108 protein-coding genes and 1 tRNA gene (2 of these 109 running past the window's edge) are annotated in these 114,053 nt (G+C 55.1%); 63 read left to right on the forward strand and 46 right to left on the reverse strand.

The genetic code is table 11. The features are described 5' to 3' along the window. From ACN0RL_RS01940 to ubiT, 3 genes are all read left to right on the forward strand, one after another. On the forward strand, positions 1-1,829 hold the 3' portion of the coding sequence (locus tag ACN0RL_RS01940) for a histidine kinase (RefSeq protein ID WP_417513140.1). 31 nt of this gene lie to the left of the window's left edge; the window shows 1,829 of its 1,860 coding nt (coding positions 32-1,860); the start codon falls outside the window, past its left edge; it ends in the stop codon at positions 1,827-1,829. 19 nt (positions 1,830-1,848) lie between these two features. Further along, on the forward strand, positions 1,849-2,520 hold the full coding sequence (gene narL / locus ACN0RL_RS01945; RefSeq protein WP_417513142.1) for a two-component system response regulator NarL: 672 nt from the start codon (positions 1,849-1,851) through the stop codon (positions 2,518-2,520). Between the two features lie 70 nt (positions 2,521-2,590). Next, on the forward strand, positions 2,591-3,085 hold the full coding sequence (gene ubiT / locus ACN0RL_RS01950; protein WP_417513144.1) for a ubiquinone anaerobic biosynthesis accessory factor UbiT: 495 nt from the start codon (positions 2,591-2,593) through the stop codon (positions 3,083-3,085). A gap of 65 nt (positions 3,086-3,150) precedes the next feature. Here the strand turns inward: ubiT and ACN0RL_RS01955 are convergent, their stop codons facing one another. Then, entirely contained in the window at positions 3,151-3,453 is a 303-nt protein-coding gene (locus ACN0RL_RS01955; protein WP_417513146.1) for a hexameric tyrosine-coordinated heme protein, read from the reverse strand. 355 nt (positions 3,454-3,808) lie between these two features. Here ACN0RL_RS01955 and ACN0RL_RS01960 point away from each other — a divergent pair, with 355 nt between their 5' ends. Both ACN0RL_RS01960 and ACN0RL_RS01965 read left to right on the forward strand, forming a co-directional pair. Continuing rightward, complete coding sequence (locus tag ACN0RL_RS01960) at positions 3,809-4,252, forward strand: hypothetical protein (protein ID WP_417513148.1); 444 nt, start codon at positions 3,809-3,811, stop codon at positions 4,250-4,252. Positions 4,253-4,288: 36 nt separating this feature from the next. Beyond that, on the forward strand, positions 4,289-4,990 hold the full coding sequence (locus tag ACN0RL_RS01965; RefSeq protein WP_417513150.1) for an MOSC domain-containing protein: 702 nt from the start codon (positions 4,289-4,291) through the stop codon (positions 4,988-4,990). 8 nt (positions 4,991-4,998) lie between these two features. Here the strand turns inward: ACN0RL_RS01965 and selD are convergent, their stop codons facing one another. The 3 genes from selD to ubiU are packed head-to-tail and all read right to left on the reverse strand — an operon-like array spanning position 4,999 to position 7,966. Beyond that, a complete protein-coding gene (gene selD / locus ACN0RL_RS01970; protein WP_417513152.1) occupies positions 4,999-6,036 on the reverse strand; it encodes a selenide, water dikinase SelD in 1,038 nt (345 codons plus the stop codon). A gap of 18 nt (positions 6,037-6,054) precedes the next feature. Beyond that, entirely contained in the window at positions 6,055-6,957 is a 903-nt protein-coding gene (locus ACN0RL_RS01975) for a U32 family peptidase (protein ID WP_417513154.1), read from the reverse strand. 13 nt (positions 6,958-6,970) lie between these two features. Continuing rightward, positions 6,971-7,966: a ubiquinone anaerobic biosynthesis protein UbiU gene (gene ubiU / locus ACN0RL_RS01980; RefSeq protein ID WP_417513156.1), complete on the reverse strand. Its 996-nt coding sequence runs from the start codon at positions 7,964-7,966 to the stop codon at positions 6,971-6,973. A 292-nt stretch (positions 7,967-8,258) separates the two neighbouring features. On the opposite strand from ubiU, the gene ACN0RL_RS01985 reads away from it, so the two are divergent. Further along, a complete protein-coding gene (locus ACN0RL_RS01985; RefSeq protein WP_417513158.1) occupies positions 8,259-10,286 on the forward strand; it encodes a methyl-accepting chemotaxis protein in 2,028 nt (675 codons plus the stop codon). Between the two features lie 12 nt (positions 10,287-10,298). On the opposite strand, the gene ACN0RL_RS01990 is transcribed toward ACN0RL_RS01985, so the two are convergent. From ACN0RL_RS01990 to hemN, 6 genes are all read right to left on the reverse strand, one after another. Continuing rightward, complete coding sequence (locus tag ACN0RL_RS01990; protein WP_417513160.1) at positions 10,299-11,069, reverse strand: peptidylprolyl isomerase; 771 nt, start codon at positions 11,067-11,069, stop codon at positions 10,299-10,301. 38 nt (positions 11,070-11,107) lie between these two features. Beyond that, complete coding sequence (gene narI / locus ACN0RL_RS01995; protein ID WP_417513162.1) at positions 11,108-11,809, reverse strand: respiratory nitrate reductase subunit gamma; 702 nt, start codon at positions 11,807-11,809, stop codon at positions 11,108-11,110. A gap of 14 nt (positions 11,810-11,823) precedes the next feature. After that, complete coding sequence (gene narJ / locus ACN0RL_RS02000) at positions 11,824-12,567, reverse strand: nitrate reductase molybdenum cofactor assembly chaperone (RefSeq protein ID WP_417513164.1); 744 nt, start codon at positions 12,565-12,567, stop codon at positions 11,824-11,826. A 3-nt stretch (positions 12,568-12,570) separates the two neighbouring features. Further along, positions 12,571-14,106, reverse strand: a complete 1,536-nt coding sequence (narH, locus tag ACN0RL_RS02005) for a nitrate reductase subunit beta (RefSeq protein WP_417513166.1) — start codon at positions 14,104-14,106, stop codon at positions 12,571-12,573. Positions 14,107-14,152: 46 nt separating this feature from the next. Further along, positions 14,153-17,893 carry a nitrate reductase subunit alpha gene (locus ACN0RL_RS02010; protein ID WP_417513168.1) on the reverse strand — a complete coding sequence of 1,247 codons (3,741 nt, stop codon included), beginning with the start codon at positions 17,891-17,893 and terminating at the stop codon, positions 14,153-14,155. Between the two features lie 253 nt (positions 17,894-18,146). Further along, a complete protein-coding gene (gene hemN, locus ACN0RL_RS02015) occupies positions 18,147-19,565 on the reverse strand; it encodes an oxygen-independent coproporphyrinogen III oxidase (RefSeq protein ID WP_417513170.1) in 1,419 nt (472 codons plus the stop codon). 230 nt (positions 19,566-19,795) lie between these two features. Here hemN and ACN0RL_RS02020 point away from each other — a divergent pair, with 230 nt between their 5' ends. Then, complete coding sequence (locus ACN0RL_RS02020) at positions 19,796-21,328, forward strand: cryptochrome/photolyase family protein (RefSeq protein ID WP_417513172.1); 1,533 nt, start codon at positions 19,796-19,798, stop codon at positions 21,326-21,328. A gap of 128 nt (positions 21,329-21,456) precedes the next feature. Next, positions 21,457-22,695: a substrate-binding periplasmic protein gene (locus ACN0RL_RS02025; protein WP_417513174.1), complete on the forward strand. Its 1,239-nt coding sequence runs from the start codon at positions 21,457-21,459 to the stop codon at positions 22,693-22,695. On the opposite strand, the gene ACN0RL_RS02030 is transcribed toward ACN0RL_RS02025, so the two are convergent. Continuing rightward, positions 22,692-24,380 (reverse strand): HAD family hydrolase, encoded by a 1,689-nt coding sequence (locus ACN0RL_RS02030; RefSeq protein ID WP_417513176.1) that lies wholly within the window; start codon positions 24,378-24,380, stop codon positions 22,692-22,694. The two genes, ACN0RL_RS02025 and ACN0RL_RS02030, sit on opposite strands and share 4 nt — an antisense overlap. 69 nt (positions 24,381-24,449) lie before the next feature. On the opposite strand from ACN0RL_RS02030, the gene ACN0RL_RS02035 reads away from it, so the two are divergent. Further along, on the forward strand, positions 24,450-24,605 hold the full coding sequence (locus ACN0RL_RS02035; RefSeq protein ID WP_417513178.1) for a DUF2256 domain-containing protein: 156 nt from the start codon (positions 24,450-24,452) through the stop codon (positions 24,603-24,605). Continuing rightward, positions 24,602-26,143 (forward strand): FAD-binding domain-containing protein, encoded by a 1,542-nt coding sequence (locus tag ACN0RL_RS02040; protein WP_417513180.1) that lies wholly within the window; start codon positions 24,602-24,604, stop codon positions 26,141-26,143. Before ACN0RL_RS02035 ends, ACN0RL_RS02040 begins: the two co-directional genes overlap by 4 nt. A gap of 19 nt (positions 26,144-26,162) precedes the next feature. Here ACN0RL_RS02040 and ACN0RL_RS02045 read toward each other — a convergent pair whose 3' ends face one another. Next, positions 26,163-26,642 (reverse strand): universal stress protein, encoded by a 480-nt coding sequence (locus ACN0RL_RS02045; RefSeq protein ID WP_417513182.1) that lies wholly within the window; start codon positions 26,640-26,642, stop codon positions 26,163-26,165. Beyond that, complete coding sequence (locus ACN0RL_RS02050; protein ID WP_417513184.1) at positions 26,632-28,233, reverse strand: BCCT family transporter; 1,602 nt, start codon at positions 28,231-28,233, stop codon at positions 26,632-26,634. Before ACN0RL_RS02050 ends, ACN0RL_RS02045 begins: the two co-directional genes overlap by 11 nt. A 111-nt stretch (positions 28,234-28,344) precedes the next feature. Here ACN0RL_RS02050 and cadR point away from each other — a divergent pair, with 111 nt between their 5' ends. Together cadR and ACN0RL_RS02060 are read left to right on the forward strand one after the other, a co-directional pair. Then, the gene (gene cadR, locus ACN0RL_RS02055) at positions 28,345-28,809 is read left to right on the forward strand and encodes a Cd(II)/Pb(II)-responsive transcriptional regulator (RefSeq protein WP_417513186.1); all 465 of its coding nucleotides are present in this window, start codon (positions 28,345-28,347) and stop codon (positions 28,807-28,809) included. Between the two features lie 85 nt (positions 28,810-28,894). After that, complete coding sequence (locus ACN0RL_RS02060; RefSeq protein ID WP_417513188.1) at positions 28,895-29,542, forward strand: cation transporter; 648 nt, start codon at positions 28,895-28,897, stop codon at positions 29,540-29,542. Here ACN0RL_RS02060 and ACN0RL_RS02065 read toward each other — a convergent pair. Together ACN0RL_RS02065 and ACN0RL_RS02070 are read right to left on the reverse strand one after the other, a co-directional pair. Further along, on the reverse strand, positions 29,510-30,007 hold the full coding sequence (locus tag ACN0RL_RS02065; RefSeq protein WP_417513190.1) for a DUF6174 domain-containing protein: 498 nt from the start codon (positions 30,005-30,007) through the stop codon (positions 29,510-29,512). The two genes, ACN0RL_RS02060 and ACN0RL_RS02065, sit on opposite strands and share 33 nt — an antisense overlap. Then, on the reverse strand, positions 30,007-31,641 hold the full coding sequence (locus ACN0RL_RS02070) for a M12 family metallo-peptidase (RefSeq protein ID WP_417513192.1): 1,635 nt from the start codon (positions 31,639-31,641) through the stop codon (positions 30,007-30,009). The genes ACN0RL_RS02065 and ACN0RL_RS02070 overlap by 1 nt, the downstream gene beginning before the upstream one ends. Positions 31,642-31,727: 86 nt before the next feature. Between ACN0RL_RS02070 and rrtA the strand changes: the two genes are divergently transcribed. Further along, positions 31,728-32,336: a rhombosortase gene (gene rrtA / locus ACN0RL_RS02075; RefSeq protein WP_417513194.1), complete on the forward strand. Its 609-nt coding sequence runs from the start codon at positions 31,728-31,730 to the stop codon at positions 32,334-32,336. On the opposite strand, the gene ACN0RL_RS02080 is transcribed toward rrtA, so the two are convergent. Beyond that, positions 32,305-33,222: an AEC family transporter gene (locus tag ACN0RL_RS02080; RefSeq protein ID WP_417513196.1), complete on the reverse strand. Its 918-nt coding sequence runs from the start codon at positions 33,220-33,222 to the stop codon at positions 32,305-32,307. The two genes, rrtA and ACN0RL_RS02080, sit on opposite strands and share 32 nt — an antisense overlap. A 188-nt stretch (positions 33,223-33,410) precedes the next feature. Here ACN0RL_RS02080 and ACN0RL_RS02085 point away from each other — a divergent pair, with 188 nt between their 5' ends. The 6 genes from ACN0RL_RS02085 to ACN0RL_RS02110 are packed head-to-tail and all read left to right on the forward strand — an operon-like array spanning position 33,411 to position 39,002. After that, positions 33,411-33,860 (forward strand): c-type cytochrome, encoded by a 450-nt coding sequence (locus ACN0RL_RS02085; RefSeq protein ID WP_417513198.1) that lies wholly within the window; start codon positions 33,411-33,413, stop codon positions 33,858-33,860. Positions 33,861-33,870: 10 nt separating this feature from the next. Continuing rightward, a complete protein-coding gene (locus tag ACN0RL_RS02090; protein WP_417513200.1) occupies positions 33,871-35,286 on the forward strand; it encodes a cbb3-type cytochrome c oxidase subunit I in 1,416 nt (471 codons plus the stop codon). 58 nt (positions 35,287-35,344) lie between these two features. Then, positions 35,345-36,313: a 4Fe-4S binding protein gene (locus tag ACN0RL_RS02095; RefSeq protein ID WP_417513202.1), complete on the forward strand. Its 969-nt coding sequence runs from the start codon at positions 35,345-35,347 to the stop codon at positions 36,311-36,313. Positions 36,314-36,325: 12 nt separating this feature from the next. Then, the gene (locus ACN0RL_RS02100) at positions 36,326-38,149 is read left to right on the forward strand and encodes a nitric oxide reductase activation protein NorD (protein ID WP_417513204.1); all 1,824 of its coding nucleotides are present in this window, start codon (positions 36,326-36,328) and stop codon (positions 38,147-38,149) included. 1 nt (position 38,150) lies between these two features. Then, positions 38,151-38,750, forward strand: a complete 600-nt coding sequence (locus ACN0RL_RS02105) for a cytochrome c oxidase subunit 3 (protein ID WP_417513206.1) — start codon at positions 38,151-38,153, stop codon at positions 38,748-38,750. A gap of 12 nt (positions 38,751-38,762) precedes the next feature. After that, positions 38,763-39,002 carry a cytochrome C oxidase subunit IV family protein gene (locus ACN0RL_RS02110; protein ID WP_417513208.1) on the forward strand — a complete coding sequence of 80 codons (240 nt, stop codon included), beginning with the start codon at positions 38,763-38,765 and terminating at the stop codon, positions 39,000-39,002. A gap of 103 nt (positions 39,003-39,105) precedes the next feature. On the opposite strand, the gene ACN0RL_RS02115 is transcribed toward ACN0RL_RS02110, so the two are convergent. Further along, on the reverse strand, positions 39,106-39,885 hold the full coding sequence (locus tag ACN0RL_RS02115) for a hypothetical protein (protein WP_417513210.1): 780 nt from the start codon (positions 39,883-39,885) through the stop codon (positions 39,106-39,108). A gap of 294 nt (positions 39,886-40,179) precedes the next feature. Between ACN0RL_RS02115 and ACN0RL_RS02120 the strand changes: the two genes are divergently transcribed. Further along, the gene (locus tag ACN0RL_RS02120; RefSeq protein WP_417513212.1) at positions 40,180-41,307 is read left to right on the forward strand and encodes a zinc-binding dehydrogenase; all 1,128 of its coding nucleotides are present in this window, start codon (positions 40,180-40,182) and stop codon (positions 41,305-41,307) included. A 423-nt stretch (positions 41,308-41,730) separates the two neighbouring features. Here the strand turns inward: ACN0RL_RS02120 and ACN0RL_RS02125 are convergent, their stop codons facing one another. The 7 genes from ACN0RL_RS02125 to ACN0RL_RS02155 form a co-directional block, all read right to left on the reverse strand. After that, positions 41,731-41,937: a tyrosine-type recombinase/integrase gene (locus ACN0RL_RS02125; protein WP_417513452.1), complete on the reverse strand. Its 207-nt coding sequence runs from the start codon at positions 41,935-41,937 to the stop codon at positions 41,731-41,733. 240 nt (positions 41,938-42,177) lie between these two features. Continuing rightward, complete coding sequence (gene zapE / locus ACN0RL_RS02130) at positions 42,178-43,647, reverse strand: cell division protein ZapE (protein ID WP_417513214.1); 1,470 nt, start codon at positions 43,645-43,647, stop codon at positions 42,178-42,180. 524 nt (positions 43,648-44,171) lie between these two features. Next, positions 44,172-44,546: a hypothetical protein gene (locus ACN0RL_RS02135; protein WP_417513216.1), complete on the reverse strand. Its 375-nt coding sequence runs from the start codon at positions 44,544-44,546 to the stop codon at positions 44,172-44,174. Beyond that, positions 44,512-45,300 carry a CbbQ/NirQ/NorQ/GpvN family protein gene (locus tag ACN0RL_RS02140; RefSeq protein WP_417513218.1) on the reverse strand — a complete coding sequence of 263 codons (789 nt, stop codon included), beginning with the start codon at positions 45,298-45,300 and terminating at the stop codon, positions 44,512-44,514. Before ACN0RL_RS02140 ends, ACN0RL_RS02135 begins: the two co-directional genes overlap by 35 nt. Positions 45,301-45,316: 16 nt before the next feature. After that, positions 45,317-46,063 (reverse strand): hypothetical protein, encoded by a 747-nt coding sequence (locus ACN0RL_RS02145; RefSeq protein WP_417513220.1) that lies wholly within the window; start codon positions 46,061-46,063, stop codon positions 45,317-45,319. Next, positions 46,047-47,276: a cytochrome D1 domain-containing protein gene (locus tag ACN0RL_RS02150; RefSeq protein WP_417513222.1), complete on the reverse strand. Its 1,230-nt coding sequence runs from the start codon at positions 47,274-47,276 to the stop codon at positions 46,047-46,049. Before ACN0RL_RS02150 ends, ACN0RL_RS02145 begins: the two co-directional genes overlap by 17 nt. A 24-nt stretch (positions 47,277-47,300) precedes the next feature. Continuing rightward, entirely contained in the window at positions 47,301-47,666 is a 366-nt protein-coding gene (locus tag ACN0RL_RS02155; protein ID WP_417513224.1) for a c-type cytochrome, read from the reverse strand. A 226-nt stretch (positions 47,667-47,892) separates the two neighbouring features. On the opposite strand from ACN0RL_RS02155, the gene ACN0RL_RS02160 reads away from it, so the two are divergent. The 12 genes from ACN0RL_RS02160 to ACN0RL_RS02215 all read left to right on the forward strand — a co-directional run bounded on the left by ACN0RL_RS02160 (position 47,893) and on the right by ACN0RL_RS02215 (position 60,183). After that, positions 47,893-49,617 carry a cytochrome D1 domain-containing protein gene (locus tag ACN0RL_RS02160; protein ID WP_417513226.1) on the forward strand — a complete coding sequence of 575 codons (1,725 nt, stop codon included), beginning with the start codon at positions 47,893-47,895 and terminating at the stop codon, positions 49,615-49,617. A gap of 37 nt (positions 49,618-49,654) precedes the next feature. Next, positions 49,655-50,119, forward strand: coding sequence for an AsnC family transcriptional regulator (locus tag ACN0RL_RS02165; protein ID WP_417513228.1), 465 nt, complete (start codon positions 49,655-49,657; stop codon positions 50,117-50,119). 23 nt (positions 50,120-50,142) lie between these two features. Further along, complete coding sequence (locus tag ACN0RL_RS02170) at positions 50,143-50,661, forward strand: AsnC family protein (RefSeq protein WP_417513454.1); 519 nt, start codon at positions 50,143-50,145, stop codon at positions 50,659-50,661. A gap of 28 nt (positions 50,662-50,689) precedes the next feature. Then, positions 50,690-51,133: an Lrp/AsnC family transcriptional regulator gene (locus ACN0RL_RS02175; protein ID WP_417513456.1), complete on the forward strand. Its 444-nt coding sequence runs from the start codon at positions 50,690-50,692 to the stop codon at positions 51,131-51,133. A 25-nt stretch (positions 51,134-51,158) separates the two neighbouring features. Further along, positions 51,159-51,632, forward strand: coding sequence for an Lrp/AsnC family transcriptional regulator (locus ACN0RL_RS02180; RefSeq protein ID WP_417513458.1), 474 nt, complete (start codon positions 51,159-51,161; stop codon positions 51,630-51,632). A gap of 16 nt (positions 51,633-51,648) precedes the next feature. Then, positions 51,649-52,845, forward strand: coding sequence for a heme d1 biosynthesis radical SAM protein NirJ (gene nirJ / locus ACN0RL_RS02185; RefSeq protein ID WP_417513230.1), 1,197 nt, complete (start codon positions 51,649-51,651; stop codon positions 52,843-52,845). Between the two features lie 10 nt (positions 52,846-52,855). Then, positions 52,856-53,719, forward strand: a complete 864-nt coding sequence (gene cobA, locus ACN0RL_RS02190; protein ID WP_417513232.1) for a uroporphyrinogen-III C-methyltransferase — start codon at positions 52,856-52,858, stop codon at positions 53,717-53,719. Positions 53,720-53,766: 47 nt separating this feature from the next. Beyond that, positions 53,767-55,260, forward strand: coding sequence for a cytochrome D1 domain-containing protein (locus ACN0RL_RS02195; protein ID WP_417513234.1), 1,494 nt, complete (start codon positions 53,767-53,769; stop codon positions 55,258-55,260). A gap of 100 nt (positions 55,261-55,360) precedes the next feature. Then, a complete protein-coding gene (locus tag ACN0RL_RS02200) occupies positions 55,361-56,062 on the forward strand; it encodes a Crp/Fnr family transcriptional regulator (protein ID WP_417513236.1) in 702 nt (233 codons plus the stop codon). Between the two features lie 32 nt (positions 56,063-56,094). After that, on the forward strand, positions 56,095-56,337 hold the full coding sequence (locus ACN0RL_RS02205) for an enoyl-CoA hydratase-related protein (RefSeq protein ID WP_417513238.1): 243 nt from the start codon (positions 56,095-56,097) through the stop codon (positions 56,335-56,337). A 16-nt stretch (positions 56,338-56,353) separates the two neighbouring features. Then, on the forward strand, positions 56,354-59,653 hold the full coding sequence (locus ACN0RL_RS02210) for a carboxyl transferase domain-containing protein (protein ID WP_417513240.1): 3,300 nt from the start codon (positions 56,354-56,356) through the stop codon (positions 59,651-59,653). A 32-nt stretch (positions 59,654-59,685) separates the two neighbouring features. Next, positions 59,686-60,183 carry an acyl-CoA thioesterase gene (locus tag ACN0RL_RS02215; protein ID WP_417513242.1) on the forward strand — a complete coding sequence of 166 codons (498 nt, stop codon included), beginning with the start codon at positions 59,686-59,688 and terminating at the stop codon, positions 60,181-60,183. Between the two features lie 15 nt (positions 60,184-60,198). Here the strand turns inward: ACN0RL_RS02215 and ACN0RL_RS02220 are convergent, their stop codons facing one another. Continuing rightward, positions 60,199-60,762 carry a Yip1 family protein gene (locus tag ACN0RL_RS02220; protein WP_417513244.1) on the reverse strand — a complete coding sequence of 188 codons (564 nt, stop codon included), beginning with the start codon at positions 60,760-60,762 and terminating at the stop codon, positions 60,199-60,201. Between the two features lie 118 nt (positions 60,763-60,880). On the opposite strand from ACN0RL_RS02220, the gene ACN0RL_RS02225 reads away from it, so the two are divergent. From ACN0RL_RS02225 to ACN0RL_RS02235, 3 genes are all read left to right on the forward strand, one after another. After that, positions 60,881-62,041, forward strand: coding sequence for an NnrS family protein (locus ACN0RL_RS02225; protein WP_417513246.1), 1,161 nt, complete (start codon positions 60,881-60,883; stop codon positions 62,039-62,041). A gap of 257 nt (positions 62,042-62,298) precedes the next feature. Next, positions 62,299-63,891 carry an antiporter gene (locus ACN0RL_RS02230; RefSeq protein WP_417513248.1) on the forward strand — a complete coding sequence of 531 codons (1,593 nt, stop codon included), beginning with the start codon at positions 62,299-62,301 and terminating at the stop codon, positions 63,889-63,891. 201 nt (positions 63,892-64,092) lie between these two features. Beyond that, on the forward strand, positions 64,093-64,863 hold the full coding sequence (locus tag ACN0RL_RS02235) for an STAS/SEC14 domain-containing protein (protein ID WP_417513250.1): 771 nt from the start codon (positions 64,093-64,095) through the stop codon (positions 64,861-64,863). A 76-nt stretch (positions 64,864-64,939) separates the two neighbouring features. Here the strand turns inward: ACN0RL_RS02235 and ACN0RL_RS02240 are convergent, their stop codons facing one another. Together ACN0RL_RS02240 and ACN0RL_RS02245 are read right to left on the reverse strand one after the other, a co-directional pair. Further along, on the reverse strand, positions 64,940-66,445 hold the full coding sequence (locus ACN0RL_RS02240) for an MFS transporter (protein ID WP_417513252.1): 1,506 nt from the start codon (positions 66,443-66,445) through the stop codon (positions 64,940-64,942). Positions 66,446-66,490: 45 nt separating this feature from the next. Beyond that, positions 66,491-66,952 carry a universal stress protein gene (locus tag ACN0RL_RS02245; protein WP_417513254.1) on the reverse strand — a complete coding sequence of 154 codons (462 nt, stop codon included), beginning with the start codon at positions 66,950-66,952 and terminating at the stop codon, positions 66,491-66,493. A 293-nt stretch (positions 66,953-67,245) separates the two neighbouring features. On the opposite strand from ACN0RL_RS02245, the gene ACN0RL_RS02250 reads away from it, so the two are divergent. Beyond that, complete coding sequence (locus tag ACN0RL_RS02250; RefSeq protein ID WP_417513256.1) at positions 67,246-68,568, forward strand: MFS transporter; 1,323 nt, start codon at positions 67,246-67,248, stop codon at positions 68,566-68,568. A 57-nt stretch (positions 68,569-68,625) separates the two neighbouring features. On the opposite strand, the gene ACN0RL_RS02255 is transcribed toward ACN0RL_RS02250, so the two are convergent. Next, positions 68,626-69,978: a hypothetical protein gene (locus ACN0RL_RS02255; protein ID WP_417513258.1), complete on the reverse strand. Its 1,353-nt coding sequence runs from the start codon at positions 69,976-69,978 to the stop codon at positions 68,626-68,628. A gap of 181 nt (positions 69,979-70,159) precedes the next feature. Between ACN0RL_RS02255 and ACN0RL_RS02260 the strand changes: the two genes are divergently transcribed. After that, entirely contained in the window at positions 70,160-71,014 is an 855-nt protein-coding gene (locus ACN0RL_RS02260) for an ion transporter (protein ID WP_417513260.1), read from the forward strand. On the opposite strand, the gene ACN0RL_RS02265 is transcribed toward ACN0RL_RS02260, so the two are convergent. Continuing rightward, complete coding sequence (locus tag ACN0RL_RS02265) at positions 70,970-71,347, reverse strand: SirB2 family protein (protein WP_417513262.1); 378 nt, start codon at positions 71,345-71,347, stop codon at positions 70,970-70,972. The two genes, ACN0RL_RS02260 and ACN0RL_RS02265, sit on opposite strands and share 45 nt — an antisense overlap. A 126-nt stretch (positions 71,348-71,473) precedes the next feature. On the opposite strand from ACN0RL_RS02265, the gene ACN0RL_RS02270 reads away from it, so the two are divergent. The 3 genes from ACN0RL_RS02270 to fabB all read left to right on the forward strand — a co-directional run bounded on the left by ACN0RL_RS02270 (position 71,474) and on the right by fabB (position 74,596). Continuing rightward, positions 71,474-72,658, forward strand: coding sequence for an NnrS family protein (locus ACN0RL_RS02270; RefSeq protein WP_417513264.1), 1,185 nt, complete (start codon positions 71,474-71,476; stop codon positions 72,656-72,658). Between the two features lie 205 nt (positions 72,659-72,863). Beyond that, the gene (gene fabA / locus ACN0RL_RS02275) at positions 72,864-73,373 is read left to right on the forward strand and encodes a bifunctional 3-hydroxydecanoyl-ACP dehydratase/trans-2-decenoyl-ACP isomerase (protein ID WP_417513266.1); all 510 of its coding nucleotides are present in this window, start codon (positions 72,864-72,866) and stop codon (positions 73,371-73,373) included. 11 nt (positions 73,374-73,384) lie between these two features. Further along, a complete protein-coding gene (gene fabB, locus ACN0RL_RS02280) occupies positions 73,385-74,596 on the forward strand; it encodes a beta-ketoacyl-ACP synthase I (RefSeq protein WP_417513268.1) in 1,212 nt (403 codons plus the stop codon). A 6-nt stretch (positions 74,597-74,602) separates the two neighbouring features. On the opposite strand, the gene ACN0RL_RS02285 is transcribed toward fabB, so the two are convergent. Then, on the reverse strand, positions 74,603-74,959 hold the full coding sequence (locus ACN0RL_RS02285; RefSeq protein ID WP_417513270.1) for a helix-turn-helix transcriptional regulator: 357 nt from the start codon (positions 74,957-74,959) through the stop codon (positions 74,603-74,605). A gap of 158 nt (positions 74,960-75,117) precedes the next feature. Here ACN0RL_RS02285 and yegQ point away from each other — a divergent pair, with 158 nt between their 5' ends. The 8 genes from yegQ to ACN0RL_RS02325 all read left to right on the forward strand — a co-directional run bounded on the left by yegQ (position 75,118) and on the right by ACN0RL_RS02325 (position 82,958). After that, positions 75,118-76,452, forward strand: coding sequence for a tRNA 5-hydroxyuridine modification protein YegQ (gene yegQ, locus ACN0RL_RS02290; protein WP_417513272.1), 1,335 nt, complete (start codon positions 75,118-75,120; stop codon positions 76,450-76,452). A 241-nt stretch (positions 76,453-76,693) separates the two neighbouring features. Next, positions 76,694-78,142, forward strand: coding sequence for a Fe-S cluster assembly protein SufB (sufB, locus tag ACN0RL_RS02295; protein ID WP_417513274.1), 1,449 nt, complete (start codon positions 76,694-76,696; stop codon positions 78,140-78,142). 70 nt (positions 78,143-78,212) lie between these two features. Further along, complete coding sequence (gene sufC, locus ACN0RL_RS02300; RefSeq protein ID WP_417513276.1) at positions 78,213-78,986, forward strand: Fe-S cluster assembly ATPase SufC; 774 nt, start codon at positions 78,213-78,215, stop codon at positions 78,984-78,986. 12 nt (positions 78,987-78,998) lie between these two features. Then, on the forward strand, positions 78,999-80,288 hold the full coding sequence (sufD, locus tag ACN0RL_RS02305) for a Fe-S cluster assembly protein SufD (RefSeq protein WP_417513279.1): 1,290 nt from the start codon (positions 78,999-79,001) through the stop codon (positions 80,286-80,288). A 5-nt stretch (positions 80,289-80,293) separates the two neighbouring features. Further along, positions 80,294-81,547 carry an aminotransferase class V-fold PLP-dependent enzyme gene (locus ACN0RL_RS02310; protein ID WP_417513281.1) on the forward strand — a complete coding sequence of 418 codons (1,254 nt, stop codon included), beginning with the start codon at positions 80,294-80,296 and terminating at the stop codon, positions 81,545-81,547. A gap of 13 nt (positions 81,548-81,560) precedes the next feature. Next, on the forward strand, positions 81,561-81,914 hold the full coding sequence (locus ACN0RL_RS02315) for a HesB/IscA family protein (RefSeq protein WP_417513283.1): 354 nt from the start codon (positions 81,561-81,563) through the stop codon (positions 81,912-81,914). 39 nt (positions 81,915-81,953) lie between these two features. Continuing rightward, entirely contained in the window at positions 81,954-82,496 is a 543-nt protein-coding gene (gene sufT, locus ACN0RL_RS02320; RefSeq protein WP_303596664.1) for a putative Fe-S cluster assembly protein SufT, read from the forward strand. Further along, positions 82,497-82,958 carry a SufE family protein gene (locus ACN0RL_RS02325; protein WP_417513285.1) on the forward strand — a complete coding sequence of 154 codons (462 nt, stop codon included), beginning with the start codon at positions 82,497-82,499 and terminating at the stop codon, positions 82,956-82,958. Positions 82,959-82,994: 36 nt separating this feature from the next. Here the strand turns inward: ACN0RL_RS02325 and ACN0RL_RS02330 are convergent, their stop codons facing one another. Beyond that, the gene (locus ACN0RL_RS02330; protein WP_417513287.1) at positions 82,995-84,155 is read right to left on the reverse strand and encodes a flagellar assembly protein T N-terminal domain-containing protein; all 1,161 of its coding nucleotides are present in this window, start codon (positions 84,153-84,155) and stop codon (positions 82,995-82,997) included. A 118-nt stretch (positions 84,156-84,273) separates the two neighbouring features. Continuing rightward, positions 84,274-84,822, reverse strand: coding sequence for an LPP20 family lipoprotein (locus tag ACN0RL_RS02335; protein WP_417513289.1), 549 nt, complete (start codon positions 84,820-84,822; stop codon positions 84,274-84,276). Positions 84,823-85,081: 259 nt separating this feature from the next. Here ACN0RL_RS02335 and ACN0RL_RS02340 point away from each other — a divergent pair, with 259 nt between their 5' ends. The 5 genes from ACN0RL_RS02340 to trmL all read left to right on the forward strand — a co-directional run bounded on the left by ACN0RL_RS02340 (position 85,082) and on the right by trmL (position 90,116). Then, the gene (locus ACN0RL_RS02340) at positions 85,082-86,335 is read left to right on the forward strand and encodes a conjugal transfer protein TraF (RefSeq protein ID WP_417513291.1); all 1,254 of its coding nucleotides are present in this window, start codon (positions 85,082-85,084) and stop codon (positions 86,333-86,335) included. Positions 86,336-86,420: 85 nt separating this feature from the next. Then, complete coding sequence (locus ACN0RL_RS02345; RefSeq protein ID WP_417513293.1) at positions 86,421-87,542, forward strand: multifunctional CCA tRNA nucleotidyl transferase/2'3'-cyclic phosphodiesterase/2'nucleotidase/phosphatase; 1,122 nt, start codon at positions 86,421-86,423, stop codon at positions 87,540-87,542. Between the two features lie 9 nt (positions 87,543-87,551). After that, complete coding sequence (locus ACN0RL_RS02350; protein ID WP_417513295.1) at positions 87,552-88,298, forward strand: pteridine reductase; 747 nt, start codon at positions 87,552-87,554, stop codon at positions 88,296-88,298. A gap of 156 nt (positions 88,299-88,454) precedes the next feature. Then, a complete protein-coding gene (locus tag ACN0RL_RS02355; protein ID WP_417513297.1) occupies positions 88,455-89,633 on the forward strand; it encodes an acetyl-CoA C-acetyltransferase in 1,179 nt (392 codons plus the stop codon). Between the two features lie 6 nt (positions 89,634-89,639). Further along, on the forward strand, positions 89,640-90,116 hold the full coding sequence (gene trmL / locus ACN0RL_RS02360) for a tRNA (uridine(34)/cytosine(34)/5-carboxymethylaminomethyluridine(34)-2'-O)-methyltransferase TrmL (RefSeq protein WP_417513299.1): 477 nt from the start codon (positions 89,640-89,642) through the stop codon (positions 90,114-90,116). A gap of 57 nt (positions 90,117-90,173) precedes the next feature. Here trmL and secB read toward each other — a convergent pair whose 3' ends face one another. After that, positions 90,174-90,677: a protein-export chaperone SecB gene (gene secB / locus ACN0RL_RS02365; protein ID WP_417513301.1), complete on the reverse strand. Its 504-nt coding sequence runs from the start codon at positions 90,675-90,677 to the stop codon at positions 90,174-90,176. A 142-nt stretch (positions 90,678-90,819) separates the two neighbouring features. Then, positions 90,820-91,236 (reverse strand): rhodanese-like domain-containing protein, encoded by a 417-nt coding sequence (locus tag ACN0RL_RS02370; protein WP_417513303.1) that lies wholly within the window; start codon positions 91,234-91,236, stop codon positions 90,820-90,822. 159 nt (positions 91,237-91,395) lie between these two features. Here ACN0RL_RS02370 and gpmI point away from each other — a divergent pair, with 159 nt between their 5' ends. From gpmI to ACN0RL_RS02390, 4 genes are all read left to right on the forward strand, one after another. Further along, positions 91,396-92,943, forward strand: coding sequence for a 2,3-bisphosphoglycerate-independent phosphoglycerate mutase (gpmI, locus tag ACN0RL_RS02375; protein ID WP_417513460.1), 1,548 nt, complete (start codon positions 91,396-91,398; stop codon positions 92,941-92,943). Between the two features lie 20 nt (positions 92,944-92,963). After that, entirely contained in the window at positions 92,964-94,103 is a 1,140-nt protein-coding gene (locus ACN0RL_RS02380) for a murein hydrolase activator EnvC family protein (protein ID WP_417513305.1), read from the forward strand. Between the two features lie 105 nt (positions 94,104-94,208). Then, positions 94,209-95,606, forward strand: coding sequence for a S41 family peptidase (locus tag ACN0RL_RS02385; protein WP_417513307.1), 1,398 nt, complete (start codon positions 94,209-94,211; stop codon positions 95,604-95,606). Next, on the forward strand, positions 95,603-96,421 hold the full coding sequence (locus ACN0RL_RS02390; RefSeq protein WP_417513309.1) for a divergent polysaccharide deacetylase family protein: 819 nt from the start codon (positions 95,603-95,605) through the stop codon (positions 96,419-96,421). Before ACN0RL_RS02385 ends, ACN0RL_RS02390 begins: the two co-directional genes overlap by 4 nt. On the opposite strand, the gene hisF is transcribed toward ACN0RL_RS02390, so the two are convergent. The 5 genes from hisF to ACN0RL_RS02415 form a co-directional block, all read right to left on the reverse strand. Beyond that, complete coding sequence (gene hisF, locus ACN0RL_RS02395; protein ID WP_417513311.1) at positions 96,418-97,191, reverse strand: imidazole glycerol phosphate synthase subunit HisF; 774 nt, start codon at positions 97,189-97,191, stop codon at positions 96,418-96,420. The genes ACN0RL_RS02390 and hisF overlap by 4 nt on opposite strands. Before the next feature lie 14 nt (positions 97,192-97,205). Continuing rightward, positions 97,206-97,943, reverse strand: a complete 738-nt coding sequence (hisA, locus tag ACN0RL_RS02400; protein ID WP_417513313.1) for a 1-(5-phosphoribosyl)-5-[(5-phosphoribosylamino)methylideneamino]imidazole-4-carboxamide isomerase — start codon at positions 97,941-97,943, stop codon at positions 97,206-97,208. Further along, positions 97,937-98,578 (reverse strand): imidazole glycerol phosphate synthase subunit HisH, encoded by a 642-nt coding sequence (gene hisH / locus ACN0RL_RS02405; protein WP_417513315.1) that lies wholly within the window; start codon positions 98,576-98,578, stop codon positions 97,937-97,939. The genes hisA and hisH overlap by 7 nt, the downstream gene beginning before the upstream one ends. A gap of 38 nt (positions 98,579-98,616) precedes the next feature. Then, positions 98,617-99,210, reverse strand: coding sequence for an imidazoleglycerol-phosphate dehydratase HisB (gene hisB, locus ACN0RL_RS02410; RefSeq protein ID WP_417513317.1), 594 nt, complete (start codon positions 99,208-99,210; stop codon positions 98,617-98,619). Positions 99,211-99,337: 127 nt separating this feature from the next. Beyond that, a complete protein-coding gene (locus ACN0RL_RS02415) occupies positions 99,338-99,799 on the reverse strand; it encodes an SRPBCC family protein (protein WP_417513319.1) in 462 nt (153 codons plus the stop codon). Between the two features lie 204 nt (positions 99,800-100,003). Between ACN0RL_RS02415 and ACN0RL_RS02420 the strand changes: the two genes are divergently transcribed. The 4 genes from ACN0RL_RS02420 to ACN0RL_RS02435 all read left to right on the forward strand — a co-directional run bounded on the left by ACN0RL_RS02420 (position 100,004) and on the right by ACN0RL_RS02435 (position 103,840). After that, positions 100,004-102,217: an AsmA family protein gene (locus ACN0RL_RS02420; protein WP_417513321.1), complete on the forward strand. Its 2,214-nt coding sequence runs from the start codon at positions 100,004-100,006 to the stop codon at positions 102,215-102,217. Continuing rightward, entirely contained in the window at positions 102,214-103,281 is a 1,068-nt protein-coding gene (gene mutY / locus ACN0RL_RS02425; protein ID WP_417513323.1) for an A/G-specific adenine glycosylase, read from the forward strand. The genes ACN0RL_RS02420 and mutY overlap by 4 nt, the downstream gene beginning before the upstream one ends. Before the next feature lie 89 nt (positions 103,282-103,370). After that, complete coding sequence (locus ACN0RL_RS02430) at positions 103,371-103,643, forward strand: oxidative damage protection protein (protein WP_417513325.1); 273 nt, start codon at positions 103,371-103,373, stop codon at positions 103,641-103,643. Positions 103,644-103,764: 121 nt separating this feature from the next. Then, positions 103,765-103,840 (forward strand) — tRNA-Phe (locus tag ACN0RL_RS02435). Positions 103,841-103,913: 73 nt separating this feature from the next. Here ACN0RL_RS02435 and ACN0RL_RS02440 read toward each other — a convergent pair. Continuing rightward, positions 103,914-105,638, reverse strand: a complete 1,725-nt coding sequence (locus ACN0RL_RS02440; RefSeq protein WP_417513327.1) for a diguanylate cyclase — start codon at positions 105,636-105,638, stop codon at positions 103,914-103,916. Between the two features lie 306 nt (positions 105,639-105,944). Between ACN0RL_RS02440 and ACN0RL_RS02445 the strand changes: the two genes are divergently transcribed. Next, positions 105,945-107,048 (forward strand): sterol desaturase family protein, encoded by a 1,104-nt coding sequence (locus ACN0RL_RS02445; protein ID WP_417513329.1) that lies wholly within the window; start codon positions 105,945-105,947, stop codon positions 107,046-107,048. Between the two features lie 50 nt (positions 107,049-107,098). Here the strand turns inward: ACN0RL_RS02445 and ACN0RL_RS02450 are convergent, their stop codons facing one another. Continuing rightward, positions 107,099-107,254 (reverse strand): hypothetical protein, encoded by a 156-nt coding sequence (locus ACN0RL_RS02450; RefSeq protein WP_417513331.1) that lies wholly within the window; start codon positions 107,252-107,254, stop codon positions 107,099-107,101. A 191-nt stretch (positions 107,255-107,445) separates the two neighbouring features. Between ACN0RL_RS02450 and ACN0RL_RS02455 the strand changes: the two genes are divergently transcribed. Continuing rightward, a complete protein-coding gene (locus ACN0RL_RS02455) occupies positions 107,446-109,191 on the forward strand; it encodes a SulP family inorganic anion transporter (RefSeq protein ID WP_417513333.1) in 1,746 nt (581 codons plus the stop codon). Here the strand turns inward: ACN0RL_RS02455 and ACN0RL_RS02460 are convergent. The 5 genes from ACN0RL_RS02460 to ACN0RL_RS02480 all read right to left on the reverse strand — a co-directional run. Beyond that, positions 109,188-110,402 carry a multidrug effflux MFS transporter gene (locus ACN0RL_RS02460; protein ID WP_417513335.1) on the reverse strand — a complete coding sequence of 405 codons (1,215 nt, stop codon included), beginning with the start codon at positions 110,400-110,402 and terminating at the stop codon, positions 109,188-109,190. The genes ACN0RL_RS02455 and ACN0RL_RS02460 overlap by 4 nt on opposite strands. Before the next feature lie 83 nt (positions 110,403-110,485). Then, on the reverse strand, positions 110,486-110,929 hold the full coding sequence (locus ACN0RL_RS02465; RefSeq protein WP_417513337.1) for a DUF4124 domain-containing protein: 444 nt from the start codon (positions 110,927-110,929) through the stop codon (positions 110,486-110,488). 132 nt (positions 110,930-111,061) lie between these two features. Beyond that, the gene (gene glcF / locus ACN0RL_RS02470) at positions 111,062-112,270 is read right to left on the reverse strand and encodes a glycolate oxidase subunit GlcF (protein WP_417513339.1); all 1,209 of its coding nucleotides are present in this window, start codon (positions 112,268-112,270) and stop codon (positions 111,062-111,064) included. A gap of 161 nt (positions 112,271-112,431) precedes the next feature. After that, on the reverse strand, positions 112,432-113,499 hold the full coding sequence (gene glcE / locus ACN0RL_RS02475; RefSeq protein WP_417513341.1) for a glycolate oxidase subunit GlcE: 1,068 nt from the start codon (positions 113,497-113,499) through the stop codon (positions 112,432-112,434). Continuing rightward, positions 113,492-114,053, reverse strand: the final stretch of a protein-coding gene (locus tag ACN0RL_RS02480; protein ID WP_417513343.1) for an FAD-linked oxidase C-terminal domain-containing protein. Its footprint extends 911 nt past the window's final position; 562 of the gene's 1,473 nt are visible here — the last part of the coding sequence; its start codon lies off the right edge, out of view; its stop codon occupies positions 113,492-113,494. The genes glcE and ACN0RL_RS02480 overlap by 8 nt, the downstream gene beginning before the upstream one ends.

A 114,053-nucleotide genomic window follows, 5' to 3' on the forward strand; every position in this document is an offset into this window, starting at 1 on the left:
TTACCGTGGTTGTTTGTGCTGTAGTGCTGACATCACTTGTCAGCATGACCACGACCCTTGCGGTTTCGAAAAGTATTGAAGGGAACGCCACGGCCATTAATCTGGCGGGCGCCCTGCGCATGGGCGCGTTTCGCTTGCTGGCCAATGCCGCAGGCCCGGGAGATAACCATAATTCGGCAAACAGCATCAGTAGGCTCATTGCCAATTATGAAGCCAATCTGGCGGACAACCTGATTACCCGGGCAATTCCGGGTTCAACTGACCACCCACTGGCAAACCAGTACCGCACCATCACAGCCTATTGGAAGCAGACCCTGCGTCCGAGCCTGGAGAATCATCCACAGGGATTGCCGGTCAGTGCCAGCATGGTTGCGGCCACGGAAGCTCACGTGGATTCGGTAAACCAGCTTGTCAGCATGCTAGAGCGTCGTACAGAAGCCCGAATCGGCCTGTTGCACCTTATCCAGATAATCAGTCTGGCTTTCTCGGTTCTGATCATCATCGCCCTCTTCGTCGACCTCAGAAACCGGGTGCTCAAACCGCTGCGCAAACTGGTCAGTATTGCTGTTGCGGTTGGCGAACAGGATTTTTCCCGAAAGGCGAACCTGCAGGGAACAGATGAACTGGCTCAACTTGGCAGCGCGTTTGACCAGATGAGCAGCGAATTGGCGCTCACCTACTACGAGCTTGAGGAGCGTGCCCGCAGCAAAACCGAGGAACTGGAAAAAAGCCATGCCGCCCTCCAGCTGCTCCATACCGCCAGCCGCAACCTGTTTGCCAATCACGATCTGTGCAGTGGCGCAGTCCCCATGCTGCAGGAGCTGGAACAGCTTCTGGGCATCGGCCCGATCTTGCTTTATCTGCACGACAAGGAATCAGCGGGCCCCGTGCAGGCGGTTACAACAGCCTCGACAGAGCGCCCTTTCTACTGCCGTGACCACCACTGTAATGCTTGTCTGGTAACGCCAGAAGTTTATGACGAGCATCCCATAGAGGAGCACGACGGACGTAGATTGCTGCTACCGATCCGGACCCCGAGCGGGCTTCTTGGCACTCTGGAGGTGTGGTACCCCGCAGACAAAGGTCTTTCTGACACCGCCCGCCGCTTGCTGGAGACACTCAGTGACCAGCTGGCTACCGCGATCTTCCTCGAACGGCAGATTACCGAACAGCAGCAACTTACGCTGGCCGAGGAGCGCACAGTGATAGCACGGGAGTTGCACGACTCCCTGGCACAATCACTGTCTTATCTGAAAATGCAGGTAGCCCGTTTGCGCCGCCTCAACATAGAGGGTAATCAGAAAGCCTCTCACGACGCGATACTGGAAGAGCTGAGTACCGGTCTGAACAGCGCCTACCGTCAGCTGCGAGAGTTGCTGGCCACTTTCAGACTGAAACTTGATACGCCAGACCTTGCCACGGCGCTGCGCAAAACTATCGAGGAGTTTTCCGGGCGTTTAGGAAAACCCGTAAGGCTGACATACAATTTGCCACCGCAGGCGTTATCACCCAATGAGGAGATTCACACTCTGCAGATCGTAAGGGAGGGCCTTGCCAACGCGGTTAAACATGCAGACGCCACTGAGATTTTTGTAGAAGTCGTGTTTGAATCCCCTCAGGTAAAGGCAAGAGTAAAAGATAACGGCAAAGGTCTGCCCGGGGATGGCCAACCCGCCAATCACTATGGGCTGGTTATCATGCAAGATCGCGCACGCACACTGGGGGGCCAGGTTGTCGTACAAAACCGCAAAGAAGGCGGCGTTGAAGTCAGTTTAACGTTCGTTCCGAAAAGCCGGCATCTGATTCCGACCGAAACAACGAGCACCTAGATAGAGGAAGCGAAGTACCATGTCTGAAAGACCGTCTGATACACCTGCAAGCATATTGCTGATCGACGACCACCCACTGCTGCGTCAAGGTATCAAACAGCTCGTCGAGATGGAGGAGGACATGGTTGTGGCTGGTGAAGCCAGCAACGCAACAGACGGGATTCGACTGGCGACCGAACTGGAGCCTGATCTCATCCTGATGGACCTCAACATGCCGGAAATCAGCGGCATTGATGCTCTGAAAAAACTACGGGAACTGAACGTAAGCTCCCGCATCGTAATGTTTACTGTTTCTGATCAGGAAGATGACGTAGTCGCTGCCCTGCGTGCCGGTGCAGACGGCTATTTGCTGAAGGATATGGAACCGGAAGACATGATCGCCCAGCTACATCAGGCTGCGGTCGGCAAGATGGTTATCAGTGATCGGCTAACCACGTTGCTTGCAGAGGCCCTGCGCTCCAACAAGCCACAACAGACATCACGGCCGGATTTCGACAGCCTGACACCGCGGGAAAAAGATATCCTTCGGCTTATCGCAGAGGGCCTTTCCAACAAGATGATCGGCCGCAAGCTGGACATCAGTGATGGCACGGTAAAAGTCCACGTTAAACACCTTCTGAAAAAACTCAGCCTTCGCTCACGGGTTGAGGTGGCAGTCTGGGCCGTGGAAGAAGGCCTGCACAAGGGCTGAGCTATATCAAATCAAGTATCGCCGGTTTTGGTTACTCTGGGCAGATCGAATTCACTGCCCGGAGTTGATCATGGCCCTGCCATCGCTTGCTGCCTTCCCACTGCGTACCAACCCCTTGATCAGCGACACGCTGGCGCTGCTCTCCGAGTATCTTCCGTCGCCCTCACCCATTCTCGGAGCTATCGACCGTGCTGTGCCCATGCCGGTAAAACAGCTCGTCGCGGAAGAACCCCTGAACCGTATCTTTGCGGCGGCCATTGCCGATGGTGAATTTGATGATTTTGAAGGGCGCCGCATCCGGCTGGAGGTTAACGGTGGTCAGCCGGGAATCACCTTCGGCTTTTGGGCGGGCCGGCTCCGGGTGCTGGAAGGCGCCGGTGAAGCCACGATTCGAGGCTCTCTCTCCGCTTTCAAAACCCTGGCCGAACGGCGGCAGGATCCTGACCAACTCTTTTTCCAGCGCCGTCTGGTGATTGAAGGCGATACGGAACTGGGGCTAGGATTGAAGAACCTGCTCGACAGCCTTGAATGGAATTTCAACATCCGACAACTGCTCTTCTGGTGAGGAGCCCGGCATATACCTGATCGCTGACAGGCGTGGCGGCCGCATTTGGCCGCCACTGCGCTGGTTTATTTCCAGTAATTATTTGCAGCAGCAACGGTTTCAAAGTAGGCGGCGATCACTTGGGAGGCGTGAATCAGGGCTTCCCCATCCTGGGAATATTCTTCACGCTCACGGAACAGAACTTCTTTATCCGACTGGGTACTTTTGACACCCATCCGTGCAAGTTTGATGGCCAACTCAAACCCTTCCTGAGGGGTTTCCGCAACCAGGGTGGGTAGCCAGACTTCGGAGCCTTTGTTCTTCTCAGCCTGAGCCGTCAACGGCAAAGCAAGGGCAAAAGCAGCGAGTAACACCAGAATTTTATTCATTGTTTTAGTCTCCTCAAAAGTTCTTCACGTTTCGGTTCGTACCTCCTGCCCGAAGCCCCCGCTTTGGGCCAACACGGAACTCCGGTCAAAGAGCTTTTTCATTAAGAATCAGAGTAGCGACATCTTCAATACATCTTTATGTCTTACGTTGCACTCCAAAAGTACAACTTTCAACTACTCTCCACATGATGACGCCGCATCGCTCTTGGACTACTTTCAGTTTCTGTTGGCTTGCCATTGCCGTAAATCGCCCATTGAAGGCAAACTGGACTGGATTTTTAACATCCAGCTGCCGAGCAGAGCACACTGCGCATACCCCCATGAATGAATGACTGAAATGGAAGGAACCCGAATAATGGCACTGGCTGAAAAACTCTGTCTTACCGCCGCCTTTGTGTTTTTTATGACGGGGCTGGTAACCGGCATCTGGAAATACTGGTGCATGGCCAACAGCCCGAAAGCGGCAGCGCCGCGGTATGTGGACATTGCCCATCGCAGCTCACTGATGTACAGCTTTGCGGCCGTGTTGCTTGGCTGGTTAGCCAGCTACAGCGTGTTCCCGGAATGGTTGAACACACTGGCTGCCGTGTGCGCACTGGGCTTTTTTGCATTGGCTATTGGCACCTACATTGTCCACGGGATTCTTCGGGATACCAGCAACCAGCTGCGTAAGCCACACAAGTTGGGTGCGAACACACTGCCTTCGTGGCTTGTTCATGGCTTTATGATTGCTCTTGTTGTGGCTGAAACAGGCGGTTCGCTGGTTCTTGGAGCGGGCGCCATGATGGCAATCTGGTGACTGTAAAACCGGTTCGGCCGATTCTGGAGAATTGAAATGGCAGCAGATGTTGAGATCAGGGAACTCAGAATTGGCACTCTCAAGAGGCTCGATGATTCTGGAACTCTTACAGGCATCTACAAGCAGCAGGTTGATTCCGCGTACCTGAACATAAATGGCCTGAGCGACGACCAGCAAGGCGACAAACATCACCATGGTGGGCCGGAGAAAGCCCTGCACCACTTTGCCTCGGACCATTACGGACGATTACGGGAGGCGCTTCCAGAACCCGCTGCAGGGCATTGCCAGCCAGGTGCCTTTGGTGAAAACCTGGTGACTGAAGGATTTACCGAAAACGATGTCTGTGCCGGCGATGTTTACAGGCTTGGTGAGGCGATTGTTGAGGTATCCCAGCCTCGTCAGCCATGCTGGCGCCTGAACCTGCGCTTTGGCATACCGGACATGTCCCTCCGGCTCCAGAACAGCCTCAGAACAGGTTGGTATTACCGGGTGTTGCAGCCAGGGATCGTTCACCGGGGCGACAGGCTCATCCTTGATCAGCGTCCAAACCCGGACTGGCCTCTGAGCCGGGTACTATCCCTGTTGTACGAGATCCCACTGGAGCATACTGCGCTTAGGGAAATGGCCGGGCTGAAGCAGCTCACTCCTAATCTTCGTGGGCTGGCCCAAAAGCGGCTGGAAACCGGCAAAGTTGAAGATTGGGAGAGGCGGCTATTTGGGCCGGCGCCTGCTGAATAATCGTAAGGTTATTCAATAATAACAACTGTTTGCTCAAGGGCATCTGGCAGGTACAACTGCCCGATTGGCGCCAGCGTCAAACCCAGCGCTTGTGCACAGCTTTCAAAGACCTCTGACTCCACTGGATCGACAGCAACGAGAAGGCCACCACTGGTTTGAGGATCACAGAATATCAGTGTGTCTGCTTCGCCCATACCTGCGATTTGCCCTGCAAAGGCTGCAGCATTGCGGTGCGTGCCACCGGGGACACAACCTTTTTCAATGTAGGCCTGCACATTCGGCAGTACCGGCACCCTGCTGCGATTGATGCGGGCACACAGATTGCTGCCACGACATATTTCCAACAGGTGACCAGCAAGTCCGAAACCTGTGACATCGGTCATCGCGTGCAAGCCGGCCAACTCTGCGAAAATCTCGCCCGCCTTGTTTAAGGCTGCCATGGTTTCAACAGCCAGTGCCAAATCATCTGGCCTGATACACTCTTTTTTCAAAGCACTGGTCAGAATGCCCACGCCCAGCGGCTTTGTGAGGTACAAAAGGTCTCCTGCTCTGGCCGCACTGTTGCGAATAATGCGGTTTGTCGCCACCTGCCCGGTTACGGCGAGCCCAAAGATGGGTTCCGGCGAGTCAATGCTATGGCCTCCCGCCAGGGTAATGCCCGCCTCGGCACAGGCAGCGCGACCACCGTCGAGCACCTGCCCTGCAATCTCGGGTGCCAGAGTGGCTACCGGCCAACCCAGAATGGCAATGGCCATGATAGGGTGCCCGCCCATGGCGTAAACGTCGCTGATGGCATTGGCAGCAGCAATGCGGCCAAAATCGTAGGGGTCATCCACCACAGGCATGAAGAAATCCGTGGTGCTGATAATGCCTGTGCCATTGCCGATATCCGCAACAGCGGCGTCATCGCGGCTCTCATTACCTACGAGCAGCCGCGCATCGGGCCGCTCCGGAACCGTGGAGTGAAGTATCCGTTCGAGTACATCGGGGGCAATCTTGCAGCCACAGCCCGCTCCGTGGCTCAATTTCGTTAACCTGACAGTCAAGAGTTCAGTCCTTTGCCGTTAAAGGCCTTGTGAAGAAACCAGGTCCATGCCCGGTTTGCCATACCAATAGCCGTTACAGGGTGGGGCTTCCACCAACTGCAATGGGTCGCTGGCTGGCACCTCGCCCCGACGCACCTGGTCATATCGACGAACCACTTCAGCCATACCCTGATGCTCCGGGCTCAGGCGCACGGTGGCTACGCCCATTTTTTCCATATCCGGCAGTTCCCGCATCAGGTCGTAGCGCGAGCCAGACAATGTGGACGTGCCGTTCAGGCGAAACAGTTCCTGAGATTCCCGGGAGCGAAGTTCCAGACCATCCGGGTGCTGCAGGCAGCGGAACTCACAGTTGTCTTTAGGCAGGTTGTAGTGTCTGGCGGTAAAGCAACGGGATGACCAGGCCAGTGGCAGAAAGCCCCAGGCGAACACCTCAGCAGGCAAATCCAGCCCTTCGCCTTTTAACTCCGTAATCAATCGCTGCAAAGTCTCACGGCCCAGCTCTACGGGCAAGCTCCAGCCTTTCAGTCCCTGTTTCGCCAGCAATTTCAGGGTTGGGGTGTTGTATATGTTCATGGATGGGCCGGTCACAAACGGCAAATTGTTCTGCGTGGCCAACTGCAACGCACTCTGATCGTTGGCTTCTACCAGATACTCCTGCTGGTTGCAGATTCTGCGCAACGCCCGCAAATCCGCCTCGGATTCAATCAGTGTCTGTGTCGAGAGCACCACCTGCTTGCCGGAGTCCTTGAGCACACCGGCAATTTCCAGCCAGTCCGCCAGCCTCAGCTCACGGCGGCGGGAACAGACGGTTTCGCCCAGATATACCGTATCCACAGGCCACTCAGCGGCGTTGGCGTAAAAATCAAAAACAGTTTGTTTGGACCAGAACCAGAGAATCGGGCCCAGAGAGAGTTTCATCATGGATTGCTCAGCCTCATTTCCATTTGCGGTGATAGGCGCCAATGGTGGTCAGGCCACCTTCAGACAAACCCGCCAGCGTGCTGTTCCAGACAGGATCCACATGGAAGTTACCGGAACCGGCGTCCAGCCTGTCCAGCGCCTGGCGCCAGGTGCGTGCTACATCCGCAATGTAGGCAGGGCTGCGCTGCCGGCCTTCAATCTTCACGGCACTGATGCCCAGCTCTTTCAGTTCCGGCAGCAAATCCAGAGTATTCAGGCTGACCGGCTCTTCGATAGCGTGGTAAACACTACCTTCCACCTCGAAACGGCCTTTGCATAAAGTGGGGTAACCCGCAGATTCGCCTTTGCCGTATCGATCAATCAGTACGTCGTTCAGGCGGGACTCCAGACCGTTCGGCGTTTCCTGCCAACGCACAGCTTTAGCAGGAGAGCAGGCGCCGCGAGTATTCGGGGATTCATCCGTCAGATAGGAAGAAAGGTAACACCGCCCTTCTGCCATGATGCACAAGCTGCCAAAAGCAAACACCTCCAGCTCTACAGGGCTGTGTTTTGCAACACCGCGCACCTGATCTATCGATAACACTCGAGGCAATACGGCACGGCGGATATCAAAGTTGTCCTTGTAGAAGCGCAGAGCCTCATAGCTGGTGGCAGAGCCCTGAACAGAAAGGTGCCGGTGGACTTGCGGGTGTTTGTTAGCGGCATACTCCAGCAGCCCCATGTCCGCAAGGATAATCGCATCCACTCCCAGTGCCGCCGCCCGGTCGACAGCCGATTTCCAGATTTCCCAACCATCCGGCTGCGGATAGGTGTTGATGGCACAGAATACTCTGGCGCCTTTGCTGTGAGCGTATTCGATGCCCTCGCCTGCGCGTTTGTCATTAAAGTTGAGACCGGCAAACTGGCGGGCATTGGTGCTGTCTTTAAATCCCATGTACACGGCGTTGGCACCGTTATCCACCGCCGTTTTCAGTGCCGGCAAGCTACCGGCCGGGCAAACAAGTTCCATGGCTGCCTCCAGATTAAAGTTCCGCAGACCATACGCCGGGGGATTCCCCCGGGCATTGATCTTTATCACCGGAGCCGCCGATACCCGCTATAACCCGACCAGCTACCCACTAAGGAATACTCCACGCATCATTACTTATAGCCGGTTATTTCTGTTGAAAATCGGGGAACTAACATTGGATAACAATGTGTTACAGGCATAGACCTACCTCCACAGGTACCTCGTACTGTGAATGGTGCGCACTGCTACACTTGCCCACAATGGAAGTCATACACGATTACGGGGGCTCCCTATGAAAAACCTGATCAACAACCTGTCCATGCGCGGAAAGCTGATCACACTTGTGATACCGGCTCTGCTGGTAATTGTTTACTTTGCGGTTGAAAGCATTGTGGTAAACACAGGGCAGCTGGGCAACATGCGCCAGCTGCACTCCCTGGTTCAGCTCGCGGACATCGGTGACCCGCTGATCGAGACACTGCAAAAAGAGCGCGGAAGGTCAGCCGTAGTGCTTTCGAATGGCACTGACCGCGACGCGGCCAGGCAGGCGGAACAGGCCTTAACCCGCCAGCGCCAGCAAACCGACACTCGACTCTCTGATTATCGTACCCGCACAGCCAGTCTCGTAAAGGAGGCCAGCTTCAGCCCCGTTGTCAGCAACAGCATCCAGGCTATGGAAAAGGAGCTGAACGCGCTGGCGCGGCTTCGCAGCGATATCGACAATCGCTCTGTCAGTGGCAATGAAGCCGGAGCTCGTTACACGAAACTGATTACCGGATTACTTGATCGAATCCCTCTGCTCATTGCACGCTCTACCGACCCGGGGCTGACCCGTGACATCAATGCCTACTATGCCCTTGCAGAAGCGGCTGAGGCGGCCGGAAAAGAGCGGGCGGCAGGCGCTGCTCTGATCAACAGTGGAGATTTTGACCTTCCTGCCATTCAGAAAATCGCCGCATTTGAAGGCCACCAGGAAGCCTTTATCCGAGAGGCCCGCGCTATGCTGAAGACCGATTCAGAGTTGCGTGCGACAGTGGAAAATCTTGCAACCACTTCCGAGAGTCGCGATCTGCAGGAAAAGCGGGACACCCTGTTCAGTAGCCCTTCAGGCATGTACGCCCTGGATTCGATGGAGTGGTTTGATATCACCACCGAGCGCCTCGGCAACTTGAACAGCGTGCGTAAAGCGTTGCTCGACAGCACATCTGCCTCTGCGGTCCTTGGCGTCGCCGACGCCCGCCACGATCTTTTCGTCGCATCAGGGATCGCCACTGCATCAATCGTCGTCGTTTTTGCTCTCATGCTGCTCATGGTCAGCACCATCAACCGACAGATCAACAATCTGCTCGACGGCGTGCGGTTTGCCATGGACAACAAGGATCTTACTCAACAGATCCTCATCTCCAGCAAAGACGAGGTCGGTACCATCGGCCGCGCAATCAACGAATTGTTCGGCCGGTTTGGCAGTGCTCTCAAACACATTGATGGCGCCAGCGTACAACTTGCAACAGCCACGGAGGAGACCAGCTCTGTCGCTGGCCAGAACGCCACGCAAACCAAGAGCCAGCAACAACAAATAGAGCAGGTTGCAGCCGCTACTGAAGAAATGTCAGCCACTTCAGAGCAGATTTCCCAGAATACCCAGCAAGTTGCGGACGCGGCCAGTACGGTTATGGAGAGAAGCCGTGCCGGTGAAGAAGTTCTGCAAGGCAGCGTACGCCGCATACGTTCACTTGCCAGCTCCGTGAAAGAGGTAAACGAGGTTATTGAGGAACTGGAGAAACGCAGCGGCAGCATCGTGGAAGTTATGGATGTAATCCGCAAGGTTGCAGATCAGACCAATCTTCTGGCCCTGAACGCCGCCATTGAAGCCGCGCGCGCCGGTGAACATGGCAGGGGGTTTGCTGTCGTTGCTGATGAAGTCCGCACACTGGCGCGCCAGACTCACGAATCCACAACCCAGATAGAAGACATTATTAATGGCTTTCAGGTGATCACTGAAAATGCCAGCCGCTCCATCATTGCCAGCCACGAATTGGCCAACGAAGCCAGCGAACAGTCCTCTGAGCTTGAGCAAACATTTGCCGCTATTCTTGGAGACGTCAACAACATCTCTGATATGGCGACTCAGATTGCAGCGGCTTCCGAGCAACAAGTTGCCGTAACCCGGGAACTGGCAGGAAACATGGAAGCCGTCAGTGAGGTAGCCATACTGACGCTGACCGGCTCTCAGGAGATCTCCCATGTGACGGGAGAGCAGGCGAGACTCGCCCGCCAGCTGCAAGATCTGGCGAACGAGTTCAAAGTGGCTACAGTGTAAGCGCCGGGACTTTTACTGCATCAGTGGTGAGCGGGTCACATTCAGTTCAATGCCCTCAATCCGGGCTCCCGCCATCAAGGTGTTGATGTACTGGCTGATAGCCTTGCGTCGCACCTTCTCGTTCAGGTAATCGCGAATGCGTTCGTAGGCCATTTCAAAGTCCAGCGGTTTGCCGTCCACTTTCTGGTGTATCTGCACAATGTGATACCCGTAGCGGGTTTCTACCAGGCTCTTGATCAAACCGGTGCCGGCGCGGAATACCTGACGTTCAAATTCCTGAACTGTCTGGCCTTTGCCTATCTGGCCGAGTGAACCGCCGGCGCCACTGGAGTCGCAATTGGAATGGGCTTTGGCCAGTTTGCCAAAGTCCTGCGGCGCTTTTTTTATCTGGCTGAGCAGGCGTTCGGCAATATCATGGGCGTACGCCCGTTGCGCTTCGTCTTTCGGGTCACCGGCGATGAGGATATGGCTCACATCCAGCAGCGGAGATGTCACAAAAAGCTCGGGATTGGCCTGAAAATAAGCCAGGCATTCGTCGCGCGTTGCCTCGGGTATGTGCACTTCTCGCTTGATCAGCTGCTCGATATGGTCATCATCGGCCGTGGGGTCGTCCATATCACGCACTTCCAGGCCCAGTTCCGCTGCTCGCTGGCGCAGCAGCTCGCCAAGCACCAGCGTGGTTGCGGCCTGGTATTCTGCCTGTTCTTTTGACGGAGCAGGATGATACTGCATCTCCTGCAGCACCCGCTCGCTTGCAATCGTCACGTCGTTTACGGCAATCATCACACTTCCCCTATTCGCTTCCATTTGATGACGACGGCTTATTTGGTGGCGCTTACCCGACGGCGAACCACCTGATAGTTACGGCCAACATAAGTCACAGGCACGCTCCAGATGTGCACCAGGCGGCTGAACGGAAACAACACGAACAAGGTCATGCCCAGGAACACGTGCATTTTATAGATCCAGTGCACGTTGTGAATGCTTTCCACCGCCAGCGTCGGGCGGAATGTCAGCACCATGCTCGACCAGTCCATCAGACCGCTCATCACCGAGCCGTCCATGTGGTCCATGGAAATAGAAATAGTCAGCATGCCTATAATCAGCTGAGCGTATATCACCAGCAGGATTGCTGTATCCATGATCGTGGTGCTGGCCCGGACCCGGGCGTTAAAAATGCGTCGATGAACCAGCATGGTCATACCGATAAAGCAGATCACACCAAATATGCCACCGGCGACCATGGCAATAATCTGCTTGGCGGCCAGAGAAATCCCGATCATATGGTAGAACTCACGGGGTATCACCAGGCCGGCAAAGTGCCCGGCGAAGATGGCCAGTATCCCTACGTGGAACAGGATGCTGGCAATGCGGAAGTTTTTATTGTGCATAATCTGGCTGGACTGGGCTTTCCAGGTGTACTGTTCACGGTCGTAACGGACCAGGCAGCCAAGGAAGAATATCGCCGAGGCCAGGTAGGGGTATACCCCGAAAAAAAACACATCAATGAGGCTCGCATTCATGATTACTCTCCCTGTCAGCTCCGATGTTCCGGTTCTGGCGAAAGTGGTCGGGGTGCCGGTTCCGGCATGTTAATAGGCATGTGCTGATCGCGCCGCTGACCTTCAGACGGCCGGCTCTGCGAAGACGAACAGTTGGCGTCGGGCGCTTCGTCGCCGCCGAAGGTGACTTCGGCCTCCGCCCATTCCTTATCCAGCGCGTCCTGAGTGTAATCGGGCGTTTCTTCCGCCGCCTGAATCCGCAATTCAGCCAGCGGCACCCGGGCCTCGGAAATTTCCAGGAGGGCATGGAACAGCGGTGCATAAGGGCTGCCACGTTCTTCCAGCCGGCAAGCCACCAGCCCAATAATGTGAGCCACTTCCTGCAGACCTGCCTTCATGTTGTCATTGCCCTGGGTAGCCAGAAATTCCAGATACAGGGGCAGGTAATCCGGCAGTTCTTTCTCGCTCAGCTCAAGACCTGCTTCGTGGTACTCATTCAGCAGGTTGACCATGGCTTGCCCCCGGTCGCGGGACTCTCCATGCACGTGTTCAAAAAGATGCAGCGACACAGATCGGCCGCGCTCAAAAAGTCCGTCGTATTCGGTTTGGCAGGCAATCAGCGATTGCCCGGTTATGTGGTCAACAAAACTCTGCAGACCTGCCCGCGTCGTCTCGCCCACGGGCAGTTCGGCAAACAGGTCGCGGACACTGTCGAGGTTGTCCCGCAGGTCCGCCGTGGGGTAGTCCAGGCAACGGGAGAGCAAACTGATTTGTCGCATGGCTTAATCCTTGAGCGTAACTGGAATGACTTTACGCACCGATGACTTATTACCGCCAAACAAGGTGACGTCGGAATCACCATCACTGCAGCCGTTGCCAAAGGTGAACCCACAATTACCCCGCATGTCATACGCCTCCTCGGCGTAAGCGCGGTGGCTGGTGGGAATCACAAACCGGTCTTCAAAATTGGCAATGGCCATGTACCGGTACATGTCTTCCACCTGGCGCACCGACAGGCCCACCTGTTCGAGAACCTCGAGATCCTCCTCCTGCTCCACCTGCTGCGAGCGCTTGTAGGAACGCATGGCAATCATCCGCTCCAGAGCCCGGATTACCGGGGCTTCGTCGCCGGCGGTCAGCATGTTCGCCAGGTAACGCATGGGAATCCGCAGCGATTTCAGATCCGGCATGTTGCCGTTTTTACCCACGTGGCCGGCCTCGACCGCGGATTGCAGCGGTGACAGGGGCGGCACATACCACACCATGGGCAAGGTCCGGTATTCCGGATGCAGGGGCAACGCCACTTTCCAATCTACAGCCATTTTGTAAACCGGAGATTGCTGGGCGGCCAGAATCCAGGCTTGTGGAATACCCTCTGCCTTGGCGGCTTTGATGACGTCCGGATCAAAGGGATCCAGAAAAATGTCGAGCTGTGCTTCGTATAGATCCTGCTCGTTTTCAACGCTGGCTGCCGCTTCGATACGGTCCGCATCGTAGAGCAACACGCCCAGATAGCGGATGCGCCCTACGCAGGTTTCAGAGCAAACTGTGGGCTGGCCCGCCTCAATCCGCGGATAACAGAAAGTGCACTTTTCAGACTTGCCACTTTTCCAGTTGTAGTAAATTTTCTTGTACGGACAGGCCGAAACACACATGCGCCAGCCCCGGCATTTGTCCTGATCAATCAGCACAATGCCGTCTTCTTCACGCTTGTATATGGCGCCCGATGGGCAAGCGGCTACGCAGGTCGGGTTCAGGCAGTGTTCGCACAGCCGTGGCAGATACATCATGAAGGTGTTTTCAAACTGACCGTAGATGTCTTTTTGCACTACATGGTCGAAGTTTTTGTCTTTTTTACGCTTTTCAAACTCGGTGCCCAGAATTTCTTCCCAGTTCGGGCCCCACTCTATTTTTTCCATCCGCCGGCCGTCGATCAGCGAACGTGGCCTGGCTACAGGCTGGTGTTTGCTGTCCGGCGCGTTGTGCAGGTATTCGTAGTCGAAATCAAACGGCTCGTAATAATCGTCAATCAGCGGCATGTCGGGGTTGGCAAAAATGTTCGCCAGAACCCGCAGCTTACCGCCCATGCGCGGCTGAATCTTTCCACTTTTCAGTCGTTTCCAGCCGCCATTCCAGCGCTCCTGGTTTTCCCACTCTTTGGGGAAGCCAATACCGGGCTTGGTTTCAACGTTGTTGAACCAGGCGTATTCCATGCCCTCGCGGGAGGTCCACACGTTTTTGCACGTGACTGAACAGGTGTGGCATCCAATGCACTTGTCCAGATTCAGAACCTTGCCAATTTGTGCTCTTACTTTCATGTCTGTCTCCTGGGAGTGAACCCCGATCGTTTTGGGTGCCAGAGGTTCATTCAGTGTCTAGCCAATCAACGTTATCCATCTTGCGCACCACCACGAATTCATCGCGGTTGGAACCCACGGTGCCGTAGTAATTGAAGCCGTAGGATTGCTGGGCATACCCCCCGATCATGTGGGTAGGTTTCATCACTGCCCGGGTAACCGAGTTGTGAATGCCGCCTCGCGTACCGGTCATTTCAGAACCCGGTACGTTTACGTGCTTCTCCTGGGCGTGGTACATCATCGCCGACCCTACCGCGACCCGTTGCGACACCACGGCTCGCGCTGCGATAGAACCGTTAACGTTGAAAGTCTCGATCCAGTCGTTGTCTTCAATACCCGCCTCTTTGGCATCGTGTTCGCTCAGCCAGATGATCGGCCCACCCCGGGACAACGTCAGCATCAACAGGTTGTCGGTGTAGGTACTGTGAATGCCCCACTTTTGGTGCGGAGTCAGAAAGTTGAGCACAATCTCTTTGTTGCCATTGGTTTTCGTGTTCAGCACCGGCTGGATAGCTTTCAGGTTGACCGGCGGTTTATACACACACAGGGTCTCGCCAAAATCGCGCATCCATTTGTGGTCCTGATAAAACTGCTGACGGCCAGTGATGGTGCGCCAGGGAATCAACTCATGCACGTTGGTGTAGTTGGCGGTGTAAGACACATGCTCGTCTTCCAGGCCAGACCAGGTGGGCGAGGAAATGATTTTGCGTGGTTGGGCAATCACATCGCGGAAACGGATTTTTTCATCCTGCTTGGGCTTGGCCAGATGGGTGTGATCCCGGCCGGTGTTCACCGACAACGCTTCCCAGGCCTTTACCGCAACCTGACCATTGGTCTCGGGCGCCAAAGACAGAATCATCTCGCAAGCATCGATGGCCGAATCAAGCCGGGGCCGGCCTTTATTAGCGCCCTCGTCATGGTGGACGTGGTTCAACTTGCCCAGAAACTCCACTTCTTCTTTGGTGTCCCAACTGATGCCTTTGCCGCCGTTGCCAAGAGTTTCCAGTAGCGGTCCGATGGACGTGTATTGGGCGTGAATATTGGCGTAGTCGCGCTCAACGGTCACAATATTGGGCATGGTTTTGCCTGGAATAGCCTCGCACTCGCCTTTCCACCAGGCTTTTACATCGTAGGGTTGGGCCAGCTCACCCGGAGAATCGTGCAGCATGGGCACGGTCACCACGTCGGTTTCCTTGCCAAGGTGACCGGGGCTCAGTTCGGAATACTTCTTCGCCAATCCCTTGAAAATGTCCCAGTCGCTGCGGCTTTCCCAAACCGGGTTCACCGCTTCTGACAGCGGATGAATGAACGGGTGCATGTCTGAGGTGTTGAGGTCGTTCTTCTCGTACCAGGTGGCTGTCGGCAGCACGATATCGGAATACAGGCAGGTGGTGGACATACGGAAATCGATGGTCACCCAGAGATCCACCTTGCCCTCCGGCACCTCCTCATGCCATTTGACGTCTTCGGGGCGGCCTGCATCAGCATCGCCCAGCTCTTTGCCCATCAAACCGTGGCGGGTACCCAGCAGGTGACGCAGCATATACTCGTGACCCTTGCCGCTGGACCCCAGCAGATTGGAACGCCACACAAACATGTTGCGTGGGAAGTTCTGCGGATCGTCCGGGTCTTCACAGGCGAACTTGATATCCCCGGATTTCAGCTGCTGTACAACATAGTCCTTAACCTCCATACCGGCCTTGTCGGCTGCCGCCTTGATATGCAACGGGTTGGTGCCCAGTTGCGGCGCCGAAGGTAGCCACCCCATGCGCTCGGCGCGGGTGTTGTAATCGAGCATTGATCCGCTCCAGTCTTTCGGATCGGCCAGCGGCGAAATCACCTCTTCCATGCCCAGCTTCTCGTAACGCCACTGGTTGGAATGGTTGTAGAAGAACGACGTACCGTTCATGTGCCGGGGCGGGCGCTGCCAATCCAGGCCAAACGCCAGAGGTTGCCAGCCGGTCTGTGGGCGCAGTTTCTCCTGGCCCACGTAGTGCGCCCAACCGCCGCCGCTCTGGCCCACGCAACCGCACATCATCAGCATGTTGATGATGGCACGGTAGTTCATGTCCATGTTGTACCAGTGGTTCAGACCCGCACCGACGATGACCATGGAACGACCGCGGGTCTTGTTGGCAGTATCGGCGAATTCACGGGCAATACGAATCACGTCTGCACGTTTTACGCCTGTTATCTGCTCCTGCCATGCAGGGGTATAGGGCACATCATCGTCAAAACTGGTGGCACAACCATCGTCGGCAATGCCCTGGCTGACGCCGTAGTTGGCCAGCGTCAGGTCGTATACGGTGGCCACCGTGGCGGTCGTGCCGTCAGCCAGGGTGACATTACGTACGGGCAAACGGCGGGTTTGCATTTCGGTGTGGTTTGTATGCTGGAAGTAACCGTGTTCGTGCTCCTTGCCGCCAAAATAGGGGAAGGCTACTTGCACAAGTTCGTCTTCACGATCCTTCAGGCTCAGCCAAAGCTCCTGGGTTTCATTGCTGGTTCCGTCGCGGTTTTCCAGGTTCCATTTGCCTTTCACTCCCTCTTCGTGATTCTCACCCCAACGGTAACCGATAGAGCCATTAGGTGAGGTCAACTCGCCGGCTTCGTTCAGGGCAATGGTTTTCCAGTCGGGATTATTGGCCTGGCCAAGGTTGTCTACCAGGTCAGCAGCACGCAGGAACCGGTCCTGATGAAAAACGCCGTCTTTGGCCTTCAGCACAACCAGCATAGGGAAGTCAGTGTAACGTCGAACGTATTCGGTGAAGTAAGTGCTGGGATTGTCGACGTGGAATTCTTTCAGAATGACATGACCGAACGCCATGCCCAACGCCGCATCGGTGCCCTGGCGAGGTGCCAGCCATGTGTCGCCGAACTTGGACGCTTCCGAATAGTCTGGGCAAATGGTGACAATCTTGGTGCCCTTGTAGCGCACCTCGGTCATGAAGTGCGCGTCTGGCGTGCGGGTCTGGGGCACGTTGGAGCCCCACATCATGATGTAGTTGGAATTAAACCAGTCTGCGGACTCGGGCACGTCGGTCTGTTCGCCCCAGACCTGCGGGGAAGCCGGCGGCAAATCACAATACCAGTCGTAGAAACTCAGGCAGTTGCCGCCTATCAGCGACAGATATCGGGCACCGGCTGCGTATGACACCATCGACATGGCGGGAATGGGTGAAAAACCGGTGACTCGATCCGGGCCATAGGTTTTCGCGGTGTAAATATTTGACGCCGCAATCAGCTCGTTCACATCGTCCCAATCAGCACGGACGAAACCGCCCTTTCCTCGGCGCTGCTTGTATTCCCGTGAGCGGACCGGATCTTCAACAATAGACGCCCAGGCATCTACCGGGTCTTTGTGTTTGGCCCGGGCTTGCTGCCACATTTCCATCAGGTGGCCACGCATTTTCGGATATTTCAAACGGTTTGCGCTGTAGATGTACCAGGAGAAGCTGGCTCCCCGGGAACAGCCGCGGGGTTCGTGGTCTGGCAGATCCGGGCGAGTACGGGGGTAGTCCGTCTGTTGAGTTTCCCAGGTGACCAGCCCGTCTTTGACATAAATTTTCCAGCTGCAAGAGCCGGTGCAGTTGACGCCATGGGTAGAGCGTACAATCTTGTCGTGCTGCCAGCGGCGGCGATAGCCAGCCTCCCAGGCCCGGTTTTCTTCGGTCATCACGCCGTGACTGTCGGAAAAGTCGGTTTTCTTCTGTTTGAAGAAGCGTAGTCTATCCAGAAAGTGGCTCACGGTTTATCTCCCGGCATCGATCTCGGGCTGCCCGTCGTCAGACAGCGAACTTGGAATTATTAGTCAACTGTGACTGAACATAGACGCAATAGTTCAGAGTCGCCAATCTTATCCAGAAAATCGGGAGTAGCTTCTGCTTCTAAGGGTAATTCGATAATCGTGAACACCGAAACCAGCCAGACAGGCTGGTAACATGCACAACGCCGGGATGTGTGCTCCATTCCGGGGCCGTTGCGGCCCCGGCAAGTGGATGTCAGATAATGCGGGAGAACCGCTGGCTGGCGCCTTCTTTGCGGTAGAAATCAAAAATCTGGCAGATGGCTCGAATCAGCAGCCGACCGGCAGGTTCTACCTGCAGAACCTGACCATTGTCACCAATCAGTTCATCGGCAATCATCGGGCGGAGACGGGCAAGTTCGTCCGCAAAGTAGCTGTCAAAATCTTCCTGCCACTCAGCGGAAAATTGCTGGCGATCCAGGCGGAACTGACAGATTAACTGGCCAATAACCCAGCGCCGCAAGCGGTCATCACGGCTAAGATTAACGCCTTTGGTAATCGCCAGATTGCCGGCGTCTATGGACGCTTCCCAGGCGGGCAGATCGTGGTTGTTCTGGAAATAGGCGTCGTCTGTCTGGCCAATAGCCGACACACCCAGAGAAACCAGATCACAATCCGAGTGAGTGGTGTAGCCCTGGAAGTTCCGGTGCAGGCGCCCGGCGCGTTGCGCCACAGCCAGACTGTCATCCGGCTTGGCAAAGTGATCCATACCGATGTATTCGTAACCCGCCTCAAGCAAGCGGTTGATCGTGTTATGCAGAATGGTCAGCTTTTGCTGCGGTGATGGCAATGTGTCGTTCTTGATTCGGGTTTGCGGATAAAAGCGGTCTGGCAGGTGCGCATAACTGAACACAGACAGCCTGTCTGGCGACATATCAATTACTGCCTCCAGAGTGTCCGCAAAGCTTTCTGGCGTCTGGTGTGGCAAGCCGTAGATCAAGTCAAGATTGATGGATCCGAAGCCCAACTGCCGGGCCTCGCGCAAAACAGCTTCGGTCATTTCCCGGGGCTGGATACGGTTGACGGCTTTCTGAACCTCCGGGTTTACATCCTGCACACCCAGGCTGATGCGGTTAAAGCCCAGCTTCCAGAGTGTGGGCAGCGTGTCCTGGTCTACCTCACGCGGATCAATCTCAACACTGTAATCGTGCTCGTCACCGCTTTGCAGGTTGAACAGTTCGGCATAGCCTGCCATCAGCTCCTGCATCACATCATTCGGCAGAAAGGTCGGTGTACCACCACCCCAGTGCAACTGTTTTACCGGGCGATCCGCGCCAAACAGTTTCGACTGCATGGCTGCCTCTTTCAGAAGTCGCTCAACATAGGGCATCGCCTTGTCGCGCTTCTTGGTAATAACCTTGTTGCAGGCACAGTAATAGCAGAGGTGAGCGCAGAACGGCAGGTGGGTATAGAGAGAGAGCGGCCGGTTGCTGGCCTTACTGCGCGCTGCAGCCTCTACCATCTGCTCTATCGGATAGCTCTGGTTAAACTCCACAGCCGTTGGATACGATGTATAGCGCGGCCCGCTGAGATCGTAGCGTTTGATCAGCGCATCATCCCACATGAATTCCGGGAGGGTGGATTCAGCAGTCTGCGGTGCGGTGTTGGAAGCCATAATAAAAACTCTGAGCGTGTGATGTGTGAGGCCAGCCGGGGCGCGACGCATTGTAGGCGAGGCGGGCTGAGCGCATCTTGATGCGAGTCATTTTGACGAATAACAGGATTTTATCAGCTTGGGGCCTGAACTACCCTCGTGCATATTGCGTATTCTGACTACCTACTTAGGGTGATGGACCCTATGACCCTCAGAACAAAAGTCCGCCAGACAACGGAGCGCTTTTTCTCATGGCCAATCTGATTCTGATTCTTGGTGATCAGCTGACAACCGACATCAGCGCCCTGGATGGAGCCGACCCCGGGCGCGACCGTATTGTTATGGCGGAGGTTCATGAGGAAGCAAACTACACCAATCATCACAAGAAGAAACTGGTACTGCTGTTCAGCGCCATGCGCCATTTTGCGCAGCAGCTTGCGCATGATGGCTGGCAGGTTCATTACCAGCGCTACCACCCGGCTAACGAACAGCAAAGCCTTGAAGACGTGGTCGCCTCGTTGCTTGAAGAACATCAGCCAGACAGAATTATCACAACCGAGTGCGGTGAATGGCGGCTGCATGATCAGATCAACCAGTGGGAAGAACGCCTGAACCTTCCCGTAGACATCCGCAAAGATACGCGGTTTATTGCCAGCAAACGTGAGTTTGCCGACTGGGCTGAAGGCCGCAAGCAGCTGCGCATGGAGTACTTCTACCGGGAAATGCGCCGCAAAACCGGCTTGCTGATGACTCCGGATAACAAACCGGAGGGCGGCAGCTGGAACTTTGACGCTGATAACCGGCGGAAATGGACCGGCAAGCCACCTGCCCCTGCACCCTTCAGGGTAGAGCCCGACGCCATAACCCGTGGCGTTATTGATCTGATTGAACAACATTTCCCCGACCACTTTGGCACCACAGATGACTTTCACTTCGCCGTCACGCCAGAGGATGCGCAAGAAGCACTGGATTACTTTATCGAGTTTGCCCTGCCCTGCTTCGGCGACTATCAGGATGCCATGTCAGATAGCGAAGACTGGCTGTTCCACTCGATTCTTTCACCCTATATTAATTGCGGCCTGCTGGATCCACTCACCGTGTGTGAAGCGGCAGCTAGAGCCTGGTATGCCGGACAGGCCCCCATCAATGCGGTAGAAGGTTTTATTCGCCAGATTCTGGGCTGGCGCGAATTTGTGCGGGGCATCTACTGGCTGCACATGCCGGGCTACGCCAAAGAAAACCGGCTGGGCAATACCCGTGCCCTGCCCTGGTTCTACTGGACCGGTGACACGAAAATGCGCTGCATGCACAAAGCCATCGATGCCACTCGGCGTAACGCCTACGCCCATCACATCCAAAGGCTCATGGTCACCGGCAACTTTGCTCTGCTGGCAGGCGTAAAACCGGAGGAAATCTGCGACTGGTATCTGGCCGTCTATGCTGATGCCTACGACTGGGTAGAGCTGCCCAATGTGCTGGGCATGGTCATGCACGCCGATGGCGGATACCTGGGATCAAAACCTTACGCCGCCAGCGGCAAGTACATTCAGCGTATGTCTGACCATTGCGCCAAATGCCATTACAACGTCAGCAAAAGTACCGAAGCTGATGCCTGCCCCTTCAACTCGCTCTACTGGCATTTCATTGACCGACACAGAGACGATTTCGAGCGCAACCCCAGGATGACGATGATGTACCGAAACTGGGATCGGCAGAAGCCCGAGAAGCGCGCGGCTTTGCTCGACAGGGCAGAAGACCTGCTTTCGCAGCTGGAGCGTATCTGAAACGCCGGGCTTCCGTTTCTTGGTCCGTAATGCATCAAAAGCCGCGTAACAGGGAGGCAAGAAACCGCTGCAACTGCTAGTCTTCCATGTACTTTCGAATCAGCAAAAAAATGGAACGACCGGTCACTATGGACTACCGACCACTTGCACTCGGCATACTCGCATCAATCATGTTTCAGGTGTGCCTGGCATCGCCGCCCGCAATGAATCTCGTCACCTTTGAAGCTCCTCCCTATAAGGTCTCCAGCGAACGCGGGCGTGAATCAGCAAGCATAGGTGGCGAGACCGTGGAAACGGTAACCTGTGCCGTAACGCAGGCCGGGATGTCCGTGCATATAGCTCTCGCTCCCCAAAAACGCGCTATTCATTCGCTCAGACAAAACAGTGTAGACGGCTACTTTGCTGCCGATCCATCTGCGGCACTGGACGCCATTGCCAGCCGCAGCCACCCAGTCGCCCTGGAGGAATGGTACTTTTTTATGCTGGACCCGAGGATCCGGCCCGACCAGGCCAGGATCGGGGTCGTTGACGGCAGCAACGAAGAAGCCTGGCTGGCAGCAAATGGCTACGATATTTACCTGAGTGTTACCTCACCCAGCCAGTTGGCGGCGCTGCTGGAACGAGGAAGAATTGACATTGCATTAATGGACAAGCGGGTCATGGAGGAGTTAAACACCACAAACAAAACCAACACAGACCGTCTTCATTCGCTTTTCCTCCGCTATGCCCCGCTTCACCTTTATGTCAGTGAAGCCTTCCAGAAAATCCATCCCGAGTTTTTGGCTGCATTCAATCGGGCACTTCCGGCTTGCATGAAAAAACCACTGGCGCTTTCCATCGTAGAACGAAACCATATCGAAGCGCTGACAAAACAGTTATTAACCGAACTGGCCAGGTTATTGGACCTGCAGCAAGCCTTGAAAGCCGGCCCACTGCCAACCTCTCTAGAGGAAGTGCTGACAATCGACACCGAGTGGCAGGCTCTGGCGCCAGAGACCGCAATACCCTTAGCGACACAGATTCTCGACCTGCCCGCATCACGCACTCTGGAAACCTGGCAGCGCTCCCATCAGGGTCTGGTCACAGAAGTGATGGTGATCAATAACATGGGAACAATCGCCGCGATGAGCAGGCTCACCTCCGATTTCTGGCAAGGCGACGAGCCGAAATTTCTGGAAGTCGCAGGAAGCTGGCGCTCGGAAAAACCGGGCGTCCCGTTGCCGGTCTATATATCGCCCATTCGTTACGACAGTTCCACCGCGCGATTCCAGATTACCGTCAGTGCACCCGTTTTTCCCGTCAGCGGCGAAGCTTCCAACGGCGTAATTGCACTGGGCCTGGATATTGAGAAGGCTATTGGCTTCTAGGGCGGGCCCACTTCACAGGCAAGCACCAGCGCCCAGAACTCCGAGAAATCATTCACCACCACATCGGGCTTGTCAGGATGCTTGTGGGTGCCCGGGAATATGCGGTTCAACCAGGGCAAATCCCATTGTGCGCCATTAAAGAAAACAGACGTCATGCCCGCGCGCTTTGCGGCAATCACATCGGTGGTGCTGTCCCCGACATACCATACGCTGGGGTCCGGCGGATAACCGAGCTTCTGCACCGCCAGCAAGAGCTGATCCGGATGTGGTTTGCGCAGCGGTGTGTCATCTCCGCAAACGTCTACATCAAACAGCTCTGTCCAGCCGGTGTCTTCAACAGCGGCTAACTCATGCTCAAAAAACTCCCGGTCGCGATTGGTAATCACGCCTACCTGAATATTCAGTCTTCGCAAGCCTTCCAGAACCGCCCGGACTTTTGCCTCAAAGGCTTTTACCGTGCCGTAGTGGTTGCGGTAATGATGATTGAATGCTTTGTGTGCAATCTGCTTTGCTTCCTCATCATCACCGAAAAGGACTTCAAAAATATCCGTGCGAGAGATCTTCCGGTCAGCCTTCACCTTGGGGTGAAGTCTGGCAAATTCTCGCACATAGGCCACCAGCTTCGCGTCTTCCGGGGTTTTGCTGTCCTCGGGCGTAACCATGCGCTGCATCAGCCCAAGTTTGTGGAAATCCGGGAACATGTCATCCACCGCGTGATACATCGCATCAAGTGTATCCACAAGCGTTGCGTGCCAGTCGAACAGCACCACTTCCGGACGAATAAGCCGAACCACCGCAGGATGCCAGTCAGGTTCTATGCGAGGCTCCGGACGAGACGGGGGAGGAAAGGGACCGGGGCGAACCTCTGCCGGTGAATGCAGAAACTTCGCAGGCTCGCCACGCTCCAACAGGGCAAGCAGATCCATCAACTCTTCAAAGCTGTCGAGCACGGCCAGAGGTTCATCGCGCCTTGAGAACCAACTGCGGATACGCTCCGCTTCCCACTGGGCACCGTTATAGAACACACCGGCAACCCCGGCGCGGTTTGCAGTCAACATGTCTACGTAACTATCGCCGATGTACCAGGCGCGCGCATCTGCTGGCAGATCCAGCTTCTCCAGAGCCCTGCTGATCACTTGCGGATCGGGTTTATATTCTGTGACGTCATCGGCGCATACGGTAGCTTCAAAAAGGTTCTGCCAGCGCCCCTCATCAACCGTTTTCAGCTCTTTTTCGAGAAATTCCCGGTTTCTGTTCGTTGCCACAGCCAGGCGAATACCCATGGTTTTTAGCGCACAAAGATATTCGTAAGCTCCCGGCTGAAAGGGCCTGACCTGCCCAAAGTAACGCCGGTAGGCCTGATTGTATGCCTGGTGGGCAATCATTCTGGCCTCTTTATTGTCTCCAAAAATAGCGTTGAAAATATCGGTTCGAGATACCCTGCGCTCGGCAAGAATGCGCGGGTGCAGGCGCCTGAAAATCCGGATGTAGCGAACCAGCCTCGCATCGTCCTCCGTCCGGCATTGCTCCTCCGGTAGCAGTCGATCCACCAGTCCAAGCTCTTCCAGTTGCGGCAGCATGTCTTCCATGGCGCTGAACATGGCGTCGTGGGTATCCACCAAGGTTCCATGCCAGTCGAAGATCAGTACCGAAGGCGCCAAAAGGCGATCACTCACACGATCCATAAACAATCCTTTGACGTTTCAGAGACGTATAAACAGACGCTATCCATCAGTTAAAACCATATTGAGCCAATGCACAAAAAACCGCACCTGCCTGAGAAAACATGCCCGGTCTGCCAGCGTCCGTTCAGCTGGCGCAAGAAGTGGGCAAAAGACTGGGAGAGTGTCCGTTACTGCAGCGAGCGCTGCCGGCGCAACCAGAGTCGCAACAAGAGTACTGTGCCTTGAGTACCGTGGTCTGGTTCAAGCGCGACCTTCGCGTGCGGGATCACGGCCCCCTGCACCATGCTGTAAAGCTCGGTGAGCCCGTGATCCCACTTTACGTTATCGAACCCGAATACTGGCAACTGCCCGACACCTCTCAGCGGCAATGGCTTTTTATCGAGGAGTCTCTGGCGGAGTTGCACCGGGAACTACAAAAGCGCGGCAGCCGTTTACTGATCTGGCATGGCAGGGTTACCGAAGCACTTTCAACCCTGCGCGAGCACCTCAATGTGGGGAGGGTGGTCTGCCATCAGGAAACCGGTGGCCAATGGACCTATGAGAGGGACATGGCCACGATTGGCTGGTGTCAGGAAAATGGTATCGAGTTCCGGGAGTGGCAGCAGTTCGGCGTTGTCAGGCGGCTGAAGGATCGGGATCTGTGGGATGACGCCTGGAATCAGGTTATTCACACTGACCAGTTGTCAGCACCCGGGCGTGTGCCGGCTCCGGAAGGCTTTGCCGACTTTCCGCCGGCTCAAACGAGCAAGTCCTCACCACTTTTCGGCGACACCCGCCCCTGCCCCGCCCGGCAAACGGGGGGCAGCCAGCGAGGTGAAACGTTACTCTCTTCGTTTCTGGAACGGCGCTGTATCGGGTATCAATACAACATATCGAGCCCTAATACGGCCCTTCGTGGCTGCTCCCGGTTAAGCCCCCATATAGCGTACGGCACCCTTAGCCTGCGCGAGATCTATAATCGGGCAAAAGCGTCAGGGCAGCACAGCAGCAGCCTGCCACGAAAACAGAAAAGCCTGACCAGCTTCCGTTCGCGTCTGCACTGGCACTGCCACTTCATCCAGAAACTGGAGGACGAACCGGAGCTGGAATTTCGTGCCATGCACCGGGAAATGGAAGACCTGAAATCCGGCCCCAACCATACCGAAAGACTGCAGCGTTGGCAGGAGGGCCAAACCGGCTGGCCATTAGTGGATGCCTGCATGCGCGCACTACATCATACCGGCTGGATCAATTTTCGCATGCGGGCCATGCTCATGGCGGTTGCCAGCTACCAGCTCTGGCTGCACTGGCGAGACCCGGCTCTGCACCTGGCGAAGTTGTTTACCGATTTTGAACCGGGCATCCATTATCCGCAGGTTCAAATGCAGTCAGGCCTCACCGGTATAAACGCTTTGCGAATTTACAACCCGGAACTGCAGAGTCGCAAGCTGGATCCCGAGGGCAATTTCATACGCCGCTGGGTTCCGGAGCTGGCGGACGTGCCGACAGACTGGATCCACGCCCCCCGGTTAATGACAATGAGCCAGAAGAAGCGATTGGGAGGTGGTGCCTATATCACACCGGTTTGCGATCATGAACAGGCTGCCCGCTTCGCGCGAAAGGCTGTTGGTGACTTCCGGAAATCCAGCGTAAGCCGGAGCGAAACCAGTCGAGTTCTGGACAAGCATGGCAGCCGCAAAGGCCCGGTTCAAAGACGTCCGGGCTCAGGCAGAGGCAGAAGCACGCCGAACGAAAACCAGCTTTCTCTGTTCGACGACGAGTAAGGATCCTGGATGTTGAATATCAGACAACCCCTTGGCCCGCCGGGGGAGTGTCTCTGGTTTCTTCCGGAACTTTCACCAGAGACGGCAAGATAAGTACCGCGCAACAGGCGTTAACAGCCACATATTCCACCGTAGCCCGACGCATTGGCCAGCGGCTGCTGGCGCCTTTGGACACCAGAACGAGCAGATCTGCTCCAATATTCGCAGCCAGCGCCACCAGTTTTTCACCCGGTGTACCAGCAACTACATGCAGGCTGGCGCTGTGCTGCATAGGCAGATATTTGCGTGCCAACAGATTAAGCCTTTCCCGAACTTCGTTTTCCCGATCCTCCGGGGTTTCTTCGGTAACATGGGGAAAAAAGCCAGCGCCTCCGGGATTGAACACGGTCGCCAGATGCAGTTCGCTGTCTTCACCCATCAACCTGACGCCTTCCTCCAGCGCCCGCTTGCCCTCACCATCGTCTTCATAATCTATGGCTAGCAGTATTTTACGGTACATTCTGACCCTCCTGTTTTCGCACAGTAGTGCCCTCCACTTCCGGGAATACACGCCCCTGCACAAGTTCGCTCACGGAATACCCGCGGTGGTCGGCTTTTACAGCCCTGAATAGCGATACCGCCATAAAAACCAGCAACACGCAGAATGGCAATCCCAGCGATGTGATGACGTTCTGCAGTGCATCCAGGCCACCTGCCAGAAGCAGGGTTGCTGCAATCACCCCCTGAGCGGCGGCCCAGAAAATTCTCTGGCGTACCAGCGACGGCTGATCGTCCCGGCGCGTAAGCATATCAATGACCAGAGATGCGGAATCCGACGAGGTAGTGAAGAAAATAACAATAATAATGATGCTGAGCAGAGAGGACACCTCCGACAGCGGGAAGGCCTCAAGAAAGGCGAAGATGGCCACAGAGGGGTCTTGCTGCACCTGCTCTGCCAGCGCCACAGTCCCATTCATTTCAACGTTGATAGCAGAGAGCCCGAACACCCCGAACCACACCAGAGTGAACACCGTTGGTGCAAACAACACGCCGGCTACAAACTCACGAATAGTGCGACCCCGGGAAATCCGGGCAATAAAGATACCCACATAAGGTGCCCAGGTAATCGTCCAGGCCCAGTAGAACAGTGTCCACTGCCGCTGCCAATCTGATTCAGTATAAGTCTGGGTCCAGAACGCCAGCCACGGCAAGGCGTCAAAATAGTCACCAACGCTCTGCACCATACCCTCGGCAATGAATACTGAGGGACCTGCCACCAACACAAACAGGATCAGCAGCAACGCCAGTACGATGTTGATTTGCGATAGACGGCGCACGCCTTTGTCTAGCCCAAGCGCCACAGAGATGGCTGCGATGCTGGTAATCACTGTAATGAGCAGCACCTGAACCCATCCTGTCGAAGGTGTGCCAAACAGGTAAGACAAGCCGCTGTTGAGCTGCAAGGTGCCAAGCCCGAGGGAAGTAGCCACACCAAAGAGCGTACCCAGCACCGCAATTACATCTACAGTCCAACCCAAAGGCCCGTATATACGATCGCCAAGCAGCGGATAGAACAGGCTGCTGATACGCATGGGCAAGTTGTGCCGGTAGGCAAAGTAAGCAATCGCCAGGCCGGGCATGGCGAATATGGTCCAGGTGTGCAGACCAAAGTGATACAGAGATATAGTCATTGCATCACTGGCCGCACGGTCGCTGCCGGCAATCACACTTTCGAACGGCGGGTTGGCAAAATGAGAAACCGGCTCGGCCACGCCCCAGAACATCAGAATGGTGCCAATGCCGGCAGCAAAAAGCATGGTGAACCAGGTGAGGTTGGAATAATCCGGCCGGGAATCATCAGCGCCCAGTCGAATACCGCCGTAGCGGCTTAGTGCCAGTCCCAGCAGGAACAGCAAAAGTGAGGTAACAGAAAGGATGTAGAACCAGCCAAGGTTTTGCGCAACCCAGCCGGTCAGAACGCCAAAGGTATCCGCAACGGCCTTGTCAAAGGGTATGGCCAGCAAAACAAACACTGCGGCCACCCCTGCAGATGTAAAAAAAACACCCGGTATTGTCTGCAGTCCAAGCAAGCGTTGCAGCCGCTCCAGCAAGGTAAGTCTCCCGGTTAAAGTTCACAAATAGAGGGATTCTCCTCTACCATAACGAAAACAGACCGGTCCTGACACACGCCAGATCAATAATACACGGGAAGCGCAAACACGATGAAAATCGGTGAAATATCCAAACAATCATCCGTTGCCGTGGAAACCATCCGGTACTACGAAAAAATTGGCTTGCTGCCAACTCCGGATCGGGATATCAGTGGCTATCGGGCCTATCGCGCTAAGCACCTCGACCGACTTTTGTTTATCAAGCGTTGCCGCAATCTTGATATGGCCCAGGAGGAAATTCGCGAACTGATCCGACTGTCCGAAAATCCGGAAGCCGACTGCCATGAAGTAGATGCCCTACTGGCCCGCCACCTGAATCATGTACGTAACCGCTTGAAGGAGCTCGCAACCCTGGAAAACACGCTGCAACAGCTGCAAAAAGCCTGTTCGGATGCGGGCACGGTAAAGGAGTGTGGCATTATGGGCGGGCTCAGTTCCGAGCTGGAGGGCCTGCACACCAGTTCCGACGATCACGAAAATCACGTGCCAGGCACTCACAGACCGGGCAAGAATTGAGGTTCTCTAAAAACTGCCTGCGAAGTGTTGACCCTGTAGCAACTACAGGGTTTTAAATATCTCCATCGCTGATCAGGAGGTGTTTATGGCATGCAGTTGTTCTGGTCCAGAACCGAAATCCCCGGCCCCGGGCTTTCGCCGTGCGCTCTGGATTGCCCTGTGGGTAAATCTGGCCATGTTTTTCGTGGAAGGTGTTGCCAGCTTGCAGTCAGGCTCGGTTTCACTGATGGCCGACGCCATCGATTTCTTTGGCGATAGCGCCAACTACATTCTGTCGCTTTCCGTTCTTTCTATGGGCATGCTCTGGCGTGGCCGCGCAGCCATGGTGAAAGGCATTACCATGACAGTATTCGGTGTCGCAGTCTGGGCACGGGCCATCTGGGTATTGGAGCAAGGCATTACGCCCGAACCGCTTACCATGGGTGCGGTCGGTTTGCTGGCGCTGGTAGCAAACTCCGGCGTTGCCATTATGCTTTTCCGGTTTCGCAGTGGGGACTCGGACATGCGCTCGGTGTGGCTATGCAGCCGCAACGATGCCATCAGTAATCTGGCCGTCATGGCCGCCGCTCTGGGCGTTTTCGGTACAGCTAGCGCATGGCCGGATCTGATTGTCGCCGCCATCATGGGCACTCTGGCGATCACGGCTGGCATCAGCGTTGTGCGCCATGCCAGGCAAGACATTCACAACGCAAAACAGAATTCAGCGACTGGAGCCAGCCTGGAAGTCCGATAACTCGTACTGGTACTCGTCGTCGGCAATCATTTCATGGCCGTCGTAGTCAATTCGCCGCGGAAAACCGTAGTGGGGATCGTAATCCACGTTCAGTTTGTGAACTTTCCGCTGCTCTGACTGCTCAATGAACTCGAACAAACCGGCAATGGTCAGCCGGCTGGCGTCGAGCTGGCTTTCGTCCTGAATGGGCTGCTCAAGCCCCTTTACATCGACCAGCTTGCCGCCAACAACCGTAACGCGCATTGGCTGGCTCAGATCCGCCGGGCAGAAACAGGTCTGCTGAACCGTAACCTGATAATTAACGATGCCTTTGCCGCGCCAAAGCGCCTGAGCCTGATCGCGGGTTTCAATTTCATTTCCAGCATTTTCTGCAGCGGCATCGGGCACAACCGTGCCGCACCCTGCAAGCACAAAACCCAAAAAAAGCGCTGTTAAACAGAGGGTTTGCCCTCGCAGCGCCGCCATCAACTGAACCGCCTCCGGCGAACGGCCACTGCAATCACTCCCATTAGCAGCCAGGCCCAGTTAACGGCACCGCCGCCACCACTGTCCGATCTGGAACTGGTGTTCTTCTGTGTATCCGGCGTTGTTGGCGGAGTACCCTCATTCTCTGGCTCTTCGGGTGTGATGGGCTCAATTGCTGCAAGAGTGATCCGGGTCATCAGTTCGTTGTTCTGCGGCAGAATGTCTTTCACCTCACCGCTGTCGCTGATCAGCGTTGCATTCTGTAGCAGGTTGAACGTGGCGCTGGTGCCGGCTTCGGCTTGAATGCTGAGCAGGAGCCCCGACTTTACTGCCACTTCAGGGCAATCAAAGCCGTCTGATTTGTCGGCTGGGCCCGTTAGAATGCATGCGTCGCTTCCGAGACTGACCCCGACCAGGCGGCCCTCACCCTCGCCAATCACGCCTTCAACCTTCATGCGATCCGCCTTTTCAAGTGCCGCGTCTTCGTAATTAACCTGAAAGTTTGCCTGGAACGAGGCTTCCTGATCGACTTCAGCGGGGTTGCCATTGAAGGCAGACAAGGAAACGTCTGCCGGGAAATTAAAGCATTGTTCAACGGCACTCAACGCAGAAATCTCATTCGTTATCGAGCCGTAAGAGCAACTTGAGAAACTGCTCACATCGGAACCCACGCTCGGGCTCATGATGAACTGGCCAGACTGGCAAGCTGCCCCCTCTCCATCCTGACCGTCGTGACGCGCACCCAGATTGTGGCCAATCTCATGAGCTACTATCAATGCAGTTACAACATTGCTGTTGAGCACGTTGGTAACCCCTGAAGCGAAACCATTGCCGCTACAAAGCGTTCCTACGTAGGCAACCCCGGCCGTGCCGCCATTAAAATCCCGACCACTGATCAAATGGAAAATGGACCGATCACTTTGCAGAAAACCGAGACGACCGGCTGCACGCTTTTCCCTGACATCCGAGAGCAGATCGCCAGCTTCCGTTGTTGTGCTGAACAATCCATCCTGAGCGTTATCGAGAAAGGTCAGCGACAGCGTATCGAAAATAATTCCGAACTGGTCTTTGTAGAACCCTTCCACCATATTCATTATGGCTCCGGCCTGCTCCTTTGGCTTCGCAAAGCGATCCTGAAATTGCTTGTCGAACGCCAGCTCAAGCTCCAGCATCAGGCAGGCGCCATCAACCTTGTCAGCACAGAGCATATCGAAGTTGGCGGATACGGCTTGAGCCATTGCAGGGCCAATCAGACTGTCGGGCGTAATCAGCGACTCACCGTGCAGGTGATCCATACCGCATTGCGGGGGTTCTTCAATACGACTGAAGCTGAACGTAGCCGGCTTTTCATTACCGCCAATGGTGTGCATGCGCCCGAACGCGTAAGCCATGCCTTCCCAACCATTATCGAGACGCGAGATACGTACCCAGCTGTCCGGATCTTCCGGAAAATGGCCTTCGTAATGATCACCCTCGGTAGCCACAAACCGCTGGTTTCGCTCCAGCTGTGCCTCGTAGCTGTGGCCGTCGATCCAGACCGGCTGAACCATAGCGGCTGACGCGGCTGCAGACATTGCCGGCAAGAGGGCAAAAGAAATCAAGGACACAAGAATGGGTATAAACCTGAAAGGCATGGTAAAACTCTATATCAGACAGTTTTTCAGTAATTTAGCGAATACCCGGCTGACCCGCCATGAAGGTTGCGTAACGTTATGTGTTTATGACAACTGAGTCCCGAATTCTGCCATCCCCCGGCTGGAGACGTTTTGTCGTGCTGGCGATCGCACTGAGCGCAAGTGCATTTCTGCCGCCAGCACTGTTCGAGTGGTCTCGCAGTGGCCTGGAAAACGGTGAACTCTGGCGGCTGGTAACCGGCCACTGGGTTCATCTTGGCGCGGGGCACCTGGCGCTCAATCTCGCCGGAGTGACGGTTGTCTGCTTGTTGTTCAGGCGCCATCCACCTTTAAAAGAGTGGATTGCTTATCTGCTTATCTCGCCGCTTGTCATATCCCTCGGCCTTTTATGGCAGGCTCCGGATCTGGCCTGGTACCGGGGTTTTTCGGGATGCCTGCACGGGCTGCTGGTTTTTACAGCGCTCTTTAACCTCAGTTCAGAGCGGCGCTGGAGCCTTCTGGTGCTGGCGTTTATGGCCGTGAAACTGGTAGCGGAAAACACGCTCTATAACCCGGCTACCGAGAACACCCTCATCGGTGGGCGTGTCATTCTCCAGTCACACTGGCTTGGCGCTCTCACCGGCGCCACTGCAGGGCTAATGTCAATCCTCGCGGAGCGATGGTTCAGAAAGCCAGCGAAATCATCACCGGAATAAACACCAGGGCAAAGAGCGTAGTGAGCATTACCGTGCCTGCGGCCTGTCGGGGCGAGGTGTCCAGCAAAGTTGCGATAACAACAGTATTGGCTGCAATGGGTGTAATGGAAATCAGAAAGATCGCTTTGTGCACCGCCGGTTCATAAATACCCAGCACCTGTGAATCCAGCCACCAGAAGGCCGTTGCCAGTAGTGGCCAGGCCACAAATTTTCCGAAAAATGCCAGTGACGTAAAGCGCAGGTTGCCCACCAGCCCCCGGAAACTGCTGATGCTCATACCGATGATCATCATGCCCAGAATACTATAGGCGCCGCGCAGGTTGTCGAAGAGCGGCATAAACACATCGGGAATGCTGACGCCCGAGAGGTTGAGGCTTACCGCTGCCAGGAATGCATAGACCGAAGGCAGTTTTGCGACCCGCCACAGGGACTCTTTCAAATCATGCCGCCCGCGAGCCGCGAGGTAAAACCCCACCGAGCTTTCGAACAAGGTGACGCCCAGCATGCACACAATATATATCGCCAGCCCTTCTTCCCCGAACAGAAGCAATGCAACCGGCACTCCAAAATAGCCCGTGTTACCTGACCCGACGCAGAGCGGAATAATGGCGGCACTGCCATCTGTCAGCACCCGCCGCGCAAACCTGAACTGCACAATGGCAAGCACCGATGCAAATCCGAACACCAGAAAAGGCAGGAAAATCACTTCCGGGGAAAGCGGCGCAGCCATAACGCCGGAGAACACCACCGACGGCGTAACAATATAAAGCATGATGCCCGCAATATGCTTGCCACTGGCCTCAAGATAGCGCCCGGCGACCCAGCCGAGAGCAACCGTGACATAAAGCGGAATCAGCTTGATAAACAACGCCAGCGCTGCTGCCATAGAGGCTCCGGACACCCGAGTTCAGAAAAACAGGCCGGCAAGTCTATCATCTACCCCTACAGAGGTAACTCCCCAGCGCAGTAGTGTCATTTCCCGCCATGATTGATAATCGTCAACAGCATTACGAATACATGTTTATATCCTAGTATGGCAGTCAGGTATTTCACAACGACCAAGGAGAGAGACCAATGGCCGAACGCTTTACCAAAAGCATGGCCAGGAACATATATCTGGGGGGAAGTACGTTCTTCGTCCTGCTGTTTCTGGTTCTGACTTTTGACACCCAATCGCGGGCTATGCCCGAGCGGGATAACAGGGATCAGCTTACCGAAGAGGTTGTCCGGGGCAAACACGTCTGGGAAAACAACAACTGCGTTGGCTGTCACTCCCTCATGGGCGAAGGTGCGTACTTTGCACCGGAGCTTGCCAACGTATTTGACCGCCGTGGCGGGGCCAACAGCGAAGTCTTCAAGGCGTACATGAACGCCTGGATGAACGCCATGCCCACAAACGTGCCCGGTCGCCGGCAGATGCCGCAATTCAACCTGACCGACCAGGAAATCAACGATCTGTCTTCATTCCTTGAGTGGACGTCCAAGATCGATGATAACGGCTGGCCACCCAACATCGAAGGCTAAGGGAGTAGATATGAAATACGAATCTCAACGGGTCGCCATGCCCTATTTCATCTTCGGCCTGATTCTGTTTGCCGGTCAGATCGTATTCGGCCTGGTTCTGGGCCTGCAGTACGTGGTGGGGGATTTCCTGTTCCCGGAAATCCCCTTCAACGTTGCACGGATGGTTCATACCAACCTGCTGATCGTGTGGTTGCTGTTCGGCTTTATGGGGGCCACCTACTACCTGGTGCCTGAAGAAGCGCAAACCGAGCTTTACAGCCCGCTGCTTGCCTGGATTCTGTTCTGGGTCTTTGCCGTTGCCGGCACTCTTACCATCCTTGGTTACCTGTTTGTGGACTACGCCACTCTGGCGGATGTCACCATGAACAAGCTGTTGCCAACCATGGGCCGGGAGTTTCTTGAGCAGCCTACGATCACCAAGATTGGCATAGCCCTGGTGGTGGTCGGCTTCCTGTTCAATATCATGATGACTGCCCTGAAAGGCCGTAAAACCGTGGTCAACATTGTGTTGATTACCGGTCTGATTGGTTTGGCCGTGCTTTGGCTGTTCTCCTTCTACAACCCCAGCAACCTCACAACCGACAAGTACTTCTGGTGGTTTGTGGTGCACCTGTGGGTTGAAGGCGTATGGGAATTGATCATGGCCGCTATCCTGGCGTACGTGCTGATCAAGATCACCGGCGTAGACCGCGAGGTCATCGAGAAGTGGCTGTATGTGATCATTGCCATGGCGCTGATTACCGGCATTATCGGTACGGGCCACCACTTCTTCTGGATCGGGCCACCCGAGTACTGGTTGTGGCTGGGCTCTGTGTTCTCGGCACTGGAACCCCTTCCGTTCTTCATGATGGTGCTGTTTGCCTTCACCATGATTAACCGGCGCAGGCGCAACCACCCCAACAAGGTCGCTGCACTATGGGCCATGGGTACTGCGGTAATGGCGTTCCTTGGCGCGGGTGTATGGGGCTTCCTGCACACACTGGCACCAATCAACTATTACACCCACGGCACTCAGCTCACTGCTGCGCATGGCCATATGGCCTTCTATGGCGCCTATGTGATGATCGTGCTGACCATCATTTCCTACGCTATGCCAATTATGCGTGGCCGGCCTTACGGCAACAGCAATACGGCCCAGGTTGTGGAAATGTGGAGCTTCTGGCTGATGACTATTTCCATGGTCTTCATCACGCTGTTCCTGACCGGTGCCGGTATCCTGCAAATCTGGCTGCAACGCATTCCGGAGAGCGGCGAAGCCCTGTCATTCATGGCAACCCAGGACAACATCGCACTGTTCTACTGGGCGCGCATGATTGCCGGCTGCTTCTTCATGGCCGGGCTTGTGGTGTACTTCGGCAGCTTCTTTATCAAGGGACAAGCATCTTTTGACGAGGAAGTTCGCGGCGCTGCAATCCAGGACGCATAAACCCTCGAACCAACAGGGCCGGAACACGTTTCCGGCCCTGCCTACCCGGACTTGAATTGTGACCGTACAGCGGGCAAACCCTAAAGACACGCTCCAGAATAAGCGCCTGATTACCCGCGCTGCTTTCTTCGGGCTGTTTCTGCTGGCACCGGTTTTGAATATTTTCCGTTACGATCTCACAGAAACCCATTTTGTACTGTTGGGTTTCCCGCTTTCTTTCAACCTGAATCTTGACTGGGTGGCGCAAAGTTCCCCTGTGGACGTCGCCAGCCAGATTCTGTTTTGGTTCATCCTCCCCATTCTTGTTCTGGTTCCCCTTGTACTCTGGGTTGCCTGGAAATGGGGCCGCATCTACTGTGGCTGGCTGTGCCCACACTTTTCGGTCGTCGAAACCATTAACGATCTGATGACCCGCATGACCGGCCGGCCCACACTCTGGGAAGCCCTGAAAAAAGGCCGACGCGGCAAGGTTATCCATTGGGCAGGACTGACTTTGGCATGCAGCCTGATCGGCTTTTCATGGGCGCTGGCAATGCTTTCTTACCTCTTGCCGCCTATCCCGTTATATACGGATCTGGTCACTGGCAACATGGCCTTCTATCCAACGGTATTTCTGGCCGTAGCTACCACCGTTTTCACCCTGGATTTTTTGTTTGCCCGCCATCTGTTCTGCAAATACGGCTGCGCTTTCGGCGTGGTGCAAAGTATTGCCTGGATGACTCATGGCCGTGGCCAGCTCGTTACCTTTGATACCAAGCGTGCGGCAGCATGCCGCGACTGCACCAAAGCCTGCGACGAGGCCTGCCCCATGCGGCTACCTACCCGCAGCCACAAGCGGGCAAAGTTCTCCTGCACCCAATGCCTGCAGTGTGTAAGTGCTTGCCGTGAGGTGCAGAAAAACAACCCGGAAGGCAGCCTGTTGCAATGGCAGCCCGGCGAACCCAGCCGGCAAACGGTGCTGATTCCTGTTCATCAGTTAACGACCAATCCCAAACCTGACAGAAAACCCGCACGGCAGCGGGCTTAGAGGGAGTTCAAGATGGAAGAGTGGGTCGGCTATAAATGGCATGAGTACATCACTCGCCAGGCTCTGGGGGAGTTCCCAGAGCACGCCGTTTACCTGAAAGACGAAGCCCGCAGCCTCGGCATTGTGTTCCGGGCCTTTGGGGGCGACCCTGCGCTGAGCCTGGTAACGGCAGAGTCCCGGCACTTTCGGCTGCGCCGGAAATTTTTGCACAAGCTGGCTGGCACCCATCGTAAATTTGAACTGGCCTGGCGGGACGACCAGAATCTGCGCCTGCCGGAGCGAATCGCACGCTTTCCCTCCAGACAGCTAAACCGGGATCTTTATATCTGGCTGGCGGCCCTCGCGGCTACCCCGGCCCCGAACGATAGCGACTGGTTTACCGGCAATCAGGCCTTGGTTCAGGAGGTGCTTGCGCGCTGGCCCGGGCTTGAAAAGGTCTATCAGCGCCTGGTCAAGCAAGTACTGTATTGGCGCCCGGACCCGGAAAGCCTGACACCCGAGGAAGCCACTCGGGAACATGCCATTCGCCAGGCTCTTATTCATCCGGGCAGCGTCCCTGCCCTGCCCACTGCCGAAACCGACCCCTGGCCAGTCATCCTCTGGCTCTACCCGGCGCTTGACCAGGGCAAAGCCAGCGGCCAGGTCACAGGTGATGACGAGACCCAGTCCAGCCCCGGCGGCCTGACCAAGAAGAACAAGCGCAAGCAGGCAGAGCGGGTAGAAGCGTTCAGCCGCGACCAGGGTTTGATGATCTTCCGGCTGGAAAGTCTGTTCTCCTGGACAGAATTTATTCCGGTTGACCGGGCAGGCGATGATACCGACGAGGAAGACGCCGAGGCGGTTGCTAACGACCTGGATATGATCTCCGTATCCAACGACCGTAAGGAAACCTCATCGGCCATCAAGTTTGATCTCGACTTGCCTTCGGAGGAACACGACGACCTGCGCCTTGGCCCGGGCATTCATTTGCCTGAGTGGGATTGGCGCACCCAGAGCTTTCGGGAGGCCTTTTGTTGCCTGCAACCCATGCTGGCAAAGGATGCCCAGCCAGCAGAACTTCCTGAAGCGCTGCGCCGACCGGCAAAGCGCCTGCAAAGGCAGTTCAGCGCACTGAAACCTTTGAAACAGTGGCAGAAGCGGCAGCTCGACGGCGACGAGCTGGATCTAGACGCCTGTCTTGAGCGGGAAGTTCAACACCGGCGTGGCCAGGGCGTTATCGACCAGAAGCTGTTCCGCCGCTGCCAGCAGAGTCAGCGCGATCTTGCCTGCCTGGTGCTGGCAGATGTGTCACTCTCAACCGAAACTTATATCAACAATCAACAGCGTGTGATCGACGTTGCCCGGGACGGGCTGCAACTGCTCAGCGAAGCACTGCAAGCCAGCCGCGACCCCTTTGCCCTGTTTGCGTTTTCATCCCGGCGGCGAGACCATGTTCGCTTCCATCACCTGAAAGGCTTTGATGAAGCATACAACAGCACAATTCGGGGCCGTATTCAGGCATTGGAACCGGGCTTCTACACCCGAATGGGCGCCGCTATCCGACAGGCAACCAAGCTGCTGGAAACGCGCCACGAGCATCAGAAGATTTTGTTATTGCTGACCGACGGCAAACCCAACGATCTGGACTTGTACGAAGGCCGATATGGTGTGGAAGACACCCGCATGGCGGTACTGGAAGCCCAAAAAGCCGGGCTGACACCGTTTTGCGTGACCATTGACGACGAAGCCAGCGAATACCTGCCCTACGTGTTTGGCAGCAGCAACTTCGTAGTGATACGCGATCCGGCACAGCTGCCGTTGCAGCTCCCAAAACTCTACCTGAACCTGACACAATGATATGAGTGATTCGATTGACCTGGCCTTTGAACCTGAACCAGTATCCGGTACGCGCCAGCTACCGGGCGATCTTGCCGTGTGGATATTCATCTTTGCCGAACTCGCAGTGTTCGGCATCATGTTTATCGGCTTTGCGGTTGCCCGCAGCCTGGACCCTGCCACTTTCCATGCTGGCCGGGAGGCTCTGCATCCGTTAATCGGGTTGCTGAATACAGTAGCGCTGATTACCGCCAGCTATCTGGTTGCCACTGCGGTTCACCAGCTTCGCAAGCGGCGTTCAGGCGTACCATTGCGTCTGTGGCTGGCAGTTGCGGTTTCCTGCGTTTACACGGTTGGCAAGCTGTATGAGTACGTAAACTTGTACAGCCAGGGCTATAACCTGGGAACAGACACCTTCTTCATGTTTTATTTCTTCCTGACGTTTTTCCACTTCATGCACGTGATTCTCGGGCAGGTTGTGTTGATTGTGATTGCGGTAAAAGTAGGCAAGGGTGACTACGACGGTTCGGATATGAACGGCATGGAATCCGGTGCTTCTTACTGGCACATGGTGGATCTGGTCTGGTTGCTTATGTTCCCTTTGCTTTATGTACTGGCCTAGGGAGGGCTGGGAATGCTGACGGTTTATTTCGCACTGATGATTTGCACCGCCCTGCCGGTGATTGCGCTCGAGGTCGGCATAGGCCCTGAGTTTCTGGCCTGGCTGGTGTTTGGCATGGTTATTGTGAAGGCGCTGTTGCTGGTGGATCACTTCATGGAGATGAAGCACGCGCCGCGAGGATGGCGGCTGGCTGCCCAACTATGGGCGCCGCTGGTAATTGTTGCGGTTGCCGGTTTTCATGCAATTACATGACCAGAAGAACGCACAAGAACCCGTAACTGTGCGCCTCAAATATTTCTAAAATCAGACAAGCTGTTCTTGCAACCATAGTCTGGCCGAAACGGGGTAGAACCCCTTATTTACCATACAGCATTTGATGGGCCCGCAGGATGGGTTCATTGACCATTAGCGCCCGTTTGAGTCGTGTTTGAAGGGATGGTGCACCAACCTCCACCTGCAGCAGTGCCGAATGCGCGGCACACAGCGTTGTTGCCGCACCCCAGTCGGAAAACAGGGTCTGTGCCCATTCCCGGAATTCCCTCGCCGCTCCCGCACGTTTTTCCAGCGCAAGTGGCAGGGTGGGATGCAGACTCACAAGGCCTTTCGCGCCAAGCCCCGGAAGCCAACCGGGCAGCTCTGTGTACCCAAAGGTATCGTCCACGTGGATCGCACCCGATTCGGGATGGAACACCAGCACGGATGAGAAGTGCACATTTTCGTTGTCGGAAATGAACTCAACGCCCCGGGGCACTGAAAACTGCAGGTCATCACGGTACTTTTCATGAAGGGCATCATGCTCGGTGCATTCGGATTCCCAGGGTAAATTCGGGAACCGGTTACGATGTCGAGCTGTGCCGTAGAGTTTCGCATGGGGGTAAAGCTCGTGCATTCTCTCGACATTAACGGTGTGAAAGGGGTGTACATTGAGAATGGCCTCTACCCTGGCACCGCCAACAATCGAGTTGATCGTCTCCTGCTGATAAGCATCGAAAGCGTAGGCGTCCAGGAACAAGAAGTTGCCGCTTGCAAGTTTTACCAGGGAAGTCTGCGTTCCGATATCGATACGCCCCCCGAGCTTGAACGACCCGCGAATATTCCAGAACGTGTCAGCTACCTTGATGATGGATTTGTCCATCCTTCCAGTCCCCTCTTTACATGTGAAAAAATCATAACTGATTGAATAAATTACATATTGGGTCAGTTACACTTTTTTTGGTTTTTCACTCCATTTTCCTCTGAAGACTGTGACGTTTTGCTGGCCAAAATAGCGGCGAGGCGTTGATTTTCGAATTCTAATGCGACTTTGCCAGAGGCTAATTTCATTGGAAAGCGGACCTTTTTTCAGTGCAGAGATCAGCCTGCTCCTTATTTTATCGGGTAACATCGGTTAGCGCAGTACCAGATCCCTTAACCTTTGCAGGAGAAAAAAGTGTCAGACACCAACATCGAACTTACTTCCACCATTAGCGAAGACAACAAACTGGAACTCGCCCTGCGCGAGATCGAGATCCCGCAGCCGGGCGAAAACCAGGTAGTCATCCGCATCGAAGCCGCCCCTATCAACCCGTCTGACCTGGGTGTAATGTTCAGCGCGGCTGATATGACGACTGCCAGCCAATCCGGTAGCGCTGATCGCCCGATCATCAGTGCCGATGTCCCGGCCAAGTTCATGGATGCCGTTAAAAAGCGGGTTGGCAAGCCTGTACGTGTGGGCAATGAAGGCGCAGGTACCGTCGTTGCTGCAGGCTCATCCGCCGCAGCGCAAAGCCTGATGGGCAAAACCGTTGCGTTCATTGGCGGCGGTAGCTACCGCAAATACCTCTGTGCCAATGTGCAAAGCTGTCTGGAACTGGAGCCGGGTACGACTGCAGTCGAAGGCGCTTCCAGCTTTATTAATCCGCTGACTGCATTAACCATGGTAGAAACCATGCGCGCTGAAGGCCACAAGGCTATCGTTCACGCTGCCGCCGCCTCTAACCTCGGGCAGATGCTTAATCGCATCTGCATCGCCGACGGCATCGACCTGGTCAATATCGTCCGCAAGCCGGAACAGGAAGCATTGCTGCGAGATATGGGCGCCAAGTACGTGGTCAACTCCAGTAGCGACAGCTTTATGGCAGACCTGACCCAAGCACTGATCGACACCGGCGCTACCATCGCTTTCGACCCCATCGGTGGCGGGCGCCTGGCTAACGATATTCTCACCTGCATGGAAGCCGCCGTCTCTCGCAACATGACGGAATACAGCGTGTATGGATCTGACATCTACAAACAGGTTTATATCTATGGCGGCCTTGATCGCGGCCCGATCACACTGAACCGCAGCTTTGGTTTTGCCTGGGGTGTAAACGGCTTTTTGTTGTTCAATGCATTAGGAAAGCTGGGTAATGAAATCACCGCCGCCATGCGCAAACGCATAGCCGCCGAAATCAAAACGACCTTCGCTAGTCACTACACTCACGAAGTGTCCCTGGCCGGCGCATTACAGCTGGATGCGATCTCGGTTTACGGCAAACAAGCTACCGGAGAGAAGTTCCTGATCAAACCTCAGAGCTAACCTTTGGCGTCTGGCGGCAACGCCATCCGGGGGCGCAACGTCAGGATGATCTTGCCTGCTGATCTTTCGCCACATATCCCCATGGCGCCAGATCTTCCGATTAATCGAATGGTTAGGTAACGGGGGCACGAGGCCTAGGAGAAGGGCCGCATTGTGGTCGTGGCCGTGAAACCGTGGTTTGGCCGGGATCGCCGCATCATATGGCAACATAGGTTGGGAGTTTTGACCGCGCAATCATTGGAAAGCGGTCCTTTTTACCGCGACGAGATGAGCCAGTGAAGGGGGTCTGGACCGGGGTAGGTTCACTCATAGACTAGGAGTGGCAAGGGCACCAGGATAAGTCCAAGCTTAAACAAAAGCGAACATTCGCGACGATCAAAAATGATGGCTTTTTTCCCACCAAAACGATCGAAATGAAGCGCGTTATGAACCTGGCAATCGATCAAAAGGACTCACGGTTCCCGCCCGTCGATCGCCCAATATATGCGTGTAGATTTCAGTTGTTCTGATATCGCTGTGCCCGAGTATTTCCTGCACCGTTCGAATATCACTTCCAGATCTTAAGAACTCTGTCGCAAAGGCATGCCGAAAGGTATGTGCCGTGACTCGTTTGTTAATGCCACTGGCTATAACTGCCTATCTTAATTGCCGCGAATAGGTTGAATGGTGAAGATGATGTCGGCACACATAATCGGCTATTGGATGAACGCATCGGGTTGATGAAGGAAACAAGTATTGCCATCCGAGGTCTTTCATTACGGGCCCGTACTTTTTGTGCAGAGAGGCAGGAACTGAAGTGAGCCCAAATCCATCGGCCAGATCAGATTCATGAACTGCCCTGACATAGGTTTGCAAGATAAAGACCTTTAGTCATTGCCGTCCCCATTCATTTCCTCCCATTTCAACCAACCGAGAAGCGGCTCGTCGAAAGGAAAAGGCGAGATCATTGGCGGACGATAGTTGTGCCAGTGACACGCCAATTCGACCCGTCGCCGACCACTCATAATATTCTCCCTCTTTGGTGCGAATCATGGTCGTCGCAAAGGAGCTCGAGTTCCCCCCCTTCTCATTGACAATCAATTCTTCATCTCCATCACTGCTTTCGACTTGCGCTTCAAAATCAACAAACAATTCGTCGAGCGGGACTTGTGCCGCCAGCACCAAGCGGGTGCGAGATTCATAACACGCGTCAATGAGGGTCACGAACCGTCGCGCTTCGTTGAGGTGATTGGCGTCCAGCTGGGGGACGCGTTCCATGATGATGACCGGAAATCGGGAGCAGAGGGAAATATAATCAGCCGCCCCAAGCGGTTGGTAGCACAGCTCGGAAAAGTCAAACCAGGCACACCGGGCATTGAATCGGGCAACCTGGACGGTGCGACCAAAGAGCACAGGAATGGTCTCGGCCTCAGTTCCGGATGCAGTGTCACCAAATATTTCTTCCAACTGCGCCTGTATGTTGTTGTTAGTATTATTATCGCCATGAATATCATTGTTTGACCAAAAATAGGATTGACCATCCGCTCGATTTTCAAGTCGATAATCCTTCTGAGAATCCTCCATAGAAATAATGTCGGACGTGTTTTTCAACATGTCGATGAATGGCAAAAAGAGGGAGCGGTTGATGCCTCCCTCATACAAGGCATCGGGGGATCGATTCGAGGTGGCCACCATCACGACATTCCAATGCAACAATAATGAAAACAGTCGCTTCAAAATCATGGCATCGGCAACGTCTGTCACTTGAAATTCATCGAAACAGAGGAGTTGGGCCTCTTGTGCCAATTGTTGCGCAATGACGGGGATCGCATCACCTTGTGGGTGTTCCTGTTTGTAGACAAAGATTCGATGATGGACGTCTAGCATGAATTCGTGAAAGTGGACGCGGCGTTTGGTTATGTTTATGTGTTTGTGGCTGTCGTTAGTACAACAAGAATTATCATCAGGAACAGAAACCGACGCGTAAAAGAGATCCATTAGAAAGCTCTTGCCGACCCCGACCGGTCCATGAATGTACATGCCTCGCGGTGGTGGACCAAAAGACCACAAATGGAACTTCTTTCGAGGAAAAGACTGAGCGTGTGCCAAGGATCGCGCCAGTAACCGTGACAGTGGATTGCTGTTTTTAAAGCTGCCCTCCGTCGGTTCGTCGCTGCGAACTGGTAGTGGTGGGAGCGAGGTCAGAGACTCGTGCAGGGCATCGAATTTTGCCGCCAGAGCGACCTGCGCGTCATCTCGTCGCACCTCCCCCGCATCCACCATGCGTTTATACGCTGCTGTCACGGGGCCTGTCGGGAAGGACCGCCAAGCGACGCGATGTTGTGCTGTCACATTCTTCATCACAGTCTTCATCATGGAACTAAGGAGTTTATTAACATGGCGGTATGGTACGTTTGATTTCTGTATAGGTATCAAATTAACCCTGGCACACCTCTTAACCTTTTTCCGTTTCGTCTGAATGTCCGCTTTGCGACCTCAGCGTGCTTTGTTTCCTAATAGCGGGTTGGGGAGGCCCCTATCTGATAAGGTCTGCTTTGTGGTCAAAGCAGCAGAGGATCCGGGTTCAAGACAGGCCAAAGTACGGCCGTAAAGCTGCGGCAAAATATGATTAGCTGGCCACCAATCGGCCGCCAAATGGGGGCAAGATAAACAATTAATTTATTGGAGCGGCCGTAAGTGGCCCTCTGTGTCACCTTAAAGTGGCCAAACCAGCCAACTTATGGTTTCAAGAACACAACCCCCGGCGCAGAGGGCCTCCCAAAACTGTGCGTAGCCATGGATGGCGAAGCCCAAGCTTACACGGACGTATTCACAGCGTGTTTTGGGAGGCCCTCTGCGCCGAAGCTACCTCCCATTCAAGCAGGCTAGAGCCACTTAGCCGGAAATACGGGTGGTTTATCAGACATTGCCTGGGCGAGGGATATCATTCCCCACAGCACAAAACCCGTGTGGAGTGCTATGGCCCAGACCAAAGCAAACGTCCCGAAGTGTCCCACATCGCCGAAGAACAGCCAACTGAAGACAACCCCCGAACTGATCAGGACAAAGCCTAAAAGAGACATGATCAAAGCCGCCCGGGTATGAACCCGGCGCAGTTCATTTGTCCCTGAACTCTGGATAAACATCCAGAGCAACACAACAAAACCGATAACCGGAATGGCTAACAGGTTCAGCAAATACCAGATAACCGGCACAACCGCTCCACTAGCGGCTTTCGTCCGGGCGCCCGAATACGGCATATACCACCTCCATTAATGAAATAACTGTTGCTTCGTCGTCTGAGAGCGGCTCAATCATGCCAGCGCGACAAGCCACTGGCGCAGGCAAGCCGGCGCGTATCAGAAGAGCGGTGTGTATCAGCAGCCGCGTCGAGGCTGCCTCTTCCAGGTCGTGATCTTTAAGATTGCGTAAAGCCGTCGCAAGGTTTACCAACTGCTTTGCCAGGTCGCGATCGCAACCAGACTCTTCCAACACAATGGTCTGCTCCGCATCTTCCGAGGGGTAGTCAAACCGAAGTGATACAAACCTTTGCCGGGTGCTGGGCTTCATGCCTTTGAGCAGGCTCTGGTAGCCCGGGTTGTAAGAGACAACCAGCATAAAGCCAGGTGCTGCGGTGAGCAGTTCGCCAGTGCGCTCGATAGGCAACTCCCGGCGATCATCCGCCAGCGGGTGTAGCACCACCGTTGTATCTTTGCGGGCCTCTACCACTTCATCCAGGTAGCAGATGCCGCCTTCGCGCACGGCGCGGGTCAGCGGGCCATCCTGCCAATAGGTGCCTTCCGGGCCAATCAAGTGCCGACCTACCAGGTCTGCTGCGGTCAAGTCGTCGTGACAGGCCACGGTGTAAACCGGCCGGTCGAGCTTCTCGGCCATGTATCGGACAAACCGCGTTTTACCGCAGCCTGTGGGCCCTTTGATCAGAACCGGCAGGCCGTTGTCGGCTGCCGCCTCGAACAGTTCTATTTCATTACCAACTGGCTGGTAAAACGTCATGTATTACAACCCTCTGTTACTGATCGTCGGTTCGGGTAAAGCCATGAACCCATTCTGGAAAAACGGCAAACGCCTGTTTATCGTCCGTTCGCCTGAGATGACTGAGTGCTTCTTCGCAGACCAGTGCCTGTTTACTCCAGGCATCACCCCGGTACCAGCCTACGGTTTTTACCGGCGCTCCGAGCCAGGTGATCACCAGGTCACGGCTCTCAAGAAACTGGCTCGCAAACCCCGCTTCAGAAACTGCTGCGTGGGTATTGTTATGCAGCAAAAGACCAAGTGCAGAACTGAAGTCTCCGGCCTCATAGATTCTTTCCGGCTCCGGATCTATACCCGCAAGGCCCAGTTCGGCAAGAGCCAGCCGGGACGCCAAAGGATCCCGGCCTGCAACTGTGGCCAGATCTCGAGCCTCCAGCCCGGAAACCGAACGAACACCAGATGTTCTGCGGGTTATCCAGGCCGGTCGAGGCAACTCGCCATCAGGGTTCATTGCACTCAATACAACTGTGTCCTGCAGGCGCTGCGCTGAAAAACGAAACATCAGCGCCGCTGCCTGCGGCTCACTTGTAAAACGAATCTCGCCCTGGCATCCCTGCTTTGCCAGGTGCTGGTCAAGGCGGTAACGCGCAACGTCTGTTACGCGGGTAACCGAATCAATAGTCAATACAACTGGCTGAAGCTCGTTGGCCGCTATCGCCTCTGGATTACAGAGCAGAAGCGCCGTAAATGCTGAGGCCCGAATATGCCTACAGCCCAAGCTCATGAGCCCGACTGGTAAAGAAAATGCCGCTGGGGTTAAGGGCGTCCAGCTCTGCAACAGGCTCTAGAGTTCGAGTGTTGTATACCGTAACCCGGTTGCTGTCTCTCGACGACACCCAGACTTCCTCGCCCCTCGGTGTGAACTCCATGTGCAACACGGCCTTGCCCGGCTCAAGCGTGCGGATAATTTCGCGGGTCTGGGAATCAATCACCTGAACCACATCGTTTTTCGGGTGTGCGAAGCTTACCCATATGCGCCGGTTGTCGGGGCTGGCCATCACAAAAACCGGCTGGCCCTGTACCGGGATTTTGTCTACCAGTGACCAGTCATTCATATCGGCTACCAGCACCTGATGGTGACCTACAGCCGGCACAAATGCTCTGCCATCGGCAACCGTCCAGCCCTCAAGGTGAGGCATTTTGTAAACAGGAAGCTGTTGTTCGCCCTTCCCGTAATTCGGCAAAATCTCGGTGACACCGGCGTCGGTATTCCAGAGATCCAGCATGGAAAGGCCATCTTCACCAAACAGGCCGGCAATGTAGTAGCGTCCATCTGGCGTGATCATGGAGTCGTAGGGTGCCTTACCGGCATCGAAACGGGTGACTTCAGGCTTGCCGCCTGCATCACCGTTCGGCATATCCAGAATCCAGATTTGCCCGGCATCAAACAGGCTGAAAACAAACCGGTTACCTGGCGCATCAACCAGGCCGACGGTTTTGGACTGCGCCGTTTCTCCGTTTTCCCGGGTATAGGTAGCAGGAATATCGGCGACCAGTTCCAGCGTTTTGCTGTCAAAAACCTTCACTCCTCCCGGCTCGTAATTCGACACCGCAACATAGCGGCCATCCTGGGAGATCGCACCACCAATACTGTTACCAGACTGAATCACTCTGCCGGCAATAGACTGCTTGAGCAGGTCTACTTTGGTAAGGCCGCCATCGCGACCAAATACGAAGCCATAGCGCGCATCCCGGGAGTACACAACGGATGCATGAGACAGATCACCCAACCCTTCAATACGGTTGATCACGCTGTGGCTGGTCGTGTTGATAACCAGCAAAGAACCGGTTGCACGCTCGATAATCAGGCCCAGGTCACCGGTACCCATCAAACCATCGCCAGAGTCAGTTTCACCAAGAACCTGGCAACCACTCACCAGTGCCGCAATCAGCACCAGCATTAATAGTCGCTTCGCAGAGCAGATAATCTGAACCATTCAGTGAGTCCTCCAGGCCAAAGGTCAGGGCAAGACCAGAGCGCCAGTTTTAAGTTGATGACTGATCCATTCGATTTCGGCAGGAGCCAACAGGGGCTTCCACGGGGGCATCGCAGTACCCGGAATACCCTCACGGATAATGGCTGCTATGGCTTCTTCTGGCAGGTGGCCGAGATTTTCAGGCCTCAGTGCCGGGCCCAACCCTCCTTTGAGCGTCATCCCGTGGCAGGAGCCACAGTCCTGTACCACAAAATTCTCAAGATCAGCGAGGCTACGCGACTGTTCAGACTGCCCGCCGGCCAGCACTACCGAAGGCGCAAAAAACAGCATCAACAATACGCTTGTAGCGACCACTCGCCGCTTGATCTTACTCCTTACGGAACCGTTCACAGCTCGCTTACTCCCATGGATCTGTAGCGGATTTCCAACATGGTGACGCCGCCTTTCAACCACAACTTTGATATTGGTTAAAAACACCCCCCGCCACAACAACTCTTTGGGTATACCCATGGGTGGGTACTCACTGGACAAATAACATCTATATGATTTAAATCAATGTTCATAAGGGTAAAGAAGAGAAACCTTACGACACTCTTAACTCAAAGGAGAGAGCCTGATGAGAGCAACCCATTTATTTCTGAAACCACTGGCCGTTGCAGTGGCGTTCGCGTCGTTTGGCGCGATGAACGCAATTGCCGCACCAAAGAACATTGATCCCGCTGCAACCGCCTACGAAGGCACGCCCAGCACCATAGATGCAAGCACGGCAAAAATCGTCCGTTCCCCCGGAGCCCCTGACCTTACGGACGCGGAATTCGAGACTGCCAAGCAGACGTATTTCGAGCGCTGCGCCGGCTGTCACGGTGTACTGCGTAAAGGCGCCACCGGCAAGCCACTGACTCCGGATATCACCCAGGAGCGCGGCATCGACTACCTGAAAACGTTCATCAGCTACGGTTCCCCGGCCGGTATGCCGAACTGGCTGACCTCCGGTGACTTCGACGAAGAAACTGTGGAGCTGATGGCAAAATACATCATGCACGAGCCACCGCAACCTCCCGAGTTCGGTCTGGCTGACATGAAGAAAACCTGGGAAGTGATCGTGCCACCGGAAGATCGCCCCAAGAAGCAAATGAACGACCTGGACCTGGAAAACATTTTCAGTGTCACCCTGCGTGACGCCGGTGAGATTGCGTTGATCGACGGCGATTCCAAAGAAATCGTTAAAATAATCAAAACCGGCTATGCGGTACACATCTCCCGGATGTCGGCTTCTGGCCGCTACGTTATGGTTATCGGCCGTGACGCCCTGATCAATATGATCGACCTGTGGATGGAAGAGCCGGCAACCGTCGCCAAGATCAAAGTGGGCATGGAAGCACGCTCTGTTGAAACATCCAAGTTCAAAGGCTGGGAAGACAAGTACGCCATTGCCGGCACCTACTGGCCACCGCAGTTCGTGATCATGGACGGTGACACCCTGGAGCCAAAGAAGATCGTTGGCACACGTGGCATGACCGTGGGTGACCAGGAATACCATCCTGAGCCACGAGTCGCAGCCATTGTCGCCTCTCATGCGCACCCAGAGTTCATCATCAACGTCAAAGAAACCGGCAAGATTCTGCTGGCTAACTACGAAGACCTGGACAACATGAACGTCACCTCCATTGATGCAGCCAAATTCCTGCACGATGGCGGCTGGGACGCCAGCATGCGTTACTTCCTGACAGCAGCCAACAACTCCAACAAGATTGCAGTTGTTGATGCCAAGGATCGTAACCTTGAGGCTATTGTTGATGTTGGCCAAATCCCGCACCCGGGTCGTGGCGCCAACTTTGTCGACCCCGAGCATGGTCCTGTCTGGGCAACCTCTCACCTGGGCGACCCCACTATCCAGATGATCGGTACCGACCCCGAAGGTCACCCGGATAAGGCCTGGAAAGTGGTACGCACCGTTAATGGCCAGGGTGGTGGATCACTGTTCGTGAAGACCCATCCAAAGTCCACCAACCTGTGGGTAGACACCGCACTTAACCCGGCTGAATCCGTGAGTCAGAGCATCGCTGTATTTGACATCAATAACTTCGATGCGGGCTATGAAGCGCTTCCGATTGCCGAGTGGGCCGACCTTGGTGAAGGTCCCAAGCGTGTTGTGCAGCCGGAATACAACAGGGCGGGAGACGAAGTCTGGTTCTCTGTCTGGAACACCCAGGACAAGAAATCCGCCATTGTTGTGCTCGATGACAAGACTCGCAAGCTGAAGAAGGTGATCAAGGGCGACTACATGGTCACCCCGACTGGTAAGTTTAATACTTACAACACCCAGCACGACGTCTACTAAGCGCCACTGAAGGACGCCGACCCGGAGGAGGCAACGGATGAGACTGGATCAGACCGACCAACAACTGATCAATCACTTTCAACGGCATATGCCGGTGAGTGAGCGGCCTTACCTGGACATGGCCCGGCAACTGGGCATTTCCGAGCAGGAGGTCATTGATCGGTTGCAATCGCTGCAGTCTCGTGACGTTGTGGGCCGGGTCGGCCCGGTATTTGAACACAGCCAGGCCGGCGCAAGCCTGCTGGCTGCTGTGGCTGCGCCAGAACACCAGATGGATCTGGTCGCCGCCCGAATCAATCGTGCTCCGGGGGTAAATCATAATTACGCCCGGGAGCACACTTACAATCTCTGGTTTGTCATGACAGCGCCGGATAACGAACTTCTGGAAGAGCATCTCGACGAACTGGAAAAGGAATTGAAATTGCCTATGCTCCGCCTGCCCATGGTTGAGGGTTACCACATCGACCTGGGCTTCGACATCGACTGGGAGGCCTTGTCATGAGCCAACCGGTTTCGGCCGATTATATGGCCCCGGATGCGCTAACAGAAAATCCGGGCGCGGTGAGCGCATGGGGATTGCTGCGTCTCAGGCAGCAACTTGAGCAGGGTCTGCCACTTGTGCCCCAGCCCTACCTGGCACTCGCCGAGCGCACAGGGCTATCTGAACAGGAAGTGATTAACGCCGTCACCCAATGGCAGAGCGATGGTCTGATCAAACGCTTGGGGCTGGTGGTAAAACACCGTACCCTGGGGTACACCGCCAACGCCATGGTGGTTTGGGATGTTCCCGACGAGCAGGTACAACAGCTGGGCAAGGCCATGGCGGATGTGCCGTTTATTACCCTGTGTTACCAGCGACCAAGAAGGCTCCCTGACTGGCCTTACAATCTATTCTGCATGATTCACGGCACCAATCGCGAACGGGTGCTGACACAACTGGACAGTCTGATTGCTGATCACAACCTGCAGCACATTCCGTATTCGGTGTTGTTCAGTAATAAAGCCTACCGGCAGCGCGGGGGGCGTTATGTCAGCCACGACTGAATCCCGCCGCCAGGTTCCGGTTGCTGACCTGAACTCCGTAGAGAAGCTTCTGATTAACCGCCTGCAACATGGGATGCCGCTTGTGCGACGCCCTTTTGCGGCCGTTGCAGAAGAGCTCGGCCTTGATGAACAGCAAGTACTCGACACCGTTAAAAAATTGCTCGATGAAGGCGTATTGACCCGCTTTGGCCCCATGTTTCACGCCGGCGAAATGGGCGGCGCGCTTACGTTAGCAGCCATGCGCATTCCCGAGGCAGACTTTGAGCGAGTTACCGAACAAGTGAACAGCTTCGACGAAGTCGCCCACAACTACCGCCGCGAGCACGATTTGAACATGTGGTTTGTTCTGGCAACCGAAACCCGGGACGCCATCGAAAACACCATCAGCGCCATTGAAGGCACCACGGGCTACCCGGTTTACAACATGCCAAAGGAGCAGGAGTTCCATGTCCACCTCCACTTTACCGTTTGATGCCACAGCACAAAACGGTTTCCAGATGACTGAGCGCGACCGCGAACTGATTCTGGCAACCCAGGCTGGCCTGCCCCTGGTATCCGACCCCTGGGCTGAACTGGGCAAGCAACTCGACATGGAAGCCGATGAGGTACTCGCGCGCTTCCAGGCCATGCAGCAAGCCGGCGTTGTGCGCCGGGTTGCCGCCGTACCCGACCATTACCGCCTGGGCTATCGCTACAACGGTATGACCGTATGGGACGTTGCTGACGACCGTATTGCCGAACTCGGCACTGCCATCGGTGAGCTGCCATTTGTGAGCCATTGCTACCGGCGCCCACGCCACCTGCCCTACTGGTCGTTTAATCTGTTTGCCATGGTTCACGGCACCACTCGGGAAGAGGTAGAAGACAAAGCCGCACAAATCCGTGCCCTGCTGGGCGATGCCTGCCAGCAGCACACCATTCTTTACAGCTCGGCCATTTTGAAGAAAACCGGCCTGCGGCTGCGCAAATAACGCAAGGGGAAGCACTATGTTCAGAATGACCCGCTACATAAAAAGCCTGATGAATCCGGCCCCGGTGAGAGCCATCCCCAAGCCCTCCGGCCCGGTGGTGATCTGGAACCTGATACGTCGCTGCAACCTCACCTGCAAGCATTGCTATTCGATTTCTGCGGATATCGATTTCAAAGGTGAGCTGAGTACCGATGAAGTCTACACCGTGATGGACGACCTCAAAGCCTACGGCGTTCCGGTACTCATCCTTTCCGGCGGCGAACCACTGATGCGCCCGGATATTTTCGATATCTCACGCCGCGCTAAAGACATGGGTTTTTACGTTGGCCTGTCCAGCAACGGCACCCTGATTACCGAGGACAACATCCAGCAGATTGCCGACGCCGGCTACGATTATGTTGGCATCAGCATTGACGGCCTTGAGGAAACCCACGACGAGTTCCGCCAGAAAAAAGGCGCCTTTGCCGCCTCCATGAAAGCCGTCAAGCTGTGCAAGGATGTTGGCATCAAAGTGGGCCTGCGCTTCACCCTCACCCAGGACAACGCAGCGCAACTGCCAGACATGCTCAAAATGCTGGATGAGCACGATATCGACAAGTTCTACCTCTCGCACCTGAACTACTCCGGCCGTGGCGGCCGTAACCGCAAGCGCGACGCCTGGTATGACATGACCCGGGACGCCATGAACCTGCTGTTCAACCACTGCCATGACGAGCTCAAACGCGGCATAGAGCGGGAATACGTCACCGGCAACAACGACGCCGATGGCCCCTTCCTGCTGCAGTGGGCCGCCGAGCATTATCCCGACCAGGTACCGGCTTTGGAACAACGGCTGCTAAACTGGGGTGGTAATTCCTCGGGCCAGAACGTCTCCAACATCGACAACCTCGGCGTTGTGCACCCGGATACCTTCTGGTGGGATTACAACCTGGGCAACGTGCGTGAAAAGCCCTTCTCACAGATCTGGTCACAGGCCGACGATGAGCTAATGAGAGGCTTCCGACAAAAACCACGGCCAGTGAAAGGCCGCTGCGCTCAATGCCAGTATCTTGCCATCTGTAACGGCAACACCCGGGTAAGGGCCTACAACGTTTCTGGCGATTTCTGGGAAGAAGACCCCGGCTGTTACCTCACCAACGAAGAAATTGGTGTTATCGACATGCCCAGGCGAGTCGCCGCCCCGGTCATCGAAATTCCGGTCAACAATCTCTAAGGAAAGCACCATGACAACCAGCCAGAGAAAGAAGTGCCTGGTGGAATTTCAGTTGGCCGAACAACCCCTGCGCGCTGGCGAAGTCGCCATTGTGGGTGCCGGCCCCGGCGACCCCGGATTGTTGACACTCAGAGCCCTGATGCTGATCCAGCAGGCAGACGCCATCGTTTATGATCGGTTAGTGTCGCCACAAATCATGGAACTGGTGAACCCGGGCGCCGAGCGAATCCACGTAGGCAAAGCCAGCGGATGCCATTACGTGGCTCAGGAGGACACCAACGAGCTTCTGGTGCAGTTGGCGGTAAAACAGCGCCGCGTTGTGCGACTGAAAGGCGGCGACCCTTACATTTTTGGCCGGGGAGGTGAAGAAGCCGAATTTCTGGTGGATAACGACATCGATTTCCTGGTGGTGCCCGGCATTACCTCTGCAGCCGGCTGTTCCTCTTACTGCGGCATTCCCCTTACGCACCGGGATTACGCCCAGAGCGTGACCTTCGTAACCGGACACCGGAAAGCCGATCACGCTCTGGACCTTAACTGGAAAGTACTGTCAGCCCCGAATCAGACCTGCGTGTTTTATATGGGCCTGCATAACGCACCCACTATCGTACGGGAGCTGATTGCCAACGGCCGATCGGGCGATTGCCCGGTGGCACTGATAGAGCGCGGCACGACCCCGCAACAGCACATGGCCGTGACAAACCTGAAAAATCTCGAAGAAACCATCCGTATGGAAGGTTTCCAGCCGCCTACCCTGATCATTGTGGGCGAAGTGGTTCAGTTGGCAGACAAACTGGCACAGCCGGCAAAGGCAGGCTGGAACAGTGCATTAATAGGTCCGGCTGCTGCCACGGCGACGCGGCGGCCCGCATGAATGAAACAGGCTTGAACACATTACCAATGCTCCAGACTGGACACCCGATGCAACAGACTCTGAAAACCCTGATGCTGACCGCAAGCCTGCTTGCCTCACCAATTCTCGCTGCCAGCACCGATGCACAAACCGAATCCCTGTATCAGCAGCACTGCGCTAGCTGTCACGGTAGCGACAGATTGGGCGGCATGGGCCCGGCATTGCTTCCCGATAACCTCTCTCGCCTGAAAAAAGACCAGGCTGAAGACGCCATTCGTAACGGCCGGCCAGCAACCCAGATGCTCGGTTTTGCAGACGTACTGAACGCCGAATCCATAACCGCATTGGCTGAATACATTTACCAGCCACCGGAGCAAGAGCCCGTATGGGGCAAAAAAGAAATTGCCGCCAGCCATCTTTTGCCGCATCCGGCCGGTTCGCTCCCCGACAAACCCGCTTACGAAGCCGATATGATGAACCTGTTCCTGGTGGTGGAAATCGGCGACCACCACGTTACCCTGCTTGACGGCGACAGCATGGAACCCATCCACCGCTTCGCCAGCCGCTATGCCCTGCATGGCGGCCCCAAATACAGCCCTGACGGACGCTTCGTCTATTTCGGCTCACGGGATGGCTGGATTACCAAATACGATCTCTACAATCTGAAAGTCGTTGCAGAAATCCGCGCCGGCATCAACATGCGCAACATCGCCGTCTCCGCTGATGGCGAACACATAATGGCAGCCAACTACCTGCCACACACGCTGGTGCTTTTCGACGCGAAAGATCTGAACCTGCTGGAAATCATCCCCGTTGAAAACGATGCCGAGGAAAGCTCACGGGTAAGCGCCGTTTACACCGCCCCGCCCCGGAACAGCTTCATCGCCGCGTTGAAAGACATTCCCGAGGCCTGGGAAATCACCGTGGAAAACGATAAAGCCAACGTACGCAGAATGCAGACCGACACCTGGCTTGACGACTTCTTCTTCGACCCCGGCTACCAACACCTTATCGGTGCAGCCCGCGATGGCAAACACGGCCTGGTAATCAACATGGATACCGGAAAAACCACCGCCGACCTGCCCCTGCCTGGCATGCCCCACCTGGGTTCAGGTATCACCTGGGATTACCAGGGTACGCGGGTAATGGCTACTCCACATTTCCGTACCGGTGCCGTTTCCATCATCGACATGGACACCTGGAAAGTCATCAAAACCCTCGAAACCGCTGGCCCGGGCTTTTTCATGCGCAGCCACGAAAACTCCCGCTACGCCTGGGTAGACGTCTTTTTTGGCCCCAACAAAGACAAAGTCCACGTGATCGACAAACAGACGCTGGAAATCGTAAAAACTCTCCAGCCGGCTCCGGGAAAAGTAGCCGCCCATGTCGAGTTCGACCGCTACGGCAAAAAACTGCTGCTGAGCATCTGGGATGAGGAGGGTGCCGTAATCGTCTACGACGCTGAAACCCTGGAAGAAGAAAAACGAATCCCGATGAACAAACCGTCGGGCAAGTACAACGTGTGGAACAAGATCAACTACGAAGAAGGAACCAGTCACTGAGGCTATATCGAGCGAGTGAAAATGCCTTAATGATTTAAGTCATTTCCGCAAACAACTTTCTGTTAGGATAATTATTAAATATTTTAACGGCATCACTGCAATGACTCGCACTCTCAAACCCGACGTGTCTTCCTCCCCCTGCATGCTGGGGGAGGACAACGCGGAGATAATCCAGCAAGATCCTGCCCCGCAATCCGTAGCCTTGCTCAACGGTCTGAGCCGCGTATTCGGAATAAGGCTGAACGAAAAACAGGACACCCCGGACACAAGATTTCTGGGCGACCTCACCCGGCTCTTTCATCAGCGCAGAGTCGACGCTGAAGCGCAAATGGAGAAACATGACACCCCCTGGGCCAACGTCTACCTGATCCAGTACGGAATCATGCGTCTGTTCCGGGAGGCGCCCAGCGGTAAAGTGGCAGTACATCACTTTTTTACCGAAGGCGACATGGTCTGGCCGGTATTCGGCCGCAGCCGCACTGTGCGGAACACGCTTTGCCTCACCACCGTTACATCCGCCACCGTTTGGGTTGCTGATTTTGCCGCATTCCGGGCTGCGATTCAGTCCCATGGCGAAGGCCTCTGGCCCCGGTTTGCAATGGCTCTGACTGAAGAGCTGGCGGAGCTGACCAGCATGCGGGAATTTCGTAAGCTCACCATGCCGGCAAAAGAGCGTTATCAGCTGCTACTTGAAGAATATCCGGAGCTGGTAAAGCGTGTGCCCGACAATCAGCTTGCCTCCTGGCTGGGCGTTGTGCCGGCAACCTTCTCCCGCCTTAAAACCGGTGCCATAAAGTACTGACGAGCAGTTTTCACTTCCAGGAAGGATGCCGCGTGAAAAATCCTGCCGTTCGCACTGAAGAACAAAGTCATATTTGCACCATCATCCTGGATCACCCTGACAAAAAGAATGCGGTGGACCGCCCCACCGCAGAAGCACTCCATGCGGCTTTCGAACAATTTGAGGCAAACGCCAACCTGCGTGTTGCCGTGCTTTGGGGAGCCAACGGCACTCTCTGCTCGGGTGCCGAGCGATTCGCCAAAGGCGCAGTCCGTCACGGGCAATTCGACATTTAAATAAAAAGAGGCGTGCGTGAAATTCAAAAAACTACTGATCGCCAACCGCGGCGAGATCGCCATCCGGATCGCCAGCGCAGCCGGAGACATGGGCCTGGAATGCGTTGCGGTCTACTCCGAAGACGATAGCGAGTCCCTGCATGTCCGCCATGCGGATCAGGCCGTCAAGCTTCCCGGCAAAGGCGCCCGGGCCTATCTCGATATTGATGCCATTATTGCTGCCGCCCTTGAGGCAGGCGCGAACGCCCTGCACCCGGGTTATGGTTTTCTGAGCGAGAACCCGGAACTGGTCCGACGTTGCAAACAGCAAGGCATCACGTTCATTGGCCCGGACGCCGAAGTTCTCGCAATGCTCGGAGACAAAGTCGCGGCGCGACAGCTGGCAGAAGAATGTGACGTGCCCATTGTGCCAGGCACCAGAGAGCGCACCTCCCTCGAAGAAGCCCTGCGTTTCATTGCCAGCCAGAACGACGGCGTATCGGTAGTGATCAAGGCAATATCCGGTGGCGGCGGCCGAGGCATGAGAATTGTCCGGCCAGGCGACGATGCAGAAACCAATTACCACGCCTGTGCCCGCGAAGCGAAAGCCGCCTTTGGCAACGACGGTCTGTACGTTGAACGGCTGGTTGAACAGGCACGCCATATCGAGATTCAGGTTCTGGGTGACGGCCATGGCAACGTCGTACATTTTTGGGAGCGCGAATGCAGCCTTCAGCGACGCAATCAAAAACTGATTGAAATTGCTCCCAGCCCCACTCTTTCCGAAGCCACCCGGGAACGCCTGCTGGACGCAGCATTACGAATGGCCCGCGAGGTGAACTACGCAGGTCTTGGGACCTTTGAATTCCTGGTAGACGCCAACGGCTCCGACTTTTTCTTCATGGAAGCCAACCCGCGGCTGCAAGTGGAGCATACGATTTCAGAAGAGATCACTGGCATTGATCTGGTGCAGGCGCAGATAGCTGTTCTTGGCGGCGCCAGCCTTCAGAGCTTGAATCTAGAGCAGGCCGACATCCCCGCCCCGAACGGCTTTGCTATTCAGTGCCGCATCAACATGGAAACACTGGACGCAACCGGGGCCACTCGCCCAAGCGGCGGCACTCTGAGCGTGTTTGAGCCGCCCGGTGGCCCGGGCGTGCGTGTCGACACCTACGGGTACAGCGGATACACCACCAACCCGAACTTCGACTCCTTGTTGGCCAAAGTCATCGTTCACAGTCGCTCTCCGGATTACGCCCGGTCGGTCAGAAAGGCCTACCGGGCACTGTGCCAGTTTCGGTTTGAAGGGGTCAGAACAAACATCCGTTTCCTGCAGGCATTGTTGTCGCGCACGGACGTAGTGGGCAATCAGGTTTATACCCGTTATGTAGATGATCAGGTGGCAGCACTGGTTGCAGAAAGCGAACAGGATTATCCCCGGCTATTCAGCTCCGCCCAGCCCGAAAAGCCTGCCAGTGAGCCTGGTTTGCGGACAGCTGCGCCGGAAGGAGCAAAAGCCGCTACAGCACCCATGCAGGGGCAACTGGTTTCAACACTGGTCGCTGAAGGTGACCCTGTGCGCAAAGGCCAGACTCTGGCCATTATTGAAGCCATGAAAATGGAGCATGAGATACAAGCGTCTGTTTCAGGCTCGATCCATAGCCTTCCACTTGAACCTGGCGACTACGTGAGCGAAGGGCAGGCGATTGCCTATATCGAACCTGGCGAGGAGACCCGGAACATTGAGGCTTCCGAGCAGGTAGTTGATCTGGGGCACATTCGCCCAGACCTTGCAGAGTCCTTCGAACGCCACCGGTTAACGCAGGATGAAGCCCGCCCAGAAGTAATAGCCAAACGCCACAACCGGGGCATGCTGTCGGCACGGGAAAACGTGGCTAATATCTGCGATCCTGGCAGCTTCATGGAATACGGCGCCCTCACCTTCGCCGCCCAGCGCAAGCGCCGGTCTGCAGAAGAACTGATGCAATCCACCCCCGCCGATGGTTTGGTAACCGGCGTGGGCGCTGTGAACGGTGACAGTTTTGGCGAAGAGCAGGCACGCTGCGCGGTGCTGGCTTACGATTACACCGTGCTTGCCGGCACTCAAGGCACCATGAACCACAGGAAAACCGACCGGATTTTGCATATCGCGGAAGAGCAACAGCTGCCGGTCATTTTCTTTACCGAAGGCGGCGGTGGTCGGCCCGGTGATACCGACGACGCCACCCTGATTGCTGGCCTGCACACACCCAGCTTTCTGCAATACGCCAGGCTAAGCGCTCTGGCCCCACGCATTGCCATAGTGTCTGGCCGCTGCTTTGCTGGCAACGCGGTGTTCGCCGGCTCCAGTGACCTGCTCATCGCCACCCGCAACGCGAGCCTGGGCATGGCAGGCCCTGCAATGATTGAAGGTGGTGGCCTGGGCGTATTTGCGCCAGAAGATGTTGGCCCAATGTCGGTGCAGGTAGCCAACGGAGTTGTGGACTGCCTGGTAGAGAACGAGCAAGAGGCCGCTCAATTAGCCCGCAAGCTCATGTCCTATTTCCAGGGAGCCACCCCTGATTGGCAATGCGACGACCAACGCCTGTTACGCTCAAGCATTCCGGAAAACCGTCTACGCTCCTACGACATTCGGGCATTGATTCGCACCCTGGCCGACAGCGACAGCTACCTTGAGCTAAGGCCAGATTTCGCCTCAGGCATGGTCACCGCCTTTGCCCGCATTGAAGGCCGGCCCGTAGGAATCATTGCCAACGATCCAAGACACCTTGGCGGCGCCATTGATGCCAATGGTTCTGACAAGGCCGCACGGTTCATGCAGTTATGCGATGCCTTTGATGTCCCACTGGTAAGCTTGTGCGACACACCCGGATTCATGGTGGGGCCAGACGCTGAAAAATCCGGGCTGGTTCGCCACACCAGCCGCCTGTTCGTAACAGCCGCCAGCCTCCAAATTCCGGTCTTCACCATTGTACTGCGCAAAGGCTACGGCCTTGGCGCTATGGGTATGGCTGCCGGCTCCTTCCATAATCCCTTCTTCACAGTGGCCTGGCCCACCGGTGAGTTCGGTGGCATGGGACTGGAGGGGGCTGTTCGGCTCGGGTATCGGAATGAGCTGGCAAACGCTGGCGACAAAGCCGCACAAAAAGCACTGTTCGAGAAACTGTTGGCCAAGCACTATGAGCAGGGCAAGGCCCTGAACATGGCGGTATCTCTGGAAATTGATGCGGTGATAGACCCACTCGAAACCCGAAGCTGGATTGTGCGGGGTCTCAAGTCTGTGAAAAAACCAGGGTTAAGGCACGGCCGACGCCGCCCAATGATCGACACCTGGTAAGCGCATTCATCTGAAGGACAAGGAAAGCAGCGATGACACAAGCACAGGAAACGCCTGAACAAGAGGCCACTGCAAAAAAACCGTTCAGGTATTTTATGCAGGTTCGATACAGCGAGTGTGATGCCCAGCAAGTGGTTTTTAACGCCCGTTATGGAGATTACATAGAACTGGCTGCCACCGAGTTTCTGTACCTTGTCGGTACCGAGGAGCCGTCACTCGAGAGTATCTTTGACTATCAGGTAGTCAAACTGACCATCGAGTGGAAAGCGCCTGCGCGGTACCGCGACAAACTGGAAATAGCCGTCAGCACAACCCATCTGGGCAACACGTCTTTTGAACTGACTACAATCATCCGCGACGCGGAAACCGGACAGTTCCTGGCCAGGGGCGAACTGATTGGCGTGGCAGTTCATCCGCAAACCTTTGAAAAAATTTCCATTCCCGAAACCATGAAGAACGCCATGAACAATCGGGGGCAAGGCCAGTTCATTGATCATGCGGGGCTTTTCACAGCCCCGCAGGTCAACTGACCGCATGCTGCACAATCAATACGCCCAGACCATAGCCAACAAAAGAACCCAGGCAAGCAAGGAAGCCGCCATAACGGTGTAGGTCGCTGACATTGTGAGAACATCATCCGGAGTGCGACCGCACACGGACCGCAGACCCTGATAAACCAGCGTGCAGGACAACGCCATCGCTGCCAGAACAACGATCACGCTGAATGCCACGGAAGGCACAAGTAACGCCAGCGACGAGAGCCACAGTGGCAATGGTGCAATTGCGGCGAGCAGATAGGCGTTATTGTAGCTGACGTCCAGCTTGTGGCTTTCCGCCACGGCATGAATCAGCCATCCCATCACAAAAAACGTCAGCAACTCTGCAAGGAAAAGAATGGTGGTGATGAAGCGCCATTCCTTACCTGCGAACCCGGCAATGAATTCATCGCCATAATGGGTTCCTGCGTAATAAAGCATTACGGGTGGCAAAAGCGACATGGGCACCACAATGAACCATGCTAGCATCGGGATGGAAAGCTGTCTGCTTTGAAGTTCGGCCCAACCTCCATTGCTGGAAAACGGCAGTTTAAACAAGCTTGAAACGTTCATGATGGACCCCCTTGCTCTCAGGCGGATGCATTTGTCTCGCGTGACAGCGTTTGCAATATTATGATGGCTTTTACATATTCGTTTTAGGCGCCTTCGACCAAACCGTCAATGAACCGGGATGATCTTGAACAAGTCACGCAACGAGCGCACACGAAAACCCCAGGCATTCTGGCTGTTTTTCCCGGCGGCCAGCCTGCTGGCAGCTATTACCGTTCCGTTGTCGGTGTGGGCAGTCTGGTCCGGTACGGGATTCCCTGCAGGGCTGTTGGGCGCCGGGCATGGCCATGAACTGATTTTCGGTTTTGCACTTGCTTTGATTGCCGGCTATACCCTCGGGCCTCAACCTGCAACCGTGCTTTATCAACTTGTTGGCCTGTGGCTGGCTGCGCGAGTGAGCTGGATATTCATTCCCGATACTCTTCTCGGCCAGCTTCTGGGCCCTGCATTTGCACTTCTGCTCGCCTGGCATGTCGTGCCGCGCTTTAACGCAGCCAAGAAATGGCGAAACCGTATGGTCGGCCCGCTGATCCTGCTCATCTGCTTGCTCGCGGTCGTGTTCTGGCTCTCTGCTGCGCCCGGTATCCCGAAATCCTCATGGATACCTGATCCATTCAAACTTATGCATTCAGCCATCACAGGGCTGCTGCTTTTAATGACGTTCATGGGCGGACGGATTATTGCACCGGCGGTCGCCGGCACCCTGGAAAAGAAAGGCATTGCTCTGGAAGCCCGCGTTCAGCCGCGCATCGAAGGTATATTGATCGTTGTGCTTGGTTGCGCGGTTTTCCTGATGGCGCTTCCAATAGCGAACGCGGTTACCGGCAGCCTGCTGGTGATCGGATCAGGGCTGATAACTCTGCGCACTTTGCGCTGGAAACTTTGGCTCTGCCCGGAACGGCCGGACTTGCTGGTTCTGGGCGTGGGCTACCTCTGGCTTGCTGTTGGCGCGGCTGCGATTGGTCTGGCGTTATTGCGTGATACTGCACTGGCCCCGGCTCTGCATCTGATCACCATCGGCGCGCTGGGGGTTCTGTCCACCAGCGTGATGCTTCGGCTCGCCTGGCAAAGAAGCTATCGAAAGCCACCCGCTGCAAGTGAAGTCTTCCCCATCGCGGCGATTCTTTCGAGCTCTGCCGTCAGTCGTTTTTATGCAGGCGAGTCACCTTTTGCTGAGCCTTCACTTTTATGGCTCTCCACCAGCCTCTGGGCACTGGCTTATCTATGGGTAACCGCAAGGCTCTGCATTCTCGGGCGACACGTACGAAACCGCGGGAAATGAGTGGCTACCTCTCCTGCGCCATCCATGAAAATGATTACCTATTTGGTAATACACCTACCGTAAGTCGTTGAAAGTAATAACTTAAAATGAAAGCAGGTCTTACCCGACAAGTAGCCATCAACACACTCCTATTCGCAAAACCTTTGCCTTGATAAATATCATGATTGAACCCGGGCTACACTTTGCACAATGGTGTCGAGAAGCCCGGAAACCGCGCCCAATGCGGAATAGGGCAGGCTAACCGAGGGAGCAACGTTATGGCTAAAACCAACGCCGACATCGAACATTGGGATGTCGAAAGTGAAGAATTCTGGGAACGGGAAGGCAAGCGCATCGCCTCTCGCAACCTGTGGATATCCATTCCCAGCCTGCTGATGGGCTTTGCGGTATGGCTGATGTGGGGAATGATCACGACCCAGATGAAGAACCTGGGGTTTGATTTCAGCATCGAACAGCTTTTCACTCTTTCGGCCATTGCCGGTTTATCTGGCGCCACTCTGCGGATTCCGGCGTCGTTCATGATCAAGATCGCCGGTGGGCGCAACACCATCTTCCTGACCACCGCTTTGCTGATGATACCTGCAGCCGGCACGGGCATTGCCCTGATGAATCCGGACACGCCGTTCATTATATTCCAGGCGCTTGCTCTGCTTTCCGGTATCGGTGGCGGCAACTTCGCCTGTTCCATGAGCAACATCAGCTCTTTCTATCCGAAAAGTAAACAGGGTTACGGCCTTGGTATGAACGCGGGCCTGGGCAATTTCGGTGTAACCACCATGCAGGTCCTGATACCACTGGTAATGACTGTCGGCGTTTTCGGCGCTCTGGCCGGTGGCCCCCTGGAACTGCAGGCTCCCAGCGGCACCCTGATTGGCCGCATCGAGGCCGGCACCGACACCTGGATTCAGAATGCGGGTTTCATCTGGCTGGTTTTCTTGATTCCGCTAGCATTTGCTGGCTGGTTCGGCATGAACAACCTTAAAGTGGTCACGCCGAACCCGGGTAACCCGGCTTCAGCCTTCGGCAAGATTCTCGGCCTGTATGGCGTTGGCATACTGACATCCATTGCAGGTGTCTGGGCGCTGAGCATCATGAGCATGTGGCTGGCTCTGCCACTAACCATCGTTCTGACTGTGATTCTGCTGCGTCTCATTCCCGGCGACATCAAACCCAACATCAAAAATCAGTTTGCGATATTCAGCAACAAACACACCTGGTCCATGACCGTGCTGTACATTCTCACCTTCGGCACGTTCATTGGCTTCTCTGCGGCTCTGCCCTTATCCATCAGCGTTATCTTCGGCAACATGATGGACGTAGCCGCTGACGGTACCGTTACCCGTGTAGTGAATCCGGATGCACCAAGCGCTCTGACATGGTCGTGGATTGGGCCTCTGGTTGGCGCGCTCATTCGCCCCGTGGGCGGCTGGATTTCCGATAAAGTCGGTGGATCCATTGTCACCCAGATCATCTCCGCCATCATGGTCGTAGCTTCCGTGGCGACTGGTTACGTGATGATGCTGGCCTACAACTCCAGCGATCCCAACAGCCTGTTTGCCATCTTCATGATTCTGTTCGTGGTGATCTTCGCCGCCAGCGGCATCGGCAATGGCTCTACCTTCCGCAGCATTGGTTTTATTTTTAACCAGCAGCAAAAGGGACCAGTTCTTGGCTGGACCAGCGCCATCGCCGCCTACGGTGCCTTCATCGCACCCAAGCTGCTTGGCCAACAGATCCAGGCAGGCACTCCGGAAGTGGCCATGTACGGTTTCGCGGTATTCTACACTCTGTGTCTGGTGGTGAACTGGTGGTTCTACCTGCGTAAAGGCGCGTACATCAAAAACCCCTAAACGCTCCACAAAGATACGCAAGCAAATAAAGAAGCCCGCCGGGGAATAACTCCGGCGGGCTTCTTGCTTTTAACCCGCAAAACCTCCCGTAAACACTGACCCAGGTCAACTATTCCAAAGAGGGCCCATCGGAGGCCAACAGATGACTTACACTGACAGAGACGAATGAACCTCAAACCTGGTCGAAGAGAGGACACAGCCATGTTGAAACACGTCTCTGCTCCGGATCACGTGATTGCACTGTCCCTTGAAGGGAAGCTGACCAGCGAAGACATTCAGCAGTACCGGATTACTTTTGAACGGAAACTGAAAGAGCATGTCAACGTTGGTGTTTATGTTGACCTTACAAGACTGTCTGACATGAGCAGAAACGCACTTATTGAGGGCGCCAAGGCAGATATGGAGCTATTCAGCCACGCGCACCAGCTTGGCCGATGTGCTCTTGTGTCAGACAAGGAATGGCCACAAACAATGGCATCGGTTGCCCAGCAACTTTTCCCGGCGCTGGACATGAAAGTATTCTCACCCGACCAGACCAAAGAAGCCCTGAGCTGGGCAGCGGATACCACCGGGGCAAGTGCAGGCAAGGACGCCTCAATCCGCTTCATCCACACCAGCAAAGACAACGTGCTGGCCTTTGAAATAGACGGCGTTATGTCGTCAGAGGAAATGCCTGGCGTGATCAAGAAGCTGGAGGATTTCTTTGCGGGACAGCACAAGGTACGGCTGCTCAACCGGATGAAGCATTTCGGTGGCTTCGACCCGTCCATTCTCATGCAGAGCGGTCTCTTCTCGATGAAGCTCTCCGCCATGGAGAAAGTAGAGCGCTACGCTGTTGTGGGCGCACCCGGGTGGATGCGCAAGATCATTGACACCATGAACCCGTTTTTCCCGGATATCGACATGCAAACTTTCCCGGCTGACCGGGAACACGAAGCCTGGGCATGGCTTGAGGCGGAACCGGTAAAGTAACACACCTGACTCAACCAGAAAGCCCCGCCGGGATCACTCCCGGCGGGGCTTTGTTTCGAAGGGTATTATTTCAGCATCACACCTTGCCGAGAGCTTCCCGGCGCTGACGCTCTTCGTCTTCGATCTGAAGATCTACAGAGGACACGTTGTACTCCTCGGCAAAACCTGATTCGGGCTCTTTCAGCCACATCAGGCACAGAACCCAGCTTACAAAGGCGCCGCCAGCGATGATGAAGAAGAACTGGTTCGGTGTAACGAAGGTAAAGATAGTCAGATAAACCACCGCACCCACGTTACCGTAGGCACCTGCCATACCCGAAATCTGCCCAGTCAACCGACGCTTGATCGACGGGATAATACCGAAGGTTGCACCCTCTGCGCCTTGCACAAAGAAGGACGTAAACACAGTGATAGCCACAGCAATAATCAGCGGCCAGCTGGAGTTGAGCAGGCCCATCAGCGCGAAGCCAACGGAAATACCGAACATATAGCTGAGCATCACGAAGCGGCGGTTACCCATACGGTCGGAAACCATGCCACCCATGGGGCGGGCCACAAGATTCACGAAAGCGAAGGACGCAGCAACCATGCCTGCAGCAGCAGCACTCAGGCTCCACGTTTGCTCAAAAAACATCGGCAGCATGGAGACAACCGCCAGTTCCGCACCAAAGTTGGCAAAGTAGGTACTGTTCAGCGCTGCAACACTGTTGAACGGGTACTTGTCGTCTTCCGGCACACCTTTTTTCAGGATAGGCACGTTCACCCGCAGAATCTGAACAATCTGGTAGCACACGATCGCAATGATAACGGCGTAGGCAATTACTGCGCCGGTCACACTCAGGTAGCCCATGTTCTCGATGCGCCAAACCAGGATACCCAGAACGCCAATCAAGGGAATGGTCCACAAAATCAGTTTTACCATGTCGCCCCAGGTGCTTACTTCAAGGGCGCTCGCTTTGCGCGGCTTACGGTGAACGGTTCCAACAGGGCCGTCGGTAACAGCGAACCAGTAGTACACGCCGTATAACGCCATCACGATAGCGCTCTGGGCAATAGCCCAGCGCCAGCCGTCTTCGCCGCCGTACATCTGCAAAGCAATCGTAGGCAGTGTCAACGCTGCAGCTGCGGAACCGAAGTTACCCCAGCCTGCATAGAAACCCTCGGCAAAACCGATGTCCCGAGGCTTGAACCACATGGCTGTCATGTGGATACCCACTACAAAGCTGGCACCGATAGAGCTGAGTACCAGACGGCTTACCAGCAGTTGGGTCATGGTGTCGCCGAATGCGAAGGTGAGTGCCGGAATGGACATCAGTACCATGAGAATCGAGAACACCCGGCGCGGGCCGAAGCGATCAAGCGCCATACCCACGAGAATCCGCGCGGGAATTGTCAGCGCCACGTTACAGATGGCGAACAGGCGCAAGTCGTCCGGGGTCAACCAGTCGACGCTCTTGAGCATGCTGGACGCCAGCGGCGCCATGTTGAACCACACATAGAATGTGATAAAAAACGCAATCCAGGTCAGGTGCAGGGCCTTGATCTCTGGATTCTTGAAACCGAATACGTCTGCGACTTTCATTTAAGCCTCCGTGGGCTCTCGGTAACTTTACAATGCCAGCAGCTGTCAGCAGCTGGGCAGGATAAGTAACGGGCACTGGACGCGGCGTGCAAGGAACGAGCTGACCTTGCCGAACGTCATGTAATCGAGTTCGTCCACGAAGTAATTCAGCGAACGGGCAATCAGGCCTCCATCCACTTCGTCACTGTGACGAGCGATGACAAGCATCCCGGGTTTGATCTTCTTCTCCGCGGCATAAAGCAGCATCTTGCGGGCATCACCCTCCAGAAGCAGAGTTTCTGACGCAATGTTCTCCCTCTCGCAAACCACCTGTGCATCGAGAAGGTGCTGCTTAAGCTCGGCCAGCTCCTCCTGAAACATGTCTTCGTTTCCGGCTGTGATATCTCTCGGGTTTTCTGCTACGGCCACCAAAGCAATCTGAGGTTTAAGTTCGCGAAACATGGTAATCGTCTGAACCAGAGCCAGCTTTGCGTTCCTGGAACCGTCGTAGGCAATCATAATTTTCATAGCAATCTCCGGTGGCGGTAATGCCACGCAAACGCAGCGCGCCAATTGATATTGATCAGCATTAGCCCACACTCGATACCCGCGCATAATTGATCAAAATCAAAATATGCAGCAGGTACCCCACCAGTGCAATCAGAGCCCTACCTCCTCCCGTAGAAACCCCGCCAGCGCCTACCACCAGGCCATCCCGCTAGAGGTACCTCCAATGCTTTCACCCCGAAAAACCGGGTTTTGATATTGTTACAAAGACCATGAAAACAGACCGGTAGATGCAGACAAGGAGCGCCGTCACAATGATCTTGCCAACCAGACCTCAGCAGCATCGCGCACTTGGCCTTTCCACTTTGGCGTTCACGCTCTGCTTCGCCGTATGGACGATTTTTTCTATCATCGGCATCAGGATTGCGGAAGATCTGAACCTCTCCGACACCCAGCTTGGCCTGCTCATGGCCACCCCCATCCTGACGGGCTCGATAAGCCGGCTGTTTCTTGGAATCTGGACGGATCGTTACGGTGGACGCTGGGTGTTCGGTATCCTCATGCTCGCTACCGCATCCTGCGTTTACCTGCTCACCTTTGCTACGACCTATCCGATGCTGTTGGTTGGCGCGCTGGGCGTAGGCCTTGCCGGTGGCGCTTTTATCGTGGGCGTAGCCTATACCGCCGCCTGGTTTGAGCCTGCTCGCCAGGGCACAGCTCTGGGCATCTTCGGTGCAGGTAACGTAGGTTCCGCCGTAACCAACTTTGGTGCGCCCTTCTTGCTGGTGGCGTTCGGCTGGGAGACTACCGCCCAGATCTATGCATCTGTACTGGCGGTGATGGGCATTGCCTTCATTCTGCTGGCAAAAGAGGACCCGGTTTCTGCGGGCCGAAAAGAAGACGAACAACAACGTTCTTTTATGGAGCAGATGGAGCCGCTGAGAGATCTGCGGGTCTGGCGCTTTGCGCTTTATTACTTTTTCGTGTTCGGGGCCTTTGTCGCTCTGGCGCTATGGTTACCACACTACCTGATCGGCGTTTACGGCCTGGACATAACAACAGCGGGCATGATCGCAGCGCTCTATACTATTCCCGCGTCTCTGTTCCGCATTCTGGGTGGCTGGATGTCCGACCGTTTCGGCGCACGGCGCGTGATGTACTGGACGTTTATCGCATCGGTTGTCTGCACGTTCCTGTTGAGCTACCCCCCTACGGATTACGTGGTGCACGGCATTGAAGGCGACGTTCGCTTCACCCTGGAAATGAGTTTGCCCGTATTTGTAGCGCTGATTTTTACCCTGGGCTTTTTCATGTCCCTGGGCAAAGCAGCTGTTTACAAACACATTCCCGTTTATTACCCCATGCATGTGGGTGCTGTCGGTGGCGTTGTCGGAATGATTGGGGGGCTGGGCGGATTTATCCTGCCACTGACCTTCGGTGTTCTGAATGACTTTACCGGTATCTGGCAGAGCTGCTTTATGCTGATGTTTATCATTGCCGCCGCCGCACTGGCCTGGATGCATTACGCCATTCGTTCAGCTGAGCGCGTCGAGTGGGCCGCGAACAAGGAGCAAACCGACTTGCCGGAGCTGGCATCACCGCAATTGTTCTACCCGCTTAACCGGAAAAAGCCGTAACCGGATATTGGCCTGGCGCTGGCTGCCCCTCATCTTGACGGGCAGCCAGCCTTCTACTCACTCATCATGCGGAATAGGATCCGGGTTCCGGTCCCAGCCTACCAGAGCCAGGGTTGCTACTACGCCAATCAAAAGCCCCATCCAGGGCTCAAAAAATGCAAGACAGGCGCCGATCAGAACTACCGTTCCCCGCGAGGTATTATCTCTTGGAATCGACATGGCAATGTACGCGCAGGCGAAGCCGGTGAGCACCAGTGTCAGCGACAGCGCTATGCCCAGCAAAGGCTTGAGACCGGTCAGCAGTGGCAACAGGAAGTAGATAAACGGTAAACCCATCAGATAATAGGACGCCAGGCCGCTGTGCAGACTGTTCATAGCCTTCGGCCCCTGCTTCCAGCGTTGCACAACAATCACATGCACCCCGGTCCAGACCGCCCCCTGTGTCGGGAAGAAGGGCGCAAAAATGCCCATAATCGCGTTGCGAATCGACAGGGAAAAGTGGGTGCGGTTGAGATTTATATCGATGTGTTCGTCTTTACGCGCTTTCAGCCCATCCCTTAGCACTTCGTTACCGGTGACAAGATCACCGAAGAGTATGATGTAGGCGATCAATGCCAGTGGAATGCTCTGAACAATCATCTCGTAGGACGGCCAGCCATTGACCAACGGCGAGGCTTTCGCCACGGCTTCACTCAGGGGCGGGACAACAAAACCCCACTGGATGTCGAAGTTCACCTCGCCCACCAGCGGCCCGATGATCGCCGCGGCCAGAAAGCCCGGTAGCAAACCCAATGATCCAAGCATGAAGAAAAACCGGTTTCGGGCTTTGAGCTTCTGCATAGGAATCGAGAACGTAAAAATCAGGCATATACCACAGGCAAGCGCCGTTGCGATGGGCTGCTCGAGCAGAAATCGCTCCGCATCATCAACGAAAACCCGCTTGAGCGCGGCAATAGAGGCTCCCAGAATAATGCCTGCCTTGAGGGTGTCGGGCAGCCATATTACAAAACGGCGGCCCAGGCCGGTAATCCCGAGCACCAGGACAAGTGAAGCAAAAACAAGGCTAAGTGCTGTCATCGCCTGGAACCGGCTGACCGGGTCCTCATAGCCGCCGATCACAAAGGCCAGAATCAAGGGCAGCGCCGGCGTTATCCAACCGGCCGCGTAAGGTTCACCAAACACAATAACAGCCGAAGCAATCAGCGAAGCATGAATCATTGACAGCGCAACGGCTTCTTCGAAACTCAGGCCGAAAAACGCTGTCATAACTGGGATAAGTGCCAGGCCCGTGGCGGCAGAGACAAAAAGACCCTGCAAAAATTCAGACCAGCACAACCTGGTATGATAAAACGGAACGCGGAACGTAAACGGCCCCCAGCGCCATCCGGCTAACTCAGGTCTTTCTTCCATGGAATGTCACTCATTTTTTTTGGATTTGTTATGTGTGTGCTGATTATGGAAAGGGTTATAGCACCGCACGAATGAATATTTCTGATCCAACTGAATAAGTGATGTTTATTGAAGCTATCCAATTGCATTGCACCCCTTTAGAATTCCGCCCTCCCCCGAACTTCCGGAGCCTTTGTCTGCCATGCAACCACCACTAAGCCCCGCTTCCGGTTTTAACCAGCTTCGCCGGATTGAGTCCAGCACGCTCTTTCAGGGCGCAGTCATCACAATCATCATTCTCTCTGCTCTCACCATAGGGGCGAAAACCTATGACCTCCCGCCTCTGGTGGAACAGTCCCTGAGCGTGATGGACACGGCCATTACCCTGTTTTTCCTGATCGAGATTCTGTTCCGTTTTGCTGCCAGCCCGGTCAAACGACGCTTCCTGATGGACGGCTGGAACCTGTTCGATACACTTGTGGTAGTCGGCAGCCTTATTCCGCTCGATAACTCTGAAGCGGTCCTGCTGGGGCGGCTATTGCGGGTCTTCCGGGTGTTGCGTCTGGTCTCGGTGGTCCCTGAGCTGCGCTTCCTGATCAACTCCCTGCTCAAAGCCATTCCGCGCATGGGCTACATCGCGCTGCTGATGTTTATCATTTTCTATATCTATGCGGCGATGGGGTCGATGTTCTTTGCCAGCGTTGACAGTGAGCTATGGGGTGATGTCGCGATCGCAATGCTCACACTGTTCCGGGTGGCAACGTTCGAAGACTGGACCGATGTGATGTACGCGACCATGGAGCAGTACCCGTTAAGCTGGATCTACTACCTGACCTTTATTTTCCTCACAGCTTTCGTGTTTCTGAACATGATGATCGGGGCAATTCTGGAGGTGATGAGCGAGGAGCAGAACGCCAAACAGGCCCAGCAAGCTCACGATGAGCGTGATGAAATTACGCGCCAACTTCGAGAGGTGCAGGGCCAGCTTGCCGAGTTAATCAGCTATACCCGATCAGAAAAGAACGGGCTTGCTCATCGCAAGGTGGAAGATGAATGACACCTGGAGCAGGGCCAGGACAGCTGCGACAACGCGAACAGGGCGAGACACCGTGACTTTCAGTGCAAAAAGCCCTGCTGCGATGTAGCCCAGCAACAACACAATTTTGGCCAGAATCCAGCCTTGCTCCAACGGGTTCCAGCCGCCTACAAACAGCAGACTAATAGCGGCTGTCAGCAGCACAGTGTCGTTGGCATGGGGTATCCAGCGCAAAGGGCTCTGACGCCAGCCGGGCTTCCCCACCGCGTCGAGCAGAAGTCGCAGCGCGAACAGGGTTATTGTCAGGTAGGCTGTGAACATGTGCAGAGTTTTCAGGATCACGTATGTGCTCATAAATCATTCCATTGTGATTCAAAACGATAGCGGCATTGTACGCAAAGATACCACCAACCGGGTATGTTATTTCCGGCCGGACGCATATAACATATACCTAACATATATGTATTAGCAGGAACCAACATGCAGGCTATTCCTACATCCGCTCAGGCCAATTCCGCCAGTATCAGTCAGCTTTTCGGCTACCCATTCCGCATTTTCTTTCTGTCGATGACACTGCTGGCGCTTCTGGTAATTCCGCTCTGGATTTTCCAGGTGACCGGCGTCATCAACCTGCCTCTGGCCATGCCGGGGCTATTCTGGCACCAGCACGAAATGCTGTTCGGTTTTCTGTCTGCAGCTATCGCCGGTTTTTTGCTGACCGCTGTCTGCGTATGGACACAGACCGAGCGCACTCACGGCTTTCGGCTCGTGCTGCTCTGGAGTGTATGGTTGGCCGGGCGCCTGCTTCTGGCCTTTGGTGCTGACTTGCCTGACTGGTTGGTTCAGGGTTTCAATCTGGCCTTCCTTCCGCTGGTAATGCTGGATGCAGGATGGCGTGTCTGGCACGCAAAGCAGAAGCGCCAGCTCATGATTATGGTCGTTCTGGGTTTGCTATGGCTGATGCAGATAGGCTTTGTTACTCGCCTGGATACGGCCTTCAGCCACGGCGCGTTGATTATGGCCATGGCACTTATCAGCATTGTGGGTGGACGTATCACTCCGGCGTTCACAACTGGCTGGATGCGGCAGCGCGGGCTGGATGCCAGCGCCGTAAAAACCATTCCGGCACTGGATATGGCCACGCTGTTTTCCATGATCCTGCTCACCGCATCACTGGTGACAGGCTGGCAAACCCTCACAGGTATTCTGGCAATCATTGCCGGCACGCTTATGCTGGTGCGTCTTGCCAACTGGAAAGGCTGGCTGGTTCGCAAGGAACCCCTGCTGTGGGTTCTTCACCTGTCCATTCTCTGGGTGCCGGTTTCCCTGTACCTGCTCGCAGGCACGCTTTTCGCCGGCTGGCCGTCCAACGCCTGGAGCCATGCGGCGGGCACGGGCGCCATCAGCTGTCTTATTCTGGGAGTTATCGCCCGAGTGACTCTTGGCCATACTGGCAGGCCACTGGTATTGCCCAAAGGAATGGTTATCGCGTTTATCGCAATTCAGTTAGCGGCATTAATCCGGGTGCTTACCGCATTTGATATTATTCCGTGGCATCCCGGAATCGGCAGCAGCAGTTTACTCTGGATTTTCGCCTACGGCATGTTCCTGGTGCGCTACGCAAAAATACTCGCAAGCCCCAGGCCAGACGGCCGGGCGGGGTAAATACTCCGACACTTTTCCGGCAGGATTTAAAAGAGCAGGTTCGTGGGGAGCCTGCTCTTTTTTTGTTCTATTCCGTCACTCGAGTATCGCCCTGCACTTGCAACTGCATCGTTTAAACGTTAATTATCCACTAATGGTCAATAGCGACTCGCGAAATAACAGCTAAAGTATCAGTAAATCATTCTGTAACAGAGACGACGGCATTATGAACCCGGATCATTTTGACAAAGAAGACCTGATTAAATGCGGTCATGGCAAACTTTTCCCGGGCGCCACACGGCTGCCCATTGATGAGATGCTGATGGTTGACCGCGTTACCCACGTAGGCGCGGACGACGGTCTTTATGGCAAAGGCAGCCTGGTGGCAGAGCTGGATATCAATCCGGACCTCTGGTTTTTTAAAGTACATTTTGTGGATGACCCGGTCATGCCAGGCTGTCTGGGCCTTGATGCCATGTGGCAACTGGTGGGCTTTTTCCTGGCGTGGGGCGGTAGCGAAGGAAAAGGCCGTGCTCTGGGCGCGGGCGAAGTGAAGTTTACAGGTCAGGTTCTCCCTACCAACAAAAAGGTAACCTACCGTCTCGACCTCAAACGCGTTATTCGGCGCAAGCTTACGATGGCTATTGCCGACGGACGCATGGAAGTGGATGGCAAAGAAATATATACGGCCAAAGACTTGCGGGTCGGCGTATTCTCTTCCACCGATGATTTTTAGGAGTTAGCAAGATGCGGCGTGTTGTTATTACCGGTATGGGGATTGTCTCCAGCCTTGGCACAAACCAGAAAGAAGTAACCCGCTCCCTGAAGGAGTCCATACCCGGAATCGGCTTCAGCGAAGAAGCCCGCGACAATGGCCTCCGCAGCCACGTTTGCGGCCAGATTGATCTGAACCTGCCGGAACTGATTGATCGCAAACTGTTTCGTTTCATGTGCCCTGCTGCTGGCTACACTTATCTCGCGGCCTGCGAAGCCATTGAGCAGGCGGGATTAACCGAGGATCACCTCACCGCCAACAGCACCGGAGCCGTGTTTGGCACCGGCGGCGCGTCAACTGTCGAGCTTCTCGATGCGATTGACACCCACCGCGCCAAAGGCATTCGTCGCGTTGGGCCTTACCGCGTGCCCCGCACCATGGGCAGCTCGATCAACGCCACCATAGCAACAGCATTTGGCATTACCGGCATCAACTATGGCATCACCTCAGCCTGTGCCACCAGCGCACACGCCATAGGCCATGCTGCAGATCAGATTGCCCTGGGGCGCCAGGACGTTATGCTTGCCGGCGGCGGCGAAGATATCCACTGGACCCTGAGCCTGATGTTTGATGCCATGGGCGCGCTTTCAACCAAGTACAACGATACACCTGACAAGGCTTCCCGCACGTACGACAAAGATCGGGATGGCTTTGTTATCTCCGGTGGCGGCGGCACTCTGGTGCTGGAAGCTCTGGAGCACGCTGAAGCACGTGGAGCGACCATTCTTGCTGAACTGGTTGGTTTTGGTGCTACATCCGACGGTGCCGATATGGTTGCACCCAGTGGAGAGGGCGCCATCCGCTGCATGCAGCAGGCCATGAAAAACCTGGACGGAGAAATCAGCTACATCAACACCCACGGCACCAGCACACCTGCCGGCGATGTAACGGAACTGACTGCCCTGAAAAAGACCTTCGGCGACAAGATTCCGCCATTGAGCTCAACCAAGCCTCTTTGCGGCCACGCTCTGGGTGCGGCCGGCGTTCATGAGGCTATCTACAGCATCATCATGCAGCGGGAAAACTTCATAGCTCCGTCAGCCAACATCGAGAACCTGGATGAAGGTGCCGAAGGTTATCCGATTGTGCGCGAACGGCTGGACAACCAGAAACTGGATCTGGTCATGAGCAACAGTTTCGGCTTCGGCGGCACCAACGCCACGCTGGTGTTCAAAAAGCACTGAACCCCGTCAGGAAAACCTGACGGAGCGATATTCAGCCGGGGAAGTGCCCATCCAGCGCTTGAACGCCCGGCTGAATGCACTCAACTCTGAAAAACCAAGCTGTTCGGCTATTTCTACCAGCGGCTTGCTTTTGTCCTGCATGTAAGTAAGCGCCTGCTTACGGCGTACATCTTCCAGCAGGAGGGCAAAGGTTAATCCCTCCCGCTTCAGTTTCTTGTGAAGCGTATACCGGCTCATATGTAACTGCGACGCCACCACTTCAACGCCCACCTTGCCCCGGGCAAGCTGAATACTGATCAGTGAACTTACTCTGTTACTCAATGAAACCCGCACCGCCTCTGGGCCCAGAGGCTCTGATGCCATTCTGCGATCCTCCTTGTTGATGAATACCGACCCGGTTGTTTCAGCGTACAGCGTACACATGTTAGCTGAAAACAATCAATAAGACGTTTGAGCAGGATCAAGGGACAGCGGTTCAGGCTGCGGCAAAATAGCCAACCACCGATCTACCCGGAGCCCCCATGATTATCCCGGAACTGCTGGCACCTGCCGGCACCCCTGAGCATCTCGAAACCGCATTTGCCTATGGCGCTGACGCTGTCTATGCCGGCCAGCCACGGTATTCGCTGAGGGTGCGCAACAACAGCTTTAAAGACACCAGCGCCCTGGGCGCCGGTATTGAAAGAGCTCACGCTTTGGGCAAACAGTTCTACCTGGTTTCGAACATAGCGCCGCACAACGATAAAGTGCGCTCCTACCTGAGAGACCTGGAGCCTGTGCTTGAGTACAAACCTGACGCGCTGATCATGTCAGACCCGGGCCTGATCATGCTGGTGCGGGAAAAGTGGCCCGATCAACCTATCCATCTGTCGGTGCAGGCCAACGCTGTAAACTGGGCAACCGTGGAATTCTGGCGTCGCCAGGGCATCAGCCGGGTCATCCTTTCCCGGGAGCTGGCTCTTGGCGAAATCCGGGACATCCGTGAGCGCGTTCCGCAAATGGAGCTGGAAGTGTTTGTTCACGGCGCATTGTGCATGGCCTATTCCGGGCGCTGCCTGCTCTCCGGATATATGAATCACAGGGATGCCAATCAGGGGGCCTGCACCAATGCGTGCCGCTGGGACTACAAGGAAGTGCAGCATACTCATGATCACACCGGCGACCTGATTGCCACATCTTCCAATAGCAATGCGCCCCAAAGACGCATTGAGAGCTATGAGCCGAAAGAAATCCTCCTTGAAGAGCCCAATCGCCCGGGCAGCTTTATTCCCGCTTATGAAGATGAGCACGGTACCTACATCATGAACTCAAGGGATCTTCGGGCAGTGCAGCATGTGGCTGAGCTCGCGGCCATGGGCGTGCACTCTCTGAAAATAGAGGGGCGCACCAAAAGCACGTATTACGTGGCGCGGACTACCCAGGTGTATCGTCGCGCCATTGACGAGGCAGTAACAGGCAAGCCCTTCGACATGGAGCTGATGAACGAACTGGAGGCCCTGTCCAACCGCGGCTACACCGAGGGGTTTCTACGCCGGCATATGCCCCAGGAGTACCAGACCTACGAGAGGGGCTCGTCCTACCTGGGCACTCAGCAAGTAGTGGGCACCATCACTAATGATGACGGAAAATGGCTGACTGTTGATGTAAAAAACAAGTTCGCGCCAGGCGACCAGCTTGAGCTTGTTACGCCATCTGGCAACCTGCTGTTCAGCATACCTGCTATGGAGAGCGCTAAAGGTGCATCCATGGATTACGCCCCCGGCAGCGGGCACGTTGTTCGTATCCCTCGGCCACCCCGAACTCCCGACGCACTGGAGCACAGCTACCTCACTCGTATACTGCCTCCCAAAGCCTGATGCTCTGCTTAGCCAAGGGCTACGTATAAACTCACACCAAAGCCAACACCCCCGTCAGACTTAGCCTCTGGCGGGTGGATTACGGTATACTCGAATTTGCCTCAATTTAATACCTGACTAATTTAGTCTGGTATTGTACAATCACGAAACAGAAGTAACAGAGCAGCCCCGCAACCCACCCCGGTTGCCGGCAAACCAAAGGGCCTCAGAGCCCGCGATGAGAGAATACGGAGCGACGATCATGGCGACCACCGACCAAGAGGTGAACGAGCTGATCAAACGGGAATACGAGCATGGTTTCGTAACAGAAATCGAAGTTGATACGTTCGAGCCCGGATTGAATGAAGACGTTGTCACCCGCCTTTCTGAAATCAAGAAAGAGCCGGAATTCATGCTGGAATGGCGCCTGAAAGCCTATCGTCGCTGGCTCGAAATGGAAGAGCCTGACTGGGCGCATGTGGGTTACCCGAAGATCGACTACAACTCGATCTCATACTACTCGGCACCCAAGCGCAAAGAAGACATGCCCCAGAGCCTCGACGATGTCGATCCAGAGCTCCTGAAAACCTACGAAAAACTCGGCATTCCCCTGCACGAGCGCGCAAAACTTGCCGGTGTAGCGGTAGATGCGGTTTTCGATTCCGTCTCTGTGGCCACCACCTTCAAAGAGCCTCTGGCAAAAGCGGGCGTTATATTCTGTTCGATTTCAGAAGCAATGCGGGATCACCCCGAGCTGGTCAAGAAGTATCTGGGCACGGTTGTTCCGCACACTGACAACTATTTTGCCGGCCTTAACTCTGCGGTTTTTTCAGACGGAACCTTTGTATACGTTCCGAAGGGCGTTCGCTGCCCCATGGAATTGTCGACCTATTTCCGCATCAACGCGGCAAATACCGGCCAGTTTGAGCGCACTCTGATCATCGCCGACGAAGGCAGTTATGTAAGCTATCTCGAAGGCTGCACCGCTCCCATGCGTGACGAAAACCAATTGCACGCCGCAGTGGTAGAGCTGGTCGCCCTGGACGATGCACAGATCAAGTATTCTACGGTGCAGAACTGGTACCCCGGCGACGAAAACGGCAAGGGTGGCATCTATAACTTCGTCACCAAGCGTGCCGCGTGTATCGGGAAAAACTCCAAAGTTTCCTGGACCCAGGTAGAAACCGGTTCAGCTGTCACCTGGAAATATCCGAGCTGCATCCTTCGCGGTGATAACAGTGTCGGCGAGTTCTATTCGGTTGCGCTCACCCACAACTACCAGCAGGCTGACACCGGCACCAAGATGATCCACCTGGGCAAGAACACGTCCAGCACCATCATCTCCAAAGGCATTTCAGCCGGCAAAAGCTCGAACGCCTATCGCGGCCTGGTCAAATTCGGGCCTCGTGCGGAGGGCGCGCGCAACTTCACCCAGTGTGACTCACTGCTGATTGGCGACCGCTGCGGTGCCCATACCTTCCCGTATATCGAGAGCCTGAATAAATCGGCAATCGTGGAGCATGAGGCGACCACATCCAAGGTCAGCGACGAGCAGATGTTTTTATGTCGTCAACGCGGCATCGATCCCGAGCGAGCGGTCTCCATGATTGTGAACGGCTTCTGTAAAGAAGTTTTCAAGGAGCTTCCCATGGAGTTTGCGGTTGAAGCCGGCAAGCTCCTGGAAGTAAGCCTCGAGGGTTCCGTGGGCTAAGGCGCCACGAACCCGAATCTACGCACAAGCAAACAGAATTCAGACGGTTAAAATAGAGAGAAGCCTACAAATGCTGAGCATCAAAAACCTGCACGCATCCGTTGAGGGAAAAGAGATCCTCAAGGGAATTAATCTTGAGATCAAAGCCGGGGAAGTACATGCCATTATGGGCCCGAACGGGTCTGGCAAAAGTACGCTTTCCCAGGTGCTCGCAGGCAACGACGCATTTGAAGTCACCTCAGGTGAAGTGATCCTGAACGGTGAAAACCTGCTAGAAAAAGAAACTGAAGAGAGGGCGCGAGACGGCGTATTTCTTGCCTTTCAATATCCGGTAGAAATTCCTGGCGTCAGCAATCTGCAGTTCATGCGCACATCTGTGAACGCATTGCGCCATCACCGCGGCGAGCCGGAAATGAATGCGGCCGAGTTTATGAAGCTGGCCCGGGAGGTATCAAAGCAGGTGGACCTGGATCCTGCTTTCCTCAAGCGCGGCGTAAACGAAGGTTTCTCCGGTGGCGAGAAAAAGCGTAACGAAATCATGCAGGCTTTGTTGTTGCAGCCGAAGCTGGCCATTCTTGACGAAACCGACTCAGGGCTGGATATCGACGCACTCAAGGTAGTGTCCGACGGTGTTAACGCTTTGCGTGCCCAGGACCGCGCCATTCTGATGGTCACTCACTATCAGCGTCTGCTTGACCACATAGTACCGGATTACGTGCACGTTCTGGCCGATGGCAAGATCGTAAAATCCGGTGGTCGCGAACTGGCTCTGGAACTGGAAGAGCGCGGTTATGGCTGGCTTGGCATCAAGGAAGACGCAACTGCAGCCAGCTCAGCCAACTAAGGAGTCCGCGGAATGAAACCAGCACCAACTCTTCTTCCCACCGCGTTCCTGCACCCGGCAGGTCAGGCGCTGCCTGAGCCCCTGCTCGCACTGCGCAAGCAGCGCGGTGCCGCTCTGGTCGACATGCCTCTGCCAACGCGTAAAACGGAAAACTGGAAGTATTCCAGCAAGCACCTGAAGCTGACCGACGAGATGGCGATATCATTGCCAATTGACGGTAAAGCCGGCAGCGCATTGGCAGTTCCAGGCTACAAAGTGGTTTTCATCAACGGCGTGATGATACCAGAAGCCAGCGAATATCCGGATCTGAACAACATCCTTATTCAGCGCTTCGGCGACCTTTCTGATACCGAGGCCAGCGAACTGGCCGGGCAGTTGGACAGCACTCTCGACAAAAAAGCCGTACAGCTGGCAGGCCTGAACTCAGCTCGTTTTGAAGATGGCCTGGTCATTCGGCTGAAGCCGGGTGCGATTCTTGATCAGCCTCTGTTTGTTATTCACGAGGTCACCGCGGGTGCCAGCGGGTCTGCCTTCCCGCGCATTTTTGTGGATGCCGGCCGCAACAGCCAGATCACACTGGTTGAAGAATATATCTCCAGCGGGCAGGACTCGGTGATGGTTAATACCGTAACCGAATTCAATCTTGCCGAGGGCGCGAACGTAACCAGCATACGCCTGTGCATGGACGGCGAGAATGTGCAGCACATCGGCGCCACGGGCGTCCGACAGCAGCGCAGCTCGCGCTTCGAAAGTCACTGCGTAGGCTTTGGCGGCCCTCTCCGCCGCCACGACCTGCAGGTATCGCTGGAAGGCGAAGGTGCCGAGTGCAAGCTCAATGGCGTTGTCGTCACACAAGGCACGCAGCACTACGACAACCACACCAATATCGAACATGTGGCTGCCCACTGTAATAGCGAAGAAACCTATCGCAACATCGCTACCGACAAGTCGCACGCAGTGTTTAATGGCAGGATTCATATTCACCAGGACGCACAGAAGTCCAACGCGAACATGAATAACAATAACCTGCTGCTCTCCACCGGCGCGGAAATCGATACCAAGCCAGAGCTTGAAATCTATGCCGACGATGTCAAATGCGCCCACGGCGCAACGATCGGCCAGCTCGACGAGGAATCACTCTTCTACCTGGTATCACGGGGCATCGGTCGTCGCGAAGCCAACGTGTTGCTGACGATGGCATTCATTAACGAGCTGGTAGCCCAGATTCCGCTGGAAGTTGTCAGAGAAACAGTGCAAGTTCGCCTGAACCACTTCTTCGATCAGTCATTCCAGGGAGCCTGACCGGTATGAACGACCTGTCCATGGCAAACACAGCTATCCGTGAGGCGTTTGACATACAAGCCATTCGCCAGGATTTCCCCATACTGTCACAACAGGTGAACGGAAAGCCGCTGGTGTATCTGGACAACGGTGCGTCGGCGCAGAAGCCACTCGCTGTTCTGGATGCCATGGATCGCTATTATCGGGAAATGCACTCGAACGTACACCGGGGCGCTCACACCCTGGGCGATCGTGCAACTACAGCCTTTGAAGGCGCCCGGGAAATCGTCAGAAGTTTTCTCAATGCGCACAGCACTCAGGAAATCATCTGGACCCGGGGCACCACCGAGGCCATCAATCTGGTGGCGAATGGCCTGGCGCCGCGCCTGAAAGCAGGCGACGAGATCCTGGTGAGCCACATGGAGCACCATGCCAATATTGTGCCCTGGCAAATGATCGCAGAGCGCACGGGAGCAAAAGTAGTACCGATTCAGGTCACGCCAGAAGGCGAACTGGATATGGGATCATTCAACAGCTTGCTGAATGATCGCACCCGGGTACTGGCCATAACCCACGTCTCCAATGTTCTGGGCACAGTTAATCCGGTCGCGGACATGGTCAACCAGGCTAAAGCCCTCGGCATTGTTACCCTGCTCGACGGTGCGCAGGCGGTGCCGCACTTCCAGCCGGACGTGCAGGCGCTGGATTGCGATTTCTATGTATTTTCATCCCACAAGCTGTTTGGCCCAACGGGCATTGGTGTGCTCTATGGCAAAGCCGCTTTGCTGGAAGAGATGCCACCGTATCAGGGTGGCGGCGAAATGATCGAGAGGGTTTCCTTCGAAGGCACAAGCTGGAACACCCTGCCCTACAAATTTGAGGCAGGCACACCGGCTATAGCCGAAGCAGTAGGCCTGGGTGCGGCTATCGAATACCTGAACCGTCTTGACAGAAAGGCCATGGAAGCGGCCGAGAATGCCTTGCTCGAGCGTGCCAACCAGCTGGTTGAAACTGTCCCTGGCATGTCCATTATCGGTACCGCAAAGAACAAAGTGCCCGTAATGTCCTTTAAAATTGAAGGCTTACACCCCAGTGACATAGGTACCTTGCTGGACCAGCAAGGCATCGCGATCCGCACTGGCCATCATTGTGCCATGCCTCTGATGGATTTCTACGGAGTTCCCGGTACAGCCCGGGCCTCTTTTGCGTTCTACAATACGCTGGATGAGGTGGATCAACTGTTTACCGCCTTGCAGAAAGTTCAGCGCCTGTTTGCCTGATGGAGGAGACACCATGACAACCGAAGTCTTCACACCGACCGTCGGCGTCACCATGACGCCAAGTGCCGTCAAGCACGTGCGCAAGCAACTCGACAAAGCATCGAATGCCAAAGGCATTCGGCTGGCAATCAGAAAAAGCGGATGCTCTGGCTTCAAATACGAAACCCAGTGGGTCGATGAAGCTTCGGCGGACGACAGAATATTCCACATTGATGGCGTTGACGTGTTTGTGAAAGAGGAACACCTGCCTATGGTGAACGGCATCGAGATCGACTTCGTTACCGAAGGTGTAAACTCCATGTTCCAGTTCCGCAACCCGAACGCCACCGCAGAATGCGGGTGCGGCGAGAGCTTTACTGTAAGCTGATTCCGCCCCCTCGCCGCGCAAAAAGAGGTTTAACCAGGCATGCAAGAACGTGAAGTCGTCCTGACCAAACGCGAGGTGGAAGCCCGCCTTGTTCCGACCGGAACGGAAATAATGATACCGGTAGACAGCTTTGTGACCATCACTCAGTCACTCGGCGGTACGTTTACCGTTGCAGTCAATGGCAACCTCGCCCGCATTGAGGGCCACAATGCCGACGCGCTTGGCAAGAAGCCGCTGGAAAGCAGTTTCGAAACACCGGCAGACGGAACCATCAATGAGAATCAGGTATGGGAAGCCATACGCAACTGCTATGACCCGGAGATTCCGGTCAACGTAGTGGATCTCGGGCTCATTTACGAATGCCGGATCGAAAACGGTACACCCGAAGGCAATCATGTTTTCATTCTGATGACTCTCACCGCTGCAGGTTGCGGCATGGGCCCAGTCATTACTGAAGATGTGAAGACCAAGGTAGAGCACGTACCCAACGTGGATAAAGTAACCGTAGAACTTACCTTTGATCCGCCCTGGAACAACGATATGCTTACCGACGAAGCCAAACTCGAACTGGGAATGTTGTAAATGGCAGCGACGGAACAGGATTTTCTGGACAACCCTCTCGGGAAAAACCCGACGCTTGAAGACATTCTTGAAGGCTTCGAGTTTCTCGACGATTGGGAGGAGCGATACGCGTTTATTATTGATCTTGGTAAACAGCTACCGGCTTTTCCAGACGATGCCCGGATCGAAGAGAACTATGTCCACGGCTGCCAGAGTCAGGTGTGGCTGATTTCTCATTACGATGAGGCCAGCGGAAAGCTCTATCTGTTGATTGAGTCAGATGCCATGATTGTACGCGGCCTTGCGGCCATGATTCTGGTTGCGCTGAACGGCAAATCGCCAAGGGACCTTCTGGCCACGGATATCGACGAACTGTTCGAGCGCCTGGATCTGTTTCGCCATATCTCCCCGACTCGCGGCAACGGCTTGCGCGCCATGGTGGGGAAAATTCGCGACATTGCCGCAACGGCAGAAGCACACTAGCCAGCTCAAGAGGCTCTCGTATAGAGCTGCTGTGTGCTACCAGATAATGGCGATATCATCCCGCTGAATATTTACCTGCCCGCCAACCTGCGGCATGCGACCGTTACTGAAGTCCGGATGAACGTTATTGAGTGTCACCCTTACCTGGCTATCACTCAGCTCCGGCGTTCCACCCAGAGAATCGAAATATCGGGCGCTGCGATAAAGATGCAGCTCATCTCCCGGTCGCAAACCTGCTGTAGCACCTGAGTCCAGTGTGACCAGCTGACCGTCGACCCTTGTAATCCGGGCCATAAAAGGCTGGCACGCAAGAGCATCGATAACCACCTGCGTCATATCGCCGACAACACCGGCGACCGCCTCACCATAATGCGTCTTACGAAATCCCTCGGAACCAAAGCCAGCAGAACTGCCCGGGCCGGCATTCCAGTCGGCCGCAGTTTGAAAGCGCTGCTGATAGATTGGCGAACCGCTGAAGCCATCCAGAACCACCACATCTACCGCAAAACGCCGGCGCATATCTGCCGCACCAATGCTTCGTTGCATCCTGTCCAGAACCGAGGAGCCCCAGGCCGCCGGATCGGCGACGCCGACATCCCGGATAACCCCGGTCACTACGAACTGAACGCCCATCTCGCGGGCAAGCTGAATAACATTGGTAAGCCGGTTGTCGTTTTGCTGAATGGTGGGTGCGTTCAGCAAATCAGGGAACAGGCGAGACGTTGTGGCAGCAAACACCTGAAGGTTGCCGGACTCACGCAAACCTTGCTGGAGGTGCTGCGGCAGAATTTCGCCGGCATCGTCAATGCGCCCTACCCGGGCCTGCCCCGGGTACAGAAGCGGAAACCCGGTAACCGCCACCCGTTTTTTCAACCGGCCGCTCTCGCCGCCCTCGCAACTGGCACTCCCGGCAGAAATATCACCCCGCACCGTTACGCGCAGCAGATTGCCACTGCGATGTTCATCGATAACTTTTACGTTCCTCGCCCGGGCACTGGAAGCCAGGCGCATTCTGGATTCGGTCAGCACACCGTTTTCCATGGTGTCGCTGGTGCTTACCTGCGCTTCGTACTGCAGGGCAAGATCACGCATGGCCGCGCTACGGGCCTCGGCACGGGCTGAGGCGAGATCTTCATTGTGAATACTTGCATGCCCCACACCTTCCAGAATGACCGCATGAGCGCTCGCGATCATCATAAGTGGCGCCAGCGCACACAAAAGTGACAACCGCACTAACTGCGTTATGAACCCGCGCATTGTTCCCTACCCGTATTTTCGTTCAATTTTTCACGCATCAGAGGTCAGCCAATCGGAATCAATCAAGATAGTACAGAGAGTCGACGCTTCTACTCTGAACATCACCAGCATTGTCGTTGTAACCAGGCATAGGTATTGGGCAAAGATCCTTAACCTGATCATCCGCCACCCTGGACACACAGGCACGGAAGCGTGGCTCAAGCCTTAACTCCATGACGGTCTCGATAACACCATCGCTGTGCTCATTTACAGCCACCATTTTGGCGCCACGAATGTAGCTGTCTACGTAGGTGCGGAAGGCGTCATTACGCAGAACAAAATCATTCACCGTAGCGCTGCCGTAAATTACCGTGCCGTACACCCGCTCCGCCAGATTCCGGTATGCGTCCATCTGGGATGCTCTGCGGGCCATCAGGCGCTTGCGGGTATTCAGGCGATCTGCACTGACATCTTCGTATGTACCAAAACCACTGACCCGAACCGTGATGGGTTCAAGTTTTGCCGCGGATTGCGCTTTGTTTCTGTCGCTGTCCCGGTAGCCGCCAACGGGTGCACAGGCCGCCAGCGTGAAGGCCAGAAAAGGGATCAGTATCCAGCGAATGACCATGTTCTTGTCTCCAGAGATCGTTTCAGCTAACCGTTTTCGATATCCATGAAAGATTCGCGCCAGTTTCTCTAACACACTGATCGGAAACATTTTCCATGAAAGAAAAGTAAGCCCGCGCAAGAAACCGGCAAAATTCTGCCTCTGTTTACACATCGAAAACAAACCGTTACCCCTAGTGTCATGTATGGGTACGCATATTGTTTTAACCTTTCATCAACTTAATCATTCAGATCATGCATATCTTTTACAAGGTACCCGAATGCACCAATATCGCTTATCCAGACTGTTTATTGCCGTTGGCCTTTCCATTGGCACCACTGCGGCTCTTGCCAGCCCTCAGGCGTTTATGTCCTCGCGCTCGTTTGCCATGGGCGTAACCGGCGTAGCCGTTGCAGACCCATCATCGGCCACCTCTTCAAACCCGGCCATGATGGCAGCTGACCACCACACCTGGTCAGACGAATTCGGCTTGACCCTGCCGTCCATTAACGCGCGGGTTGCGGATGAGGAAGAGACAATTGACCAGGTTGATGACATTCAAGACACCATTGACGACCTTGAGGCTGCCATCAACACCGCGAACACAGCCGATGCACAACAATTAGCCGGCCAGCTGCGCGGGCAATTCGAAGGTTTCGACAAGGACACCGTGCGCGCCAACATCGGCCTGGGCCTTGCTCTTGCAGTTCCGGGAAAAAAGCTGTCCGTCGGACTGTTCAGCAACGGCAACCTGACCGCTACAGTCAGGGGTGAGTATGACGAAAGTGACGACGCAAAACTTCAGGCTATCGAAAACGGGATATTGATTCCGGGTGCAACCGACGATCTCCAGTCTCGCGGCAGGGCTCTTGCATCCGCAGTCGTAGAAGCAGGTGTCAGCTTCGCCCATGCGCTGGAGCTGAGCAACGGCGAAACTCTGCAATTGGGCATCTCCCCCAAGTATGTCGAGCTGAGAACCTTCCAATACACGGAAACCGTTTCCAGCTTCGAAGATGACGAGTTCGACAATGACCAGTATCAGACCAGCAAGAGCGGCTTCAACCTGGACATAGGTGCGGCCTATGCTTTTGGTGATGAGAAACAGTGGAACGCAGGTATCGCCATTAAAAACCTCATCCCGATGGAGCTGGATTCCGCAGCAGTCCGCCCAGAGCTCGGCGAGCAGGTGAGAACCTTCGAGCTCAACCCTATGGCAACCCTGGGCATCGCTCACAAAAGTACATACCACGTTGTTACCGCGGAAATTGACCTGACAAAAACGGAGGCCTTCGGCTTTGAAGATGATACCCAGTGGCTTGCTCTGGGCGCAGAATTCGATGCCTGGCGCTACGCGCAGCTCCGTGCTGGCGTCCGCTACAACCTGGCCAGCAACGATGACAACGACGGCATTGCGGAAGAAACCCAGTTTACCGCGGGCCTGGGACTGAACCTTATGGGCGTGCGCTTTGATCTCGGGGCCCTGTTCAGCAGCGCCGATGTTGGCGCTGCTCTCGAGCTGGGCACCTCTTTTTGAGTCTGCCCTGAACAACCGGGTTTGCCTGACCCGCCCGGGAAAAGGATAATTCCCGGACACTTCTTCGAAAGGAATCTGACCATCCATGCAAACCTACCTGGTTGGCGGCGCCGTGCGCGATGAATTACTGGGCCTGGGAGTCAAGGATCGGGACTGGGTAGTCGTCGGCGCAACCCCTGAGCAGATGCTTACCCGGGGCTTTACTCAGGTCGGGTCAGACTTCCCTGTATTCCTGCACCCGAAAACCCATGAGGAATACGCCCTTGCCCGCACTGAACGCAAACAAGGCCACGGTTATCACGGATTCAGCGTATACAGCGCTCCGGACGTCACTCTTGAAGAAGACCTGCTGCGCAGAGATCTGACCATCAACGCGATGGCCCGCTCGGAACAGGGCGTGTTGACCGACCCCTTTAATGGCAAAAAAGATCTCGAATCACGGGAGCTGCGCCACGTATCCGAAGCCTTCCAGGAGGACCCACTTCGAATCCTGCGAACCGCACGCTTTGCAGCGCGCTTTCAGCCTCTCGGGTTTCGCGTGTGTACCGAAACCATGGTGCTGATGCGCTCTATGGTTGCAGCCGGCGAAGTAGAACATCTCGTACCCGAGCGGGTATGGCAGGAGATCCAGCGAGCGCTGCATGAACATGCCCCGGGCACTTTCTTTCAGGTGCTTCGAGACTGCGGCGCTCTCGATGTTTTGATACCCGAACTGGCCTCCGAAACTGATTTCCATGCAGCGATGAATGCGCTTCACTGTGTTCACGCTAACAATGGTTCTACGGCAGAGCGTTATGCAGCGGTGCTCAGCAGGCTTGACGAACACACCTGCAAGGCAAGGGCGAAAGCGATGAAAGCACCCAATGACTGCCAGCAACTTGCGCGGTTGGCGACAGCTTTTGCTCCAGTTATCAGGCAACTCGACCCGGTGCAGCCCTCAGCGGATACGCTACTTGAGTTACTGGAAAAGGCCGATTTCTGGCGACGAACCGAGCGTTTTTCGCAACTGACTCACGTACTTGGGTGTACTCTTGATCCTGCGGGTCGCCACGCGCTTGAAGCACTCGGGAAAGCTGCCATTGCGGCATCCGGCGTCGACCCGCAAACACTGATAAAGCAGGGGTTTTCGGGCAAAGAACTGGGCGAGGCGATTCGCTCGGAGCGCCTGGCGCGCATCGCTCAGGCAACTTGCTGCACGCCAACCTGAGGAGACTTCATGCCTGCAAATACACCTGTCGCTCTGATCACCGGTTCGGCACACCGCCTTGGCGCCCGCACCGTTGAACTGCTCCATGAGCGCGGATGGAACCTGGTTATCCATTACCGCAGCCATAGAAAGCAGGCTTCCAGCCTTGCAGAAACGCTGAATCATCAGCGTCAGAACTCTGCGATCGCACTACCGGCCGACCTGAGCGAAGTGGCAGATATAAAATGCCTGAGCCATAAGGCAGCAGCACATTGGGGGCGCCTGGACGCCCTGGTTAACAATGCTTCCGTGTTCTATCCAAATCCTACTCCGGAGGCAACCGAGGACGATTGGAATTGCATCATGAACACCAATCTTAAAGCTCCTTTCTTTCTGCTGCAGGCGTGTCTTCCCGCACTGCGGGCAAGCGCCGGCAGCGTTGTTAACCTGATAGATATATACAGTGAGAAGCCGCTACCGGAACACCCTTTATACTGCGCCAGCAAAGCCGGTCTGGCCGCTCTTACCCGTTCCTGGGCAAAAGACCTGGCGCCAGAAGTGCGGGTTAATGGTGTTTCGCCCGGGGCTATTCTCTGGCCGGAAGGTGATGCAGCGGTTGATGCTGGTTACCAGAGCAGGATTCTGGATAAAACTCCCCTGAAACGCACCGGCACACCGGACGACATAGCCCGCACTATTGTGTTTTTGCTCACTGAAGCACCATTTATTACCGGGCAGATTATTTCTGTAGATGGCGGGCGAAGCCTGAACATGTGAGCCCGGGTTTCGCGCTATGCTTATTCGCTAACTCTTCGCCCTTCGCTTTGGTCAGCCAGAACTTTCCGGCTACAATACGCACAGCTTTTTACTCTGTTGAGAGCAACGATCTGTTTGCCCCTCTTTAACAGCCTATTATTTTGACCGGAGAAACCCATGCGTGATGTCGTTATTGTTGCCGCCCGGCGGACTGCTATTGGAGCATTTGGCGGAGGCCTTTCCAGCCTGCGCGCTGACCAGCTGGGATCTGCCGTTATCAAAGCACTGCTGGAAGAAACCGGTGTAGCCGGCGATCAGGTCAATGAAGTACTGCTCGGCCAGGTGCTGACCGCAGGCTCTGGCCAGAACCCAGCGCGCCAATCAGCCATCAATGCCGGCATCCCGGCGTCTGTGCCTGCGATGACGATCAACAAGGTATGCGGCTCTGGCCTTAAAGCGGTGCATATGGCTGTACAGGCTATCCGCTGCGGCGATGCGGACATGATTATTGCCGGTGGACAGGAAAGCATGAGCCAGGCACCGCACGTTCTGCCCAACAGCCGCAACGGCCAGCGTATGGGCAACTGGACAATGATTGACACCATGATTACAGACGGTCTCTGGGACGCCTTTAATGACTACCACATGGGCGTCACCGCCGAGAACATTGTCGAGAAATACGACATCAGCCGCGAGGAGCAGGATGAGTTTGCAGCAGCGTCTCAGCGAAAAGCTGTCGCAGCGCAGGAAGCCGGGCGGTTCGAGGGCGAAATCGTGCCGGTATCCATCCCCCAGCGTAAGGGCGACCCGGTCGTTATCAGCAAAGATGAAGGCCCCCGCGACGGCGTAACCAGCGAAGGCCTGGGCAAGCTGCGCCCGGCCTTCAAGAAAGACGGCACGGTAACCGCAGGCAACGCTTCATCACTCAACGATGGTGCAGCGGCCGTAATGGTATGTAGCGCCGAGAAGGCCAAAGAACTTGGCCTGACACCACTGGCAACCATCAAAGCCTACGCCAACGCCGGCGTAGACCCGACCATCATGGGTACAGGCCCGATTCCCGCCAGCCAGCGCTGCCTGAAACTCGCCGGCTGGGGTGTTGACGACCTGGATCTTATAGAAGCCAACGAAGCATTCGCCGCCCAGGCCATCTCTGTAAATCGCGATCTGGGCTGGGATACCAACAAGGTTAACGTGAACGGCGGCGCTATTGCCCTGGGCCACCCCATTGGTGCTTCTGGCTGCCGCGTTCTGGTTTCGCTGTTGCATGAAATGGTGCGTCGCGATGCCAACAAAGGTCTTGCAACCTTGTGCATCGGCGGTGGCATGGGCGTAGCCCTGGCCGTGGAGCGCTGAGGCACGATGCTGAATGTGGTGCTGTACGAGCCGGAGATACCACCGAACACGGGTAATATCATCCGGCTGTGCGCCAACACCGGTTGTCAGCTGCATCTGATTGAGCCTCTGGGATTTACCCTGGAAGACAAACAGATGCGGCGAGCCGGGCTGGACTACAGCGAATACGCCACAGTAAAAGTCCATAAAAGCTATCAGGCGTTTCTCGACAGCGAACAACCGCGACGCCTGTTCGGCCTGACCACCAAAGGCCACCGCTACTACCATCAGGTAGCCTATCAAGAGGGCGATTACCTGATGTTCGGCCCCGAAACCCGTGGCCTGCCGGTAGATGTGCGCGAAGGGCTACCCGCAGATCACTGCCTGAAGGTTCCCATGCGCCCGGAAAGCCGCAGTCTGAACTTGTCCAACACTACCGCTCTGGTCGTTTACGAGGCCTGGCGACAACTCGGGTTTACAGGCTCGGCAAACGGCAAGGTATAAAACAGAACAGCCCGGCATTTGCCGGGCTGTTCTGGAATTAAAGTCAGAGCAAAACTGTCAGTGAGTCTTCTGCTCTTCTCCGGCTTCACCAGCCGCCTCTTCCTGCTTGCGCTGAAGCGCCTGGGCATAGATGGCATCGAAGTTAACCGGTGCCAGCATCAATGCCGGGAAGCTACCCTTGTTTACAACACCGTCTATTGCTTCACGGGCATAAGGGAACAAGATAGTCGGGCAGTAAGCGCCCAGCATCTGACCAAGCTGTGGCCCTTCGATGCCCGCCACAAGGAATACACCCGCCTGCTGAATCTCGACAATATAAGCGACTTTTTCACTTATTTTTGCCGTAACGGTCAGCGAAAGAACAACCTCATACTGATTGTCGCTGACTTTGTTATGAGCGGTGTTCAGATCCAGATTCACCTGAGGCTTCCATTGCTCCTGAAATACCACCGGTGAATTCGGGGACTCAAAAGAAAGATCCTTCACGTAGATGCGCTGCAGGGCAAACTGGGCCTGGTTCTGGTTCTCACTGCCTGCGGCGGCTTGCTGGTTCTCAGCCATGTTCAATCCTTTCCCTTTCGAAGAGTGGGCTCAAGGCCCATTGTTATAGTTGCATCTGCCGAAACATTCTAATGCCTCGCGGCGCTCGGTTATGTGAAACAGTGCGGCAGATCGGCGCTCAGATCAAGCTCCGTAGCTGTCTTTACTTTTTCACCAGCGGCAAGTTGCTGGCTTTCCAGTCACTGACCCCGCCATTGAGGCGCACCACGTTAGCGTAACCTTCAGCGTTGAGCTGTTTAACCGCCATGGCGGAATGCTGGCCCATCTTGTCCGCTACGATAATCTGCTTGTCTTTGTGCTTTTTCAATTCAGCAGCGCGACTTTTCAGACTATTCAGAGGGATATTGATCGAGCCGGTAATACGGCCCTCATCAAACTCTTTGCGATCACGTATATCAACAACCACAGCCTCATCACGGTTGATCAGACTGACCGCGCCCTGGGCGGAAATTTTGGCGCCCCCGCGACGGGATTCCAGAATCAGGATAGCAACCAGAAAAGCCACAAAAAGCGACGCGAGAATGTAGTGGTTAACGACAAATTCAAACAACCGATCCATGAGGTTACCCTGACAATGAGTTTGGCGGGATTATACACAGCCTGCTCCCCAGACAGAAGGTAACCCGACAGGTGACGACTGTGGCCTCGAAGTGCGAAAATAGATAAACTCGACTATTAGTTTCGTAAACTTACTAACATTTTACTTCCGGATTGAATGATGACAGCACAGCGCAAGCCGACAGCATTGATTATTCTTGACGGCTGGGGCCATCGTGACCCCGCCGATGACAACGCCATCAGCAACGCCAAAACACCCTTCTGGGACAAGCTCTGGCAGTCCCGCCCAAAGGCGCTAATCAACACTTCAGGCATGTTCGTAGGGCTGCCTCAGGGCCAGATGGGCAACTCGGAAGTCGGGCATATGAACATCGGCGCGGGGCGAGTAGTTTATCAAAGCCTTACCCGCATTGATAAAGATCTGGAGACTGGTGAATTTAATGAAAACAACGTCCTGTGCTCCGCAATCGACAAAGCCATAGCCAATGGCGGTGCCGTTCATCTGATGGGATTGTTGTCGCCGGGCGGAGTTCACTGCCATGAAGACCACGTGCTTGCAGCCGCTGAGCTTGCGGCGTCAAGAGGCGCGAAGGAAGTGTATGTTCACGCATTTCTTGATGGCCGCGACATGCCGCCCCGCAGCGCGCGGCCCTCTCTGGAGAAGGCCGCAGCAAAACTCGAAAGCCTGGGAGTGGGCCGGGTAGCCTCCATTGTTGGCCGCTATTTCGCGATGGACAGGGATAACCGCTGGGACCGGGTTGAAAGCGCCTATAACCTGATGACGACGGGCGATTCCGAGTTTACAGCAACCGACCCTGTCTCCGGCCTCGAGCAGGCTTATGAGCGTGGCGAAAACGATGAATTTGTAAAGCCTACCCGAATCCAGAGTGCCAGCGAGCCCGCAGCTACAATCAATGATGGCGACGCGGTATTGTTTATGAATTTCCGCGCTGACCGTGCCAGAGAAATGACTCGCGCCTTTGTAGACGAGGATTTCGACGGATTCGAACGCCGCAAGCACCCGAAACTTGCCGACTTTGTGATGCTCACCGAGTATGCGGCAGATATCAAAACCTCATGCGCCTACCCGCCAGAGCAGTTGGTTAACGGCCTGGGCGAGTACATCGCCGGGCTTGGTAAAACACAGCTGCGTATTTCAGAAACCGAGAAGTACGCACACGTAACCTTCTTTTTTAATGGTGGGCTGGAAACACCCTTTGCCGGAGAGGACAGAATTCTTGTGCCCTCTCCCAAGGTGGCCACTTACGACCTGCAACCGGAGATGAGCGCGCCGGAAGTCACGGACAAACTGGTGGAAGCCATCAAGAGCGGTAAATATGATCTGGTGGTGTGTAACTACGCCAACGGTGACATGGTCGGCCATACCGGCAAACTGGACGCTGCTATCAAGGCGGCAGAATGTCTTGACGAATGTGTGCGGCGAGTCGTTGAGGCTCTGGACGAAGTAGGCGGAGAAGCACTCATTACTGCCGACCACGGTAACTGCGAGCAGATGGCCGATCCAGATTCGGGGCAGGCCCATACCGCACATACTATTGGTCCTGTGCCACTGGTGTACACAGGTAGCCGTAACATAAGTCTCAAGCAAGACGGTAGCCTGAGTGATGTGGCACCTTCGCTGCTGACGTTGATGGGCCTGGAACAACCGAAAGAAATGACCGGGCACAGCCTGGTTCAGATCGGTTGATTCAAAAGCAGGCTTTACCCTTGCGTCTGACTGCACTACTGGCGCTCGCACTCACGTTTTTACTGAGTGCAGCGCCGGCAGCATCCGAGCAAGAGGTTACACCAGCCCAGATTGAAGCCCTCAAGGAACGCATCGAGGACATTGATGACTGGCTGGCAGATGCCGAGAACGATCGCTCCGCTCTGGAGCGACAGCTTGCTGCGACCGAACGTACGATCAGCCGCCTGACACGGGAACGTCGGACTCTGCGCGAGCAGGTAAAAACACAGCAACTGCGTCTCAACGAGCTCCGGGGTGAGGAGAGCGAGCTCACACAAACACTGGAACGTCAGCGCGAAAGTCTGAAAAAACAGATCCGCACCGCCTGGATGGAAGGTGACGCGCCCGCTGTAAAAGTTCTGCTCAACGAAATCAATCCGGACAACATTGCCCGGACCATGACCTACTATGAATACCTCAGCCGCGACACCGTCGGGCGCCTGGAAGCCTTCCACAAAAATTTGCAGGAACTGAAATCTACGCAAGCTGCCGTCCAAAGTACCCGCGCTGAACTTGCAAAAACCGAGGAAGGTGTCGTTAAGCGCCAGCAGGAACTGCAAGCATCCCGCCAGGAACGTCAGAAAACTCTGGCGGCCCTGGACCAGGACATCCGCAATCGCCGTAGCGAAAAAGTTGAGCTTGAATCTGACCGCAAGCGTTTGGAAAAACTGCTTTCAGAAGTACAACAGGCCATTGCCAGCATTCCGTCCCCAAACGAGTCGCAGCCTTTCTCATCCCTCAGAAACAAACTGCCCTGGCCAGCACAAGGAAAGGTCATCAGTCGGTTTGGCGAAAAATATGCAGACGGCAAGCTAAGCAGAAATGGCCTGCTCATCCAGACCAGCGAAGAAGCGCAAGTAAAAGCCATTCACTATGGCAGGGTTGTTTTCGCAAACTGGCTTCGAGGCTTCGGGCTTATAACAATCATTGATCACGGCGATGGCTACATGACACTCTATGGCCACAGCAGCAGCCTGTTTACCAGCCCTGGCGACTGGGTTGCCGCCGGAGAGGCCATTGCATTGGCCGGCCGCACGGGCGGTTCAGAGAGCCCGGCGCTCTATTTTGAGGTGCGCCATAACGGAAAACCCGATAATCCGGGGCGCTGGCTGGGCAAGTGAATAGCAGCAGGGCTGACAAATGCGCCCGCTGACGCCATACTGTCGGGAACAGGGAATTCTGCCCAACTTTCTGCTCAACTACCGGAATAACCACGGGATATGTGAATGAGACGGGTCCAAAGAACACTCCAAGCCTTACCTTTGCGCTCTGCCATACTTGCCGCCTGTTTCATTACCTTTCCCGGACTGGCCCTCGCCCAGGACGACCCTTCAGACAACACAAGGGTTCTGGAAGGCATTCAGGACGGTGAGCGTGTTGAAATCACCCTGCCCGATCCGGAAAAGCAATTGCCTCTGGACGATCTGCGCAAATTCACCGAGGTCTTCAGTCGCATCAAGGCAGCCTATGTTGAAGAAGTAGACGACAGACAGCTACTGGAAAGTGCCATCAAGGGCATGCTCTCGGATCTGGACCCACACTCGACCTATCTCGCACCGCAGGACTACGAAAAGCTGGAAGAAAGCACCTCCGGCGAATTTGGCGGCCTGGGCATAGAAGTTGGTATGGAAAACGGCTTTGTAAAGGTTATCGCCCCGATTGACGACACACCTGCCCAGCAGGCCGGTGTTCAGGCGGGCGACCTGATCATCAAACTTGATGAGAAACCCGTAAAAGGCATGAGCCTCGAAGAAGCTGTACAGCTGATGCGCGGCAAGCCTGGCACCATACTCACGCTGACCATCATGCGTGAGGGTGAGAACGCCCCCGTAGAAATAGATGTTGAGCGCGATGTGATCAAGGTCACCAGCGTTAAGAGCCGCATGATTGAAAACGGTTATGGTTATGTGCGCCTGACCCAGTTCCAGGCAGAGACCGGCGGACAATTCACTAAAGCCCTGGAAGGGCTCAAGGAAGATCATGGCGGCACTCTCGACGGACTGGTGCTCGACCTTCGCAATAACCCGGGTGGCGTATTACAGGCTGCTGTTGCAACGGCAGACGCATTGCTGGATGAAGGACTGATTGTGTATACCGAAGGCAGGATTCAGAGTTCGCGCCTTCGTTTCAGCGCCAAAGACGGCGACATCATGGCCGGCACACCCATTGTTGTTCTGATCAACGGAGGTTCAGCGTCTGCATCAGAAATCCTTGCAGGCGCCCTGCAGGATCACAAACGGGCCGTCATCATGGGCACCCAGTCTTTTGGCAAGGGCAGCGTTCAGACAGTGATTCCTCTGGACGAAACCCACGCCATCAAAATGACAACAGCACGTTATTACACCCCCGATGGTCGCTCTATACAGGCCACCGGCATCAAACCGGATATAGAAGTGCGACCTGCGGAGCTCAAGGAACTGGATAGCCGCCCATTCTTTACCGAAGCGGATCTGAGCGGCCACCTGATTGGCCAGGATGAAGACACGGAGGGTGGCAACAAAGACCAGAAACCCGAGAACCAGGTAGGCTCCATCATCGACCGAGACTACCAACTGCGTTCAGCACTCAACCTTCTGAAAGGTCTTAACATTCTCGATAATAAGGGAGCGGACGCAGCACAGTGAAAGCACCCTTGATCCTGGCCCTGGCGGCCCTGGCAAACCTCGTCGCCGGCGCGGCATCTGCCGAACCGGCAACAAATGATGTCCTGCCCACCATCGCCATCATCATTGATGATATGGGGCATAACCTGCACGAAGGTGAGCGCCTCGCCAACCTGGACCAACCACTGACCCTGGCTTTCCTGCCCTATCGGCGGCACACGGACGCTCTTGCCCGCCTGGCACATGGTCGCGATAAAGAGATCATGCTGCATGCCCCCATGGCCAACACCCGGAATTTTGGTCTTGGCCCTGGCGGGTTAACGTCGGACATGGATGAACAGAGCCTGACAACGACCTTGCGCCGCGCCCTGCAGTCCATCCCCTATGTGCAGGGGGTAAATAATCACATGGGAAGTCTGCTGACCCAAAAGCCAAGGCCCATGGACTGGGTAATGAAAGAGCTACATCGCTATCCGGTTTATTTTGTTGATAGCCGAACCATTGCGTCATCGGTTGCAGGTGATGTTGCTGAGGCTTATCAGATCCCTACCATGACACGTGACGTGTTTCTGGATCATGAGCAAACGGAAGAGTTTGTAGACCGTCAGTTCAGGGAATTGATCCGGCGGGCAAAGGAAAATGGCAGCGCAGTCGGCATCGGCCACCCACACACGGTGACCGTCGACTATCTTGAAAAGCATCTTCCATTACTGGATGAGCAAGGCATAGCCATTGCCACAGTAAGCGGGCTCTGGGCTATTCGCAACAACAACCAGAGAATGTTTGCAGAAGGGGAAAAGCAGACCATTCGGCCTGCTTTCGCTAAAAAGGACTAATCCCGGACTTCGATTCCCTGAGCTTTCATGAAGGCCTTGGCCTCGGGAATCGTATGCTCACCAAAGTGAAAAATAGACGCTGCCAGCACAGCGTCTGCGCCACCCTTTGTTACACCGTCCGCCAGATGCTGCAGTTCACCCACACCACCTGAAGCAATCACAGGAACGATCACGGCATCGCTTACAGCACGGGTCAGACCCAGATCAAAGCCGATCTTGGTGCCATCTCTGTCCATACTTGTCAGCAACAACTCGCCGGCACCCATCTCTACCATCTTGCGCGCCCACTCCACCGCATCCAGACCTGTTGGCTTACGGCCACCATGGGTGAAAATCTCCCAGCGAAGCTCCTCGCCTTCCGCACTGACCTGCTTGGCATCAATAGCCACGACAATGCACTGGCTGCCAAATCGATCAGCGGCTTCACGCACAAACTCCGGGTTGAACACCGCAGCCGTGTTGATGGCAACCTTGTCTGCGCCGGCGTTCAACAGCTTACGGATATCATCCACGGTGCGAACACCGCCGCCGACCGTCAGCGGAATGAAGACTTCCGCTGCCATACGCTCCACTGTCTCATAGGTCGTGTCACGGCTTTCATGGCTTGCAGTGATATCCAGAAAGGTGATCTCATCGGCACCCTGCTCGTTGTAACGGCGGGCTACTTCCACAGGATCGCCGGCATCGCGGATGTCCACGAAGTTCACGCCTTTTACTACACGCCCTTTGTCCACATCCAGACAGGGAATAATGCGCTTCGCCAGTGCCATTGAATTTTCCTTCCTCAGCCTTTCAGGGTGTCACAGAATGCCTGGGCTTCTGCAACATCCAGAGTCCCCTCATAAATAGCACGGCCGGTGATAGCACCGATGATGCCTTTGTGAGCGACCGGCGCCAAACGCCTGAGATCATCCATATTGGTTACACCACCGGACGCTATAACAGGAATGCCACCCTCTTCTGCCAGCGCGGCAGTGGCTTCAACGTTTACACCCTGCATCATGCCGTCGCGGTTTATGTCGGTGTAAACAATCGCCTCAACGCCATCGCTGGCAAAACGTTTTGCAAGATCGACGGCCATCACTTCAGATACTTCAGCCCAGCCATCTGTAGCAACGCGGCCGTCTTTGGCGTCCAGCCCGACAATGATATGGCCCGGAAAACGCTTGCACATTTCGGTCACAAACTCAGGCTCTTTGACGGCTTTGGTGCCGATGATAACCCACTGCACACCGGCTTTGAGATAAGCCTCAATAGTTTCTGCCGAACGAATGCCGCCACCGATCTGAATCGGCAAATCCGGGTATTTGCGGGCAATGGCCTTAACAATTTCTCCGTTAACCGGCTCGCCTGCAAACGCGCCATTCAGATCCACAAGGTGCAGCCGGCGGGCACCGGCCTCTACCCAACGCGTGGCCATATCAACCGGATCACCACCAAAAACGGTGGAATCTTCCATCCGGCCCTGGCGTAACCGCACGCACTTTCCATCTTTGAGATCAATGGCGGGAATAATCAGCATGTTCCGTTCCAGTCAGTAAAGTTCTTGAGAAGTTGCAGCCCCGCCCTGGCACTTTTCTCCGGGTGAAACTGCACAGCAAAAATGTTATCACGAGCTACCGCGGCTGCCAGATCAACGCCATAATGGCTGCGCCCTGCGATGTCTGCATTACCTTCCGCCTCAGCGTAGTAGCTGTGCACAAAGTAAAACCGATCACCGTCGGGAATGTCCTGCCACAGAGGATGTTCCATGGCGTGATGAACCTCGTTCCACCCCATATGAGGCACCTTCAGGCGTTCTCCGTTTTCAACCAGGTTCTCGCCAAAAAAGCGCACTTCGGAAGGAAACAGATTAATGCAGTCGACGCCCCCGTTCTCTTCGCTACGGGACATAAGCGCCTGCATGCCCACACAAATACCCAGAAACGGGCGGTCGCGGGAAACTTCCCGCACCAGTTTGTCTACGCCCAAGCGACGGATCTCAGCCATACAGTCTCGTATGGCACCAACGCCGGGCAGAATCACCCGGTCAGCTTCGCGGATATGATCTGCATTATCGGTTACCAGAACTCTGGTATCCGGGGCTACATGCTCTACCGCCTTACGGGCAGAGTGAAGATTCCCCATGCCGTAATCGATGATGGCAACGGTTTTCATCGTTAGTAACGTGTCCTTTGGTGGCTGGGAGCAGCGGCTTAGAGCAGGCCTTTGGTCGAGGGTGTAATACCTGCCATGCGCTCATCCATTTCAATGGCAACACGCAAGGCGCGGCCAAAAGCCTTGAACACGGTTTCGATCTGGTGGTGCGTGTTTTTACCCCTCAGATTATCAATATGCATGGTCACCATGGCATGGTTGATAAATCCGCGAAAAAATTCCTCAAACAGGTCTACGTCGAAGCCACCCACCGTGCTGCGGGTGTAGGGCACTTCCATAATCAGGCCCGGACGGCCAGAAAGATCAATCACCACGCGCGAGAGGGCCTCATCCAGAGGAACATAGGCATGACCGTAACGGCGGATACCCTCTTTGTTACCGACAGCCTGCTTGAAGGCCTGGCCAAGGGTAATACCGATATCTTCCACCGTGTGGTGGTCATCAATGTGCAGATCGCCTTTGGAGACGATGGTCAGATCGACCATACCATGACGGGAAATCTGCTCCATCATGTGTTCGAGAAACGGCACACCGGTATCAAAACTGGACTTACCGGTGCCGTCGAGATTGATTTCAACGCTGATCTGGGTTTCAAGGGTATTTCGTTCTACCCGAGCCTTACGTTCGGCCATGGGGACTCCGTAGCAGATTTAGGTGGCACAACGCCGGAAAACTTTATCCCGGGATTATACCTTTTATGCCTTCAGGAGTCCCATAACCGGCTTAATCGACGCGATAGTCAGTCTTGTGACAATAAAATCAGAAGGCCTTCTTCAGATTCTTCATATACGTATCCACCAGGCCGTTGAATTCATGTTTGATAACCGGGCTGATAGCAAGCTTCAGCAAGCCCGGCAGTGGCAGCGTGAGCTGGGCGCTGGTCTGAAATTTCGCGGCCGTTGCCTTGTCGCCTTTTGCGGTCAATGTCCAGGACCCGCGCACCAGGCCATTACCCTCACCTTTTACCGGCTCCCAGGTAATCTTGCCGGCATCCTTATCTGAAAAATACTTGCTTGCGTATATGGACTGGATCGCGTGCTTGTCGATACCTACCTTTTCCATTTCCCAACGGTAGGTGTTGTCACCCAGATCCGTCAGCTTGTGTACTTTCGGAAAATGACTTGCGGAGCGAGGTACATCGGCCAGCAACGCAAAAACCTCGTCATAGCTGCCCGGAATTTCAAGCTCACGATTCAACTCAATCGATACAGTTATAGCCACAGCGAACTCCTTTTTATGATTATGCTTATCAATATAGTCGGAAAACAAAGGATGCATTTTGGCCCAACACTACGGCATTGTCATACTCCTGCCCTGTTAATTTGTTAACCCTGCGTTATCCTTTAACTTATTAGCCTGCGGATTCGCCCCGAATCCTGAAAGCTCTCGCAAAAACTTCTCGCAAAAAGAAAGGAAGCCTGAATCATGAAAGCCATACGTTATGTGCTGATCGCTATCGTTGCACTTGTTGTTCTGGCCATTGCCGCGATTGCGATTGCCATGGCCGTCATCGACCCGAACGACTACAAACCGCAAATCGAAAAAGTCGTGGAGGAACAAACCAACCTCGACCTTGTTCTGGAAGGTGACATAGGCTGGTCTTTCATTCCCCTCGGGCTTGAGCTTAACGACGTAGAGGCCACCCTGGATGGCGAACGCCTGATAGCCCTGAAGCAACTGGTAGCGCAGGTCGACTTCTGGTCGCTGATTGCCATGTCGCCACAGGTCAGCACCTTCGTTCTGGATGGTCTCGACGCGCGCTTGACGGTTAATGAACAGGGTGAAGGCAACTGGACTCGTATTATGCCAGAGCCTGCAGAGGGTGACGCGCAGGAGGACCAACAGGATGCTGCCAGCGAGCCAGAACAACCAGCCACTGCGGAAACCGAGGGTGATCAAGGCGGCAGTAGCCCTCTGAACTTCAATGTCGAGAACGTCCAGATCAGCAATGCGCAGGTGCATTACAGCGACCTGCAAACTGGCCAGAAGGTGACGCTTGAGGATTTCACGGTAAACGCCAGCAACATTACGTTGGGCTCTGAATTCCCGCTTGAAGTTGGCTTTCGTGTAGAAACAACGCAACCACAGTTTTCGGTAGACGGAAGCATCCAGGCTCGCCTGGCAGCCAACGAAGCGTTGAACGATTTTGCCGTTTCTGGCCTGGAAGCCGAATTCAAAATGAACGGCGAAGCTTTTGGTGGCAAATCCGTAACAGCCAAATTGGGCGGCTCCGCCAAAGCCAATCTGGAAAGCGAAACAGCGACTCTGAGTGACTTCACCGCCAGCCTCGCCAACCTGACACTGGAAACCAATCTTGACGTTAAAGGCTTCGGCGACAAGCCAACCGTGCAAGGCAAGTTAGCCATCTCAGAGTTTTCCCTCAAGGATCTGCTCGAAAACCTGGGGCAACCCGCTGTTGAAACAACCGATGCAGCGGTACTCCAGGCTATCGCGTTTTCGACCAGCATTGGCGGTGATGCGGGCAAGCCCGCCTTGTCTGATCTCATAATCAAACTGGACGACACCACGTTCAAAGGCTCCGGTAGTTATAACCTCGACAACGGCGGCATCGTATTCAATCTTCAGGGCGACAAACTCAACGTTGATCGCTACCTGCCACCAGCAGTCGAGGGCGAGAGCGCAGAAGCTGGCAGCGACGCTCCTGCACAAACGGCCAGCGCAAGCCCTGAAGGCGACCTTCTGCCACTGGAAACCCTGCGCAGCCTTCTACTGGATATCGACTTCGGGTTAGGAGAGCTGATTGTCGGCAACCTGACCATCAATGAAATCAAAGCCAGCACAACTGCAAGCAAAGGCCTTTTGAAGGTAGACGAGTTCAGCGGCAAGCTCTACGAAGGCAGCTTTGGAGCTAAAGCCACTATCGATGCCCGCAGCGATACCCCGAAGTGGGCAATCGACTCCGATGTAAGCAATGTACAGACCCTTCCAATGCTGGCTGATGTAGCGGAAATCACGATGCTTTCCGGCGGTGCCAACCTCAAAATCAGCGCGACAACCTCCGGTAACCGTATTTCGGCTCTGCGGGATAAAGCAGATGGCCAGATCAGCTTCAATCTTGCTGAAGGCCAGTTCCGTAATATGAACCTGACCCGCATGGCCTGCCAAGGCATTGCGCTGGTCAACCAGGATCAGCTGACGACCACCGATTGGGGCGACACCACGCCGTTCAACGACATGCGCGGCACCCTCGATATCAACGGTAATGTCTTCGACAACACCAACCTGGTCGCCTCCCTCGCCGGTATGAAGCTGGAAGGCAAAGGCACCGTTGATATGAAGCAGACCCTGGTTGATTACGAACTTGGCCTGCGGATTGTTGGCGAAATCCACCGCGACAACGCCTGCCGGGTAACTGAGTATGTGGAAGACGTTGTTATACCGGTCGAGTGTCGCGGTGATTTCTCGGCAGGCGCAGCTAGCCTGTGCTCCTTTGACGGTTCCCGCTTCCGCGACACACTGAAAACAATCGCGGAAAACGCGGCGCGTAAAAAGGCCCAGGAAGAAGTCGACAAAGCAAAAGGCAAAGCCGAAGAAAAAGTACTTGAAAAGCTGGAAGAAAAACTCGGCGAAGGCTCGGGTGACAAGGTAAAAGACGCCCTTAAAGGCCTGTTCAAGTGACAGCAGACCGCTTCGCTGAAAATCTTCTAGAATGGTATGACAATCACGGCAGGCACGACCTGCCGTGGCACCACAACCGCAGTGCCTACAGGGTGTGGGTTTCTGAAATCATGCTTCAGCAAACCCAGGTTGCAACCGTTATCCCCTATTTTCAGGCATTCATGGAACGCTTCCCGGATGTGCAATCCCTCGCAGAGGCGCCGGTTGATGACGTGCTCAGCCACTGGTCAGGGCTGGGCTATTACGCCCGCGCTCGCAACCTGCAGAAAGCCGCTCGAACTGTTATAGCGGATTTTGGCGGCACCTTCCCCGAGTCACAGGAGGAGCTGGAAAGTCTTACAGGCATCGGACGCTCCACCGCAGCCGCAATCATCGCTCAGGCGTTTGGCAAGCGCGCCGCCATTCTTGATGGCAATGTGAAACGGGTGCTGGCCCGCTATCACGCCGTTCCAGGCTGGCCCGGGCAAACGCCCGTGCTGAAAAAGCTCTGGGAACACGCCGAAACACACACACCAGATGAACGTGCCCGGGACTATACCCAGGGCATCATGGATCTGGGTGCGATGGTATGCACGCGCAGCCGACCAGCCTGTAACGAGTGCCCTTTACAGCGAGGCTGTACCGCATATGCCAGAGGAGAGACCAACCTTTACCCCGGTTCCAAGCCTAAAAAAGCGAAGCCTGAAAAAACCACCTGGATGGTCATTCTGGAAGATCAGGAAGGCCGTATACTACTGGAACGGCGCCCGCCCAGCGGTATCTGGGGCGGCCTATGGAGCCTACCGGAGCTGGACCCGGCGTATGGCGCAGACGAACTGCAGGATGCATGTGAGCATAAACTTGGATTTGACTGCGGAGAACCGGAGCTGATCAGCGGCTTCCGCCATACATTTTCTCATTACCACCTGCACATCCAGCCCGCCCGGCTGGACGTAACCGGGCAGAACACCGTGAAGGATGATGCCCAACAGAAATGGCTGCACAGGCATGAAGCACTGGCCCTTGGCTTGCCCGCGCCAATCCGCATGCTTCTCACCAACCCGGAACAGACGACCCTGCTCTGACAGCTCTGCTCCAATAACACGGCGCCCGCTCGCTCTGCCGGCGCTATCTGTTATCATCCAGCCACTTACCTATCACAACAGGAGCGATCATGAGCCGCACCGTTTTTTGCCGCAGACACCAGAAGGAACTGGCGGGCCTGGATTTTCCACCCATGCCCGGCGCAAGAGGCCAGGACATCTTCGAGAACATATCCAAACAGGCCTGGGAAGAATGGCAGCATCAGCAAACCATGCTGATCAACGAAAAACATCTCAGCCTGATGGATCCCAACACCCGAAAATACCTGCAGGCGCAGATGGAGCGTTTCTTCAATAACGAGCCTTTCGACAAAGCCGAAGGCTACGTACCACCGGAGCAATAACACCGGTTTGGTCAAAGCCTGATCAACCCTGAAAAGATTCAGATATTTTTCCGGGCCGGCCTTGACTCACCACACCGAAACCGGTTTAATAGCGCCCCGTTGCACAGCAGTATAGCAACTTGCCCGGATAGCTCAGTTGGTAGAGCAGAGGATTGAAAATCCTCGTGTCGGTGGTTCGATTCCGCCTCCGGGCACCATTAAGAATTCAGATGAAACCCGCCTTGTGCGGGTTTTGTTGTTTCTGCAAATCCATTATTCGCAATACAGCACTCAAGCCGCCGAGCACACGCGATTTCGCCCTCCCGCCTTAGCCTCATACAGCGCCTTATCGGCCCGACTCGCGGCATCTTCAACCGATTCCGTAGCGCTATTCACTTGTGCAACTCCGAGACTTACCGTAATCCGAATGGCCACATCATCGCCGGCCTGAACAACATGCTTTTCAACGCCCTGGCGAATACGCTCAGCACAGCCCTCGGCTTCTGCAAGGTCGGCGCCGGGTAAAAGAATCACAAACTCCTCGCCGCCAAAACGGGCAACCAGATCCCTGTCCCGACTGAATTTCTGGAAAATACCTGCCACATCCTGCAAAACCAGATCTCCGGCATGATGTCCGTAGTTATCGTTCACCACTTTAAAATGATCGATATCCATAGCAATGACAGACACCTGCTCCCCCATAGTTCTGGCCTGTTCAACCAGACACTCACCTTCTGTCATGAAATACCGACGATTATAAAGCTGGGTGAGTGGATCAGTAGCCGCCTGCCGTTTGAGATCATCCTGCTGGGACCGGATATCCTCCAGCACTTTGATTCGGTATGAAATGATGAAAGCCAGCGTTATCGCTTCCAGTACAATGCCGACCCCGACACCACGGCTGTTGAGGTAATTGGGCTCGATTAAACCCTTGTAAAACAGCACTGCCAATCCGTTGAACACTACAAAGAAGCTGTGCCCCACGAGAAAGAATTTTGCCAGGGGGTGGCCTTTGCGCAATATCGAGAGGCTTACCGAAAAAGTGACCACCATCATCAGCGCCGCCAGGCTGCTTGCGGGTATTAAAGCCCCTTCAATATCGACCAGACCATAACAAAAGCCCGCGACCAGCAAGGCCAGCAATCCATTCAGAATTTTATGTTCGGTAACATAGAACTCGCGGGTCTCGAAAATCACCATCATGAACAGCACAAGAAAAATCGGCATGGTGAATACCGACAGGTTCAATATGAAAACGGCATCTCCATAGATATTGAACGCCTCAGCAATCAGCCCGTAAGACAAGGCTATCCAGACGACGCCAGAAATCAGGTAAAGGGAGTAAAGTATGTTTTCTTTCTTGCTGGTGGCGAAGTAAAGCAGGCCGTTGTAGAACACCAGCGCCAGCATCATCCCTACCAGCAAGGCGATGTCCAGGTGCCCACCCACCAAAGCCTTTCGCGAGTGCTTGTCATCGTAAATTTCCGCCGCAAACCATTGGTGCGAGTACAGCTGGCTGCGAACGTATATAACCGTGGTCTCCCCCGCAGGCACCGCAAAGGGATATACGATCGTGCCCCGATACATCAGGGGGTTGTCGCCGGCATCGTTAAGGTCAACTGTCGCCTGGCTCTCCAGACCGTCGGAGTGTTCCTCATAAATATCGATTGAGCGAACCTGGTAGGCCATGGGCATGTGCAGAAACAGAGCCTTTTCCTCAGGCTCAGGGTTATAAAGCGCAATCCGGTGCCAGGTAACCGATGCTCCAGTGCCAAGAGTGGCTGTGCTGTTTGCAGCTTCGAAGGTCTCCTTGCGAGCTGCCTCGTAACTCAGAGACTGCGAGTTATCGACAAAGTACCCGACGCCAAAGTCCGTCAACCGGATCTCGTCACCGCTCACATCCAGGGTTGGCGCTGCGTGCGCGGCAATACTTACAACCCAAAACAGAAGAATGCAAACGATCATCCTGCCCGGCGCCACTCCGGGGGCAACCGGGGGGATCATCGGGAGAGACATGGGGAGTGTCCTTGCGCCTGCAAATACTTGATGTCGACCGCTCCGGTTTATCGGTGGATTTGCATTGGTAATGAAGCAGTTGCCCTGCGCGCTCTGTAACTTCAGCAACTGTATTTAACTGCAATTTGTTAGCCATGACCATGATTGCGTCAACAATCTTTCGGAAGTGCCTTACCGAATCGGCAACACGTCTCACTACTATAAAAACCTACCCGAAGACATTTACTCCCAGCCTGGATTAAATGCCATACTCACTTCCTTGCAGTGGGGCTTGGCGTTACCAATAAAACAATAATGAGGCTGATAATGGCGGACCACTACGTCGCTTTTTCTATCCCTTTTTTTCTACTGTTCATTGCCATGGAATCACTCTTCTTCTGGCGTAAAAACCGGACAACACTTCGGCTGAACGACAGCCTTACCAACATGAGCTGCGGCATTGTTACGCTGATTTTTGAGCTCTTTACCAAAGGTGGGCTATTCCTGATTTTTGCCTTTTTGTCAGGAAGATTTGGCCTGATTGATTGGGGTATGGGCTCTGCGCTTACCTGGATTCTGTTTTTCTTCGTTTTCGACTTTTTCTACTATTGGGGCCACCGCCTGTCTCACACAGTTAACTTTATGTGGAGTGGCCACCTGCCTCACCACCAGAGCGAGGAATACAATTTCACTGTCGCTCTGCGGCAAGGCGCCTTTCAGGACACGTTGATGTTCCCTGTTTTTATTCCGATGGCTTTGATGGGCTGCCCGGTCGAAGTATTTGCAACCGTGCTGCTGTTGAACAAGCTCTTCCAGTTCTGGATACACACCCGTTCCATTGGTCGCGTACCTTTCATTGAAGGCATTCTTAACACACCTTCAGCCCATCGCGTTCACCATGCGGTGAATACCCGGTACGTCGACAGGAACTATGGTGGTGTGATCATGCTGTGGGACAAGCTTTTCGGAACCTGGGCTGAAGAGCGTGACGACGAACCCTGTGTTTTTGGTGTGCGTAAGCCCTATCGCAGCTGGGATCCTGTATCCGCTCACGTAGATTGGTGGGCAAAACTGTGGAAAGACGCAGTGAATACGCAAAAATGGCCAGACAAAATCAAACTCTGGTTCATGCCAACGGGCTGGCGCCCTGCAGATGTTGCGGAATCAGATCCCTGGCAGCCCTATGACATTGAAAACTATAAAAAGTACGATCCTGAAACGAGCTTCTGGAAAAAAACCTTCGCAGTCGCGCTCTTTTTAGCGACCCTGCCGCTTATCAGCTATCTGCTACTTGAGCAGTTCAATCTGTCTATATGGGAAAAAGCGGGGCTTGCTGGGGTAATACTTACATGCCTCTATACCTGCGCTTATCTGCTTAAGGGGAGCACGCAGCTGGCATATGATAAAACGCATGAGAATGCAGGCTATTGAAGCCGGGGAGCAAGAGAAGAGCGAACGAAGGATTTTCGTAAAACCACCTCTCAGGCAGCCTTGCGAAAATCCTCCATCCGTACACTCTTGTCGCGATTGCGGCTGTATTTGCTTTTATCCTCAACAACACGCATCTGGTATTTCGGGGTTTTAAGATCACGCTGCACTTCACTGTGCCTGGTGGGCTTTGCCTTCTTTCTAGCCATAGTAATATCTCCAACAGTATTGTGTTTACACCCCATGATTATAGCACCTGCTGATGCTTCAACGAGCATACGGAAAGACACTCACCCGCTGATCGAGGGAAAGCGTCCAGCCGGCCGCGCTGATATCTCTTGATTCGGCTCATTGATTTACACACACTTGAAGGCCAGCTCCCCAGCGAATAACTGCCTCTATGCTCTACAAATTACTGCCTGGTTTGCTTTGGCTACAGGGATATACAACCCATACGCTAAGACAGGATGTGGTATCGGGCCTCGCTATTGGCGTCATGCTGATCCCGCAAAGCATGGGATACGCGGTACTCGCCGGGCTACCACCGGAGCTCGGGCTGTACGCCTCGATTTTCCCTCCACTGCTTTACGCCTTACTCGGAACGTCCAACAAGATTTCCATTGGGCCGGTAGCGCTGGATGCGATTCTTATCCTCTCCGGCCTGAGCGTGCTTGCAGAACCGGGAACGGACCAGTACCTGCAACTTGCGATCGAGCTGACACTGCTAGTGGGCTTGATTCAGTTTGCCTTCGGGCTTCTGCGCTTCGGTTTTATTGTCAACTTTCTTTCCTACCCGGTTATTGTCGGTTACACCTCTGCTGCAGCGATTATCATCATAGGTAGCCAACTCCAGAGCCTGGCAGGTGTTCATGTCGACAGCGCCAATGTGCTGGACCTCTCCTGGCAGCTGCTGACACACATCAGCGACTGGCACGGCGTTACGCTGGGAATCTCAGTGGCGAGCCTGCTGTTTATCTTTCTGTGCAAACGCTTCCTGCCAAAGCTACCCAACGCACTGCTCCTGCTGGTTGGCAGCATGCTGCTGTCGGGGCTGTTTCATGCTGGGCTTGCAGGTGTCGAGGTCATAAACTCAGTGCCACGGGGCTTCCCTCCGCTGCAATTCCCGGATATCGATTTCGATAAACTCACCGAGCTGTTGCCGGTGGCATTTACCGTGGCCCTGATGGGGTTCGTGGGCACCATGTCGATATGCAAGTCCCAGGAATCGCCGAAGGATAAGTACACCGTTCAGCCGAACCAGGAACTGGTCGCGCTTGGCCTGGCGAACGCCCTGGGTGCAATGTTCCGCAGTTTCCCTGTGTCCGCCAGTTTTTCACGCAGTGCCGCTTTCCGTGAGGCAGGCGGCCTGACTCAGGTGTCTGCAATCGTTTCTTCCGGTCTGATTGCCGTCACCGTGGTTTTTCTTACGCCGCTGTTTGCCGACTATCCCTTACCCAAAGCTGTTCTGGCGGCAATCATCGTGATGTCGGTGCTGGGGCTGTTCAAGTACAAAGAAATGAAAGTTCTGTTTCGGCAGGACAGAAAGGAATTTGTGATTCTGCTGGTCACTTTCCTCATCACACTGCTACTGGGCGTTCAGCAGGGGTTACTGGTAGGTGTGGCAGTGTCGCTGGTACTGGTTATATACAACAGCACAACACCCCACATAACAGAGCTGGGCAAGATTGACGGTGAGGATCTCTACCGGAACATCCATCGTTTCGAAAGCATCAGCGTGCGCAAGGACCTGCTGATTTTCCGCTTCGATGCGCCGTTGTATTTTGCCAACAAGGATTATTTCAAATCGCGGCTGTACAGCATGATGAAACTACGCCCCGAGGGTTCATTGAAGGCCGTGATACTGGATGCGCAAGCCATCAGCAGCATCGACAGCACCTCGTTGATCATGCTTGAAAGCGTAATTGAAAACCTGCGGGAACAAGGCATTCAGCTTTACCTTGTAAGCCTGATAGGTCCGGTTCGTGACACCCTCACACACTCTGCGGCTTTACGGGAGTATGTTCTGGATGAGCATATGTTCCCCCAGATAACGGATGCCGTGTTGTACATTGACCAGGGCATCAGTTCCCGTGCATCAATCGCCAGGCAAAGCAATGCCGCGAAAACCCGGCGGCGCCGGACTTAGTGGTTTGGCTCAGGCCGGGTTTCCCGCTCAACAGCACCCGGGCCGCCAGCCGCCAATATGGCAGCACCGAATACACATAAAGCCATAACTATCACAATAGGCAACAGTGTTCCGCCAGCCAGTGCAGCCGATAACGCGCTTATCGCGCCAGCGATGGTGAACTGCGCTGCGCCAAGCATGGCCGCAGCCGTGCCCCCAAGGTGCGGAAAAAATTCCAGAGCGTTGGCCATATTGTTGGGAATGATAGCGCCCATGAAGCCAACAGACGAGATGATGCAGGCAGCAACCACCCAATAGGGTGCGCCTGCCCAGGCGCTGGTTACCAATAAACTGACAGCAATAGCCTGGAGAAATACACAGCCCCTGAGTATCCGCACCGATTCATACCGGTTGAGCAAGCGCCGATTGAGCAGATTGAGGCTGGCCATAGCGACGATATTCGCAGCGAACAAGGCAGAGAATGTTGCGTTGGAGAGCCCGAACCATTCCTGATAGATGAACGATGCGTGGGTTATAAACACCAGCATGGCGCTGAAACATAGCGCCTGCAAACCAACAAACCGCATGGTTACGCGATGGCGAAGTACCAAACCATAGTTGGTAACCAGCGTAGACACAGGCGTCTGACTTTTTTGCCGCGGCGGCAGCCGCCGGAACAGCACAAAGTGAAGAACAATGGCCAACAACACGCCATAAACCGCCAACGCCAGAAAAATCGAATGCCACTCACTCAGGTACAGCAACAGGGTGCCGATTGACGGTGCTGCAGCCGGCGCTATGAACATAACCAGCCCGATCAGCCCGAACAGGCGAGCGGCATCCTGCCCATGGGTCTGATCACGAACAATGGCCGGAACAGACACCGCACAAAAGGCTCCGCCAATGCCCTGGACAATCCGCCAGCCCAGCATTTCCGGAAGTGTTTGCGCCTGGGCAATCATGAATGCTGTACAGGAAAACACCGCCAGGCCAGTGAACAGAATCTGCTGCCGGCCATAACGGTCTGACAATGGCCCGCCCAGCAGTTGCGCAAGTCCCAGGGCACCTACGTAGGCACTCAGCGTCAACCCCACGCCTCCGTGGCCAAGGCCGAGATCATCGGCGATTTCCGGAAACGCTGGTAAGTAGGCGTCCAGTGCCAAAGGGCCGAGGGCTACGGTCATGCCCAGCAGGATGGCTAGTTGAAGATGAGACAGAGCCGTTGCTTTCAAACCGGCGCCCCCAAAAAAGTAACCAGACAGAACATGAAAAACCTTAAATTGTTAGGGTGCTTATTACGTAACAGTCTACATCATCAGCGCAAAATACACTCCCTGCTCAGCGCCTGACTAACATTACGGCGCTTGCTCCGAAGGCTATTGCCTTTACTATTTCCATAACCAGATCTTAGCTGCGCCTGAATCTTTGCGAGCTTGCGCCGATAGCTGGAACAGGTTTTTTTCTGCTGTGCCAGCGCCCTCTCTTTCGACTTGTTACGCGCTGAATCACGTTTGCGATCAGATGAGAGCATGCCCTTCACCTGTTTACGGATCGCCGAAATCCGCCGGTGCTGCTGAACATTCTCAGCCATTGGTACAGTCACCGGGGCGGCCACTTCAACCGGTCGGTGATGCTTATCAGGTGGTGGGGTATCTGTGAAATGCACAGCGCCACTGGCGTCTGTCCAGGTGTAGATATCGGCAAAGACCGATGATGAGTAAACAAATGTCAGAATCGCAACTGCCATAATCCCTGGCATAACAATCCACTCCCTGTGGTTACGTTAATTGCCGGGGCAGTATAACGATTACCACAGGGTGTGTAATGGAGACTGCAACAGAGATTGCAGTGGAAAGTGCGACAGCCAGTGAAATCCGGGACCGGACAACACTTACTGGTCGAGCAACTCCACCCAGTGCTGCACCGGCACACTGGATTTGGTCTCCAGATGCATCTGGCAGCCAATATTGGCCGTTACGATACGGTCAGGACTGTCTATGGTCAGCGCTTTGAGCTTGTTGCTCAGCAGCTTCTGGCTGAGCTCCGGCTGCAGCACGGAGTAGGTGCCCGCTGATCCACAACACAGGTGCTTGTCTTTGGTGATTGCCAGATTAATACCGGCTTTGGTTAGCACCTGCTCCACAACACCGCTTTGTTTCATGGCATGTTGCAGCGTACAGGGGCAATGAAACGCCACTTTGCCGGCATTCTGCTGAACCTTCAGAGCTTCAAGGTCCTGTTTCAACAGGAACGCGCCAAGATCTGTGCAGAGTTCACTGACTTTTTGAGCCTTCGCAGCGTATGCGGGATCATCCTTGAGCAAGTGCCCATAATCCTGAACCATGGCGCCACAGCCAGAGGCTGTCATTACCAGAGCTTCGGCACCGGACTCAATAGCCGGCCACCAGGCATCAATGTTCTGGCGCATGCGCTCCAGACCTTTCTCATGTTCGGAAAGATGGTAGTTCACGGCACCACAGCACCCGGCTTCCGGCGCTTCAACCATGGTAATGCCGAGCTTGTCCAGCACGCGAGCCGCTGCTGCGTTGGTGTTCGGTGTTGCTGATGGCTGCACGCAGCCGGCCAGAGCCAGAACAATCCGGTTATGGCTCGCAGCCGGCCAGGGGCTGGCATGCTTTCTGGGTGGCACTTTGGCGCGCAGCTTGCCGGGCAGTATGGGGGCAAAAGTCTGCCCGAGACGCAGCATGAAACCGAACAGCACGCGGTTGGGGAGAACCCGCGCCAGGGCCCAGCGCATCCATTTGTCTTTCGGTCCACGGGGCAGTTCTTTATCGATGAGGTTCCGGCTGATGTCTACAAGGCGGCCATATTTAACCCCGGAAGGGCAGGTGGTTTCGCAGCTGCGACAGGTGAGACAGCGATCGAGATGCTCACGGGTTTTTTCGGTAACTTCGGCACCCTCAAGAAACATCTTCATGAGGTAGATACGGCCACGGGGGCCGTCTCGCTCATCATTCAGTTCCTGATAGGTCGGGCAGGTTGCGGTGCAGAAACCACAGTGAACGCAGGCCCGCAGGATGGCTTCCGCTTCCTGTCCTTCCGTTGTGTTGGCAAATTGTTGAACCAGGTTTGTTTGCATGTTTTACCCGCTTTGAACTCTCATTCGGTGTTGTAGCAACCGAGCCATACCCCTTCTGAAACACGCTGTAAATACTTCCCTGTACGCTTGGCTACGCCATCCATGGCTTCGCACAGTTTCAGAAGGGGCATGGCTCGGCCGCTTGTCTGGCCTTGGTAGATCTACATCCAGCTATACAGTCGTCCGGGGTTGAATATACCGTCGGGGTCGAACGAATTTTTCACTCGCTGCTGAATGGTTTTAAGCGCACTGGGTTGGCTGTGCATTACCTCGCCGGTGCGATCACCACCCCGGAACAGGCTCACCTGCCCGCCGGCGGCGCGAGCCAGTGGTTCCATGTCGCTGAGCTCTCCAGCTCCGCGGAACCAGCGTTGAGAGCCGGCCCAGTCGATAAACCAGTTGCCCTCAAGGCCAGGGTTATCGGCCGTGGAACCTACAGAGAAGCGCCAGAGCGGTGCATCTTTGTCAGCAAAGAATTCGTGCTGCATGTCCTGCACTGAGCGCCAGAACGCCTCACCTTTCTCCATAACCTCGCCGCTCCACTTTTCAGCGGTAGCTTCAACCGCCGATTTGGCGCCAGAGAGCCGAAGGTAAACCTTGCCGTCGACCCAGCAGGCAGCGGTGATCGGCTTTGGCTCTGCTGCGCGGCTGTTCATGTAGTGCAGCACTTCATCCATTGCCATGTCCTGCACAAGAGTGAGGCTGGCGGCCGGGTGTGGCATCACTTTAAGGCTGATTTCAGTAATGACTCCCAGGGTGCCAAGTGCGCCTGCCTGGAGCCGGGATACATCGTAGCCCGCGACGTTCTTCATCACTTCGCCGCCAAAACGCAAATGCTCCCCTTTCCCGTTGAGCAGACGTATGCCCAGTACCTGATCCCGCACAGACCCTGCCCAGGGCCTGGAGGGGCCTGAAAGGTTACAGGCCAGGGTTCCGCCGATGGTGGATTCAGGGCCAAAGTGAGGCGGTTCGAAGTGCAGCGCCTGACCTTGCTCGGCAAGCACAGCCTCAATATCACGCAAGGGTGTCCCGGCGCGAACCGTCATCACCAGTTCTACCGGATGATAATCGACAATCCCGCGATGCCCGCCGACATTGAGGTCGCTGGCATCGCGGCTTGGTTCCCGACCAATAAAGGCTTTTGTGCCACCGCCGATAATGTTGAGCTTCTCCCCGCCAGAGCGGGCCTGGAGCACTTGCTCCTGCAGTTGTTGAGAGATATCAGCCATGGGCGGCTTCCGTATGTTCGTGCTTGTGTTGTTTATGCTCGAGTGAGCGGTATTCCTGACAGAACTTCAGCGCGGGCACGCCTTTACCGGGGTTGAGAATACCCGCCGGGTCAAACGCCGCCTTCACATCATGAAACTGCTGAAGCTCCTGGTCGTTGAACTGAACGGCCATCTGGCGGATTTTCTCCACACCCACTCCGTGCTCACCGGTAATACAGCCACCGACTTCAACGCACATCTCGAGAATGGCAGCACCGAAGGCTTCCGTACGCTCAAACTCTCCAGGCACGTTTGCATCAAACAGAATCAGCGGGTGCAGATTGCCGTCGCCCGCATGGAATACGTTAGCCACACGCAACCCGAACTCCTCAGACAGCTCCTGCATATCCGTGAGTACCTTCGCAATATGGCGACGGGGAATGGTGCCATCCATGCAGTAGTAATCGGGCGATATGCGGCCAACCGCCGGAAAAGCGGATTTCCGGCCCAGCCACATCAATGCCCGCTCCTGCTCGCTTTGTGAGGTGCGCACCGACGTAGCGCCGAGCTTTTTG

Source organism: Marinobacter sp., from assembly GCF_048259445.1.
GTDB lineage: Bacteria > Pseudomonadota > Gammaproteobacteria > Pseudomonadales > Oleiphilaceae > Marinobacter.

What these genes read in the sequence shown, in the direction of transcription:
- ACN0RL_RS02240 (WP_417513252.1), bottom strand. Translation starts at nt 66,445, where the DNA reads ATGAAAGTCGCAGACGTATTCGGTTTCAAGAATCCAGAGATCAAGGCC.
- ACN0RL_RS02355 (WP_417513297.1), top strand. Translation starts at nt 88,455, where the DNA reads ATGCGTGATGTCGTTATTGTTGCCGCCCGGCGGACTGCTATTGGAGCA.
- ACN0RL_RS02370 (WP_417513303.1), bottom strand. Translation starts at nt 91,236, where the DNA reads ATGGATCGGTTGTTTGAATTTGTCGTTAACCACTACATTCTCGCGTCG.
- cobA (WP_417513232.1), top strand. Translation starts at nt 52,856, where the DNA reads ATGACAACCAGCCAGAGAAAGAAGTGCCTGGTGGAATTTCAGTTGGCC.
- sufC (WP_417513276.1), top strand. Translation starts at nt 78,213, where the DNA reads ATGCTGAGCATCAAAAACCTGCACGCATCCGTTGAGGGAAAAGAGATC.
- ACN0RL_RS02110 (WP_417513208.1), top strand. Translation starts at nt 38,763, where the DNA reads ATGCTGACGGTTTATTTCGCACTGATGATTTGCACCGCCCTGCCGGTG.
- ACN0RL_RS02310 (WP_417513281.1), top strand. Translation starts at nt 80,294, where the DNA reads ATGAACGACCTGTCCATGGCAAACACAGCTATCCGTGAGGCGTTTGAC.
- hisF (WP_417513311.1), bottom strand. Translation starts at nt 97,191, where the DNA reads ATGGCACTGGCGAAGCGCATTATTCCCTGTCTGGATGTGGACAAAGGG.
- cadR (WP_417513186.1), top strand. Translation starts at nt 28,345, where the DNA reads ATGAAAATCGGTGAAATATCCAAACAATCATCCGTTGCCGTGGAAACC.
- narJ (WP_417513164.1), bottom strand. Translation starts at nt 12,567, where the DNA reads ATGCGACAAATCAGTTTGCTCTCCCGTTGCCTGGACTACCCCACGGCG.
- ACN0RL_RS02345 (WP_417513293.1), top strand. Translation starts at nt 86,421, where the DNA reads ATGCAAACCTACCTGGTTGGCGGCGCCGTGCGCGATGAATTACTGGGC.
- ACN0RL_RS02105 (WP_417513206.1), top strand. Translation starts at nt 38,151, where the DNA reads ATGAGTGATTCGATTGACCTGGCCTTTGAACCTGAACCAGTATCCGGT.
- ACN0RL_RS02385 (WP_417513307.1), top strand. Translation starts at nt 94,209, where the DNA reads ATGAGACGGGTCCAAAGAACACTCCAAGCCTTACCTTTGCGCTCTGCC.
- ACN0RL_RS02135 (WP_417513216.1), bottom strand. Translation starts at nt 44,546, where the DNA reads ATGCCGTATTCGGGCGCCCGGACGAAAGCCGCTAGTGGAGCGGTTGTG.
- ACN0RL_RS02225 (WP_417513246.1), top strand. Translation starts at nt 60,881, where the DNA reads ATGATCTTGAACAAGTCACGCAACGAGCGCACACGAAAACCCCAGGCA.
- ACN0RL_RS02325 (WP_417513285.1), top strand. Translation starts at nt 82,497, where the DNA reads ATGGCAGCGACGGAACAGGATTTTCTGGACAACCCTCTCGGGAAAAAC.
- hemN (WP_417513170.1), bottom strand. Translation starts at nt 19,565, where the DNA reads ATGGCTTCCAACACCGCACCGCAGACTGCTGAATCCACCCTCCCGGAA.
- ACN0RL_RS02085 (WP_417513198.1), top strand. Translation starts at nt 33,411, where the DNA reads ATGGCCGAACGCTTTACCAAAAGCATGGCCAGGAACATATATCTGGGG.
- ACN0RL_RS02215 (WP_417513242.1), top strand. Translation starts at nt 59,686, where the DNA reads ATGACACAAGCACAGGAAACGCCTGAACAAGAGGCCACTGCAAAAAAA.
- ACN0RL_RS02170 (WP_417513454.1), top strand. Translation starts at nt 50,143, where the DNA reads ATGGCCCCGGATGCGCTAACAGAAAATCCGGGCGCGGTGAGCGCATGG.
- ACN0RL_RS02035 (WP_417513178.1), top strand. Translation starts at nt 24,450, where the DNA reads ATGCACAAAAAACCGCACCTGCCTGAGAAAACATGCCCGGTCTGCCAG.
- ACN0RL_RS02285 (WP_417513270.1), bottom strand. Translation starts at nt 74,959, where the DNA reads ATGGCATCAGAGCCTCTGGGCCCAGAGGCGGTGCGGGTTTCATTGAGT.
- ACN0RL_RS02160 (WP_417513226.1), top strand. Translation starts at nt 47,893, where the DNA reads ATGAGAGCAACCCATTTATTTCTGAAACCACTGGCCGTTGCAGTGGCG.
- secB (WP_417513301.1), bottom strand. Translation starts at nt 90,677, where the DNA reads ATGGCTGAGAACCAGCAAGCCGCCGCAGGCAGTGAGAACCAGAACCAG.
- yegQ (WP_417513272.1), top strand. Translation starts at nt 75,118, where the DNA reads ATGATTATCCCGGAACTGCTGGCACCTGCCGGCACCCCTGAGCATCTC.
- ACN0RL_RS02180 (WP_417513458.1), top strand. Translation starts at nt 51,159, where the DNA reads ATGACTGAGCGCGACCGCGAACTGATTCTGGCAACCCAGGCTGGCCTG.
- ubiU (WP_417513156.1), bottom strand. Translation starts at nt 7,966, where the DNA reads ATGGAACTTGTTTGCCCGGCCGGTAGCTTGCCGGCACTGAAAACGGCG.
- ACN0RL_RS02440 (WP_417513327.1), bottom strand. Translation starts at nt 105,638, where the DNA reads ATGTCTCTCCCGATGATCCCCCCGGTTGCCCCCGGAGTGGCGCCGGGC.
- ACN0RL_RS01965 (WP_417513150.1), top strand. Translation starts at nt 4,289, where the DNA reads ATGGCAGCAGATGTTGAGATCAGGGAACTCAGAATTGGCACTCTCAAG.
- ACN0RL_RS02140 (WP_417513218.1), bottom strand. Translation starts at nt 45,300, where the DNA reads ATGACGTTTTACCAGCCAGTTGGTAATGAAATAGAACTGTTCGAGGCG.
- hisB (WP_417513317.1), bottom strand. Translation starts at nt 99,210, where the DNA reads ATGGCCGAACGTAAGGCTCGGGTAGAACGAAATACCCTTGAAACCCAG.
- ubiT (WP_417513144.1), top strand. Translation starts at nt 2,591, where the DNA reads ATGGCCCTGCCATCGCTTGCTGCCTTCCCACTGCGTACCAACCCCTTG.
- ACN0RL_RS01955 (WP_417513146.1), bottom strand. Translation starts at nt 3,453, where the DNA reads ATGAATAAAATTCTGGTGTTACTCGCTGCTTTTGCCCTTGCTTTGCCG.
- ACN0RL_RS02260 (WP_417513260.1), top strand. Translation starts at nt 70,160, where the DNA reads ATGCAACCACCACTAAGCCCCGCTTCCGGTTTTAACCAGCTTCGCCGG.
- ACN0RL_RS02340 (WP_417513291.1), top strand. Translation starts at nt 85,082, where the DNA reads ATGCACCAATATCGCTTATCCAGACTGTTTATTGCCGTTGGCCTTTCC.
- ACN0RL_RS02220 (WP_417513244.1), bottom strand. Translation starts at nt 60,762, where the DNA reads ATGAACGTTTCAAGCTTGTTTAAACTGCCGTTTTCCAGCAATGGAGGT.
- ACN0RL_RS02145 (WP_417513220.1), bottom strand. Translation starts at nt 46,063, where the DNA reads ATGAGCTTGGGCTGTAGGCATATTCGGGCCTCAGCATTTACGGCGCTT.
- trmL (WP_417513299.1), top strand. Translation starts at nt 89,640, where the DNA reads ATGCTGAATGTGGTGCTGTACGAGCCGGAGATACCACCGAACACGGGT.
- ACN0RL_RS01975 (WP_417513154.1), bottom strand. Translation starts at nt 6,957, where the DNA reads ATGATGAAACTCTCTCTGGGCCCGATTCTCTGGTTCTGGTCCAAACAA.
- ACN0RL_RS02045 (WP_417513182.1), bottom strand. Translation starts at nt 26,642, where the DNA reads ATGTACCGTAAAATACTGCTAGCCATAGATTATGAAGACGATGGTGAG.
- ACN0RL_RS02270 (WP_417513264.1), top strand. Translation starts at nt 71,474, where the DNA reads ATGCAGGCTATTCCTACATCCGCTCAGGCCAATTCCGCCAGTATCAGT.
- ACN0RL_RS02245 (WP_417513254.1), bottom strand. Translation starts at nt 66,952, where the DNA reads ATGAAAATTATGATTGCCTACGACGGTTCCAGGAACGCAAAGCTGGCT.
- ACN0RL_RS02115 (WP_417513210.1), bottom strand. Translation starts at nt 39,885, where the DNA reads ATGGACAAATCCATCATCAAGGTAGCTGACACGTTCTGGAATATTCGC.
- ACN0RL_RS02230 (WP_417513248.1), top strand. Translation starts at nt 62,299, where the DNA reads ATGGCTAAAACCAACGCCGACATCGAACATTGGGATGTCGAAAGTGAA.
- narL (WP_417513142.1), top strand. Translation starts at nt 1,849, where the DNA reads ATGTCTGAAAGACCGTCTGATACACCTGCAAGCATATTGCTGATCGAC.
- ACN0RL_RS02030 (WP_417513176.1), bottom strand. Translation starts at nt 24,380, where the DNA reads ATGGATCGTGTGAGTGATCGCCTTTTGGCGCCTTCGGTACTGATCTTC.
- ACN0RL_RS02025 (WP_417513174.1), top strand. Translation starts at nt 21,457, where the DNA reads ATGGACTACCGACCACTTGCACTCGGCATACTCGCATCAATCATGTTT.
- rrtA (WP_417513194.1), top strand. Translation starts at nt 31,728, where the DNA reads ATGACAACTGAGTCCCGAATTCTGCCATCCCCCGGCTGGAGACGTTTT.
- fabA (WP_417513266.1), top strand. Translation starts at nt 72,864, where the DNA reads ATGAACCCGGATCATTTTGACAAAGAAGACCTGATTAAATGCGGTCAT.
- ACN0RL_RS02165 (WP_417513228.1), top strand. Translation starts at nt 49,655, where the DNA reads ATGAGACTGGATCAGACCGACCAACAACTGATCAATCACTTTCAACGG.
- ACN0RL_RS01990 (WP_417513160.1), bottom strand. Translation starts at nt 11,069, where the DNA reads ATGATTGCCGTAAACGACGTGACGATTGCAAGCGAGCGGGTGCTGCAG.
- sufD (WP_417513279.1), top strand. Translation starts at nt 78,999, where the DNA reads ATGAAACCAGCACCAACTCTTCTTCCCACCGCGTTCCTGCACCCGGCA.
- ACN0RL_RS02235 (WP_417513250.1), top strand. Translation starts at nt 64,093, where the DNA reads ATGTTGAAACACGTCTCTGCTCCGGATCACGTGATTGCACTGTCCCTT.
- ACN0RL_RS02020 (WP_417513172.1), top strand. Translation starts at nt 19,796, where the DNA reads ATGGCCAATCTGATTCTGATTCTTGGTGATCAGCTGACAACCGACATC.
- hisA (WP_417513313.1), bottom strand. Translation starts at nt 97,943, where the DNA reads ATGCTGATTATTCCCGCCATTGATCTCAAAGATGGAAAGTGCGTGCGG.
- fabB (WP_417513268.1), top strand. Translation starts at nt 73,385, where the DNA reads ATGCGGCGTGTTGTTATTACCGGTATGGGGATTGTCTCCAGCCTTGGC.
- narH (WP_417513166.1), bottom strand. Translation starts at nt 14,106, where the DNA reads ATGAAAGTAAGAGCACAAATTGGCAAGGTTCTGAATCTGGACAAGTGC.
- ACN0RL_RS02315 (WP_417513283.1), top strand. Translation starts at nt 81,561, where the DNA reads ATGACAACCGAAGTCTTCACACCGACCGTCGGCGTCACCATGACGCCA.
- gpmI (WP_417513460.1), top strand. Translation starts at nt 91,396, where the DNA reads ATGACAGCACAGCGCAAGCCGACAGCATTGATTATTCTTGACGGCTGG.
- ACN0RL_RS02200 (WP_417513236.1), top strand. Translation starts at nt 55,361, where the DNA reads ATGACTCGCACTCTCAAACCCGACGTGTCTTCCTCCCCCTGCATGCTG.
- ACN0RL_RS02255 (WP_417513258.1), bottom strand. Translation starts at nt 69,978, where the DNA reads ATGGAAGAAAGACCTGAGTTAGCCGGATGGCGCTGGGGGCCGTTTACG.
- ACN0RL_RS02250 (WP_417513256.1), top strand. Translation starts at nt 67,246, where the DNA reads ATGATCTTGCCAACCAGACCTCAGCAGCATCGCGCACTTGGCCTTTCC.
- ACN0RL_RS02330 (WP_417513287.1), bottom strand. Translation starts at nt 84,155, where the DNA reads ATGATGATCGCGAGCGCTCATGCGGTCATTCTGGAAGGTGTGGGGCAT.
- ACN0RL_RS02065 (WP_417513190.1), bottom strand. Translation starts at nt 30,007, where the DNA reads ATGGCGGCGCTGCGAGGGCAAACCCTCTGTTTAACAGCGCTTTTTTTG.
- ACN0RL_RS02420 (WP_417513321.1), top strand. Translation starts at nt 100,004, where the DNA reads ATGAAAGCCATACGTTATGTGCTGATCGCTATCGTTGCACTTGTTGTT.
- ACN0RL_RS02350 (WP_417513295.1), top strand. Translation starts at nt 87,552, where the DNA reads ATGCCTGCAAATACACCTGTCGCTCTGATCACCGGTTCGGCACACCGC.
- glcE (WP_417513341.1), bottom strand. Translation starts at nt 113,499, where the DNA reads ATGGCTGATATCTCTCAACAACTGCAGGAGCAAGTGCTCCAGGCCCGC.
- ACN0RL_RS02430 (WP_417513325.1), top strand. Translation starts at nt 103,371, where the DNA reads ATGAGCCGCACCGTTTTTTGCCGCAGACACCAGAAGGAACTGGCGGGC.
- ACN0RL_RS02455 (WP_417513333.1), top strand. Translation starts at nt 107,446, where the DNA reads ATGCTCTACAAATTACTGCCTGGTTTGCTTTGGCTACAGGGATATACA.
- ACN0RL_RS02265 (WP_417513262.1), bottom strand. Translation starts at nt 71,347, where the DNA reads ATGAGCACATACGTGATCCTGAAAACTCTGCACATGTTCACAGCCTAC.
- ACN0RL_RS02150 (WP_417513222.1), bottom strand. Translation starts at nt 47,276, where the DNA reads ATGGTTCAGATTATCTGCTCTGCGAAGCGACTATTAATGCTGGTGCTG.
- ACN0RL_RS01960 (WP_417513148.1), top strand. Translation starts at nt 3,809, where the DNA reads ATGGCACTGGCTGAAAAACTCTGTCTTACCGCCGCCTTTGTGTTTTTT.
- ACN0RL_RS02445 (WP_417513329.1), top strand. Translation starts at nt 105,945, where the DNA reads ATGGCGGACCACTACGTCGCTTTTTCTATCCCTTTTTTTCTACTGTTC.
- ACN0RL_RS02335 (WP_417513289.1), bottom strand. Translation starts at nt 84,822, where the DNA reads ATGGTCATTCGCTGGATACTGATCCCTTTTCTGGCCTTCACGCTGGCG.
- ACN0RL_RS02090 (WP_417513200.1), top strand. Translation starts at nt 33,871, where the DNA reads ATGAAATACGAATCTCAACGGGTCGCCATGCCCTATTTCATCTTCGGC.
- zapE (WP_417513214.1), bottom strand. Translation starts at nt 43,647, where the DNA reads ATGAAGAATGTGACAGCACAACATCGCGTCGCTTGGCGGTCCTTCCCG.
- ACN0RL_RS01985 (WP_417513158.1), top strand. Translation starts at nt 8,259, where the DNA reads ATGAAAAACCTGATCAACAACCTGTCCATGCGCGGAAAGCTGATCACA.
- ACN0RL_RS02100 (WP_417513204.1), top strand. Translation starts at nt 36,326, where the DNA reads ATGGAAGAGTGGGTCGGCTATAAATGGCATGAGTACATCACTCGCCAG.
- nirJ (WP_417513230.1), top strand. Translation starts at nt 51,649, where the DNA reads ATGTTCAGAATGACCCGCTACATAAAAAGCCTGATGAATCCGGCCCCG.
- ACN0RL_RS02465 (WP_417513337.1), bottom strand. Translation starts at nt 110,929, where the DNA reads ATGCCAGGGATTATGGCAGTTGCGATTCTGACATTTGTTTACTCATCA.
- ACN0RL_RS02060 (WP_417513188.1), top strand. Translation starts at nt 28,895, where the DNA reads ATGGCATGCAGTTGTTCTGGTCCAGAACCGAAATCCCCGGCCCCGGGC.
- ACN0RL_RS02080 (WP_417513196.1), bottom strand. Translation starts at nt 33,222, where the DNA reads ATGGCAGCAGCGCTGGCGTTGTTTATCAAGCTGATTCCGCTTTATGTC.
- ACN0RL_RS02450 (WP_417513331.1), bottom strand. Translation starts at nt 107,254, where the DNA reads ATGGCTAGAAAGAAGGCAAAGCCCACCAGGCACAGTGAAGTGCAGCGT.
- hisH (WP_417513315.1), bottom strand. Translation starts at nt 98,578, where the DNA reads ATGAAAACCGTTGCCATCATCGATTACGGCATGGGGAATCTTCACTCT.
- narI (WP_417513162.1), bottom strand. Translation starts at nt 11,809, where the DNA reads ATGAATGCGAGCCTCATTGATGTGTTTTTTTTCGGGGTATACCCCTAC.
- sufT (WP_303596664.1), top strand. Translation starts at nt 81,954, where the DNA reads ATGCAAGAACGTGAAGTCGTCCTGACCAAACGCGAGGTGGAAGCCCGC.
- ACN0RL_RS02195 (WP_417513234.1), top strand. Translation starts at nt 53,767, where the DNA reads ATGCAACAGACTCTGAAAACCCTGATGCTGACCGCAAGCCTGCTTGCC.
- ACN0RL_RS02070 (WP_417513192.1), bottom strand. Translation starts at nt 31,641, where the DNA reads ATGCCTTTCAGGTTTATACCCATTCTTGTGTCCTTGATTTCTTTTGCC.
- glcF (WP_417513339.1), bottom strand. Translation starts at nt 112,270, where the DNA reads ATGCAAACAAACCTGGTTCAACAATTTGCCAACACAACGGAAGGACAG.
- sufB (WP_417513274.1), top strand. Translation starts at nt 76,694, where the DNA reads ATGGCGACCACCGACCAAGAGGTGAACGAGCTGATCAAACGGGAATAC.